This is a genomic window from Mesorhizobium sp. M1227 (genome assembly GCF_040318315.1).
Lineage (GTDB): Bacteria > Pseudomonadota > Alphaproteobacteria > Rhizobiales > Rhizobiaceae > Mesorhizobium.
In genome coordinates, this window is the sequence record NZ_JAMYLZ010000024.1 from 1 (window position 1) to 95618 (window position 95618).

At 62.9% G+C, this 95618-nt stretch carries 93 protein-coding genes, 1 tRNA gene and 4 pseudogenes; 63 read left to right on the forward strand and 35 right to left on the reverse strand.

Annotated features, from left to right (window positions below):
- Positions 1–374: 374 nt before the first annotated feature.
- From NKH28_RS23345 to NKH28_RS23385, 9 genes and pseudogenes are all read left to right on the forward strand, one after another.
- Positions 375–485, forward strand: a pseudogene (locus tag NKH28_RS23345) (DUF2938 domain-containing protein); the annotation flags it as partial.
- Positions 486–567: 82 nt separating this feature from the next.
- On the forward strand, positions 568–714 hold the full coding sequence (locus NKH28_RS23350) for a DUF2938 family protein (RefSeq protein ID WP_352980567.1): 147 nt from the start codon (positions 568–570) through the stop codon (positions 712–714).
- Between the two features lie 223 nt (positions 715–937).
- Positions 938–1582: a 50S ribosomal protein L25/general stress protein Ctc gene (locus NKH28_RS23355; protein ID WP_352469743.1), complete on the forward strand. Its 645-nt coding sequence runs from the start codon at positions 938–940 to the stop codon at positions 1580–1582.
- A gap of 23 nt (positions 1583–1605) precedes the next feature.
- Positions 1606–2331 (forward strand): aminoacyl-tRNA hydrolase, encoded by a 726-nt coding sequence (gene pth, locus NKH28_RS23360; protein ID WP_352850303.1) that lies wholly within the window; start codon positions 1606–1608, stop codon positions 2329–2331.
- Between the two features lie 3 nt (positions 2332–2334).
- On the forward strand, positions 2335–2898 hold the full coding sequence (locus NKH28_RS23365; RefSeq protein ID WP_352770921.1) for a hypothetical protein: 564 nt from the start codon (positions 2335–2337) through the stop codon (positions 2896–2898).
- Positions 2899–2975: 77 nt separating this feature from the next.
- A complete protein-coding gene (ychF, locus tag NKH28_RS23370) occupies positions 2976–4079 on the forward strand; it encodes a redox-regulated ATPase YchF (RefSeq protein WP_352772573.1) in 1104 nt (367 codons plus the stop codon).
- Positions 4080–4297: 218 nt separating this feature from the next.
- Entirely contained in the window at positions 4298–5272 is a 975-nt protein-coding gene (corA, locus tag NKH28_RS23375) for a magnesium/cobalt transporter CorA (RefSeq protein WP_352469737.1), read from the forward strand.
- A 134-nt stretch (positions 5273–5406) separates the two neighbouring features.
- The gene (locus NKH28_RS23380; protein ID WP_352921116.1) at positions 5407–5868 is read left to right on the forward strand and encodes a MaoC family dehydratase; all 462 of its coding nucleotides are present in this window, start codon (positions 5407–5409) and stop codon (positions 5866–5868) included.
- On the forward strand, positions 5865–6335 hold the full coding sequence (locus tag NKH28_RS23385) for a MaoC family dehydratase (RefSeq protein WP_352980536.1): 471 nt from the start codon (positions 5865–5867) through the stop codon (positions 6333–6335). Before NKH28_RS23380 ends, NKH28_RS23385 begins: the two co-directional genes overlap by 4 nt.
- Positions 6336–6381: 46 nt before the next feature.
- Here NKH28_RS23385 and NKH28_RS23390 read toward each other — a convergent pair whose 3' ends face one another.
- From NKH28_RS23390 to petA, 4 genes are all read right to left on the reverse strand, one after another.
- The gene (locus tag NKH28_RS23390; protein WP_352469734.1) at positions 6382–6927 is read right to left on the reverse strand and encodes an adenine phosphoribosyltransferase; all 546 of its coding nucleotides are present in this window, start codon (positions 6925–6927) and stop codon (positions 6382–6384) included.
- A gap of 213 nt (positions 6928–7140) precedes the next feature.
- Positions 7141–8013, reverse strand: coding sequence for a cytochrome c1 (locus tag NKH28_RS23395; RefSeq protein ID WP_352772563.1), 873 nt, complete (start codon positions 8011–8013; stop codon positions 7141–7143).
- Between the two features lie 89 nt (positions 8014–8102).
- The gene (locus NKH28_RS23400; RefSeq protein WP_352541008.1) at positions 8103–9404 is read right to left on the reverse strand and encodes a cytochrome b; all 1302 of its coding nucleotides are present in this window, start codon (positions 9402–9404) and stop codon (positions 8103–8105) included.
- A gap of 16 nt (positions 9405–9420) precedes the next feature.
- The gene (petA, locus tag NKH28_RS23405) at positions 9421–9981 is read right to left on the reverse strand and encodes a ubiquinol-cytochrome c reductase iron-sulfur subunit (protein WP_352469731.1); all 561 of its coding nucleotides are present in this window, start codon (positions 9979–9981) and stop codon (positions 9421–9423) included.
- 281 nt (positions 9982–10262) lie between these two features.
- Here petA and NKH28_RS23410 point away from each other — a divergent pair, with 281 nt between their 5' ends.
- The gene (locus NKH28_RS23410; RefSeq protein WP_352469828.1) at positions 10263–10619 is read left to right on the forward strand and encodes a cupin domain-containing protein; all 357 of its coding nucleotides are present in this window, start codon (positions 10263–10265) and stop codon (positions 10617–10619) included.
- Positions 10620–10646: 27 nt separating this feature from the next.
- On the opposite strand, the gene NKH28_RS23415 is transcribed toward NKH28_RS23410, so the two are convergent.
- Genes NKH28_RS23415 through NKH28_RS23430 form a run of 4 tightly spaced genes read right to left on the reverse strand, consistent with a single transcriptional unit; the run spans position 10647 to position 15263 of the window.
- Positions 10647–10955, reverse strand: coding sequence for a DUF6665 family protein (locus NKH28_RS23415; RefSeq protein WP_352980537.1), 309 nt, complete (start codon positions 10953–10955; stop codon positions 10647–10649).
- 22 nt (positions 10956–10977) lie between these two features.
- The gene (locus NKH28_RS23420; protein WP_352683923.1) at positions 10978–12861 is read right to left on the reverse strand and encodes an ABC transporter ATP-binding protein; all 1884 of its coding nucleotides are present in this window, start codon (positions 12859–12861) and stop codon (positions 10978–10980) included.
- Complete coding sequence (locus NKH28_RS23425) at positions 12858–14747, reverse strand: ABC transporter ATP-binding protein (RefSeq protein WP_352541005.1); 1890 nt, start codon at positions 14745–14747, stop codon at positions 12858–12860. Before NKH28_RS23425 ends, NKH28_RS23420 begins: the two co-directional genes overlap by 4 nt.
- A 27-nt stretch (positions 14748–14774) precedes the next feature.
- Positions 14775–15263 (reverse strand): hypothetical protein, encoded by a 489-nt coding sequence (locus NKH28_RS23430; protein WP_352980538.1) that lies wholly within the window; start codon positions 15261–15263, stop codon positions 14775–14777.
- Positions 15264–15601: 338 nt separating this feature from the next.
- On the opposite strand from NKH28_RS23430, the pseudogene NKH28_RS23435 reads away from it, so the two are divergent.
- The 3 genes and pseudogenes from NKH28_RS23435 to NKH28_RS23445 form a co-directional block, all read left to right on the forward strand.
- Positions 15602–16054: pseudogene (locus tag NKH28_RS23435) on the forward strand (tRNA (cytidine(34)-2'-O)-methyltransferase); the annotation flags it as partial.
- Positions 16055–16191: 137 nt separating this feature from the next.
- Positions 16192–16635 carry a redox-sensitive transcriptional activator SoxR gene (soxR, locus tag NKH28_RS23440; protein WP_352927771.1) on the forward strand — a complete coding sequence of 148 codons (444 nt, stop codon included), beginning with the start codon at positions 16192–16194 and terminating at the stop codon, positions 16633–16635.
- A gap of 118 nt (positions 16636–16753) precedes the next feature.
- A complete protein-coding gene (locus NKH28_RS23445) occupies positions 16754–17104 on the forward strand; it encodes a hypothetical protein (RefSeq protein WP_352980539.1) in 351 nt (116 codons plus the stop codon).
- 36 nt (positions 17105–17140) lie between these two features.
- On the opposite strand, the gene NKH28_RS23450 is transcribed toward NKH28_RS23445, so the two are convergent.
- The gene (locus tag NKH28_RS23450; protein WP_023679487.1) at positions 17141–17398 is read right to left on the reverse strand and encodes a hypothetical protein; all 258 of its coding nucleotides are present in this window, start codon (positions 17396–17398) and stop codon (positions 17141–17143) included.
- A gap of 103 nt (positions 17399–17501) precedes the next feature.
- Here NKH28_RS23450 and hemF point away from each other — a divergent pair, with 103 nt between their 5' ends.
- The 3 genes from hemF to NKH28_RS23465 all read left to right on the forward strand — a co-directional run bounded on the left by hemF (position 17502) and on the right by NKH28_RS23465 (position 19400).
- On the forward strand, positions 17502–18416 hold the full coding sequence (gene hemF / locus NKH28_RS23455; RefSeq protein ID WP_352980540.1) for an oxygen-dependent coproporphyrinogen oxidase: 915 nt from the start codon (positions 17502–17504) through the stop codon (positions 18414–18416).
- A 257-nt stretch (positions 18417–18673) separates the two neighbouring features.
- Entirely contained in the window at positions 18674–18934 is a 261-nt protein-coding gene (locus NKH28_RS23460) for a DUF1344 domain-containing protein (RefSeq protein WP_023679489.1), read from the forward strand.
- A gap of 280 nt (positions 18935–19214) precedes the next feature.
- Positions 19215–19400 carry a DUF1059 domain-containing protein gene (locus NKH28_RS23465; RefSeq protein WP_023679490.1) on the forward strand — a complete coding sequence of 62 codons (186 nt, stop codon included), beginning with the start codon at positions 19215–19217 and terminating at the stop codon, positions 19398–19400.
- 29 nt (positions 19401–19429) lie between these two features.
- Here NKH28_RS23465 and NKH28_RS23470 read toward each other — a convergent pair whose 3' ends face one another.
- The 3 genes from NKH28_RS23470 to NKH28_RS23480 are packed head-to-tail and all read right to left on the reverse strand — an operon-like array spanning position 19430 to position 21970.
- Positions 19430–20698: a CCA tRNA nucleotidyltransferase gene (locus NKH28_RS23470; RefSeq protein ID WP_352980541.1), complete on the reverse strand. Its 1269-nt coding sequence runs from the start codon at positions 20696–20698 to the stop codon at positions 19430–19432.
- Positions 20695–21327 carry a CoA pyrophosphatase gene (locus NKH28_RS23475; protein ID WP_352980568.1) on the reverse strand — a complete coding sequence of 211 codons (633 nt, stop codon included), beginning with the start codon at positions 21325–21327 and terminating at the stop codon, positions 20695–20697. The genes NKH28_RS23470 and NKH28_RS23475 overlap by 4 nt, the downstream gene beginning before the upstream one ends.
- A gap of 13 nt (positions 21328–21340) precedes the next feature.
- Positions 21341–21970, reverse strand: a complete 630-nt coding sequence (locus NKH28_RS23480) for a DUF1285 domain-containing protein (RefSeq protein ID WP_352980569.1) — start codon at positions 21968–21970, stop codon at positions 21341–21343.
- Between the two features lie 144 nt (positions 21971–22114).
- On the opposite strand from NKH28_RS23480, the gene NKH28_RS23485 reads away from it, so the two are divergent.
- Genes NKH28_RS23485 through NKH28_RS23500 form a run of 4 tightly spaced genes read left to right on the forward strand, consistent with a single transcriptional unit; the run spans position 22115 to position 28943 of the window.
- A complete protein-coding gene (locus NKH28_RS23485; RefSeq protein WP_352450525.1) occupies positions 22115–23119 on the forward strand; it encodes an AAA family ATPase in 1005 nt (334 codons plus the stop codon).
- Entirely contained in the window at positions 23119–24033 is a 915-nt protein-coding gene (locus tag NKH28_RS23490; RefSeq protein WP_352980542.1) for a DUF58 domain-containing protein, read from the forward strand. The genes NKH28_RS23485 and NKH28_RS23490 overlap by 1 nt, the downstream gene beginning before the upstream one ends.
- Entirely contained in the window at positions 24030–26852 is a 2823-nt protein-coding gene (locus tag NKH28_RS23495; RefSeq protein WP_352980543.1) for a DUF4159 domain-containing protein, read from the forward strand. The genes NKH28_RS23490 and NKH28_RS23495 overlap by 4 nt, the downstream gene beginning before the upstream one ends.
- Positions 26853–26855: 3 nt before the next feature.
- Positions 26856–28943 (forward strand): hypothetical protein, encoded by a 2088-nt coding sequence (locus NKH28_RS23500; protein WP_352980544.1) that lies wholly within the window; start codon positions 26856–26858, stop codon positions 28941–28943.
- Between the two features lie 172 nt (positions 28944–29115).
- On the opposite strand, the gene clpS is transcribed toward NKH28_RS23500, so the two are convergent.
- The 3 genes from clpS to NKH28_RS23515 all read right to left on the reverse strand — a co-directional run bounded on the left by clpS (position 29116) and on the right by NKH28_RS23515 (position 30274).
- Positions 29116–29421 carry an ATP-dependent Clp protease adapter ClpS gene (clpS, locus tag NKH28_RS23505; RefSeq protein WP_352540995.1) on the reverse strand — a complete coding sequence of 102 codons (306 nt, stop codon included), beginning with the start codon at positions 29419–29421 and terminating at the stop codon, positions 29116–29118.
- Between the two features lie 256 nt (positions 29422–29677).
- Positions 29678–29893 carry a hypothetical protein gene (locus NKH28_RS23510; protein WP_352450529.1) on the reverse strand — a complete coding sequence of 72 codons (216 nt, stop codon included), beginning with the start codon at positions 29891–29893 and terminating at the stop codon, positions 29678–29680.
- Between the two features lie 36 nt (positions 29894–29929).
- The gene (locus NKH28_RS23515; protein ID WP_352980570.1) at positions 29930–30274 is read right to left on the reverse strand and encodes a hypothetical protein; all 345 of its coding nucleotides are present in this window, start codon (positions 30272–30274) and stop codon (positions 29930–29932) included.
- Between the two features lie 237 nt (positions 30275–30511).
- On the opposite strand from NKH28_RS23515, the gene NKH28_RS23520 reads away from it, so the two are divergent.
- Positions 30512–31228 carry a response regulator gene (locus NKH28_RS23520; protein WP_352469721.1) on the forward strand — a complete coding sequence of 239 codons (717 nt, stop codon included), beginning with the start codon at positions 30512–30514 and terminating at the stop codon, positions 31226–31228.
- Entirely contained in the window at positions 31225–32634 is a 1410-nt protein-coding gene (locus NKH28_RS23525) for an ATP-binding protein (protein ID WP_352980545.1), read from the forward strand. Before NKH28_RS23520 ends, NKH28_RS23525 begins: the two co-directional genes overlap by 4 nt.
- Positions 32635–32870: 236 nt before the next feature.
- Here the strand turns inward: NKH28_RS23525 and choV are convergent, their stop codons facing one another.
- The 3 genes from choV to NKH28_RS23540 form a co-directional block, all read right to left on the reverse strand.
- Positions 32871–34052 carry a choline ABC transporter ATP-binding protein gene (choV, locus tag NKH28_RS23530; RefSeq protein ID WP_352540993.1) on the reverse strand — a complete coding sequence of 394 codons (1182 nt, stop codon included), beginning with the start codon at positions 34050–34052 and terminating at the stop codon, positions 32871–32873.
- On the reverse strand, positions 34049–34903 hold the full coding sequence (gene choW / locus NKH28_RS23535; RefSeq protein WP_254819158.1) for a choline ABC transporter permease subunit: 855 nt from the start codon (positions 34901–34903) through the stop codon (positions 34049–34051). Before choW ends, choV begins: the two co-directional genes overlap by 4 nt.
- Before the next feature lie 118 nt (positions 34904–35021).
- Positions 35022–35957 (reverse strand): choline ABC transporter substrate-binding protein, encoded by a 936-nt coding sequence (locus NKH28_RS23540; RefSeq protein WP_292660734.1) that lies wholly within the window; start codon positions 35955–35957, stop codon positions 35022–35024.
- Positions 35958–36193: 236 nt separating this feature from the next.
- Between NKH28_RS23540 and NKH28_RS23545 the strand changes: the two genes are divergently transcribed.
- The 8 genes from NKH28_RS23545 (at position 36194) to NKH28_RS23580 (ending at position 46368) form a co-directional block, all read left to right on the forward strand.
- Positions 36194–36805, forward strand: coding sequence for a thymidine kinase (locus tag NKH28_RS23545; protein ID WP_352540992.1), 612 nt, complete (start codon positions 36194–36196; stop codon positions 36803–36805).
- Positions 36806–36932: 127 nt separating this feature from the next.
- Positions 36933–37322, forward strand: a complete 390-nt coding sequence (locus NKH28_RS23550) for a c-type cytochrome (protein WP_352540991.1) — start codon at positions 36933–36935, stop codon at positions 37320–37322.
- Positions 37323–37538: 216 nt separating this feature from the next.
- Positions 37539–38627: a hypothetical protein gene (locus NKH28_RS23555; RefSeq protein WP_352540990.1), complete on the forward strand. Its 1089-nt coding sequence runs from the start codon at positions 37539–37541 to the stop codon at positions 38625–38627.
- Positions 38628–38662: 35 nt separating this feature from the next.
- Positions 38663–39808, forward strand: a complete 1146-nt coding sequence (locus NKH28_RS23560; RefSeq protein WP_352980546.1) for a hypothetical protein — start codon at positions 38663–38665, stop codon at positions 39806–39808.
- Between the two features lie 24 nt (positions 39809–39832).
- On the forward strand, positions 39833–41743 hold the full coding sequence (locus NKH28_RS23565) for an AAA family ATPase (RefSeq protein ID WP_352980547.1): 1911 nt from the start codon (positions 39833–39835) through the stop codon (positions 41741–41743).
- Between the two features lie 201 nt (positions 41744–41944).
- The gene (locus NKH28_RS23570) at positions 41945–43243 is read left to right on the forward strand and encodes a DUF6638 family protein (RefSeq protein WP_352540987.1); all 1299 of its coding nucleotides are present in this window, start codon (positions 41945–41947) and stop codon (positions 43241–43243) included.
- A gap of 14 nt (positions 43244–43257) precedes the next feature.
- Positions 43258–44382 carry a DUF2333 family protein gene (locus NKH28_RS23575; protein WP_352450540.1) on the forward strand — a complete coding sequence of 375 codons (1125 nt, stop codon included), beginning with the start codon at positions 43258–43260 and terminating at the stop codon, positions 44380–44382.
- A 306-nt stretch (positions 44383–44688) separates the two neighbouring features.
- The gene (locus tag NKH28_RS23580) at positions 44689–46368 is read left to right on the forward strand and encodes a formate--tetrahydrofolate ligase (RefSeq protein WP_352980548.1); all 1680 of its coding nucleotides are present in this window, start codon (positions 44689–44691) and stop codon (positions 46366–46368) included.
- A 78-nt stretch (positions 46369–46446) separates the two neighbouring features.
- On the opposite strand, the gene NKH28_RS23585 is transcribed toward NKH28_RS23580, so the two are convergent.
- Positions 46447–47094, reverse strand: a complete 648-nt coding sequence (locus tag NKH28_RS23585; RefSeq protein WP_352980549.1) for a cysteine hydrolase family protein — start codon at positions 47092–47094, stop codon at positions 46447–46449.
- Between the two features lie 128 nt (positions 47095–47222).
- Between NKH28_RS23585 and NKH28_RS23590 the strand changes: the two genes are divergently transcribed.
- From NKH28_RS23590 to NKH28_RS23600, 3 genes are all read left to right on the forward strand, one after another.
- Positions 47223–48212, forward strand: coding sequence for a helix-turn-helix domain-containing protein (locus NKH28_RS23590; protein WP_352815242.1), 990 nt, complete (start codon positions 47223–47225; stop codon positions 48210–48212).
- 187 nt (positions 48213–48399) lie between these two features.
- Positions 48400–48879, forward strand: coding sequence for a type II RES/Xre toxin-antitoxin system antitoxin (gene parS / locus NKH28_RS23595; protein WP_502906656.1), 480 nt, complete (start codon positions 48400–48402; stop codon positions 48877–48879).
- Positions 48876–49385: an RES family NAD+ phosphorylase gene (locus tag NKH28_RS23600; RefSeq protein WP_352683895.1), complete on the forward strand. Its 510-nt coding sequence runs from the start codon at positions 48876–48878 to the stop codon at positions 49383–49385. The genes parS and NKH28_RS23600 overlap by 4 nt, the downstream gene beginning before the upstream one ends.
- Positions 49386–49441: 56 nt before the next feature.
- Here NKH28_RS23600 and NKH28_RS23605 read toward each other — a convergent pair whose 3' ends face one another.
- Positions 49442–49999, reverse strand: coding sequence for a sugar O-acetyltransferase (locus NKH28_RS23605; RefSeq protein WP_352980550.1), 558 nt, complete (start codon positions 49997–49999; stop codon positions 49442–49444).
- A 147-nt stretch (positions 50000–50146) separates the two neighbouring features.
- On the opposite strand from NKH28_RS23605, the gene NKH28_RS23610 reads away from it, so the two are divergent.
- The 5 genes and pseudogenes from NKH28_RS23610 (at position 50147) to NKH28_RS23630 (ending at position 56719) form a co-directional block, all read left to right on the forward strand.
- Positions 50147–50608: a DUF4126 domain-containing protein gene (locus tag NKH28_RS23610; protein ID WP_352849930.1), complete on the forward strand. Its 462-nt coding sequence runs from the start codon at positions 50147–50149 to the stop codon at positions 50606–50608.
- Positions 50605–51981, forward strand: a complete 1377-nt coding sequence (locus NKH28_RS23615) for an FAD-containing oxidoreductase (RefSeq protein ID WP_352706062.1) — start codon at positions 50605–50607, stop codon at positions 51979–51981. The genes NKH28_RS23610 and NKH28_RS23615 overlap by 4 nt, the downstream gene beginning before the upstream one ends.
- Before the next feature lie 101 nt (positions 51982–52082).
- A pseudogene (locus NKH28_RS23620) lies at positions 52083–53131 on the forward strand (M14 family metallopeptidase).
- 436 nt (positions 53132–53567) lie between these two features.
- On the forward strand, positions 53568–55757 hold the full coding sequence (locus NKH28_RS23625) for an anthranilate synthase (protein WP_352980551.1): 2190 nt from the start codon (positions 53568–53570) through the stop codon (positions 55755–55757).
- A 32-nt stretch (positions 55758–55789) separates the two neighbouring features.
- Positions 55790–56719, forward strand: a complete 930-nt coding sequence (locus NKH28_RS23630; protein ID WP_502906655.1) for a cation diffusion facilitator family transporter — start codon at positions 55790–55792, stop codon at positions 56717–56719.
- A gap of 86 nt (positions 56720–56805) precedes the next feature.
- Here NKH28_RS23630 and NKH28_RS23635 read toward each other — a convergent pair whose 3' ends face one another.
- Positions 56806–57894, reverse strand: coding sequence for a hypothetical protein (locus NKH28_RS23635; RefSeq protein ID WP_352980552.1), 1089 nt, complete (start codon positions 57892–57894; stop codon positions 56806–56808).
- A 100-nt stretch (positions 57895–57994) separates the two neighbouring features.
- On the opposite strand from NKH28_RS23635, the gene NKH28_RS23640 reads away from it, so the two are divergent.
- From NKH28_RS23640 to NKH28_RS23665, 6 genes are all read left to right on the forward strand, one after another.
- Positions 57995–58447, forward strand: a complete 453-nt coding sequence (locus NKH28_RS23640) for a DsrE family protein (protein WP_352980553.1) — start codon at positions 57995–57997, stop codon at positions 58445–58447.
- A 171-nt stretch (positions 58448–58618) separates the two neighbouring features.
- Positions 58619–59416: an SDR family NAD(P)-dependent oxidoreductase gene (locus NKH28_RS23645; RefSeq protein WP_352478045.1), complete on the forward strand. Its 798-nt coding sequence runs from the start codon at positions 58619–58621 to the stop codon at positions 59414–59416.
- A gap of 49 nt (positions 59417–59465) precedes the next feature.
- Entirely contained in the window at positions 59466–59771 is a 306-nt protein-coding gene (locus NKH28_RS23650) for a putative quinol monooxygenase (RefSeq protein ID WP_352683881.1), read from the forward strand.
- Between the two features lie 128 nt (positions 59772–59899).
- Positions 59900–60988 carry an AbrB family transcriptional regulator gene (locus NKH28_RS23655; RefSeq protein WP_352980554.1) on the forward strand — a complete coding sequence of 363 codons (1089 nt, stop codon included), beginning with the start codon at positions 59900–59902 and terminating at the stop codon, positions 60986–60988.
- A gap of 182 nt (positions 60989–61170) precedes the next feature.
- A complete protein-coding gene (locus NKH28_RS23660) occupies positions 61171–63258 on the forward strand; it encodes a TonB-dependent siderophore receptor (protein ID WP_352980555.1) in 2088 nt (695 codons plus the stop codon).
- Positions 63258–64472: an MFS transporter gene (locus NKH28_RS23665; protein WP_352980556.1), complete on the forward strand. Its 1215-nt coding sequence runs from the start codon at positions 63258–63260 to the stop codon at positions 64470–64472. Before NKH28_RS23660 ends, NKH28_RS23665 begins: the two co-directional genes overlap by 1 nt.
- Positions 64473–64729: 257 nt before the next feature.
- On the opposite strand, the gene NKH28_RS23670 is transcribed toward NKH28_RS23665, so the two are convergent.
- From NKH28_RS23670 to NKH28_RS23685, 4 genes are all read right to left on the reverse strand, one after another.
- Entirely contained in the window at positions 64730–65806 is a 1077-nt protein-coding gene (locus tag NKH28_RS23670) for a siderophore-interacting protein (protein WP_352980557.1), read from the reverse strand.
- A 194-nt stretch (positions 65807–66000) separates the two neighbouring features.
- Positions 66001–66315 carry a nuclear transport factor 2 family protein gene (locus NKH28_RS23675; RefSeq protein ID WP_352469698.1) on the reverse strand — a complete coding sequence of 105 codons (315 nt, stop codon included), beginning with the start codon at positions 66313–66315 and terminating at the stop codon, positions 66001–66003.
- 18 nt (positions 66316–66333) lie between these two features.
- A complete protein-coding gene (locus NKH28_RS23680) occupies positions 66334–67110 on the reverse strand; it encodes an esterase family protein (RefSeq protein ID WP_352770870.1) in 777 nt (258 codons plus the stop codon).
- A 4-nt stretch (positions 67111–67114) separates the two neighbouring features.
- Entirely contained in the window at positions 67115–68281 is a 1167-nt protein-coding gene (locus tag NKH28_RS23685; RefSeq protein WP_352540972.1) for an ATP-grasp domain-containing protein, read from the reverse strand.
- A 750-nt stretch (positions 68282–69031) separates the two neighbouring features.
- On the opposite strand from NKH28_RS23685, the gene leuA reads away from it, so the two are divergent.
- The 4 genes from leuA (at position 69032) to NKH28_RS23705 (ending at position 74490) form a co-directional block, all read left to right on the forward strand.
- On the forward strand, positions 69032–70768 hold the full coding sequence (gene leuA / locus NKH28_RS23690; RefSeq protein WP_352980558.1) for a 2-isopropylmalate synthase: 1737 nt from the start codon (positions 69032–69034) through the stop codon (positions 70766–70768).
- A 142-nt stretch (positions 70769–70910) separates the two neighbouring features.
- The gene (locus NKH28_RS23695) at positions 70911–72707 is read left to right on the forward strand and encodes a tetratricopeptide repeat protein (protein WP_352822376.1); all 1797 of its coding nucleotides are present in this window, start codon (positions 70911–70913) and stop codon (positions 72705–72707) included.
- A 227-nt stretch (positions 72708–72934) separates the two neighbouring features.
- On the forward strand, positions 72935–73738 hold the full coding sequence (locus NKH28_RS23700) for an alpha/beta fold hydrolase (RefSeq protein WP_352980559.1): 804 nt from the start codon (positions 72935–72937) through the stop codon (positions 73736–73738).
- A gap of 134 nt (positions 73739–73872) precedes the next feature.
- Positions 73873–74490, forward strand: a complete 618-nt coding sequence (locus NKH28_RS23705; RefSeq protein ID WP_352772490.1) for a hypothetical protein — start codon at positions 73873–73875, stop codon at positions 74488–74490.
- Positions 74491–74565: 75 nt separating this feature from the next.
- On the opposite strand, the gene NKH28_RS23710 is transcribed toward NKH28_RS23705, so the two are convergent.
- A complete protein-coding gene (locus NKH28_RS23710; RefSeq protein WP_352980572.1) occupies positions 74566–75510 on the reverse strand; it encodes a metallophosphoesterase family protein in 945 nt (314 codons plus the stop codon).
- 53 nt (positions 75511–75563) lie between these two features.
- On the opposite strand from NKH28_RS23710, the gene NKH28_RS23715 reads away from it, so the two are divergent.
- Positions 75564–76061, forward strand: coding sequence for an NUDIX domain-containing protein (locus NKH28_RS23715; protein WP_352540967.1), 498 nt, complete (start codon positions 75564–75566; stop codon positions 76059–76061).
- 217 nt (positions 76062–76278) lie between these two features.
- Entirely contained in the window at positions 76279–76626 is a 348-nt protein-coding gene (locus NKH28_RS23720; protein ID WP_352980560.1) for a hypothetical protein, read from the forward strand.
- A gap of 10 nt (positions 76627–76636) precedes the next feature.
- Here NKH28_RS23720 and NKH28_RS23725 read toward each other — a convergent pair whose 3' ends face one another.
- The gene (locus NKH28_RS23725) at positions 76637–77626 is read right to left on the reverse strand and encodes a glutathione S-transferase family protein (protein WP_352980561.1); all 990 of its coding nucleotides are present in this window, start codon (positions 77624–77626) and stop codon (positions 76637–76639) included.
- 281 nt (positions 77627–77907) lie between these two features.
- On the opposite strand from NKH28_RS23725, the gene NKH28_RS23730 reads away from it, so the two are divergent.
- The 4 genes from NKH28_RS23730 to NKH28_RS23745 all read left to right on the forward strand — a co-directional run bounded on the left by NKH28_RS23730 (position 77908) and on the right by NKH28_RS23745 (position 80577).
- Complete coding sequence (locus tag NKH28_RS23730) at positions 77908–78462, forward strand: GNAT family N-acetyltransferase (protein WP_352469689.1); 555 nt, start codon at positions 77908–77910, stop codon at positions 78460–78462.
- Positions 78463–78525: 63 nt separating this feature from the next.
- Positions 78526–79287 (forward strand): SDR family NAD(P)-dependent oxidoreductase, encoded by a 762-nt coding sequence (locus NKH28_RS23735; RefSeq protein WP_352980562.1) that lies wholly within the window; start codon positions 78526–78528, stop codon positions 79285–79287.
- A 16-nt stretch (positions 79288–79303) separates the two neighbouring features.
- A complete protein-coding gene (locus NKH28_RS23740; protein ID WP_352540962.1) occupies positions 79304–80065 on the forward strand; it encodes a HugZ family pyridoxamine 5'-phosphate oxidase in 762 nt (253 codons plus the stop codon).
- 173 nt (positions 80066–80238) lie between these two features.
- Positions 80239–80577 carry an ArsR/SmtB family transcription factor gene (locus NKH28_RS23745; protein ID WP_352540961.1) on the forward strand — a complete coding sequence of 113 codons (339 nt, stop codon included), beginning with the start codon at positions 80239–80241 and terminating at the stop codon, positions 80575–80577.
- Between the two features lie 72 nt (positions 80578–80649).
- Here NKH28_RS23745 and NKH28_RS23750 read toward each other — a convergent pair whose 3' ends face one another.
- Positions 80650–81654, reverse strand: a complete 1005-nt coding sequence (locus NKH28_RS23750) for a L,D-transpeptidase (RefSeq protein WP_352540960.1) — start codon at positions 81652–81654, stop codon at positions 80650–80652.
- A gap of 312 nt (positions 81655–81966) precedes the next feature.
- On the opposite strand from NKH28_RS23750, the gene NKH28_RS23755 reads away from it, so the two are divergent.
- Positions 81967–82764, forward strand: coding sequence for a TrmH family RNA methyltransferase (locus NKH28_RS23755; RefSeq protein WP_352980563.1), 798 nt, complete (start codon positions 81967–81969; stop codon positions 82762–82764).
- Positions 82765–82801: 37 nt separating this feature from the next.
- Here the strand turns inward: NKH28_RS23755 and NKH28_RS23760 are convergent, their stop codons facing one another.
- Both NKH28_RS23760 and NKH28_RS23765 read right to left on the reverse strand, forming a co-directional pair.
- Positions 82802–83965, reverse strand: coding sequence for a coiled-coil domain-containing protein (locus tag NKH28_RS23760; protein WP_352980564.1), 1164 nt, complete (start codon positions 83963–83965; stop codon positions 82802–82804).
- A 147-nt stretch (positions 83966–84112) separates the two neighbouring features.
- Positions 84113–84694, reverse strand: a complete 582-nt coding sequence (locus NKH28_RS23765) for a DUF1134 domain-containing protein (RefSeq protein ID WP_023679557.1) — start codon at positions 84692–84694, stop codon at positions 84113–84115.
- Positions 84695–84821: 127 nt separating this feature from the next.
- Between NKH28_RS23765 and NKH28_RS23770 the strand changes: the two genes are divergently transcribed.
- From NKH28_RS23770 to NKH28_RS23780, 3 genes are all read left to right on the forward strand, one after another.
- A complete protein-coding gene (locus NKH28_RS23770) occupies positions 84822–85013 on the forward strand; it encodes a hypothetical protein (RefSeq protein WP_352747775.1) in 192 nt (63 codons plus the stop codon).
- Between the two features lie 21 nt (positions 85014–85034).
- Complete coding sequence (gene chpT, locus NKH28_RS23775) at positions 85035–85664, forward strand: histidine phosphotransferase ChpT (protein ID WP_352452917.1); 630 nt, start codon at positions 85035–85037, stop codon at positions 85662–85664.
- Between the two features lie 238 nt (positions 85665–85902).
- A complete protein-coding gene (locus NKH28_RS23780; RefSeq protein WP_352452918.1) occupies positions 85903–86271 on the forward strand; it encodes a response regulator in 369 nt (122 codons plus the stop codon).
- 105 nt (positions 86272–86376) lie between these two features.
- Here NKH28_RS23780 and ctrA read toward each other — a convergent pair whose 3' ends face one another.
- Positions 86377–87072: a response regulator transcription factor CtrA gene (ctrA, locus tag NKH28_RS23785; RefSeq protein ID WP_006203583.1), complete on the reverse strand. Its 696-nt coding sequence runs from the start codon at positions 87070–87072 to the stop codon at positions 86377–86379.
- A gap of 450 nt (positions 87073–87522) precedes the next feature.
- On the opposite strand from ctrA, the gene NKH28_RS23790 reads away from it, so the two are divergent.
- Entirely contained in the window at positions 87523–87900 is a 378-nt protein-coding gene (locus NKH28_RS23790) for a flagellar export protein FliJ (RefSeq protein WP_023719275.1), read from the forward strand.
- A 61-nt stretch (positions 87901–87961) separates the two neighbouring features.
- On the opposite strand, the gene NKH28_RS23795 is transcribed toward NKH28_RS23790, so the two are convergent.
- A complete protein-coding gene (locus NKH28_RS23795; RefSeq protein WP_352980565.1) occupies positions 87962–88357 on the reverse strand; it encodes a winged helix-turn-helix transcriptional regulator in 396 nt (131 codons plus the stop codon).
- Positions 88358–88450: 93 nt separating this feature from the next.
- Here NKH28_RS23795 and NKH28_RS23800 point away from each other — a divergent pair, with 93 nt between their 5' ends.
- Positions 88451–89377, forward strand: coding sequence for an NADP-dependent oxidoreductase (locus NKH28_RS23800; protein ID WP_352980566.1), 927 nt, complete (start codon positions 88451–88453; stop codon positions 89375–89377).
- A 57-nt stretch (positions 89378–89434) separates the two neighbouring features.
- Here NKH28_RS23800 and sciP read toward each other — a convergent pair whose 3' ends face one another.
- On the reverse strand, positions 89435–89710 hold the full coding sequence (gene sciP / locus NKH28_RS23805) for a CtrA inhibitor SciP (RefSeq protein WP_023679563.1): 276 nt from the start codon (positions 89708–89710) through the stop codon (positions 89435–89437).
- Positions 89711–89971: 261 nt separating this feature from the next.
- Here sciP and mnmA point away from each other — a divergent pair, with 261 nt between their 5' ends.
- The gene (gene mnmA, locus NKH28_RS23810) at positions 89972–91162 is read left to right on the forward strand and encodes a tRNA 2-thiouridine(34) synthase MnmA (RefSeq protein WP_352456412.1); all 1191 of its coding nucleotides are present in this window, start codon (positions 89972–89974) and stop codon (positions 91160–91162) included.
- 13 nt (positions 91163–91175) lie between these two features.
- Here the strand turns inward: mnmA and NKH28_RS23815 are convergent, their stop codons facing one another.
- Entirely contained in the window at positions 91176–92135 is a 960-nt protein-coding gene (locus tag NKH28_RS23815) for a Gfo/Idh/MocA family protein (protein ID WP_352466761.1), read from the reverse strand.
- A gap of 236 nt (positions 92136–92371) precedes the next feature.
- On the opposite strand from NKH28_RS23815, the gene NKH28_RS23820 reads away from it, so the two are divergent.
- A tRNA-Met gene (locus NKH28_RS23820) sits at positions 92372–92448 on the forward strand.
- Here NKH28_RS23820 and NKH28_RS23825 read toward each other — a convergent pair.
- Complete coding sequence (locus NKH28_RS23825) at positions 92405–94093, reverse strand: recombinase family protein (RefSeq protein WP_352980573.1); 1689 nt, start codon at positions 94091–94093, stop codon at positions 92405–92407. The genes NKH28_RS23820 and NKH28_RS23825 overlap by 44 nt on opposite strands.
- A 799-nt stretch (positions 94094–94892) precedes the next feature.
- Here NKH28_RS23825 and NKH28_RS23830 point away from each other — a divergent pair.
- Positions 94893–95618, forward strand: a pseudogene (locus tag NKH28_RS23830) (hypothetical protein); the annotation flags it as partial.

Here is a 95618-nt window from a genome sequence, read left to right on the forward strand (position 1 = left end):
CCGTCATGTGTCCGCCGCTCCGCTAAACACGGGGGCTGCGCGGCGGACACGCCGATGTCACCGCAATGCCACGCCATTTTGCAGAACTTGACGCACACAACTGAACCGGCGCGGGGCCCAGCCTCGTGCCCTGAGGATTGCCAAGGCGTCGGGCGAAAGAACGCACTGGACTCCACGACAATAGGCGACAACGGGTGAAACAAGAGATGCCAAAATGTTGGAGTTCGTTGTTCGTGCGGCCGTCGTTGGAATCGGCGCGACAGCCCTGATGGACCTCTGGGGATGGTTTCTGAAGCGAATGTTCGCGATTCCACCGCTTGATTACGCCTGGGTCGGCCGCTGGATCGGGCACTTTCCACATGGACGTTTTGCACATGCGAATATCGCACAAGCTGCCCGCGTTCGCGGCGAAACCGCCATTGGATACCGCCATTGGATGGAGTGCGCATTACGCGACCGGCATCGTATTTGCCGCAGCGCTGATTGGAGTGTGGGGCCTCGACTGGGCACGGCACCCGACAGTGCTTCCGGCCCTGTTGGTCGCACCATCGTCGCCCGTTCTTCGTGATGCAACCGGCTTTTGGGATCGGCATCGCGGCTTCGAAAGTTCCCAACCCGCGCACTGCGCGCCTGCGCAGCCTTATGGCCCATCTGTCTTTCGGGGTTGGGCCGTACGTTGCAGCATCGCTTTCGGCATTGCTACTTCCGGCCTGATGGGCCGCCCGCTTGCACCTCGCGCCGCCTTCCGCTATAGAGCCGCCACCCGCGTAGACACCCTTGGAGGCAACGCGGCGGAAGGCCGCCTTCCCGCATGATCCCGAAAAGTGGATTCCGGTTTTCGGACCAGGTCATGCGTCAGCTATGTCGGCTTTCGACGTTTACGGCCCCGGCACGTTGCCGGCCGCGAACGCTCCAGAACAACGCGAAAGGAAATGCCATGAGCCACGATACTTACGAGCTCAAGGCCGAAGCGCGCGAACAGGTCGGTAAGGGGTCCGCCCGTGCAGTTCGCCGCAACGGTAAAGTGCCTGCAGTGATTTACGGCGACAAGCAGCCTCCCCTGGCGATTGCGCTGACCTACAAGGACATCTACTACAAGATCCATGGCGGCGGGTTTCTGACCACGGTCGCCACGATCGATGTCGACGGCAACAAGATCCAGGTTCTGCCCAAGGATTTTCAGCTCGACCCGGTCAAGGATTTCCCTGTCCATGTCGATTTCCTGCGCATCGGCAAGGATACCGAAGTCAACGTCGATGTGCCCGTGCACTTCATCAATGAAGACAAGTCGCCCGGCATCAAACGCGGCGGCGTGCTCAACATCGTGCGCCACGAGGTCGAGTTCCACTGCCCGGCCAATGCGATCCCGGATTTCATCACCGTCGATCTCACCGGTACCGATATCGGCGATTCGATCCACATTTCGGCCGTCACCTTGCCGGCCGGCGTCAAGCCGGTGATCTCCGACCGCGACTTCACCATCGCGACCATTGCCGGCTCCTCGGCGATGAAGCCGGAGGCTGCGGAAGAGACGACTGAAGCGGCTGCGCCCGAAGCGGCTCCTGCCGCCGAAGAGAAGTAACCCCTTCCCGCCCGGAGGCGACGATGCTTGTCTTTGCAGGCCTCGGCAATCCGGGCGCGAAATACGCCAACAACCGGCACAATGTCGGCTTCATGGCGGCGGACGCGATCGCCCGCCGCCATTCCTTTTCGCCTTGGTCGAAGAAATTCCAGGGTCTGATTGCCGAAGGCACGCTTGCCGGCGAAAAGGTGATCCTGATCAAGCCGCAGACCTTCATGAACCTGTCCGGCCAGGCGGTCGGCGAAGCCTTGCGCTTCTACAAGCTCGGCCCTTCGGCGCTGACTGTCTTTTATGACGAGATCGACCTTGCCGCCGGCAAGGTGCGGGTCAAGGTCGGTGGCGGTTCCGGCGGCCACAACGGCATCCGCTCGCTCGACCAGCACGTCGGCAAGGATTTTCGCCGTGTGCGCATCGGCGTCGGCCATCCCGGCGTCAAGGAAATGGTGCACGGCCATGTGCTTGGCGATTTCGCCAAGGGCGACCGCGAATGGCTGGACGTGCTGCTCGACGCAATCGCCGATGGTGCCGGATTGCTTGCCAAGGGCGACGACAATTCGTTCATGAACCGCGTGACGCTGGCGCTGCGCGACAAGCTCACGCCGACGGACGACGACGATCGCCCGCCGCCCAAGGCGCCAAAGGCGCAAAGCCACGTCCGCCAGGCGCGGCCGCAGCAGCCGGCGGCCAAGCTGCCCGAAACCGGCCCGATGGCGGCCATGCTGAAGAAGCTTTTTGGCGGCAAGGACTGAGCCATGGATCTGGATGACATTCAGGAATTGGTCCGTCTCATCAGACAGAAGTATGTTGATTATTTCGTCACCGCTGCCGGCGAACTTGCTCGCAACAGCCAAGGATCGCATGCGACCGAAATCAAGTTTTCGAACGTCGATTCCTTCTATCGAAATTTCATCGCGGTTGATTTCGTCAGTAATGACGGACAGCCAAATCCGCAATTCATCAACAGCGATTCCTATGTGAAATTCTCTCCGGATATTCACGCCGGGATGGGTGGAATGGATGTCCTCATCTCACCTTTCAGGTGGGATGAGGTTCATTTTAAATTCCCTATAAATGAGCTCGACGGCGATCTCTTCGACGAATGGTTTCGCGGCTGGTTCGATATCGATAGCGAGCGTGAAACATCGGAGACCGTCGGAAACGTCATTCACAGTGCGCAATTGCTCGAGGGGCAACTGACCATCGATTTCGGAACCGCTGAGGTCGACGCGTTCTGGCATCTTCTGCAAATACTGAGCAGGTCCGGCGTTCGTTCGTTGGCGATAGGCACCGATGACATCGCGCAGCGTCTGAATTGAATTGCGCCTTGACGATCATCGGGGCTTTCGCCCATAGCCCTGATTAAATTTCGATTTCCCGATAGGACCAGACAAAAATGGGTTTCAAATGCGGCATCGTTGGCTTGCCCAATGTCGGCAAGTCGACGCTCTTCAATGCGTTGACCAGGACGGCGGCCGCGCAGGCCGCCAATTATCCGTTCTGCACCATCGAACCGAATACCGGCGAGGTGGCGGTGCCCGACCCGCGCCTGCAGAAGATCGCCGCGATCGGCAAGTCGAAGGAGATCATCCCGACCCGCATCTCGTTCGTCGACATTGCCGGCCTGGTGCGTGGCGCCTCCAAAGGCGAAGGGCTTGGCAACCAATTCCTCGCCAACATCCGTGAGGTCGACGCCATCGTCCATGTGCTGCGCTGCTTCGAGGATGACGACGTCACCCATGTCGAGGGCCGCATCGATCCTGTCGCTGATGCCGAGACCGTCGAAACCGAATTGATGCTTGCCGACCTCGACAGCCTTGAGCGCCGCATCGTGCAGATCCGCAAGCGTGCCGCCGGCAAGGACAAGGAAGCAGCGACCGCACTTCCGATGATGGAAGCGGCGCTTGAACTGCTGCAGGCCGGCAAGCCCGCCCGCATCCTGCTCAACGGCATCTCGGCTGAGGATCTACGCATCCTGCAGGGGCTGAATCTCTTGACCTCACACCCGGTGCTTTACGTCTGCAACGTCGCGGAAGCCGATGCCGCCACCGGCAACGCGCATACCAGGGCGGTCGAGAAGATGGCCGCCGCGCAAGGTGCCCGCGCCGTTGTGATTTCCGCGGCGATCGAGGCCGAGGTCGCCCAGCTCTCGGACGAAGAGGAAATGGAATTCCTGGCAACGCTCGGTCTGGACGAACCCGGCCTGAACAAGGTCATCCGCGCCGGCTACGAGCTGCTCCAGCTCATCACCTACTTTACCGTTGGCCCCAAGGAGACACGCGCCTGGACCGTGCACAAGGGCGCCAAGGCGCCGCAGGCGGCAGGCGTCATCCACACCGATTTCGAGCGCGGCTTCATCCGCGCCCAGACCATCGCCTATGAGGACTTCGTCAGGCTGGGCGGCGAAGTCGCGGCCAAGGAGGCCGGCAAGGCGCGCGACGAAGGCAAGGAGTATGTCGTCCAGGACGGCGACATCATGCTGTTCAAGTTCAACACCTGAGCCGGCGAGGGAGCCCAATGGTCACCATTGCCGTCGCTCGATGACAAACTTCAAAGCAGGGCGTCGCAGTGGCTCTTGCGCTGCTTGACGGGCCATCGTGCGGGGTCTAAGGGGCCTCTGCACCGGCCTCGCGCCTCGCCTGCCCGTGTCCGTGCGATATGACTGACGCGCCCCCTCCAAACGAACGCTCTTTGGCAACAGCAAGGGAGACCCCGGCGATGATCAAGGCCTTCGTCGTCGACAATGATCGCCTGCGCCTGGTCGACGATCTCGTGCAAAACAGCGACACTGTCGTCTGGGTCGACCTCTTCAACCCGACAAAGGAAGAAGAGACGACAATCGAGACCTGGCTCGGCATCGCCGTTCCGACGCGGGAAGAGATGGAGGAGATCGAGATCTCGAGCCGTCTCTACGTCGAGGACGGCGCCTACTTCATGACCGCCATTCTGCCTGCGCAGACCGAGGTGAACGATCCCTTGATGTCGCCGGTCACCTTCGTGCTCGCCGGAAGCAGGCTGATCACCGTGCGTTACCACGAGCCGAAGGCGTTCAAGACCTTTCCGCTGCGCGCCGAGAAGGTGGCGACCGGCTGCACCAGCGGCGACACCATCCTGATCGGACTGCTGGAGGCGATCGTCGACCGCCTCGCCGACATTCTGGAGCGCGCCGGCCGCGACGTCGAGGCGATCTCGCGCGACATCTTCGAGGCACGCTCGACCAAGGTTTCCAAGCGCAACCGCGACTTCCAGGAGCTGTTGAAAGGCATTGGCCGCAAGGAGGACCTCGCCTCCTCGATCCGCGACAGCCTAATCTCGCTGCAGCGCCTTGCCGGCTTTCTCGCCCATGCCTCCACGCAAAGCCGGATGAGCAAGGATACCCGCGCTCGCATCAAGACCTTGTCGCGCGACGTGCTGTCGCTCGCCGACCACGCCACGTTCCTGTCGCAGAAGATCAGCTTCCTGCTCGACGCGACGCTCGGCATGATCTCGATCGAGCAGAACGCCATCATCAAGATCTTCTCCGTCGCCGCTGTCATCTTCCTGCCGCCGACGCTTGTCGCTTCGATCTACGGCATGAATTTCGACATCATCCCTGAGCTCAAATGGCACTTTGGCTATCCCTTCGCCATCGGCATGATGGTGCTTTCGGCGATCCTGCCCTTCTGGTATTTCCGCCGCCGCGGCTGGCTATAGGGTCGTCAATACCGCGCTGCGGCTTGGGCGCAGCGGGCTGGCGCAATAGAAATTGCTTGACCAAATGCCGCCCTGCCTGCATCCGGGACCCGGACCCGTAGCGATCGTACAATCCTGAACAGGATTTCCAGACCATGACCGCAAAGACCTGGGCTTATGAGGATTTTGTCGAGGGCGCTTCGCTCGACCTCGGCACCAAGTTGGTAAGCGCCGCCGAAATCATAGAATTCGCCAACGAGTTCGATGCCCAGCCGATGCATCTCGACGAGGCCGCGGGCAAGGCCAGCATCCTCGGCGGGCTGGCGGCTTCAGGCTGGCACACCTGCGCCATGTTCATGCGCATGCTGTGCGATGCCTTCCTGCTCGACTCGACCTCCCAGGGCGCGCCGGGCGTCGACCAGGTCAAATGGAAACGGCCGGTCCTGGCCGGCGACCTGTTGACCGGCAGCACCACCGTCCTTGCCAAGCGAGTGTCCAGATCGAAACCCCGCCTTGGCCTGGTGACCATGCGCAGCGAGTTGTTCAACCAGCGCGGCGAAGGTGTTTTCGAGCTCGAAAACACCGTCATGTTCCTCACCCGCGAGGGCAGTGCGTGAGCCTCGACGAATTCTTCTGCATCGGCATCACCGTCGCGCTCGGTTCACATCGATTCGAACCGGAGGCGATCAAGGCGTTCGCCCGCAAATACGACCCGCAGATATTCCATATCGACGAAGAGGCGGCGAGGAACAGCATATTCGGCGGGCTCTGCGCCTCGGGCTGGCACACCGCCGCCACCTGGATGAAATTGAACCTCCAGGCTGGCATAGAGGCAGAGGTCGCTCGCTGGCCCGGTCCCGGGCCGGTGCCGGAATTCGGTCCCTCGCCCGGCTTCAAGAACCTCAAATGGCCCAAACCTGTCTATGCCGGGGAAACCGTGACTTTCACCCGCACCGCGCTGGCCCATCGCCCCATCGCCTCGCGACCGGGCTGGCGGCTGCTGACGCTCCGCTCGGAGGCCTTCGATTCGACCGGCGACAAGGTCATCGAATTCGAAAGTGCCGTGCTGGTGAAGGTGGAGTGACCGGAGTTCTTCCCTACTCCACAAGAAGGGGAGAAGGAAGAAACGCTCAATGCCCCTCAAACCCGATCAGCGTCCTCACCGGTACGCCGAGCGCCTCTAACCTCTCGCGGCCGCCAAGGTCCGGCAGGTCGATGACGAAGCAGGCGGCGAGGATGTCGGCGCCGATCTGCCGCAATAGCTTGACGGCCGCCTCGGCCGTGCCGCCGGTGGCGATCAAATCGTCGACGAGGATTACCTTCTCGCCTGGAGAAACACCGTCTTTGTGCATCTCCATCTCGTCCAGCCCGTATTCCAGGCTGTAGGCGACGCGCACCGTCTCGGAAGGCAACTTGCCCTTCTTGCGGATCGGCACGAAGCCGGCCGAGAGCTGGTGGGCGATGGCGCCGCCGAGGATGAAGCCGCGCGCCTCGATGCCGGCGATCTTGTCGATCTTGAGGCCGGCATAGGGATGCACCAGTTCGTCGATGGCGCGGCGGAAGGCCCGCGCATTGCCGAGCAGCGTGGTGATGTCGCGAAACAGGATGCCCGGCTTGGGATAATCCGGAATGGTGCGGATCGCGGCAAGCAGCGTCTCTTCGAGCGAGGATTTCATCAAGCGGCTCTCCGGGCCTTTCAGATTCGGCTGAAGACGTGAAGGGAATGGGCCAATCGTAACCCGGTGCAGCTAAGTCCGGCTACCGCCATGTGACGCCTGACGGAAAATTGTCCGGCAAAGGGGCCACTCTGCGCCGGCAGCGATGAATCGACATGCCTGCAATGAGAAGGGCGTCTTTCGACGCCCTCGCATTCTCGTAGATCGCAGGGCTCAGTGCGCCACGCCGGCCCACACCTTGCGTTTGGTCAGGTAGACCAGTGCGCCGAACAGCAGCAGGAAGACCAGTACGCGAAAGCCGGTCTTCTTGCGGTCCTCGAGGTGTGGCTCGGCCGCCCACATCAGGAAGGCGGACACGTCACGCGAATACTGGTCGACCGTCTGCGGCGCGCCGTCATCATAGGTTACCTGGCCGTCAGAGAGCGGCTTCGGCATCTTCAGCGACACGCCGGACAGGAAGTACGGATTGTAGTACGTGCCTTCTGGTATGACCATGCCCGCCGGCGGCTGCTGATCGTAGCCGGTCAGCAGCGAGTGGATGTAGTCGGGGCCGCCCTGGGCATACTGGGTAAAGATATCGAAGACGAAGCGCGGGAAGCCGCGTTCGACCCCGCGCGCCTTTGCCAGCAGCGACATGTCGGGCGGTGCTGCGCCGCCATTTGCCGCCGCCGCCGCCTCCACATTGGGGAACGGCGCCGGGAAATGGTCGGACGGCTTGCCGGGACGATCGAACATGTCGCCGGCATCGTTCGGTCCGTCATGGATCGTATATTCGGCCGCCAGCGTCTTGATCTGCGCATCCGAATAGCCAAGGCCCTCCAGTGTACGGAACGCCACCAAATTCATCGAATGGCAGGCCGAGCAGACTTCCTTGTAGACCTTCAGCCCGCGCTGCAGCTGGGCCTTGTCGTAGGTGCCGAATGGCCCGGCGAAGCTCCAATCCATTTCCTCCGGTTCGTGTATCGGGAAATGCGTCGGCGCCGCCTCATTGTGCGCCTCTTCCTGGGCGCTGGCTCCAGTGCTTGCGGCACCCATGCCCGCGGCCAAAAGGCCAAGCAGCGCCAGCGAGGAGAGAATCTTCTTCATGCCAAATCCCCTTGAGATTCTCTGACGCGCCGTCACCGTCTCGAGCATGACCTTGTCCGAGTACCGGTTTCCACTTTTCGGAATCATGCTCAGCCCTTGGTTTCCGGCGCGGTCGTGGCGCCGGCAGGATGTCCACCGCCGCCCTTGTTCTTCTCGAGCACCGCCTCGGTGATCGAGTTCGGCAGCCGCCGCGGCTTTTCGATCAGCCCGAGCACCGGCAGCGCTACCAGGAAGAAGGCGAAGTAGAACAGCGTCGCCATCTGCGCCATGAATACATAGCTGCCCTCGGCCGGCTGCGAGCCCAGCCAGCCGAGCAGGATGGCGTCGGCCACGAACAGCCAGAAGAACAGCTTGTACCAGGGCCGGTAGACTGCCGAGCGCACCTTCGAGGTGTCGAGCCACGGCACTAGGAACAGCATGACAATCGCGCCGAACATGCAGAGCACGCCGCCGAGCTTGGAGTTGATGGGCCCGATATTGAAGGTGATAGCGCGCAGGATCGCGTAGAACGGCAGGAAGTACCATTCCGGCACAATGTGGGCCGGCGTCTTCAGGGGGTTGGCAACGGTGTAATTGTCCGGATGACCGAGATAGTTCGGCAGATAAAAGACGAAATAGGCGAAGACGAACAGGAACACGATCATGCCGAACCCGTCCTTTATGGTCGCGTAAGGCGTGAAGGCGAGCGTGTCGGTCTTCGATTTGACCTCTATGCCGGTCGGATTGTTCTGGCCGACGACGTGAAGCGCCCAGATGTGCAGCACGACAACGCCGGCGATCATGAACGGCAGCAGGTAATGCAGCGCAAAGAAGCGGTTCAGCGTCGGATTGTCGACCGCGAAGCCGCCGAGCAAAAGCTGCTGGATCCAGTCGCCGACCAACGGGATGGCGGTGAAGAAGCCGGTGATGACAGTAGCGCCCCAGAAGCTCATCTGGCCCCAGGGCAGCACGTAGCCCATGAACCCGGTCGCCATCATCAAGAGGTAGATGATGCAGCCGAGTATCCACAGCAACTCGCGCGGTGCCTTGTAGGAGCCGTAGTAGAGCCCGCGGAAGATATGGATGTAGACGGCGACGAAGAAGAACGACGCGCCGTTCGAATGCAGGTAGCGCAGCAGCCAGCCCGAATTCACGTCGCGCATGATCTTCTCGACCGAATCGAAGGCGAGAGTGCTGTCGGCCGCATAGTGCATGGCCAGCACGATACCGGTCAGGATCTGCGCCGCCAGCATGAGCGCAAGGATGCCGCCGAAGGTCCAGGCATAGTTCAGGTTGCGCGGCACCGGATAGGCGATGAAGCTGTCATAGACCAGCCGCGGCAGCGGCATGCGCGAATCGAACCAGCGTCCGATGCCGGTCTTGGGCGTATAGGTCGAGTGTCCCTCGCTCATCGAAATATCCCTTGCCTCAGCCGATACGGATCTTGGTGTCGGAAACGAATTGAAACACCGGCACCGCCATGTTCTCGGGCGCCGGTCCCTTCCGGATGCGGCCGGCCGTATCGTATTGCGAACCGTGGCATGGGCAGAACCAGCCGCCGAAATCGCCTTCCTGGCCGAGCGGGATGCAGCCAAGATGGGTGCAGACCTGGACCATCACCATCCAGGCTTCCTTGCCCGGCGTGGTCCGGTTGGCGTCGGTTGCCGGCGCGTCGGCCGGCAGGTTGGCGTTGCGGGCAATTGGATCTTTGAGTTCGGCGAGATTGACCGCCTCGGCGTCCCTCATCTCTTTTTCGGTGCGGTTGCGCACGACAACCGGCTTGCCGCGCCACTTCACGACGAGCGACATTCCCGGCGTCAGCGAGGAGACGTCGACCTCGACCGAGGCGAGCGCCAGCGTCGAGGCATCCGGTCGCATCTGGTCGATGAATGGCCAGGCAACGGCGCCCGCGCCGACCACTGCGGCCATGCCGGTGGCGACGTAGAGAAAATCACGACGGTTGGGATCCTGGGTGTCGGTTGCGCTCACGGGTGCCTGATCCTTTCGCCTCTTCCGTGCCGGCGGCCGAGCCTTGTTCCCCGCTCAATCGCGCCGGCCCGACAGCGCATGGCGAACAGGCTAGCGAATTCCTCCGGCATTTGGGACTTGGGTTTATGCGTGAAGCCTGTTTTTGTCCAGACGGGTGAAGGCACAAGGGCAGATTGTCGCGGGGGCGTAATTCGCACGGCGGAACGATTGGAAAACAGCAGCAAAACCAAATGGCTGCGTTCGCCTCGACATCTGGCGCTCGCCCGGTTTATCCTCGGCCTATGGCGCATGTCATAGACCGCGGCAAATGGGCCGAAGCGCCCGACCGCTGGCCCGACCACTGGCAGGGCGAGCTGCAAGGCGGAGCTTACGGCTCCCGCAGCTGCCTGATCTTCAACTACCTGCCTGACATCGGCGGCGGCCCCAGGCTGCACAGCCATCCCTATTGCGAGATTTTTATCATCCGGACCGGCACCGGCCTGTTCACCATCGGCGACCGGCAGATCGAGGCCACCGCCGGCCAGATCCTGGTCGTACCGCCGAACACGCCGCACAAATTCACCAATCTCGGGCCAGGCCCGCTGGAAACCACCGACATACACGAGAACGGCAGCTTCATCACCGAGTGGCTGGAATAACGCTTCCCAAACCAGTTCCGGTTCGGATCATGCGCTGGCGCCGAGCCTTGCCAGCACGGCCTTGTTGTATTCCCGGATCACCGCGTCGTGCTTGCGCAGGCCGCAGAGTTCGCGCTGGATGAAATACCCGTGCACCGCTTCGGCTGCATCCCTGAGCAGCCGGGCGCGGTCGACATCGTCGCAATTCTCGCGCAGCCTCGTCAATGTTTCCTCGACGCGCCGGCCGGCGCGGCCGAGCGCGGCCGCCTTCTCGCCGAGGATTTCATGGCCAAGCAGGTCCAACGCGCTCTCCTGCGCGCCGGACCGTCCGAAATTCGATGGCATTCTCACCATCATGGTCTACTCCGGTCTTTAGAAACTACTCCGCCGGCCGGGTCTCGGCCAGCGCGCTCTCCTCGTTGAACAGGAAACCGCCGGACTGCCGCTTCCACAGCCTGGCATAGAGCCCGTCGAGCCCGACCAGCTCGTCATGCGTGCCTTGCTCGACGATGCGGCCCTCGTCGAGCACCACCAGCCGGTCGAGTGCCGCAATGGTCGACAGCCGATGCGCGATGGCGATGACCGTCTTGCCTTCCATCAGCCTTGCCAGATTTTCCTGGATCGCCGCCTCGATGTCGGAATCGAGCGCCGAGGTCGCCTCATCGAGCACCAGTATCGGTGCATCCTTGAGGAAGACGCGGGCGATCGCCACGCGCTGGCGCTGGCCGCCGGAGAGCTTGACGCCGCGCTCGCCGACATAGGCCTCGTAGCCGATACGATCGCGATTGTCGCGCAGACCGAGGATGAACTCGTGCGCCTCGGCCTTCTTCGCTGCCGCGACCACCTCGGCGTCGGTCGCTTCCGGCATGCCGAGCTTGATGTTGTCGCGCAGCGAGCGGTGGAAAAGTGCCGTATCCTGGCTGACGACGCCGATATTGGCGCGCAGCGAATTCTGCGTGACCCTGGAGACGTCCTGCCCGTCAATGGTGATCTTGCCGCTCTCGAGGTCGTAGAGGCGCAGGATCAGATTGACCAAGGTCGTCTTGCCGGCGCCGGACGGGCCGACCAGGCCGACCTTTTCGCCCGGCCGCACGACGAGGTCGATGCCGTTGAGCACGCCGGACCCCTTGCCGTAGTGGAACTCGACATTGTTGACGTTGATACGCCCGCCGCCGACGACAAGCTCTTTCGCGTCCGGCGCATCGGTCAGGCCGAGCGGCTGTGAGATCAGCGCCTTGGAATTCTCCAGCACGCCGAGGTTCCGCAAGATGCCGTTGAGCTGCATCATCAGCCGGCCGAGCAGCATGTTCAGCCGCAGCACCAAAGACAGCGTGAAAGCCACGGCGCCGACTGTGATCGCACCCTCGACCCAGAGATAAACGGCAAAGCAGGCGATCGCCGTGATCATAATGCCCGACAGCATCGTCAGCGCCATGCGCACGCCGGTCAGCCTGCGGGTGAACGGGCGCAGCGCGTCGAGATAGATGTCGAAGCCGTTCCTGATGTAGCGGTCGTCGCCATCGGCCGAGAACAGTTTCAACGTCTGCACGTTCGAATAGGAATCGACAAGGCGGCCGGTGATCATCGAGCCGGCTTCGGCGGTGGCTTCGGCATGTTTGCGGATTGCCGGCAAATAGCGCCTGGCCAGAAAGCCGAAGGCGGTAATCCAGATCACCACCAGCACCGCCAGCCGGAGATCGAGCCCGGCGACCAGCGCCAGCGTCGTCACCGTATAGACGACCATGAACCAGACCACCTCGATGAAGCTTTCCATCAGATCGCCGGTCGCCTGTCCCGCCTGCCAGACCTTGGTCGCGATACGCCCGGCAAAGTCGTTCTGGAAGAAGGCGTAGGATTGGCGCGAGACATGGCGATGCGCCTGCCAGCGCACCAGATTATAGAAACCCGGCGTGATCGTCTGCTCGTCGACCAGCGCCGACAGGCCGACGACAATGGTGCGGATGACCAGCACCACCGCGATCATGAAGACAAGTTCCGGGCCGGCGGCAGTCCACAGAGCGTGCCAGCTGCGTTCACCGGGAAGCTGGTCGAGGATGTCGACCAGCCGCCCGACGAAATAGAACAGTCCGGCTTCGACCAGCGGCGCGATGCCGCCGATCACCAGCATGGCGAAGAAGGCGATCTTCGCCTGCCCGACATAATGCCAGAGGAAACCCCTGACGCCGGCAGGTGGCCGAAGGTCCGCAGGCTCGCGGAATGGATAGACCCAGTTCTCGAACCAGCGGTAGATGGCAGTCATCATTCGGCGGCTTCACCCTTGGCGATTGCATCGTTGGCGGCTGCATCGTTGGCGGAGGGGCCGTCGTCGAGCAGGAAGCCGCCCGACTGGCGCTGCCAGAGCTGGGCGTAGAGCCCGCCGCTGGCAACCAGTTCCTCATGCGAACCTTCCTCGATGACGCGGCCCTTGTCCATGACGACGAGCCGGTCCATGGCGGCGATCGTCGACAGCCGGTGCGCAATGGCGATGACGGTCTTGCCTTGCATCAGTCTGTAGAGGTTCTCCTGGATGGCCGCCTCGGCCTCGGAATCGAGGGCGGAGGTCGCTTCGTCGAGGATAAGGATTGGTGCGTCCTTCAGCATGACACGGGCTATGGCGATGCGTTGCCGCTGGCCGCCGGACAATTTGACGCCGCGATCACCGACATGCGCGTCGAAACCCTTTCGACCGTTAGAATCCGACAATCCGGCGATGAAATCCAGCGCCTCGGCGCGCCGCGCCGCCTCGATCAGCATCTGGTCGCTGGCGTCCGGCCGGCCATAGAGGATATTCTCGCGCACCGAGCGATGCAGCAGCGAGGTGTCCTGCGTGACCATGCCGATCTGGGCGCGCAGCGAGTCCTGCGTCACCGCCGCAATGTCCTGGCCGTCGATCAGGACCTTGCCGCTTTCGAGGTCATAGAAGCGCAACAGAAGATTGACCAGCGTCGACTTGCCGGCACCCGAACGGCCGACGATGCCGACCTTCTCGCCCGGCTTCACCGTCAGCGACAGGCTTTCGATCACGCCCTTCTGCTTGCCATAGTGGAAGCGGATGTCCTCAAAACGGATCTCCCCCTTGGTCACGGCAATATCCTTGGCGCCAGGCCGGTCTTCGACGAGGCGCGGCAGCGAGATCGAGGCGATGCCGTCCTGCACCGTGCCGATATTCTCGAACAGCGTGGACATCTCCCACATGATCCATTGCGACATGCCCCAGAGCCGAAGCACGAGGCCGATGACCAGGGCGACGGCGCCGATCGTCACGGCTTGGCCGAGCCACAGCCATAGCGAGATTGCAGTGACCGAAAACAACAGCAGCGAATTCAGGACGTAGAGCAGGCCGTAGAGCTGCGTCACCAACCGCATCGACCGGTAGACTGTATCGAGAAAGCCAGCCATACCGTCCTTGGCGAAGGATGCCTCGCGCCGCGCATGCGAGAACAGCTTGACCGTCTGGATGTTGGAGTAGCTGTCGACGACACGGCCGGTCATGGTTGAGCGCGCATTAGCCTGCTCCTCGCCGACCTTGCCCAGCCGCGGGATGAAATAGCGCAACAGCAGGACATATCCGGCAAGCCAGACGGCAAGCGGCGCAGCCAGCCGCCAGTCTGCCGAGCCGACAATGAACAGCATGCCGAGAAAATAGACGACGATATAGTTGAGCACATCGATGAGCTTGATGACGCACTCGCGCACCGCGAGCGCGGTCTGCATCAGCTTGGTCGCGATGCGCCCGGCAAACTCGTCCTGATAGAAGCTCATCGACTGCTTGAGCAGGTAACGATGCACCTGCCAGCGGATACGCATCGGATAATTACCCATCAGCGTCTGCTGGTTGAGCAGCGAATGGAACCAGACCGTCGCCGGCAGCGCGAAAACCACGATGAAGGCCATGCCGGCCAGCTTCAAGCCTTCGGTCTGCAGGAACGTCTCGCGATTCTGTCCGGAGAGCCAGTCGACGATCCGGCCCATGAAGCCGAACATCCACACCTCGGCAAGGGCGATGGCCGTCACCAGTACCGCATCGAGTGCGATGTAGGGCCACGCGCCGCGCGTATAATGCACGCAGAAGGCGATCAGTGTCCGCGGCGGCTCGACCGGCTCCTTGGCAGGGAACGGATCGAGCCTTTTTTCAAACCAGCTAAACATAGAGATGCTCATAATACCTGTTTCCGCTCACGCGGCACGCGAACGGACGGGGTGCCCAGACCGCATGGCGTCAAGGACCGGCGATACGGAATCGTCCGCCTCGCCGGTCCTGCTTCGCGCTATATAGGTTGTCGCGGGCCTTTCGCCGACAGTCTCGTTTGACGATGCTGACGACGTTTTGACGATCCGGATTTTCGCGCTGGTTTTTGCACCAGGCCGGATCAGCCTGATGATCCGGCGCACCAGCGACGGCCGGCAATAGTCCGGAACGGCGCGCGAGAAATCGACGTCCGGCAGCATACCGCGATGCGGACGCCGGCGGGTCTCGGCGTGAACCGCCGACGAGTAGGTCTCGCCGATCAAAAGCGCCCAGGTCGCAGTCTTCCGCTCGTGCAGGCTTCTTGAGCCGGGTATTCTACAGGGATCGAACATCGGTCCGTCCTCCAGTTGAAGATGCAGGTAGAAGGGTGAACCAACCCAGGCCGCGGGCACGCGCGGCGCGGCAAAGGGTGGCATCGGTCGAAGCGTGTTCAGGTGGGGCGTTCAGCCCCTTCCACAGCTTGAAAAACATCGCAGGATTCCTTCAAAGGCCGAAAAAGGTTTCGGCGGGAATCGGTGCGATTGAAGTCTAAAAGGTCAGGAGAATCGTCGTACCGAAACCGCCGTCGGGCTGGTAAGCCCACGAGAGGGGTGGTGGATGTGCATGGCCATCATGAATTACCCCTCCATCGGTTCGGGTTGACAATGCTGGCCGTATAACCGACTTCGCAGAAAATGACCACCCGCCAGTCCAGGAATTTCCAAAACCGCGAGAGCTCTGTGGCTGATCTGCCACTTATTAGAAAGACGCGGAAATGAACGACCGTCTCCGTATCGCGCTCTACCAGCCTGATATCGCCGGCAACACCGGGACAATCCTGCGCTTCGCCGCTTGCCTCGGTCTCGGCGTCGACATCATCGAACCGGCGGGCTTCCCGCTCGGTGACCGGGCGCTGAAACGGGCCGGCATGGACTACCTCGAAATGGCGGCGCTCACCCGGCATGTCGACTGGCACGCCTTCGAGGACTGGCGCAAGCTTGCCAAGCGGCGGCTGTTGCTGCTGTCGACCAAAGCCACGACCCCTTACACCAGCTTCGCCTTCGGCGATGACGACATTCTTCTGTTCGGCCGCGAATCCGCAGGCGTTCCGGATCTTGTCCATCAAGCGGCGGATGCCCAATTGACCATTCCCATGCAAGACGCTGCGCGCAGCATCAACGTCGCGCTTTCCGTCGCCATGGTGGCGGGTGAAGCCATCCGGCAACTGATAACGGCACTCCGTCTCCCGTCATCCTGGCCCAGGCGCACATCACCATCTCCTTGGTTTGCAGATCCCGGGTTTCTTCGCTACAAGCTCAACTTAACTTGAGGTCAAGCGAAAAAAATCGGAACGGAAAAAGAGGGATGGCACCGGTAACGGAATTGACGGTCGGCCAAGTGGCCATGCGCAGCGGTGTGGCGGTGTCGGCGCTACATTTCTATGAGGCCCGCGGGCTGATCCGCAGCCACCGGACGTCAGGCAACCAGCGGCGCTACGGCCGCGACGTGCTGCGCCGTGTCGCGATCATCAAGGTAGCGCAGGAGGTCGGTATCTCACTGGCCGAGATCGGCACGGCCCTTGCGTCACTGCCCGAGGGCCGCACGCCGACGCGCGAGGATTGGAACTTGCTTTCGACGGCTTGGCGCGACGACCTCGACCAGAAAATTAGTCAGCTCAAGAAGCTGCGCGACGGGCTGAGCGACTGCATCGGCTGCGGCTGCATGTCGATCGACAAATGTCCGCTGCGGAATAAGAACGACAGGCTGGCAAGGGACGGCGCGGGCGCCCGCAGGCTGGTCGTGCGTTGAAGCCATGACGGTCTGGACGGGTTCAGCGAACTTATCCTGTCCGTTAGTCACTATACAGTCTTGTGAAGTTCATGTGCCCGTGCTTGATACGCCCCTGCAACTAACCTTGGGGGCAGAATTGAAATTTGCATACAAGACTTACGCCGCGTTGCTTGGCGCCATTGTGTTGGCTGGATGCATGCCGAGCGAAGGTGAATGGAATACGGCAAGGACTTTGGTTCAGGGCAGTCCTGCCATGTATAAGAAAGTGCTTACGGAATGCATCAGGCATTCGGACCAATCGCCTCTCAGTTCGAAGCAGGAAGCTGGCAAGATCATGAATGTCAGCGCAGCCGCGGCGCCACGTGTCTGGTGCGGAAGAACCGTGCGGGCCTTCGCGAATGGGCGCCTGACGTATGCCGAGATGAAAAGAGCGCATCTCGGAACGGGCGACAGAAGCGTGTTTATCAAGATCGTTCAGGGCAGATGAACTAGCCCTGATACGTTCAGCCTCGAGACCGGAGCGTTAATCGGCCGCCGGCAGCCGCCTGATGGTGAATTCGATGACGTCGCCCGGCCGCTCGAACCAGCTTTCGATCTCGGTCCAATAGGCCTGCTTGGGAAAGCGCTCGAACCATTCCTTCGCCTTGAGACGAGCATCGGAGCGCGGCAGCACGAACGTCTCGCGCAGGAAGCCGTCGCGCGGCATGCGCGCGTTCTCGGCGCGCGAACGGTCGAGCCTCTTCTTCAGGCCATCCAGCGGCGGTCTTGCCGGGGTGCGCACTAAAGAACTCCATTCACACGTGACCCTTGCACCCAAGAGATTAGGGATCGCGGCCGGAAAAGACGAGTCATTTGTCGGGCGCGCCCGCAACCGGAGACAGGATTTGCAACGACCCGAGATACCGGCGGGGCTGCCAGCCGACATCGAACAGAAGAAGACGAAGGCACGGCTGTGGTTCGAGACGTTGCGCGAGCGCATCTGTGCCAGCTTCGAGCAGATCGAGCAGGACCTGCAGGGGCCGCAGGCTAGCTGGTCTCCCGGCCGCTTCGAAAAGACGCCGTGGCAACGCGATGCCGGCAAGGGCGGCGGCGGTATCATGTCGATGATGCACGGCCGCGTCTTCGAGAAGGTCGGCGTCCACACCTCGACCGTCCACGGCGAGTTCTCGCCCGAATTCAGGAAGCAAATGCCGGGCGCCGAAGAGGACCCCTCCTTCTGGGCAAGCGGCATTTCGCTGATCGCCCATCCGTGGAACCCCAACGTGCCGGCCGTGCATATGAACACGCGCATGGTCGTCACCTCGCGCCAGTGGTTCGGCGGCGGCGCCGACCTGACACCGGTGCTCGACCGCCGCCGCAGCCAGGACGACCCCGACACGATCGCCTTCCACAGAGCGATGCAATTTGCCTGCGAGAAGAACGCGGCGATCGCCGACTACGTGAAATTCAAAGCCTGGTGCGACGAGTACTTCTACCTGCCGCACCGCGACGAGCCACGCGGTACCGGCGGTATCTTCTTCGACTGGCTGCATTCGGATGCGGACAAAGGCGGCTGGGACGCCGATTTCAACTTCGTCCAGGACGTCGGGCGATCTTTTCTCGTCGTCTACGAACATCTGGTGCGCGCCAACTTCAATGACAACTGGACCGATGGCGACCGTGACGAGCAGCTCATCCGCCGCGGCCGTTATGTCGAATTCAACTTGCTTCACGATCGCGGCACCATCTTCGGGCTGAAGACCGGCGGCAATGTCGCCTCGATCCTGTCCAGCCTGCCGCCAGAAGCGAAATGGCCGTAAAATCTCGGTGAGCACGACGTGAGCCGCAATCGGGTCCAAATCCCCAGAATTTGACGGCGAATGTGGCGCAAGGCGCGCCAGAAAATATCTTTTTCGTCTAATATACCATTGTAAAGATTGGGCTATTTGTCGCCTCGGGCCGGGAAACGCCGGCGGTTCTTTACTCCCGAGAGCCGCGACCCGACGTGACCGGACGGCCCATGATTGAATGGGGCACCTTTCCCAAGCGGTGCCCGCATTTTCCAGGAGAGCATGCCATGCGCAAGCTTATTATGACCGCAGCCGCCGCTGCCGTCCTCGCCTCTGGTACTGCCGCATTCGCTGCGGTCAAACACACCACCGGCACGATCAAAAGCTTTGATGGAACGGCGATGAGCCTAGTTCTGGATAACGGAGCCACCTTTACGTTGCCCCAGACCTTCAAGGATCCTGGCCTGAAGGTCGGCGAAAAGGTCCGCGTCACGTGGGATATGAGCGGCAAGGATAAAATTGCCGAGGCAGTCAAGATCGTGAAGTGATGTCCTGCCCGCTGGAGCAAGACGAGGTCTTACTCCTGGGTGGCGTAAGAGGGCGGAGCAGCGATGCTCCGCCTTTTCGCAACCCGATCACTAGAGGGCCGCGTGTCGGCTTGGACGCACGGCACTCTAAGGCAACCAAAACGGTTCGATCGTGTTATGCTTAGCTGGCCAGCGTGTAGCCCGGATTCCGTACGCGGTTTCCGGATCGCGCAATCAAAGGTCTGGAGCTTCCGTGTCAGTGCGCTGTGCGGCGCTCCAAGGAGGAGATGAGGAGAAGCCGATGAAGGAATTCCATTGCGGGTCGCTCGTACCCGGCTGCGAGTGGCACACACGCGCCGAGGAGGAGGCTGAGGTCATGCGCCGTGCCGTCGAGCATCTGCGCGAGACGCACGGCGAGACGGTGATCCGCGAGACGATGATCGAGGCGATCCGCTCGCGCATCGAAAAGGTCCGCGACGCAGCGTGACGGTAAAGGTCCGCGACGCAGCGTGACGGTCAGGATTCGAGTGCCTCCGCGGCGCGCTTGAGCAGCGCGCCGCGATCAAGCGCAAAACCGGACTCGACCCATTCCTTTTCGAGATTCTTCAACGTTGCACCAAGCTTCGGCCCCGGTGATGCGCCAAGCGTCGTCAGATCGGCGCCCTTGACCGGAAAAACAGGGTTTTGCCATTTTGCAGCGAAGGCAAGCAGGCGCGAGAAGCCGCCGGCTTCGAGCAGTGCGTCATTGTCTTCGACCGCGCGGGCTCGAGCGGAAGCGAGCAACAGCCGCAACCGATCGACAAAGCCTTGGCGGTCGCCAAAATAAAGCCTTTTCGCCAACTCTCCTTCGGTCGCTTTCGGATCGACGGCAGCCGTGATCGCCCAATTCCGCAGCCGGCTTGCTTCGCTCACCGAAAGCCTCAATCTCTCGGCAAGCGTTTTCATGCGCGCGGCGTCCGGCGGCACGATGGCTTCCAGCCTGAGCAGCGGGTCCGGCGCCCAGGCCAGATCCTTCTCGGTCTTGGTCAGCCCGTGGATGGCATCGATGCCCCATTTCTCGCTTTCCGGCAAAACGGCGGTCAGAACGCCGGCCTGGCGCATCCACAGCAGCGCCCGCGACGGATCTGGCGCTGACAGCAATTTCTTCAATTCCCACCAGACGCGCTCGACCGAGAGCTGGTCGAGCCCCTGCTTCAGCCGGGCACAAGCCTTCAACCCTTCGGCATCCGGCCTGCCGTCGCCATACCATGCGAAGAAACGGAAGAAACGCAGGATGCGCAGATAATCCTCGCGGATACGCGCTTCCGGATCGCCGATGAATCGCAGCCTCCGCGCTTCGATATCGGCGATACCGCCGACCAGATCGACGACCGTTCCATCGGCTTCGGCATAGAGTGCATTGATGGTGAAATCACGCCGCTCAGCGTCGGCTTTCCAGTCGCGGCCGAACGACACTTTGGCGCGCCGGCCGTCGGTTTCGATATCGGCACGCAGCGTGGTGACCTCATAGGCCTTGCCGTGGCCGACCGCGGTGACTGTGCCATGCTCGATGCCGGTCGGTACCGTCTTGAAGCCTGCCGCCTCGGCGCGCCGGATGGTTTCCTCGGGCACCGTGGTGGTGGCGATGTCGATGTCGGCGACCGGCTGGCCGATGAGCGCGTTGCGCACCGCACCGCCGGCGACACGCGCCTCCTCGCCGCCATCAGTCAGCGCGGCGAGCAGGCGCTGCAGGTGGCGTTCGCCGAGCCACCCGGCCTTGCCGGCGATCGACACTGGATCGCTCACGAATAGAGCCTTTCATAAAGCGTACGGATGATGCCCGCGGTGACGCCCCAGATGCGCTGGCCGCCATAGGGCATCTCGTAATAGAACCATTCGAGGTCGTTCCACATGCGACTGTCTCTGGTGTGATTGGCGGGGTCCATCAGAAAGCCCAGCGGCACCTCGAAGACGGCATCGACTTCGTCGGAATTCAGCGTCAGGCTGAAACTGGGCCGCACAATCCCGAGCACCGGGGCGATGCGATAGCCGCTGCCGGAAACGTAGTCCGGCAGACGGCCGACAATCTCGATGTAATCCCTATCGAGACCGATCTCCTCGAATGTCTCGCGCAACGCCGCCGCTTCCGGGCTCGCATCGGTTTGATCGATGGTACCACCGGGGAAAGCCACCTGCCCCGAATGGTTGCGCAGCTTTTCCGCCCGCCTGGTCAAAAGGACCGTGGCTTCATGGCCATGATCGACCACCGGGATCAGCACGGCGGCATCGCGCAGCGCCTTGGCCAGCTTCAGCCTGGGATGGCCCGGATTGAAGCGGTGGTCGCCAAAATCGTCGCCGGCATGCGCCAGCGGCTGCGCCGCGACGCGCTGGCGAAACCCGGCAACGGAAAACGGCAACGGCATCACCTGATCCATCATAGGCGGTCCATCATGCGCTCAGCCGTTTCAGTTTCTCAGCCGGCATGATTGGATAGACCTCGCCTTTGGAACGGACGGCAAACATCCTCTTGCCACCGATGTCGATCTCTTCGCCGTGCTCGACCAGCTCGTACATCACCGGCCGTGCCACCAGCGCCTCCAGCCGCCCGCGCACCAGCACATAAGGCTTCAGGCCACCTGTCTCGTCCTCATCGACGAAGCGCAGCGGGTGTCCCGCCCCAGCCTCGACCACGTCGCCGACATTGGTGCGAAAGGTGATGATTTGTCCGTCGGCGACGCCCGACACGTCCATCTCGACGGCAATGAAGGGCGCGTCGGCGACGCGGATGCCGACCTTTTCCACCGGCGTCACCAGGTAAGTCCTGCCGTCCGCGTCCTTGCGCAGCACTGAGGAAAAAAGCTGCACCAGCGGCATCCGGCCGATCGGCGTTCCTAGATAGAACCAGGTGCCGTCCTGCTTGATTTCCATGTCGAGATCGCCGCAAAATGCCGGATTCCAGCGTTCCACCGGCGCCGGCCCCTTACCGGCGCGCGTCGCGCGCGAGACCAGCGCTTCCAGCCCGCGCGCCTCGGTCGCGGCCGTCAGGCTCTCTTCACGATGGTCGGCGGCTTCCGTCATGGTCACGAAATAGTCACTGTTGTTCCGCTTGTCAGCCTAAGTCTGTGATTTAAGTTCATTGCAGGCGCATGCGAAGCCGAATCGCGGCATTCTCTGCGGCACCAAGGTGCCAAGCGGTGTTTCCAACAGAAGGATCGATGCTGCATGAGCGTTATGATCAAGGAAAGCCCAATCAGCGAAAAGGACATGGTGGCGCAGGCCGAGAAAGCGCTGGCCGACATTTCGAGGGTCCGTGACGGCGTCGGCCGGGTCATTTTCGGCCAGGAAAGCGTCGTCGAGCGCACGCTCGTCGCATTGCTGGCCGGCGGCCATGCACTGCTGGTCGGCGTGCCCGGCCTCGCCAAGACCAAGCTGGTCGAAACGCTGGGCATCGTGCTCGGCCTCGATTCGCGCCGCATCCAGTTCACGCCCGACCTGATGCCATCCGACATTCTCGGCTCCGAAGTGATGGAGCAGGATGAATTCGGCAAGCGCTCCTTCCGCTTCATTTCCGGGCCGATCTTTGCGCAACTGCTGATGGCCGACGAGATCAACCGCGCCTCGCCACGCACCCAGTCGGCGCTGCTGCAGTCGATGCAGGAATACCACGTCACCATTGCCGGCGTGCGCCATGATCTGCCGTCACCGTTCCACGTTCTGGCGACGCAGAACCCCCTGGAGCAGGAAGGCACCTATCCGCTGCCGGAAGCGCAGCTCGACCGCTTCCTGATGCAGGTCGATATCCTCTACCCCGAGATCGAGGCGGAGCGCCGCATCCTGCTGGAGACCACCGGTATCGAGGATGCCAAGGCTGAAAACGTGCTGCAGCCGGCGCGGCTGAAGGACATCCAGACGCTCATCCGCCGTATGCCGGTGCCGGAAAGCGTCGTCGAGGCGATCCTCAAGCTGGTGCGCTCAGCGCGCCCCGGCCAGGGCAACGCCGATACTGACAAGCACGTCGCCTGGGGCCCAGGCCCGCGCGCCAGCCAGGCGCTGACGCTGTGCACCCGCGCCCGCGCCCTCTATGACGGCCGGCTGGCGCCGTCGGTCGACGACGTCCGCGCGCTCGCCGAGCCGGTGCTGCAGCACCGCATGGCGCTGACCTTCGCCGCCCGCGCCGAGGGCACCACGGTTCGCGATGTTGTGGCGAAGCTCGCGAAAGGGATTTGATGGCGCGCATCGGTGAAGCGCAGGCACCGGCAGCGACGCGCGATGCGCTCGCCAGAGGCCGGTTGCGGGCTTCGTTGGTGCCGGACCTGCTGGTCGAGGCGCGCCGCATCGTCAATACGGTAATTGCCGGCTGGCATGGCCGCCGCAAGCGCGGTATCGGCGAGAATTTCTGGCAGTTCCGGCCCTATGTCGAAGGCGATTCCTCGCGCATTGACTGGCGCCGTTCCGCCCGCGACGACCACACCTATGTCCGCGACCGTGAATGGGAGGCTGCCCACACGGTGTGGCTTTGGTCCGATCCCTCGCCTTCCATGCTCTACAAATCGACCGGGGCCAGCGTTTCCAAGGAATCGCGCGCCCTGGTGCTGACGTTGGCCATGGCCGAGCTTTTGTCGCGCAGCGGCGAGCGCATTGCCTGGCCGGGCCTGACCGACCCGTTCACCGCCCGCAATGGCGCCGAGCGCATCGCCGCGCAACTGATGCACGCCGGCGACCTGCCGGCAAAGCCCGATCTATCCGGCATTCGCCGGTTCTGCGACATCGTCCTCGTCAGCGATTTCCTCGACCCCGTCGAGGACACTATTGCGTGGCTGGACGTTCCCGCCCGCCACGGCGTGCGCGCCCATCTGGTCGAGGTCGCCGATCCGGCCGAGGAAAGCTTCCCCTATGCCGGGCGCACCGAATTCACCGATCCTGAGACCGGCGACAAGCTGACCGCCGGCCGCGCCGAAATGCTGGGCGAGGAATATCGCCTGCTTTATGCCGCCCGCCGCCAGGAACTGGCCGCCTGGTGCAAACGGCTTGGCTGGAGCTTTACCGTCAATCATACCGATCGCCTTGCCTCCGAGGCGCTGGTGCGCATCCACATGGCGATGACCGCCGAAGGCAGCTTTGCCGGGAGGGCCCGCGCATGAGTTGGCTGCCGCTCTCCTTCGGGGCGCCGATGGTGCTGTGGGGCCTGCTGGCGCTGCCGGTGATCTGGTGGCTTCTGCGGCTGACCCCGCCCAGGCCGCAAGCCGAGGTGTTTCCGCCGCTCAGGATTCTCGCCCGCGTGCTGAGGCGCGAAGAAACGCCGCAGCAGAGCCCTTGGTGGCTGACGCTGCTCAGGCTGCTGATGGCCGCGCTTGTCGTGGCAGCACTTGCCGAACCCGTCTTCAACCCGCGCGAAAAGCTGCCGGCCGAGGGCGCCGCCCTGGCGCTGGTGATCGACAATGACTGGGCAAGTGCCGCCGACTGGGGCAAGCGGGTCGCCACCGCCGAGCGGCTGATCGCCGATGCCAATTCGAACGGCGTGCCGGTGCTCATCGCTTTCACCGCCGAGAAGCCGAATGCCGAGATCGGTCCCTTCGATGCCGCTGCCGCGCTCGACCGGCTGCGCGCGGCAAAGCCGCGGCCGATCCCGACCGACCGCCCCGCCGTCTACGCCCGCGTCGCGTCAGCCCTGGAGTCGCTGCCGGGCGCAAGCGTCGCAGTGCTCGCCGATGGCTTGGCGGCGCAAGGCGACGAAGCCGCCTTCAACACGTTGTTGTCAAAGAACGCGGCACGTGTCGTCTGGGCCGTCTCCGACCGGCTGTCGCTGACCGGCCTGACCGGCGCCGACAACCAGGTCGACGGCTTCGCCCTGACCGCCATCCGCGCACCGGGCGATCCGGCACCTGCACAGGTGACGGCCGGCGCGTTCGACGACAAGGGCCGCCGCATTGCCGACGCAACGCTGACCTTTGCCCCGGGCGGAACCACCGCAACCGGCACGATGGCGGTGCCGTTCGAACTGCGCAACGACTTCGCCTACATCGCGCTCGATGGCGAGCGCCAGGCCGGTGCCGTCCGCGTGCTCGATGAGAGCTCAAAACGCCGCCGCGTCGGGCTGCTGTCGCAGTCCGAGGCTGATCAGGCGCAACCGCTGCTGTCGCCGCTCTACTACATTCGCCGCGCCCTGCAGCCCTTCGCCGATCTCGTCGAGCCGTCGAGCGTCGATCTCGCCGACGCCATCCCGCAACTGCTCGACCAGAAACCGGCGATGATCGTCATGGCTGATGTCGGCACCATTCCGGAACAGGCGCGGCAGAAGCTGGTCGACTGGGTCGACAAGGGCGGCACGCTGGTGCGTTTTGCCGGTTCGCGGCTGGCCGCTGCCGGCAATGACGACGATCTGCTGCCGGTCCGGCTGCGCACCGGCGAGCGATCGCTTGGCGGCGCGCTGTCATGGACGGCGCCGCAGCCGGTCACCGAATTCCCGAAAACCGGTCCGTTCGCCGACCTCGCGCCGCCGACCGAGGTCACCGTTACCAGGCAGGTGCTGGCCGAGCCAACGCCCGACATTGTCGAGCGCACCTGGGCCACGCTTGCCGACGGTACGCCGCTGGTGACCGGGATGAAGAAGGACAAGGGCACCCTCGTACTGTTCCACGTCACCCCCGAGGCGACGTGGTCCAACCTGCCGATCTCCGGCAGCTTCGTCGAGATGCTGCGGCGCATCGTGCAATTGTCGCGCAACCAGGGCGCGGCTGTCGCCAATGCCGAGGCCGCCGCCACGTCGCTGGCACCCTATCGTATGATCGCCGCCGACGGCACGCTGGGGCCGCCGACGCCGGATGCCAGGCCGCTGGTGCCCGGCGCCGGCCCGCTGCCGGTGACGCTGGAAAACCCGCCCGGCCTCTACGGCTCGGAGACAGGAGTGTTCGCTCACAATCTGCTCGGTGGCGACAGCGCATTCACGCCGCTGGCCCGGCCTGAAATCACGGTGCCGGTCACCACCATCCAGTATGCCGTCGACCAGCAGCGCAACCTCAAAGGTCCGCTTGTCACGGCCGCCCTGGTGCTGATGGTGCTCGACACGCTTGCCGTATTCTGGATGGGCGGCCTGTTGTCGCGCCGGCCGCGCCGTGCCGGCGCTGCGGCGACGGCGGCCGTCCTGCTGATTGCGCTCGGCGCGTTGATTGGCCACGCGGACGTCGCGCGTGCCGACGACGCCAAACCGGGAGATACGGAGGCGATCGGGGACATTTCAAAGACCCGGATCGCCTATGTGCTGACCGGCGAGCCGGGTGTCGATTCGATCAGCCGCGCCGGGCTCGAAGGCCTGACCCGCTTTCTTATCGAAAAAACCGCGCTCGAACCCGGAGCACCGGCCGGCGTCGACATCTCGAAGGACGAACTTTCCTTCTACCCGCTGATCTACTGGCCGATCGATCCCTCTGCCCCGATGCCCAGCGAGGCCGCCATCGCCCGCATCGACGCCTACATGCAGCAGGGCGGAACGGTCTTGTTCGACACCCGCGACCAGTTCGCCAATGGCATTGGTGCGGATTCGACCAGCCCGGCGACGGAGCGGCTGCGCGACATCCTCGGCAACCTCAACGTGCCACCGCTTGAACCGGTGCCGTCGGACCACGTGCTGACCAAATCCTTCTACATTCTTCCGGAGTTTCCCGGCCGTTTTGCCGGCAGCCCGCTTTGGGTCGAGGCATCGCTCGAAGCCAGCAACACCGAGAACCGCCCGGTGCGCACCGGCGACGGCGTTTCGCCAATCATGATCACCGCCAATGATTTCGCCGGCGCTTGGGCCGTCGACGAGAATGGCGACCCGCTATTGCCGACGGTGCCTTCGGATCCGATGCAGCGCATCTATGCGCTGCGTGCCGGCGTCAACATCATGATGTACATGCTGACCGGCAACTACAAATCCGATCAGGTGCACGTCCCGGTGCTGCTCGAACGGCTGGGGCAGTAGACTATGAACTGGTCGCTCTCCTTCGAACCGCTCATCACCTGGCCACTGCTCGCAGTGGTTCTGGTGCCGCTGCTGCTGCTGGCGCTGGTCGGCCTTTGGTTTCGCCAGCGCGGCGCGGTCTTCCGCCTGGCAGCCCTGATTGCCCTGGCGGCGGCGCTGCTCAATCCGGTGTTCCTCGACGAAGAACGTGAGCCGCTGAAAAGCATTGTCGCCGTCGTCGTCGATCGCAGTCAGAGCCAGGATATCGGCGACCGCACCAAGCAGACTGACGCGGCGTTGGCCGGGCTTCAGCAGCGTCTCGGCCGCTTCAAGCAGTTCGACGTCCGTGTCGTCGAAGCCGGCAAGTCCGAAGCCGCTGACGAGCGCACCGAGACGCGGTTGTTTTCCTCGCTCGAAAATGCTTTCCGCGACGTGCCGCCATCGCGCATCGGCGGCGCCATCATGATCACCGATGGCGAGGTGCATGACGCGCCGTCCGGCGCACCCGATTTCAATGCCCCGCTGCACGCGCTGATTACCGGCAACGAGCATGAAAAGGACCGTCGCATTCGCTTCGAGAATGCGCCGCGCTTCGGCCTCGTCGGCAAGCCGCTCGACATGACCTATCGCGTCATCGCCACCAACAACGAAACCGGCCTGGTCGATGTCCGCGTATCGGTCAATGGCGAGCAGGTATCGGTCGAGCACGCCAACATCGGCCAGGCGATGCCGCTGCAGGTGACCATTCCCAGTGCCGGGCGCAACATTGTCGAACTCGCCATCAACCACGAGCCGGGCGAACTCACCGACACCAACAACCGCGCCATCGCGCTGATCGACGGCATTCGCGAAAATCTGCGCGTATTGCTCGTTTCCGGCGAACCGCATGCGGGCGAGCGCACCTGGCGCAATTTGCTGAAATCCGACGCTTCGGTGGACCTCGTGCACTTCACCATCCTGCGCCCGCCGGAAAAGCAGGACGGCACGCCGATAAACGAATTGTCGCTGATCGCCTTCCCGACGCGCGAGCTGTTCGTCGAGAAGATCAAGGATTTCGACCTGATCATCTTCGACCGCTATCAGCACCGCGACGTACTGCCGATCCTCTATTACGACTATATCTCCGAATATGTCGAAAAGGGCGGCGCGCTGCTGATCGCGGCAGGCCCCGAATATGCCGGCGAAAGCTCGATCGCTCGCACGCCGCTGATGTCGGCGCTGCCGGCAATGCCGACCGGCGAGGTCATCGACAAGGCCTTCTATCCGCGCCTCACCGATACCGGCCAGCGTCATCCGGTAACGCGCGGGCTCGACGGCTCCGCGACCGAGCCGCCGCACTGGAGCCGCTGGTTCCGCACCATCGGCGTCGAGAACCCCGAGGGCGAGGTGGTGATGAAGGGCGCCGACAACCGGCCGCTGCTGCTGCTCGATCGCAAGGGCGAAGGCCGCGTCGGCATGCTTCTGTCCGACCAAGGCTGGCTGTGGGCGCGCGGCTTCGAGGGCGGCGGCCCCCATGTCCAGCTCTACCGGCGCATCGCCCACTGGCTGATGAAGGAGCCCGAACTCGAGGAAGAGCGGCTGACCGCCGACGGCCGCGGCATGGTGCTTGAAATCCGCCGCCAGACGATGAGCGACGACCCCGGCCCGGCGCAAGTCATCACGCCGTCCGGCAAGGCACTGATCGTCAGGCTCGAGAAATCCGAACCAGGCGTCTTCCTCGGCAGCGTCGAGACCAACGAAATCGGTCTCTATCAGGTCGGCAATGGCGACCTGACGGCATTGGCCCATGTCGGGCCGGTCAACGCCCCGGAATTCACCGACGTCGTCTCCACCGAGAACCGGCTGAAACCACCGGCTGAGGCAACCGGCGGCAGCGTTCGCCGGCTGGCGCCGGCCTCAGCACTTGGCACTCTCACCAGCACCGTCACGCTGCCATCCGTAGTCCCGGTCCGTTCCTCGGGCGCTGCCTCCGGCGATGACTGGATCGGCCTGCGCACCACCGACGACAGCGTACTCAAGGCCGTCTCGCGCGTGCCGCTGTTCGGCGGCTTCCTCGGCCTCGGCCTGCTGCTTCTGGCGATGGGCTCGATGTGGTACCGCGAAGGGCGGTAACGCGGTTTATCCTTCTCCCCTTGTGGGAGAAGGTTGATTGGCGCGCAGCGCCAAGACGGTTGAGGGGTGCTGGACGGAGTGCCGTCCTTGCCAAGCTGGAACACCCCTCATCCGACCGAGCTTCGCTCGGCCACCTTCTCCCACAAGAGGAGAAGGAAGAAAGCGAACCGCCCTACTCCTCCGGCTCCGTCGTGAACATCAGCGGGTAGCCCTTGGCCTTGCCGGCATCGGTTGCCCGCGCCGCCTTGGTCTCGGCGACATCCCTGGTGAAGACGGCGACAACGCAGACGCCGCGCCGGTGCGCGGTGATCATTATCCTATGCGCCTGGTCTTCGCTGAGCTTGAACTCGGACTTCAGCACCGTCACGACGAACTCGCGCGGCGTGAAATCGTCATTGACCAGGATGACCTTGTAGAGCTTCGGCCGTTCGACCTTCGGCTTCGTGCTGGTACGGGGTTTTGTCGTGATTTCAGGCATTGGACCGGCAATTGCGTACGACAGCTTTGCGGTCATTTTGACATGGGCAAAAGCGGTCGTCCATTCAACCGCGCGCGATCGGCTTCCCGGCAGGCGCAGTTCAAAGTCCGTGCCTATGTGGGAACTGCCGTCTGGCGTTCAACCGGGGGTGTGGGCCGGGCCTGGCCCTATTGTATGCACGCAACAAAAAAGACGACCGCTCCAGGCAAATCGCAACTGGAGCGGTCTTCTCATAGGGTAGAAAGATGTCGCTTGATCAGGCCTTCGGGGCTGCCTTGACCGCGTGCTTCTTGTGCTTCTTGACGGTCTTCTTGGCAGCGACCTTCTTCACGGCCTTGGCCGGCGCAGCGGTCGTCGTTGTCGTCGCAGCCGGGGTGGTGGTCGCGGCATTGGCGCTGCTGGCGCCGAGAACCGGCATCGAGACGGCCAGCGCGATGGCGAGACCGAGGGCGGAGAGGAGGGACTTTTTCATGGCTTCACTTCCTTTTTGTGCAGATCGGATTGAGTGTCACTGAACGGGATCGATCGGTGTCACTCCAAGCAGCTTCAAAGCGTTCGCGAGCATCCGGATTCCCTGTGCCTGTTTCTTGTTGGCGCAGAACCGGTTTCCCTTTCTTTGAAGTGCTTTCGCCGCGGTGACCTGCGTTGCCGCGGCATGGGTTTCGAGGGCTTCGTCAAACTGGCGGTTCAGATCGATGCAACGCTCGCTGCGGGTGGTCGCCACCTTTGCATCGGCCGCCTTTGCATTGGCCACCTTCGCATCGGCCAGTTTTGCATCGGCATATTCGACCGCGACCGTGACGAGCGAAATGGAAAGCAACGCACCCATCAGACTGATCGAGAACCTTTGCATTGGTCTGTCCGTAATCCCGTAACGCGTGTCGCAGCCGATGACCTGACCGCCACGGCACCACTTATGCCTTTGATTTTTTTCGGCAGTTTTTCCGGATTGTAGAATTTTGTTTCTGGATTGTTTCTGGGCAGCCCGGATCGGGCCGCCGATCTCCACTGGCCAACTTATGGCCTGAATTCTATCGTCTGGCTGACAGCCGAAGCAGCGCTTGGGCGATCCACAAATGACAGGTTCCCTGTGAAATCCGACCCCCACATACTGATCGTCGACGACGACAAGGGCATTCGCGACCTGCTTCAGGAATTTTTCCAGAAGCGAGGGCTGCATACATCGGTCGCCGCCGACGGCACCGAGATGGAGACCATCCTGCGCCGCGCCCAGGTCGACCTGATCGTCCTGGACGTCATGCTGCCCGGCAAGAGCGGGCTGGAGCTCTGCCGCGAGTTGCGCGCCAATTATTCGACGCCGATCATCATGCTGACCGCGGTTACCGAAACTACCGACCGCGTGGTTGGGCTGGAGATGGGTGCCGACGACTACGTGCCGAAACCCTTCGATCCGCGCGAGCTGCTCGCACGCATTCGTGCCGTCTTGAGACGCAATGGCGCCGCCGAACCGCGACGCGCGGCCTCGCGGCAGATATACCATTTCGCCGGCTGGACGATGGACTGTTCGCGCCGCCGGCTGATGGCGCCCGGCGACGTCAGGATCGAGCTGACGATGGCCGAATTCAATCTACTGCAGACCTTCGTCAAGAGCGCGCAACGCGTACTGAGCCGCGAGCAGCTGATCGAGCTGTCCGGCGGCGACAGCGGCTACAGTTTCGACCGCAGCGTGGACATTCTGGTCAGCCGGCTGCGGCGCAAGATGGAGGATGACCCGAAAACGCCGAAGCTGATCTTGACTGTGCGCAGCGGCGGCTACCAGTTCCTGCCTGAGACGACCGCCGAATGAGACGTATTCTGCCGCAAACACTGCCGGTCTGGGTGCTGCTCATCGTCATAGCCGGCCTGCTGATCAGCCAGATCGCGACCCTCTACATCGTTTCGCGCGACCGTGCCGCCGCCAATGACGTCGTCGATCTCTACCGGCTGAACGACCGCGCCTTCTCGCTGGTACAGCTGATGCATGACGCCACCCCCGAACAGCGCAAGGCGACGGCGTCCGGCCTGTTCAACGCCACTTATGCGCTCACCGTTTCCAACACGCCCGCCGTTACTTCCTCGATAGCCGGCGACGACGAGCTGGCCGAATTGGAGGACATATTGGTCGGCCGGCTATCGAAGTTCGGCATCACCGACGCGCGGGTCCGCCGCGACCCGGCAACGCACGAAGCCGACGCTCCCGGCGGGACGGTCGCCGGTCCCGATATTGGCCAGGTCGAGCGCGACCTGCTGGTGCTGGCGGCCGATTTCGCCCAGAGCGACAAGCTGACCGCTTCGCTTCGCTTTGCCGACGGCCAATGGCTGAACTTCACCGAGCCGAACACGCCGGCCGGGCCGATACTGAGCTTCGATAGCCTGCCACTCTATGCCTTGATCGCCGGGCTGGTGGTGGCTTCCTCGATCTGGTCGCTGCGCCGGCTGACGGCGCCCTACCGGATGATGGAGACCGCGGTGAAGCGGATCGGCGAGGACCTGAAGAGCCCGCCGATCGCCGAGAGCGGCAGCCGCGAGGTGCGTACCGCGGCAAAGGCGGTCAATGCCATGCAGGCAAGACTGCGCGCCTACGTCGAGGACCGCGAGCATCTTGCCGCCGCACTGGCGCACGACCTGCGCACGCCGTTGACCAGGATGCGGCTGCGCCTCGAACTGCTGAGGAATTCGTCCGTGCGCGCCGCACTGGCGCACGACCTCGCCGACATCGAAGGCATTGCCAGCTCGGTCATCGACTTCGCCACTTTCGAGGTGACCGAGGAGAAGAGCGAGAGGATCGATTTCTGGTCGCTGGTAGAATCGATCGCCGACGGCTTCGACGAGGTCTCCTTCGACAATGAGGACGCGCGCTCGCGCGGCCTGATCTGCGTCGCGCAGCCGGTCGCGCTACGGCGCTGTGTCACCAACCTCGTCCAGAACGCGGTGACCTATGGCAAGAGGGCGCATCTCAGCCTGCGTCAATCAGGCAAGACAATCACGCTGGCGATCCATGACGAGGGTCCGGGCATCCCGCAAGCCGAGCTCGACGCCGTGTTCGGCTCGTTCGTGCGCCTGGAACAGTCGCGCAGCCGTCAGACCGGCGGCCTCGGCCTCGGCTTGACCATCGCCCGCAACATCGCCCGTAGCGCCGGCGGCGAAGTCAGCCTGTCCAACCATCCCGATGGCGGCCTGATGACGGAGCTGCGCCTGCCGCCGGCGGTTTAGCTTGCGTATCGGGCTAAGCCGGCGTTCCTTCGCGCCCCCCTCTGTTCTGCTGGACACCTCCTCCACAGGTGGGGAGATTGGTCGTCATCGCCGATTTCGCCAATTACAAACGTTGGAATGTGAGAGCCGTCCGCGAAGCCGCCGATCTCCCCCCAAGTGGGAGAGATGTCCGACAGGACAGAGGGGGCGCGACAGAACTCGGCGTTTGGTCTTGGTTCTCTCCCCAAGGAGAAAAACTATCTTCGCAACACCGCGCTCAACACATCCCTGACGCCGATGGCGCCGACGAAGCGCGACTGCTCGTCGAATAGCGCGACGGGTGCGGTCTGCGAGCGATGCATGGCCAGCATCACGGTCTTCAGCGAGGTGCCGGGATTGGCCCAGAATACCTGAGCCGTCTCCTCCGGCTGGGCTTCGACATCGGCGCAGGACACCCAGACCGCCGGCTTGCCGTCGCGCTCGGCCGCCGCCACCAGCCCATGCTCGTCGATCTTGAAACGCGTCGTCCTGCGCCGGTCGAGCCACACCCAGCCGTTCTCGCCATGTTCGAGGTCGCGGCGGTCGCGCATGACGTTCCACGCGGTCAGCACCGAGAGCGGGTTCACATTGGCGATGAAGTCGCGGACATAGTCGTTGGCGGGCCGCAGCACGATGTCTTCCGGCGCGCCTGTTTGCACGATGCGCCCGCCTTCCATGATGGTGATATGGGTGCCGATCTTCAGCGCCTCCTCGAGGTCGTGGCTGACGAAGATGATGGTCTTCTTCAGCTCGGCCTGGAGCTGCAGCAGCTCGTCCTGCAGCTTGGTCCGGATCAGCGGATCGAGCGCCGAGAACGGCTCGTCCATCAGCAGGATCGGCGCCTCGGTGGCAAAGGCGCGCGCCAGGCCGACGCGCTGCTGCATGCCGCCGGAAAGCTCATGCGCATATTTCTTCGACCACTGGTCGAGATGAACCAGCTTCAGTTGCCTGTTCACCCGCTCCTTGCGCTCGGCTTCGGGTACGCCGGCGAGCTCGAGGCCAAGGCCGACATTCTCCTCCACCGTGCGCCACGGCAGCAGGCCGAACTGCTGGAACACCATCGCCACCTGTTTCTGCCGCAGCCGCCGAAGCGTCGCCTCGTCGCAGGTGACGACGTCGACCGTGCCGTCGCCATCCTTGACCAGCACCTGGCCGCGCGAGACGACGTTCAGCCGGTTGACGGCTCTGAGCAGCGTCGATTTGCCGGAGCCGGAAAGCCCCATCAGCACCGAGATCTCGCCCTCGTTCACGGTGAGGCTGGCGCCGGCGCAGCCCAGTACGTTGCCGGTTTTTTCGAGGATCTCGGCTCGGGTGGCACCACTGTCGATCAGCGCCAGCGAGCCTGCCTGGTCGGCGCCGAAGACGATGTCGACATTCCTGAAATCGACGGCGACGGTCATTTCTTGCCTCCCACGCCGATGCGCGTCATCCGGTCGAGCACGATGGCGAGCACGACGATGGCGAGCCCTGCCTCAAGCCCGAGGTCGATCCTGCGCGAACCGAGCGCCCGGTTGATTTCCGTACCGAGGCCGCCGGCGCCGATCAGGGCGGCGAACACCACCATCGACAGCGACAGCATGATCGACTGGGTCAGCCCAGCCATGATGGTCGGCAGCGCTGAAGGCAGCTCGACCTTCCACAGCAGCTGGCGCTTGGTGGCGCCGAATGCCTCGCCCGCCTCGACGATCGATTTCGGCACCGAGGTGACGCCGAGATGGGTGAGCCGAACCGAGGTCGGGATGACGAAGATGATGGTGACGATCAGGCCGGGCGCGTTGCCGAGGCCGAACAGGGTCAGCACCGGGATCAGGTAGACGAAGGTCGGCAATGTCTGCATCAGGTCGAGCACCGGCAGCATGACGCGATACACCTTCGGCTTGTGCGCGGCCCAGATGCCGAGCGGCACGCCGATGGCCATCGACACGGCGGCGGCGGCGACCACCAGCACCAGCGTCTCCACCGTCTGCTTCCACAGGTTCTGGTTGAGGATGAACAGCAATCCGATGAATACCGCCAAAGCCAGGCCTTTCGAGCGCTGCAGGAAATAGGCGAGCAGAGCGATCAGCGCGATCAGCAGAACCGGCGGCAGCAACAGCAGCCCGTCGACGATGCCGTCGAGCAGGAAGTTGAGGCTGTTGGAAAAGGCCCTGAAGATGGTGTCGAAATTGTCGGTGAGAAAGCCGAAAAACGCCTTCCCCCATGCCCCGATGGGAATCTTGTAACTGACCAGGAATTTGGAGATCGGATCCATCTAGCCCCTCTTCTGCCGGCGCCGTCCTTCGCCGGACGGTCATCTTGTCACAGGATATGAAAAAGGGCAGCCATTTCTACCGTGGCTGCCCTTTGTCTCGTCATGCCAGATGGTCGGGTCAGCTTCCGAGCGCCGTTTTCACCGCAGCCGCCGCATCGCCGCCGTCGAAGGTGGTGACGCCGGCGATCCAGGGAGCGACCGCGTCCGGGTGCTTCTTCAGCCAGTCGGTCGCGACCGTATTGGCATCGCCGCCCTTCAGGATCGCGTCCATCATCTCGCCTTCCATGTCGAGGTTGAACTTCAGATTGGCGATGAACTTGCCGGCGTTCGGGCATTCGCTCATGTAGCCCTTGCGTACGTTGGTATGCACGGTGGCAGCACCAAAGCCGCTATCTCCCATCCCCTCGAGATAGGTGATCTTCATGGCGCCCATCACCGGATGCGGCGTCCAGCCGAGGAAGGCGATCCATTCATTGTTCTTCATCGACTGCTCGGCCTGGGTGAGCATGCCGGCCTCGGAAGATTCGACCAGTTCGAAGCCTTCAAGATTGGTCTTCGGATCCTTGATCATGTCGAGGATGATGCGGTTGCCGTCATTGCCGGCCTCGATGCCGTAGATCTTGCCGTCGAACTTGTCCTTGAACTTGCCGAGATCGGTCAGCGTCTTGACACCGGCATCGGCGACATAGGTCGGAACGACGATGCCGTAGCCGGCACCGCTGAGATTTTCGCTGACGGTCTCGACCGAGCCTTCGGCGGCATAGTCCTTGATGTCGTTGGTCATCGACGGCATCCAGTTTCCGAGGAACACGTCGAGGTCTTTGTTCTTCAGCGACGCATAGGTCACCGGCACCGAAAGCTGGATCACCTGCGGCTCGTAGCCGAGCGCCGTGAGCAGCACCGAAGCGACGCCGGTGGTCGCCTGGATGTCGGTCCAGCCGACATCGGACAGCCGCACCGTCTTGCAGCTTTCCGGATCGCCGGCGAAGGCCCCAGTCGTGGATAGAAAAGCCGCCAGGCCGAGGCCGGCGACGAATGAACTCATACGCGACATGAAAATTCTCCCATTTCAGTTCTCGGTGAAGCGAAGCGACGGTTTATCTCCGCCTTTGTTCCGTCAGCCAAACATCATTCTGCTGCGGTTTCAAGCACTAAGGCAATCACGAACAACGGCGCAGGCTGGCCGATCAGCGACACGCCCGCCGCTTTCCGGATGGAAGTCGCCTTTTCCCGGTGGAATGTAGGCGCTCCCCCTCCCCGCTTTGTTGCAACTCGGCTTAAAAGGACGGCATGGCCAAGCTGTACTTCCATTATGCGACGATGAATGCCGGCAAGACGACGATGCTGTTGCAGGCCTCGTATAATTACCGCGAGCGCGGCATGACGACGATGTTGTTCATCGCCGGCCACTACCGCAAGGGCGATACCGGGCTAATCTCGTCGCGCATCGGCCTGGAGAGGGAAGCCGAGATTTTCCGCGACGGCGACGATCTGTTTGCCCGGGTCGCCGAGCATCACGACCACGCCACGGTCCATTGCGTCTTCATCGATGAGGCCCAGTTCCTCGAAGAGGAGCAAGTCTGGCAACTCGCCCGCATCGCCGACCGGCTGAACATCCCGGTCATGTGCTACGGCCTGCGCACCGATTTCCAGGGCAAGCTGTTTTCCGGATCGCGCACCCTGCTGGCAATCGCCGACGACCTGCGCGAGGTGCGCACCATCTGCCGTTGCGGCCGCAAGGCGACGATGGTGGTGCGCCTCGGCGCCGACGGCAAGGTGGCGAAACAGGGCGAACAGGTGGCGATCGGCAAGGATGTCTATGTCTCGCTCTGCCGCCGCCATTGGGAAGAGGAAATGGGCCGCGCCGTGCCCGACGATTTCATCGGCTTCACCAGAACCTGACCAGCGCTATTGCTTTCATCCGACCTCCCGGCCGACATTCGTTCGCCAATCGCGCCATCGTGCGGCGCTTGTTTAAGGCCTGCTTCCTATTTCAGAACCTCTCAGCCAGAGCCGTCGGGGAGTTCCCATGCTTCGAGCCATCTCATCTGCAACTGCTTTCCTCATCGCCGGCGCTCTTGCCGCGCATGCCGACGGCGATGCCGCTCTCGGCAAGAAAGTCTTCAACAGATGCGTGGCCTGTCATGAGGCAACGAGCGACCACGACAAGGTCGGCCCGCATCTGCTGGGTGTCGTCGGCCGCACCGCCGGCACCGCGGACAGTTATCTCAGCCGCTACTCGCAGGGGATGAAGGACGCCGGCGCCGCCGGCCTGGTCTGGGACGAAGCAATCCTCGCCGAATACCTGCGCGCGCCGCGGCAGAAGGTCCCTGGCAACAAAATGGCCTTCTCCGGCCTGACCAGCGACGACGACATCGCCAATGTCATCGCCTACCTCAAGGCCGATCCCAAGCCCTGAGCGTCGCTCCCCGACCTAAAGTCCAGCCGCGGTTGAAGCGGTGTCTGACCGGACGGCAGTTACACCGTAATCATTGCCTGACTATCCTGCGGTCGGCCTCCTGAAATTCTTTTGTTTTCCTGTAATCCCATGTCTTCCGTCTTTCATTCGCCAAACCCGGCACATATATTCGCGGCGGTTTGCGAAACGAAACCGATGCCGAAGCGGGAGGCCCCAATGGCGACATTGCAGAATTTCGACGCCGAGATTGCCAAGACCAAGCAGGTCGTTGAGGACATGCGCACCAAGATCGAGCAGTCCGGTACTGTGCTCGAGACGCTCGCCACCGCCGACAAGAAGATCGGCGACGCCAATTTCGACATCGAGAATGCCCGCATCGAGGACGTGCTGAAGCAGCAGAAGGTGATGGAAGGCAATATCGCCGACCTGATTATCGGCCTCGAGGACGCCACCAACGTCTTCGGCGCCGAATTCGAGAGCATGAAGAACTACACCGGCTGGGAAAATTTCGTCGGTGTCTTCTCCAGCCAGCGCAAGCAGCGCCTGCGCACCGACCGCGTCCGCAACATGTCGCTGGCCGGCAATCTGCAGGAGCTGCTGGCGAAATCCGACACCATCGTCGGCATCCTCAAGGCGCAGAAGCAGGTTCTCGACACGCGCTACAAGACCTCCGAGGCCAGCCTGTCGCAGGTGATCGAGCGCCGCAAGACCACCATGTCCAATCTCGAGACCGTGCAGAAACGCATCGAGGAGCTCAACCCGATGCTGCTCGACATCGAGAACAAGATCGCCGCCTCGACCAGCCAGAAGGAGCGCACGCAGCTGGAAGGCGAACGCTCGAAACTGGCCACGGAATACAACGAAAAGCAGGCCAAGGAGCAGGAATTGCTGGCCGAAAGCCAGACGCTGGAGCGCTACACCTCGATGTTCCAGACCTTCGTCGATTCCCTCAACAACCAGATCGCGGCGCAATCGACGCTGATCAACAAGCTGACCATCGATACCGAGCAGCGCATCGTGCTGTACAAGGCGCTGGAAGATTCGCTGAAGACCGCCGCCCAACAGGATGTCGCCCACAAGATCAACACGCTGGGCAGCCAGGTCGACAACACCGCCGAAGAGACCATGGCCGGCATTGGTGCCGCCTCGCAAAAGCACATCGGCGATCTGCTTGAAATGCACGAGAAAAACATGGTCGCCACCGCCGACATCCAGCGCCGCAAGAAGCTCGCCGACGATGCCTTCGCCCGCCGCTTCGACGATGTGATGAAGAAGCACAATTCGGCAAATTACGTGCAGTCGTAATTGCTGCACGTGCACTGCTCCCAAGGGCTGGCAGCATGACCCCCGAAAACGAAGCTGCGGCGCGTTATTTCTCGGCGATCGCGGCGGCACTTGGCGGCCTCGAAGTGTTCATGCGCGACGATCGCTCGCCGCTCTACCGGCACGGCATCGTCGCCAAGGTCGTCGCCGAATATATTGCGCGGCTCGACAAGTCGTTCTCGTGCTGGCGCAACCGGCTGGGCTTCACCGAGACGTTCCGCATCTCGCGCGCCGAAAGCGGTTTCCCGGTCTTCCAGAACCTGCTCGAACTGGAAAACGACCGGCTCCAGGCCGACGGCCGTCTCGCCGTCATCCCTTCGGCCAGCGAGCTGCGCGAGGAAATGGCCGACTTCATCCTGCGCCACAAGGAATTTCCCGAAGCGCTGCAGAAGTCGATGGCCGAGCGGCTTTACCTCGAGGACGTCAAGAGCGAGACCACCTTCGGCCCGTTCACGCTGGCCCAGACGGTCAAGGTGTCGGTCAATCCGAAGACGCTGCGGCCCTATTATCTGGTCCACTGGGCGTGCTTCGACGGCAGCGCCAACCTGCCGCTTGTCTATATGGTGACGGTTGAGGATTCCTCGGACGACATGATCCGGCAGCTTGTCGACTCCAGCGGCAAACTTAATGAGAGGGTCGACATTCCGCTGCCGGTCGACGGCTTGCTCAATCCCGAGCTTGCCCACCGTTTCGACGATTTCACCGAGAAGAATTCCGCCTACGCGCTGTCGCCGGCGACCATCGCGGTCAACCTCGACAAGGATTTCGAGCCGCTGCATCCCAAGCAGCTGCGTCGCGTCGTGCTCGGCCCGTTCTATTCTGCAGGGATTACCGACAACAATTCGACGGTGAGCGAAGTGCTGGCCAAGGTGCGCAAGCCGGAAAACGCCTGGCTGCTGACCTGGACCATCCAGGAGGTCTTTTCCAAGGCCGAAAAGCCAGGCCGCAAGGGGCTGTTTTCGAGCGAAAAGACGACACAGGAATTCTTCATCAATACCGACGATCTCGAGGCCGCGCGGCAAGGCGTGTCCAACTACGAGAACCATGCGCTGATTCCGCACGAGGCCTATCAGGCGCTCTATGCCGCCGGCGAGGCGCAGAAGATCTTTTCGGGCTACAAGGTCCACATCCTGTCCAAAGGGCAGGTCATCAGCGACGTCTGACCGTCAAATCGCGGAGCATCCTCCATGGACACCGGCCTGACCACCATCCCGGAAGCGACAATTGAAAAGCACCGTGCCACTGCGCAAAGTTTCATCACCCGCATCGTCGTGCTGGAGGACCCATCGCGCGAGTCCGGCACCGCGCTTGCCGGCACCAACCGCCGCTTCGTCTCTACCGTCTCGGTCGGCTCGGTGCGCCGCACGCGCGAGGTCGAGCTCTCCAAAACCGTCGCCGCCGTCCATTCCGACGACCAGTTGCTGACCATCCCGCAGCACACGCTGTTGTTTCGCGCTCGGCGCGGCACAGCGATAGCGCTGGCCATATCGGATGTCTTCGCCGAGGGCTCGGACCTCGAAAGTCTGCAGGCGAAAAACGCCCGCTCGCCGCTCGAAGGCGATGAAGCTGCCACCTTCAAGAAGCTGCTGTCGGCCTCTGCCTACATCTCCGCCTTCAGCCTTGCCTCCTATTTGTTCCAGCTGATCGACAGCGACGGCGAGGCGCCGAACGACACGCCCGAGCCGGACTTTCTGTTCGACACGCCACAGGATGCGGTGAAGTCGATCGTGGCCGGGCTCGACAGGGCGATAGCAGGTTCGAAGGACGATGCCGACCTGATGACCCGCGCCCGCGCCTTTGCCCGCGTCGCCATCGACGGGCTGTTGGCGCGAAAGGGCCGCTTCGACGGCATCGGTCCGTTCGAGAACGCGCATATCCGCATCGACGTCGACGATTTTACCCTTGACGGCTTCGACGTCGCGCCGGGTAAGCGGGCAAAGCCGCTGGTGATGACCTTCAAAAAACCGGAAGAGGTCGTCGGCAACCACATCGCCAAATACCAGTCGGTCAAGCTTGCCAAGATGCTGATGGCCTACGATTTCGAGCGTGAGCTGAACCCATTCGTCGAACTCGGCGGCTTCCTGTTCACCTTTATCGGCGATGGCGCGCCCGGCACCGGCAAGACAACGTTGATCCAGATGATCGCTGGTCTTCTCAATGGTTATTGCCAGGTCGCCGGCTATCCCTTCGCCTACGAGAATTTCGGCGTCGACCAGATCTCCTCCTACCAGGGCAAGTCGGGCCAGAACTGCCGCCAGTTCATCAACAATGTGCTGAACCCGCGCGTCATCGGCTTTGGCACCATCGACGATATCGACCAGGTGGCGGCACGCCGGTCCGACGACCGCGCCTCGGCCGGCCAGCAGGAAATCACCGGCGTCCTGATGGACGCCTTTGGAGGTGCGGCGACCGTGGTGCGCGGCAACTGCTCGTTCGGCATGTTCTCCAACTATCCCGAAAACGTCGACGACGCGCTACGCCAGCGCGCCGGCGCGCGCTGGCTGGTCGATGGCCCGCAGAGCCGCGACGACTACATCGACATCTTCGTTCTGCTCGCCGGCAAGAACCACAAGATCCCGCTCGGCGACCACAAGCTCTATGCGGCGCAAGAGATCCAGCGCGCGGTGATGGAGGCCTATGAGGAACATGAAAAGCCGCAGGAAGACGGGCTGATAAAGGTCTATGAGCGCTACATGAAGGAAAACGGCGCGCCGAAGACGATGGCTGACATCGGCACCTATCTGCACTTGATCAAGGATGCCGAGCCGCGCTTTACCGGCCGCGCCATCAAGAACGTTACCGATGCCATCAAGATGCGCGCCATGGACATCGAATTGCCGGACGAGTGGTTCGAAAAGCCGGAAGCCTTCATGCACAAGGGTTACGACGACAAGAAAGCGATGATCGAGGAGCTGCGCGGGCCATTCTCGATGGACATGGTCATGCAGGAGATCAACCGCTATGCGGATTCCGAATTCCGCTATTCCGACAAGTCCGATGATGCGGCGGTGACCAAGATGATCCGCGACACCCGTCTGCGGGAGCGTGCCGTCCGCGAGATCGAGGGGTTGAAGAAAAAGGGGCTGTGGAATGCGTGAGATGCGCCGACGCCACCTTCTCCCCTTCTTGTGGGAGAAGGTGGCGTCGAAGGCGACGGATGAGGGGTATTCGTCAAGCTGGAACACCCCTCATCCGACCGAGCTTCGCTCGGCCACCTTCTCCCACAAGGGGAGAAGGAGCGTTCGCGCCCCTCATCCGCCCTTCGGGCACCGTCTCCCCGTGAACGCGGAGAAGGAATAATGGCCAAGAAACCCGATCTGTTGCGCGACAACGAGCTGATCTACGGCCGGCTGCTGACGATCGACGAGCCGCACCTGATCCAGCGCTACAACAAGGCGATGGTCGCGTTCGGCTTGAAGCCGACCAAGTTGAAAAGCTTCGAGATCGACCGCACTGGCTTCTCGCCGCAGGTCGCCGAGGAATGCGGCGACTACAGCTACCTCGATCCGAACGAGGTCAACCGCCGCTTCATCATCCTGACGCCGTCGCAGATCGACCTGCCGGTGGTGCACACGGCGTTCTCCAACACCTCGCTGCTGATGTACGAGTTCATGTCCAAGAACCAGCGCGCCATCGATGCGCTGACGATCAAGGACGTCATCTACGGCGAGATCGAGGATTCGGTCCCCAAGGTCGACGACATCGAGGACCTGCTGTCGATCAACCAGGTCGAGTTCAAGGTGCTGTCGGCCGAGGATGTGCTCGGCAAGGCCGCCGAGCTCGGCAAGCTGGTCGACCGGCTGAAGCAGGAGCCGGATGCCTGGCGCGACAACGCCATGCTGGCCCACATGGTCGAGCTGGCGAAGGTCTGCGGCGACATCCGCGAGAATGCGCTGGTGCCGGACCAGGTGATCTTCCGTCACAATGCCTATTGGACCAGCCATTTCGGCGGGCTCTATGTGTTCGTCGATCCCGACGTGACGACGGTGATCAGCGACCCCGCAGCGCCCGGTTTCCGCCGCTCGCGGCCGTGGCAGGTGAGTTACCTTTCGATCCACGATGCCGACAAGGTGTTCAAGTTCCTCGCCTCGACCGGCCGCATCGAGCTGCCGCGCGCCTCATGGATCGAAACCTCCGGTTATCTCGAGCATCGCGCCGAAATGGTGGTGCGCGCGCTGATCCGCGACGCCGATCCCGACCGCAATCTGACCGACGTCGACAAGGTCTGGCTGCAGACCTGGATCCACGGCCATACCGATCTGATCACCAGGGACGGCAATTTTCCCTTCCTCAACGCCGCCAAGCGCGAGATCGCCCAGCTCGGCCATCTCAAGATCGAGGACGTGTTCCCGCAGCAGCGCTTCCTGGTCATCCGCGCCAAGCCGGACCATCCCGACGCCTGGCTGACCAACCAGCTGATCTCGGACTTCGTGCCGCAGGACTTCGTTTCCCGTTACGTCTTCAACAAGCCGGGCTTCTACAGGGACTATGAGGGCTTCAGCGACGCCTGGCGATCGCATGTTGTGGACGTTCTGAAAACCACATATCTGAAGGACAAGGTGGCGTTTCGCACGCGCCTCTACGGCTTGACTGACTGAGGGGTGACATCGCCATGCTTGATCCGATCGTGAGTTTCTTCACCCGGATTTTCCAGTGGATTGGCCGCGGCATCGGCCTGCTCATCGGCGCGATCCTGTGGCCGTTCCTGTGGGCGGGGCGCTGGTACACGCAACGCGGCTGGATCCTGAAGGCGGTGCTCGGCCTGGCTGTGCTCGTGCTGATCGGTCTCTATGTCAACTTCTTCTACGCCACCCAGTGGTGGAACAATTTCGACCCGAATTACGTCGACAAATACACGTTCGAAAAACGCAACAGCTCCGCCGGTGAACAGGTTTCCGCCGGCGCCGGCACCGACACGGCCAAGACCTGCGGAAATTCAGCCATTGCCCAGGTTGCGGCCGACCTGACCGACTTCAACGTCAACCAGAATGCCTGGGTGTCGTCGATGATCCTCTACAAGCTCGGCCTGTTCGGCATCGACTGGGACCACACGCCGTTCATGGACAACAAGGCTTCGTTCCAGCGCGGCATCAACCAGGCGGTGCGGCGTACTGCGACCGAGCTTGCCGATAATCTCGGCCGCGTCCGCACCACCTCACAGATCGACGCCGACCTGCAGGATGCCCGCGGCAATCTGCAGTTCGACGAGGAAACCTGGTATTTCGGCTTGAACCCGTTCGGCCCCAAGACGCCGACGCCGAGCTACTATCGCGACGCGGTGCGCAAGCTGCGTTCCTTCAACGCCCGCCTCGCAGCCTGCCAGGCGACGTTCGATGCCCGCGCCGACAATCTCAAGCAGTATATCGACCGCATCTCGTCCGACATCGGTTCGACCTCGGCGATCCTCAAGGAGCGTGCCGAAAACCACAATAATGGCTGGTTCGACACTCGCGCCGACGACCGCTTCTGGTTCGCCTATGGCCAGCTCTATGCCTATTACGGGCTGATGAAGGGCGCACAGGCCGACTTCGAGGACGTCATCAAGGAAAAGCACCTGCAGAACCTGTGGGATACGATGGACGCGCAGTTCGTCTCGGCACTGCGCATCCAGCCCTTTATCATCGCCAATGGCCGCGAGGACGGCTGGCTGTTGCCGACACATCTGACGACGATGGGTTTTTACATACTCAGGGTGCGCTCGAACATGGTCGAGATCAGCAACGTGCTGACGCAGTAGCGGATCGTCCGCACAGCCGGCGCTGGTGAATTTGCGCCGTTGCTTCTGTCGCTTTTCGCGTATTACGCGGCTGTTTTGAGACGGCGGAACCGCGCCTGCTCTGGCTTCTATACGGCGCGGCAACCGGCGCGAAAAGAACCTGTAGCAGGGCAGCCGGCCGCAGAGGCATTTTCTTCGTAGGAAACATAGTTGCATGAAAGTTGACGCCGCGGCAGCGACAGGGGTAGAACATGCCCGCGCCTGCAATGCCGGGCTATTCTTGCGACCACACTAGTCAAATCCGTCCAATCCAAAGGGAAGTCGTCCATGGCCGAAGTGAAGTCCGACATCGAGATCGCGCGCGGCGCCAGGAAGAAGCAGATCCAGGAGATCGGCCAGAAGATCGGCATTCCGAGCGAACATCTTCTGCCCTACGGCCACGACAAGGCGAAGATCTCGGCCGAGTTCATCAAGTCGGTGAAGGGCAACAAGGATGGCAAGCTGATCCTCGTCACCGCCATCAACCCGACACCGGCCGGCGAAGGCAAGACGACGACGACGGTGGGCTTGGGCGATGGCCTCAACCGCATCGGCAAGAAGGCCATCGTCTGCATCCGTGAGGCTTCGCTCGGACCGAATTTCGGCGTCAAGGGCGGGGCCGCCGGCGGTGGCTACGCGCAGGTCGTGCCGATGGAGGACATGAACCTCCACTTCACCGGCGATTTCCACGCCATCACCACCGCCCATAACTTGCTGTCGGCGCTGATCGACAACCACATCTACTGGGGCAACGAGCTCGGCATCGATACCCGCCGCGTCGTCTGGCGCCGCGTCATGGACATGAACGACCGGTCGCTGCGCGAGATCATCTGTTCGCTCGGCGGCGTCGCCAACGGTTTCCCGCGGGAGGCCGGTTTCGACATCACAGTCGCCTCGGAAGTCATGGCCATCCTGTGCCTGTCGACCGACCTGAAAGACCTGGAAAAGCGCCTCGGCGACATCATCGTCGCTTATCGCCGCGACAAGTCGGCCGTCTATGCCCGCGACCTCAAGGCCGACGGCGCCATGGCCGTACTCTTGAAGGATGCCATGCAGCCCAATCTCGTGCAGACGCTGGAGAACAACCCGGCCTTCGTGCATGGCGGCCCCTTCGCCAACATCGCGCATGGCTGCAACTCCGTCGTTGCCACGACGACGGCGCTGAAGCTTGCCGACTACGTCGTCACCGAAGCCGGTTTCGGCGCCGATCTCGGTGCCGAAAAGTTCTTCGACATCAAATGCCGCAAGGCCGGCCTGAGGCCCGCCGCGGCGGTCATCGTCGCCACGGTTCGCGCCTTGAAGATGAATGGCGGCGTCAAGAAGGAGGACCTCGGCAAGGAGAACGTCGAGGCGGTCAAGAAGGGATGTGCGAATCTCGGCCGCCACATCGAGAACATCCGCCAGTTCGGTGTGCCGGCTGTGGTCGCCATCAACCATTTCTACTCCGATACCGAGGCCGAGATCCAGGCGATGAAGGACTACGTCGCCTCGATGGGCGAAGAGGCGATCCTGTGCAAGCACTGGGCCCAGGGATCGGCCGGTATCGAGGAACTGGCCAAAAGAGTCGTGGCGTTGGCCGAATCCGGCGCGTCGCAATTTGCCCCGCTCTATCCCGACGCCATGCCGCTGTTCGAGAAGATCAACACCATCGTCCAGCGCATCTATCGCGGTTCCGAAGCGATCGCCGACAAATCGGTGCGCGACCAGCTCCACGCCTGGGAGCACGCCGGCTATGGTCATTTGCCGGTCTGCATGGCCAAGACGCAATATTCCTTCTCCACCGATCCGAATCTGCGCGGCGCGCCGACCGGCCACACCGTGCCGGTGCGCGAGGTCAGGCTGTCTGCCGGCGCCGGCTTCGTCGTCATCATCTGCGGCGAGGTGATGACCATGCCCGGCCTGCCCAAAGCGCCATCCTCGGAAAAGATTTTCCTGAACGAAATGGGCCAGATCGAAGGCCTGTTTTAGAGATAATCAATGCTCGAATGGCAAAGGGCGCCGCAACGCTGCGGCGCCCTTTTTGGCGACTTCGCGACGAGCTCGTCCCTAAGCCGCGCTTCGCGCCAGCGCGCGCTGGTTGGAGGCATAGGGTGTGTCGCGCTGGGGTACCACGCCGGTCTTCAGACAATCGATCCACTCGGCGGTTTTGAGAACGGCCGCGAAGCGCGACTGCAATACAATCGTCACGACGCGATGGATTTCCTCCCCCGAAGCGTAGCCGGCGCTGTTGGCGTACGGCAACGACCCCGTTGCGTCCGACAGGAACTCCACCTCGAAGCCCATATGCACGGCGTGGATGACCGTCGACAGATCGCAATTGTGCGTCATGTAGCCGATGACCGTGATCGTATCGATAGAGTTGGCGCGTAGCCACTCCTCGAGGTCCGTGCCGGTGAAGGCGCTGGGCAAGTTCTTTTCGATGTAGTGGTCGCGGTCTCGCCTGGCGATTTCCGGGTGCAACTCGGCGCCATGGCTGCCCTTGGCGAAGACTGGTGAGGTTTCCGGCGCCAACTGTTTGATGACCACAACCTTGACGCCTGCCTCGGTGGCCGCATCCATCGCTCGCGCCACATTGACGACGCTGTCGCGGAAGGGCGGATGCTGGATGGCGAGGTTGCCGCCGTCATAGTCGTTTTGAACATCGATGACGATGAGGGCGCGGCGTGGAGCTTTGCCTTTGGCTGGTTGCGACATGGGGTTTTCCTTTCCCGTTGGACATTGACGGGTGGACGATAAGCTCGGCACCGGATTGCAAAAAGTGTCCCGATTGACATTATTCGAAAGAATTGGGACAATCGGCCTCACCCGTTGCCGGAGCTCCCATGACCGATCCTGCCGTTGCCGCCATCGCCTTCGATGGCATCAGCCCGTTTCATCTCTCCGTGCCGTGTCTCGTGTTCGGCGCGGATCGCACGGAGCTCGGCCTGCCGCGCTTCGACTTCCGGGTCTGCGCGATTGAGGACGGGCCGATCCGCACCGATGCCGGGCTGACCATCAGCGTCCCGCACGGGCTTTCCGCGCTCAATGACGCCGACATCGTCATCGTGCCAAGCTGGAAGGATCTCGGGAGCTCGCCTCCAGCCGCATTGATCGACGCGTTGCTTGGCGCGCACGAGCGCGGCGCGCTGATCGTCGGACTGTGCTTGGGAACGTTCGCTGTTGCGGCGACCGGACTGCTTTCGGGGCGGCGAGCGGCGACGCACTGGGCCTACGCGGATCAGCTGCAGGAACTCTATCCCGACATTCTCGTCGAACCGGAAGTGCTCTACATCGACAATGGCGATGTCGTGACATCCGCCGGCGTCGCCGCCGGGCTCGACTGCTGCCTGCACGTCGTACGGGCTCGTTACGGCGCCGAGGCGGCACTTCGCCTTGCCCGGCAGATCGTGCTTTCTCCGCATAGGCAGGGCGGGCAGGCGCAATTCATCGAACGTCCCATCGCCAGGACCGGCAATGCGGACCGCTTTACCCAGGCTCTCGAAACGGTGCGCAAAACCCTGGGTGATCCGCACAGTCTGGACAGCGTTGCCGGTCTCGCTGGCCTCACCCGCCGGACGTTCACGCGCCGTTTCCAGAAAACGATCGGCACCAGTTTCGGCGACTGGCTGACCGACCAGCGCGTCCAGCTGGCGCAACGGCTGCTGGAAGCAACGGAAAAATCGATGGACACGGTTGCCTTCGAGGCCGGCTTCGGCAGCGCCACCTCGCTGCGCCAGCACTTCGCAGCGCGCCTCAGAACCTCGCCGGCGCAGTACCGGCGCGAATTCTCGAGGAGTGCTCAGGAGGAGCGCGTGGCGCACATGCCGAGGTGAAATTCGGCTCGCGCTCGATTCCAGGGCAATCGCTTCAGGCCGACGTTGGACTGCCATCTGGCCCCGAGTCGGCTATCTTTTCTCTCGAAGCGATTGCCCTGCTCTCGATCCTGTCGTGCTTGAAAGGCTTGGCGTCATCTGTCATATATTAAAGCGACAGATGACGCGAAGAGGGCTCGCCGTGGCGATGGCATTGGAAAAGGCTGCGCCAGCAGCAAAAAACAATGAACTTCAGAAGGTGGCGAAATTGCTAGGCGGCAGCCGCATTCTGGCAAGGCGCCTCAGCAGCGCTTTGGATGCCCACGAGTTGCTTCTGCACGGCCTGCCGGCTTCAGCGCTGGACCATCTTATCGGGCAACTCGTCTTCATCCAGAAGACCGATTCGCTGGGAAAGGCCGTCGGCATGAGCCTGCGCACCTACCAGCGCCGCAAGGATGCTCCGTCCAAGCCTCTCAATCAGGACCAGAGCGGACGAACCTGGAAGTTCGCGGAGATCCTGTCGAAAGCGACCGACGTGTTCGGTTCGCAGGCGGAGGCAGAGCAATGGCTGGAGCGGCCGGCGATTGGGCTCGACCAGCGTCGTCCAATCGACCTTCTGGCGACGCCGGCGGGGATCGAGCTTGTAGAAGACTATCTGGAACGGCTTGAATATGGCGTTTATGCATGACGCCGCTGCCGGCGGCGCTCGGTGGCTCCGACCTCATCGGATGGCGCCTCGATCAAGTCGCGTTTGCGTCTACATGGGATAGTGGCGAGGGCGCATACAGGGTGGGCGGACGCTGGAACAGCAAGGGCGTGCGCGCCGTCTACTGCTCGATCGATCCGTCGACTGCGATCCTCGAGGTTGCGGTTCATAAGGGCTTCAGGGCGCTCGACACGATAGCGCATGTCATGACGGCAGCGATCGTCAGCGATGTCGCGGATGTGCATATCGTCGACCCCGCCGCCGTGCCCAACCCCAACTGGTTGCGCCCGGGCATTCCGAGCTCCGGGCAACAGGCGTTTGGCGACGATCTTCTGCAACTGCACCGGTTCGTGGTGATTCCTAGCGCGGTATCGCAGCGTAGCTGGAACCTGATCTTCGACGCGAGCCTCGCCAGAGGGGCATACGCCATGAAGACCCAGGAGGCGTTTGCGCTCGACACACGGTTGCATCCACCTCCGGCCAAGTGAAACAGCCGCCCATGTCCATCAGAACGAGGACGTGACCGGCGACAGAAGCACGGTGCTCAGCTGTTGCTGACTACGCGTGCCGGATTGCCGACCACCGTGGTGTTCGCCGCCACGTCGCGCGTCACCACAGCACCGGCGCCGACGATAGCGCCATCGCCGATCCTGACCCCGCCGAGGATGATGGCACTGCCGCCGATCCAGGCATTGTCGCCGATCTCGATCGGCCTGGCGATCTCCAGCCCTGCCCGTCGCCCGGCAGCCTCCTTGTGGTGCTCGGCGCAATAGATCTGCACATTGGGGCCGAGCAGCGTTCCCTTGCCGATGTGCACTGGCGCCGTATCGAGAATGATGCAGCCGGCATTGAGAAAAACGCGGTCGCCGAGAAAGATGTTGAAGCCATAGGCGCAGTGGAACTGCGCCTCGATCCGGGCGCCCTCGCCCGCAGCGCCGAGCAGCGTCCGCAATCCAGGCCCGATGTCGCGACGCTGCCGGGGCGGCAGGCTGTTGTGCTCGAACACCGCGTCTCGCGCCGTGATGCGCAACGCCTCCAGTTCCGGATCGAGGCAGCAATACCACTCGCCCGCCGCCATTTTCGTGCGTTCGCTTTCGGCCATGGCCGCAACTCCAGTCTCAATCTTTGCCAAAGCACAAGTGCTGCAAATACGGAAGCGCCGGCGGCGACACCACCTCTGGTCAAATACCGGACCTATGGTAGCTTGCTCTCTCGGACCTGTCCCAAGCCGGCCATCGAGGGATCAATCATGCTGTACATTTTTGCACTCCTGATTGGCATCGTTGCCGGGCTTCGCGCCATGACCGCGCCCGCCGCCGTCGCCTGGGGCGCCTGGCTTGGCTGGTTGCCGGTCGCGGACACCTGGGCGAGCTTCATGGGCCACTGGATCGCCGTCGGCATCTTCACCATCCTGGCCATCGCCGAACTGGTCACCGACCAGCTGCCCTTGGCGCCGAGCCGCAAGGTGCCGCAGCAATTCGGCACGCGCATCGTCTTGGGCGCTTTCACCGGCGCGGTGATCGGCGCGACCGGCGGCGCCACCATCGGCGGCCTGATCGCCGGCGCCGTTGGCGCGGTGATCGGCACGCTGGGCGGCGCCGAGGCGCGTAAACGTCTGGCCGCCGCCTTCGGCAAGGACCCGCCGGCCGCCTTCATCGAGGACGCTGTGGCGATCGTCGGCGGGCTTCTGATCGTGGCGGCGGTGGCATGACGGCAAAGACATTCGACGCTATTATCGTCGGTGCCGGGCAGGCCGGCCCACCGCTCGCCGGCCGGCTGAATGCGGCCGGCATGAGCGTGGCGCTGATCGAGCGAAAGCTGGTCGGCGGCACTTGCGTCAACACCGGCTGCACGCCGACCAAAACGATGGTGGCAAGCGCCTATGCCGCGCATCTCGCCCGCTCCGCCGCGGATTACGGGGTGACGCTATCCGGTCCCGTCGGCGTAAACTACAAGGCGATCAAGGCGCGCAAGGACAAGGTCTCCAACGACGCCCGCGGCAATCTCGAAGACTGGATTGCCGGCATGGACAAATGCACGCTCTATCGCGGCCATGCGCGCTTCGTAAGCGCCAACACGGTGCGCGTCGGCGACGATCTGCTGAGCGCCGAAAAGATATTCCTCAACACCGGCGGGCGCGCCTCGGTGCCCGACCTGCCCGGCATCGACGGCATCTCTTACCTGACCAATTCCTCGATGATGGATCTCGACGTGCTGCCGCGCCATCTCATCGTCGTCGGCGGCAGCTATGTCTCGCTCGAATTCGCGCAGATGTTCCGCCGCTTCGGTTCCGAAGTCACGGTCATCGAAAAAAGCCCGCGTCTGATCGGTCGCGAGGACGAGGATGTCTCGGACGCCATTTTGTCGATCCTCGAAAACGAAGCCATTGCCGTCCATCTCGGCGCCGACGACATCCGCTTCGCCAGGCGAGGCAACGAAATCGCCGTGACCTTCTCGCCAGGCAAGGCGGCTGCGGTCGGCTCGCATGTGCTGCTGGCGCTCGGCCGCACGCCAAACACCGACGATCTCGGCCTCGACAAAGCCGGCGTCGAGGTCGACAAACGCGGCTTCATCGTCGTCGACGACCAGTTGCGCACCAGCGTGCCCGGCATCTGGGCGATGGGCGACTGCAACGGCAAGGGCGCCTTCACCCACACCTCGTACAACGATTACGAGATTGTCGCCGCCAACCTGCTCGACAACGATCCGCGCAAGGTCAGCGACCGCATCGAGGCCTATGCGCTCTATATCGACCCACCACTCGGCCGCTGCGGCATGACCGAAGCCGCGGTAAGGAAATCCGGCCGCCGCGCCCTGGTCGGCCAGCGGCCAATGACCCGCGTCAGCCGTGCAGTCGAAAAAGGTGAGACGCAAGGCTTCATGAAGATCCTGGTCGATGCCGACACCAAGGAGATCCTCGGCTGTTCGGTGCTCGGCCCGGGCGGCGACGAGGCGGTGCACTGCGTGCTCGACCTGATGTATGCCAAGGCGCCGGTCAGCACGCTGGCGCGCGCCGTGCACATCCACCCGAACGTCTCGGAGCTTCTGCCGACCATCGCCCAGGAACTCAAGCCGCTGGTGTGACGGCCGGGTAGAATCTTGCGCCCATAGCGGCAGCGACTGGACCAATCGACAGCCCACCGGCAAAAGGGCATGTGTTCCGCCTCTTCTCCCGGAGGCATCCCATGCAGAAGTCCATCGAACGCGTCGCCGGCGACAGCGAAGGCGTTTCCTACGAATTCCCCGTCTTCCGCTTCGCCGGAACGGACAAGGCGGCGCCTTCCGCCTATCTGCAGGCGGCACTTCATGCCGGCGAATTGCCGGGCGTCGTCGCCATCGACACGCTGATGCCGATGCTCAGCAGGGCGGAAGCCGAAGGCCGCATCACCGGCAACATGACCATCGTGCCCTGGGCCAATCCGATCGGCCGCGCGCAATATCTCTACGGCGACCATCAGGGCCGCTTTCATCTGGGCACGCGCACCAATTTCAACCGTGGCTTTCCGCGGCTCGCCGCGCCCGACCTCACGCTGCTGCCGGCGCACGGCACGGTCGACCAGCGGCTGAAGACGCGGCTGCTGCAGCTCTCCATTGGCCACGACATCGTGCTCGACCTGCATTGCGACGATGAAGGCCTCGCCTATCTCTACGTCCACACCAGCCTGTGGCCGGCCATGGCGGATTGTGCAGCGGCCATGGGCGTCGATGCGGTGATGCTGTGGGACGAAGACCCGACGGCACCTTCGAAGGCGCTTCGATCATGCCGTATCAGAATGTCCCGGCCGACGTGGCGCGCCTCCACCGGCGCGTCGCCACCACCGTCGAATATCGCGGCATACTCGATGTCGACGGCGCCCTCGCCGGCGCCGATGCCGAAGGGCTCTACCGGCTGCTGGTGGCGCGCGGCGTAATCCAGGACCAGGCGCTGCGCGCGCCTGGCAGCTTCGTTGGGCTCGTCGCGCCGCTCGAAAACATCGAGATGATGCCGGCGCCCCGCTCGGGCGCGATCCTCTACGACGTGAAGCCGGGCGACCGCGTCACCAAGGGTGCGCGCCTTGCCACCATCGTCCACGCGCCCGGCGAGCCCGACGGCCGCACGGAAGTGTTGGCGCCGCAGGCGGGCCTCATCCTGACGCGGCGTTCCCGCCGCATCATCCGTGCCGGCGAAGACCTCTTGAAGCTGGTCGGCGACGGGACGAGCGCCGATGCAAGGTCGGGAACGCTGGAGGACTGACGCACCCCGCCAGGCTACCCCGAAATCGCCTGTCGCGCCTTGGCCTCCAGCCATTCGGCCATCTGCCGGTACGGCACCGGACCATGGCTCACGCGGGCGACGCCGAGTTCGGCAAGCCTCTGGCGCGGCGGCACATGCGCCAGGGCAACGCAGAGTCTAGGCAGGACTGCCGGTCTTGGCCATGTGCTGGGTTGCGAAAGCGGCAGCCACCCCACAGACTTTCAAACCTGTTGCGCATACCGCTTTTCGCGGCTATGGATTTCGCCATGAACATGCGCTCGATCAAGACCATTTGGTGGTGGGCTCGCTGACAGCGGCCTGTTCGAACGCGTTCGCGTGACAATAGAGGGTGGCCGCAGCGGAATGTCCGGGCGGCCATTTGTTTTTTCAAGCCATCCCCGGGTCCGTTGCCCCAAAGACGCTGATGGAGACGGCAATGACGACGAAAATTCTGGAGAATGGCGCCGAGCGCTTCGTCACGGCGGGTGGCGTGGCGATTACCCGCCAGCGCCATGACCGGCCTTACGAGGGGGCGATCGACGGCTATGTCGATGGCCTGAATTCGCGCCGCGGCGCCGTGTTTTCCTCGAATTACGAATATCCCGGCCGCTATACGCGCTGGGACACCGCCATCATCGATCCGCCGCTGGTGATCTCGGCACACGGCCGCGCCATGCGCATCGAGGCCTTGAACAGCCGTGGCCAGGTGCTTTTGCCGGTGATCGGCACGGTGCTTGCCGGTCTTGACGACGTCACGATCGCCGAGACGTCCAACAGACTCATCCGCCTCGAGGTCGCCAAGCCCGGCCGTGTCTTCACCGAGGAGGAACGCAGCCGCGTACCCTCCGTCTTCACCGTGCTGCGCGCCATCACGGCTTTGTTCAAGACCGAGGAAGACGCCAATCTCGGCCTCTATGGCGCCTTCGGCTACGACCTCGCCTTCCAGTTCGATCCGGTCGACTACAAGCTCGAGCGCAAGCCAAGCCAGCGCGATCTCGTGCTGTTCCTGCCCGACGAGATCCTCGTCGTCGACCACTATTCGACCAAGGCCTGGACCGACCGCTACGACTATTCCGGCGATGGCTTCTCGACCGAAGGCCTGCCGCGCGACGAAATCGTCGAGCCGTTCAGGACCGCCGACCGCATCCCGCCGCGCGGCGACCACGAGCCCGGCGAATATGCCAAGCTGGTGCGCAAGGCGATGAAGAGCTTCGAGCGCGGCGACCTGTTCGAAGTGGTGCCGGGGCAGATGTTCTACGAACGCTGCGAAACCCAGCCCTCCGAGATTTCCCGCAAGCTGAAGAGCATCAACCCTTCGCCCTATTCCTTCTTCATCAATCTCGGCGAGGGCGAATATCTGATCGGCGCCTCGCCGGAAATGTTCGTGCGCGTCAACGGCCGCCGCGTCGAGACCTGCCCGATCTCCGGTACCATCAAGCGCGGCGACGACGCCATCTCCGACAGCGAGCAGATCCTGAAGCTGCTCAATTCGAAGAAGGACGAATCCGAACTCACCATGTGCTCGGACGTCGACCGCAACGACAAGTCGAGGGTCTGCGAGCCGGGCTCGGTGCGCGTCATCGGCCGCCGCCAGATCGAAATGTACTCCCGCCTGATCCACACCGTCGACCACATCGAGGGGCGGCTGCGCGAAGGCATGGACGCCTTCGACGCCTTTCTGTCGCATGCCTGGGCGGTCACCGTCACCGGCGCGCCGAAATTATGGGCCATGCGCTTCATCGAGCAGAACGAGAAGAGCCCGCGCGCTTGGTATGGCGGGGCGATCGGCATGGTCAATTTCAACGGTGACATGAACACCGGCCTGACGCTTCGCACCATTCGCATCAAGGACGGCATCGCCGAGGTGCGCGCCGGCGCCACGCTGCTCTTCGACAGCATTCCCGAGGAAGAAGAAGCCGAAACCGAACTGAAGGCATCCGCCATGCTCTCCGCCATCCGCGACGCCAAATCAGGCAATGCCGCCAGCACCGAACGCAGCACCGCGCGTGTCGGCGACGGCGTCAACATCCTGCTGGTCGACCACGAGGACTCCTTCGTCCATACGCTCGCCAACTATTTCCGCCAGACCGGCGCCAACGTCTCGACGGTGCGCACGCCGGTGCCGGACGAGATCTTCGACCGGCTGAAGCCAAACCTGGTCGTGCTGTCGCCCGGCCCCGGCACACCGAAGGACTTCGACTGCGCCGCCACCATCAAGCGGGCCCGTGCGCGCGACCTGCCGATCTTCGGCGTCTGCCTCGGGCTGCAGGCGCTGGCCGAGGCTTATGGCGGCGAGCTGCGCCAATTGCACATCCCGATGCACGGCAAGCCGTCGCGCATCCGGGTGTCGAAGCCGGGCATCATCTTCTCCGGCCTGCCCAAGGAGGTGACGGTCGGCCGCTATCATTCGATCTTTGCAGATCCGGTGCGGCTGCCCGATGGTTTTGTCGTCACCGCCGAGACCGAGGACGGCATCATCATGGCCTTCGAGCACCGCAAGGAGCCGATCGCCGCAGTGCAGTTCCACCCGGAGTCGATCATGACGCTCGGCCACAATGCCGGCATGCGCATCATCGAGAACATCGTCGCGCACTTGCCGCGCAAGGCCAAGGAAAAGGCCGCTTAATTCGAGGGCTCTGTGTTGGGATCTTTTCCCCAGTGACCGCGGCAGAAATCAAAGCCGCCGCCAGGCAGAAGGTCGCCAGCCTCGCCTTCTGGTCGATCGTCGTCGCCTGCGTCGTGCTCGGCCTGAAGCTGGTGGCCTGGTACGTCACCGGTTCGGTCGCGCTTTATTCGGACGCGCTGGAATCGATCGTCAACGTCATTGCCTCTGCCGCCGCCTATTGGGCGATCCAGGTCAGCTACAAGCCAGCCGACCAGGACCATCCGTTCGGCCACCACAAGGCCGAGTATTTCTCGGCCGTCCTCGAAGGCGTGCTGATCGTGCTTGCCGCCTTGCTGATCCTCAACGAGGTCTGGTGGTCCTGGCTGCATCCCGCCCTGCTGGAAAAGCCATGGACCGGCCTTGCCGTCAATGGCGTCGCAACGGTCATCAACGCCGTCTGGGCCATGACGCTGATCCGCACCGGCCGAAGCGAAAAATCGCCGGCTCTCGTTGCCGACGGCAGGCACATCATGACCGACGTGGCGACCTCGGTCGGTGTGTTCATCGGCCTGGTCGGCGCCGTGCTGACCGGCTGGCAGGTTCTCGATCCGGCTCTTGCGGTAATCGTGGCGCTGAACATCCTGTGGCAGGGCTGGCACGTCATCGGCTCGTCGATGAACGGGCTGATGGACCGCGCCGTCGACACCCAGGAACATATCCGCATACGCGACATCATCTCGGCCAATTGCAAGGGCGCGCTCGAGGTCCACGACCTGAAGACGCGCATCGCCGGCCGCGCCACCTTCATCGAGTTCCACCTGGTCGTCGACGCCGACATGTCGGTCGGCGCCAGCCACGTCATCTGCGACCGCATCGAGGACGCGCTGCAGGCCGAAATCCCTTCCGTGCGGGTCATCATCCATGTCGAACCCGACGACGAAGCGAAACTGCCCAAAGGTACGACCGCCGTGCCGTTCGCGTGAGGCGATAGCGGGACGCCGCCATCCCAAACCTTGAGGTCGGCGGGACAGCACCCCCTCTGTCCCGCCGGCATCGCGTCTCTGAACTGCTACAGCCCGCAGGCAGCCTGCGGCATCGGCTCCAGCCGGTAGACCTTGTCGTCGGAGCTGGTGTCGCCTTCCGCCGCTTTCGAGCACAGATCGATGATCGGCAGGCCGCTGTTCGGGTTGGCCAGCATCATCGTGCCGTTGGCGCCGCGGCGAAGGAAGACCTCCCTTTGCGCGATGTCACAGGACGCAGCACCCGTCTTCGCGCTCGCCGCGCAGCGCCACTGGTCGCCCTCGCCCTGACAGTTATAGACCTGCGTGACCTTGGCCGATTTCTGCCGCGTGGTAACAGAAACGGCGATATCCGCGCCGCTTGGCCAATTGGCCGGATCGCCCTCCTTGGCGAAAGACGCCAGCTCGACCGGTCCGCGGAAAACCCTGATCGACTGGGTCAGCTGGTCGGGATGCGAGCCGAGATGCCCGGCGTCGTAGTCGCGTCCGTAGCAGAAGGGCTGGTCCGGCTTCAGCCGCTCGCGCAATGGCGGGCCAAGTGCCGGGTCGATCGGGTCGATGCGCGCGAACTCCGCCTTGCAGGTGGCGGCCGGCATCGGGTCGAGCCTGAAGCCGTTATCGTCCTTGCCCAGCGCCTGCCTTTCGTACTCCGCCTTGCCGAGCTCGTCTTCCGAGCCGGCGTCGAGATAGAGGTCGGGCTGCACGTCCGAGACGATCAGCCGGCCTTTGTCGTCGACCTTCAGCGAAGCCATGGTGCGGTCGCAGTCCATGCCGCAACGGATCGGGCCGGTCTTGCCGTCCTCCGACTCATGACTGCACCAGCCGCCAAGCCATTCAGGCGCCTTGGCGCCGCGCACCGTCGTCGCCATGAAGCCATTGTAGGAGGAATCGACGCCGGTGCTTGGCTCCTCGTTCGGCCGGCTGACCGGATCGCGGCCGGAATAGAAGAAGATGCGCGTCACCTTCTGCTGCGGATGCGACTTGAGATGCGCGGCGTCATAGACGCGGCCGAAGCAGGCGTCCTTGCCGTCGGGGCTGAGCTCGGTGAGTTTGAGCCTGTCATCGGCGAAAGCAGAGCCGGCGACGGCAGCAAGCAAGGCAACCCCAACTCCGGCGCCCATCACGATCCTTGATATCATGCTGGCTCCCCCTGCCCCGACAAGACGTGGCTTCAATTTATGCTAGGATCGAGGCCGAGGCCACGCAATTTGCGCCGGCCGGATAAATGGAGATAAAGCCATGCGACGCCGCGATATTTTCCGCGTCGGTCTTGCCGGGGCCGCCGGGCTTTTCGGGCTGCGCCCCACCAAGGCGGCAGCCATTGAAGTCAAGGCCGTCGAAGAGGAAAGGCAAAAGGTCGCCTATCACCTCAGCGATCTCGACAAGGTCAATTTCGTGCTCGGCAACATCAAGAACCACTTCGAAGGCACCGACGGCAAGGTCGACATCGCGCTTGTCGTGCACGGCCCAGCACTTGCCGCCTTCAAGTCGAAGGGCATATCGGCCGCCATTTCCGGGCGGTTCGCCGGCCTTGTCCAGGATGGGCTCAGCCCGCACGCCTGCGCCAACACCATGCACGGCATGGATATCGGCGTGGCCGACCTGCTCGACGGCTTCCATGCAGCCGACAGGGGCGGCGTCGTCAAGCTCGCCGAATTGCAACGCCAGGGCTACGCCTATCTCAGGCCATAGGGCAATTCCAGGAAAAGTGTGAAACGGTTTTCCGTCCGGAATTGCATCAAGACAAAGAGGGAGCGGTTCGCCGTTTCCGTGAAACGGTGAACCGCTCTAAACTTTTACGGACTTGAACGCGAGGACTGCGAGGGCCTACGAAGAGCAGGCAGAGTCCCCGGAGGAATAGACGTGCCAGCCACCACCACCCTTGTCAGCCCCTCTCTGGTCATCCCCGACCTTGCCGGAAAGGCGGTCCTGGTCACCGGCGCCTCGACCGGCATCGGCGCGGCGCTCGCGCTCGCCTATGCCGCGCAGAAATGCCGCGTCGCGCTGCATTACAATTCGAGCCGCGCGGCTGCCGAAAACCTGGCCGCGACCATTCGCAACGGCGGCGGCGACGTGTTCCTCGCCCAGGGCGATTTCTCGATCCCCGCCGATGTCGAGCGCGTCGTCGAGGACAGTGCGCAACATTTCGGCCGGCTCGACGGCCTCGTCAACAATGCCGGCGGCATGCTCGGCCGCGTGCCCTATGCCGAGCAGACCGAGGCGCATTACGACGCGGTGATGGACCTCAACGCGCGTTCCGTGCTGACAGCTTCGCGCAAGGCAATCCCATGGCTGAAGCGGCAGGGCGGCTTCATCGTCAACACCTCCTCGATCGCCGCGCGCAACGGCGCCGGTGGCGGCGCCGGCCTTTACGGCTCGGCCAAGGCCTTCGTCTCCAACGTCACGCGCGGCATGGCCAAGGAGCTGATCGGGTTCAACATCCGCGTCAACGCGGTGGCGCCCGGCACGATCGCGACACCTTTCCACGAGCGCTACTCGACCGACGACCAGATGAAAGGCATGATCGCCACCATCCCGCAGGGCCGCGCCGGCACCGCCGAGGACTGCGTCGGCGCCTATCTGTTCCTCTCCTCCGATCTGTTGAGCGGCTACATCATCGGCCAGGTGATCGAGGTCAATGGCGGCCAGTTGATGCCGTAGGCGACGAACTGCATACTCCCGGTTGCGTCATCTCAACGGAGCAAAGCGAATGTACGGACTGATCGGCAAGATGCGGGCGATGCGCGGCCAGCGTGACGCAATGATGGATATCCTGCTCGCCAGCACCGGCGCCATGCCCGGCTGCCTGAACTACATCATCGCCACCGACCCGGCCGATGCCGACGCGATCTGGGTGACCGAAGTGTGGACCGACGCCGAAAGCCACAAGGCTTCGCTGCAGCTGCCCGAAGTCCAGGCGGCAATCGCCAAGGCACGGCCGATCATCGCCGGCTTCGAGTTCCAGGTGGAGACGCATCCTGTTGGCGGGTTCGGCTTACCGGCGAAGGCGGGATAGAGGGAGAGGCCGGCAGGCCAGAGGGGCGCGCGAAGGATCGCTGCGGATGGTTGGTGCCATTACCACCCAAGCCCTTTTCCGCGCAAAAAGGGTTCGCATTTTTTCGCGACCGGTCTAAGAGCCCATCTATGGATTCCTCCCCGAACCCGCCGGCCATCGAGCACCTGGCGCGGATCCACAAGGCCTGGCAGTGGCCCGTCCTGGTGGTGGTCTCGGTGCTGTTTGCCGGCGCGCTGGAGCTCGCCGCCCTGCCCGCCGCGCTCTTGATCGGACCGATGCTGGCGGCCATAGCTGCCGGCACCAACGGCGCCACGGTGCGTGTGCCGCGGGTTCTGTTCGGCTCAGCCCAGGCGGTCGTCGGCTGCCTGGTCGCCAGTTCCATCTCGGCCGATATCTTTCCCGTCTTCTACAGGGAATGGCCGCTGTTCCTTGGCGTCGTGATGGCGACGGTCGCGGCATCCAGCCTGCTCGGCTGGCTGATCAGCCGCTGGCGCATCCTGCCCGGCACCACCGCGGTCTGGGGCTCGTCGCCGGGCGCCGCCACCGCCATGGTGCTGATGGCCGGTGCCTTCGGCGCCGACCAGCGCCTCGTCGCCTTTATGCTGTATCTGCGCGTCATCTGCGTCTCGATGACGGCAGCCCTGGTGGCCAAGCTCTGGGTCGACACCTCGGGCATCGAGGTGCCGGCCATCCTCTGGTTTCCGCCGATAGACCCGCAAGGCTTGGCCGCAACATTCGGCGTGGCGCTGGTTGGCGGCCTCGCCGGAAAGCTTTTCCGGCTGCCGTCGCCGTTATTCCTCGGCACCTTCATTTTCGGCACCGTGATCCATCTCGGGCTCGGCGTGACCATGCAGTTGCCGCCCTGGCTGCTCGCCTTGAGCTATACGATGATCGGCTGGAGCATCGGCCTGAATTTCACCAGGGCCATTTTGCGCCACGCGGCCCGCGCGCTGCCGCAGATCGTCGGCTCGATCATTGCCCTGATCGTCTTTTGCGGCGGCCTCGCCTTCCTGATCAGCCGCCTGCTCGGCATCGATCCGCTGACCGCCTATCTGGCAACCAGCCCTGGCGGCATGGACAGCGTCGCCATCATCGCCGCCGCCGCGCAGCATGTCGACATCTCCTTCGTCATGGCGCTGCAATCGGCACGCTTCCTGATCGTGCTTCTGGTCGGCCCAAGCGTGGCGCGGCTGGTGGCGAGAAGCCTCAAACCATAGCAGCTCGCCTCTCCCTGATTGGCAGCTGGTTTTCCTGAAACCGGTCGCACTTTGCTGTCGCCGACCGTATCGGGCCAGCACCCGCACGAGCTCAAAAAATAACTTGACTCAAATACTCAGATTTGAGAGCCCCTTCCGTCAATGTATGGAAGAGTGGAGACGAGTTGATGCGGAAACGGACGATGACATGGCTCCTGGGGTTATCATTGCCGGGCAGCATGGCCCTGCTCGGCCTGTCCGGGCCGGCTCACGCCCAGGACCAGGGCGGCGTCACCGTTCTCAACAAGATCGAGGTCGATGCCGAGAGCGACGAGATCCTCGTGCAGGACGGCTACGTCGCCAAGAAGGACCGTATCGGCACCAAGACCGACACGCCGATGGTCAAGATTCCGCAAGCCGTTTCGGTTGTGACGCAGAAGCAGATCGAGGACCAGAAGCCACGCACGCTGAACGAATCGCTCGGCTATGTCGCAAGCGCCAATCCGAACAGCTTCGGCTTCGACACCCGCTACGACGCCTTCTTCCTGCGCGGCTTCCAGGCCTTTTACAACGGCATGTTCCGCGACGGGCTGCGCCAGTACAACGGCCCCTCGGCCTGGTTCAAGACCGAGCCCTACGGCATCGAGGGCGTCACCATCCTGAAGGGTCCGGCCTCCTCGCTTTACGGCATCAGCGGTCCGGGCGGCATCGTCAATCTCGTCACCAAGCGCCCCAAGGAAGAACAGTTCCGCGAAGTCGAAATGCTGCTCGGCGAGCACAATCGCTTCCAGGCCGCACTCGACGCTTCCGGCCCGGTGAACGAAGACGGCAGCATCCTCTATCGCTTCACCAGCCTCGGCCGCACCAGCGACACCGACCTGCCCGGTTATCCCGACGACAAGATCTATCTGGCGCCGGCAGTCACCTTCAGGCCGGATGAGGATACCAGGCTGACCATCCTCGGCGAATATTCGAAATCCGTCACCGGCGGCACCGCTGCGTTCTACAATTCGGGCGGTACCCTGACGAGCCTCTACGAGGGCGATCCCGCCTGGAACGACTTCGACCAGACCCAGGGCCGCATCGGCTACGAGTTCGAGCATCGTTTCAACGACGTGCTGACGGTGCGGCAGAACCTTCGCTACAGCGCCGTCGACAGCGACATCGAATATAGCGGTCATTACCCGGACGGCGTGGATCTGAAACGCTATTGGGGCCACTACACCGAGACCATGAAGAACTTCGTCGTCGACAACATGGCGCAGTTCGAATTCGATACCGGCCAGGTCAGGCACACGGCGGTAGCCGGCATCGACTACGCCTGGTCGAACTATGACGCCGGCAGCGGTATCTCCTATGTCTCCGTCGACGACATCAAGGCCGCTCCGGTTCCTTACTCTGGCGGGCAGGAGATGAACCAGCTCGGCGCCTATCTGCATGACCAGATGGAGTGGAACGATTTCACCCTGTTCGCCAGCGGTCGCTACGACTGGGCCGACACCACCTCGACCGCCGCCGACTTCACCAGGTCCAAGCAGGACGACAGTGCCCTTTCCGGCCGGCTCGGCCTGTCCTACCAGACCGAATGGGGCATCACGCCCTATGTCAACTATTCGACGTCGTTCTCGCCCAATATCGGCTTCGTCTATGACGATGTCAGCAGCCCTGTCGGTCGCGTCGCCCGTCCGACCATTGCGACGCAGAAGGAAATCGGCGTCAAATACGAATTTGCCGACTATAACGCCGCCGTCAGCGCCGCTCTGTTCGACATCGACCAGAAGGATGGCGTCGTCTTCGACGCCTCAACCGGCATCAACAAGCAGCGCCAGCTCGACCTGAACTCGCGCGGCGTCGAGCTGGAAGCCAGCGCTTCGCTCGACAACGGTCTCAGCATACTCGCCTCCTACACCTATCTGCGCGTGAAAATCGAACGCGGCGCCACGGGAACCGCAGGCAAGGAACTGTCGGCGACGCCAAATCACATCCTGTCGCTCTGGGGGCAGTACCAGTTCGAGGACGGCACGCTGCAGGGGCTCGGGCTGGGCAGCGGCGTTCGCGTCGCCGGCTCGAGCTATGGCGATGACACCAACACCTTCAAGAACGATGCGCGCGCCTTCGTCGACGCCTCGCTCTCCTACGATTTCGGCTACCGCAATCCCAAACTCGAGGGCGTGAAGCTGCAGGTCAACGCCAAGAACCTGTTCGACACTCAAAAATCCATCTGCTCGGCCGGCTATTGCTACCGCGACGAGGGCCGCTCGCTGTTCGCTAGCCTGCGCTACCGCTTCTGATGTCGATCGCCGTTTCCAGCCGGGCATCGATGCCTGTCGCGATCGTCCTGGCGATCGGCGGGCTCTACGTCGCGCAGAGCGTAATCGGCGGCATCACCTGGGCGGGCCTGCCGGCGGTGATGCGCGACCAGGGCCTGCCGCTCGACCGGATCGGCCTGGTTTCGCTGATCGCGCTGCCATGGGCGCTCAAGTTTCTATGGGCGCCGGCCGTCGAGCGCTATCGGCTGCCGCCGGTCGGCAAGAACCGCACCGGCACGATCGTCGCCGCCGGTGGGCTCGTGTCCATCGCCGGGCTGTGGGCCGTCGGCGCGCTCGGCCCGGAGGCCTGGTGGCCGGTTCTGGCCTGCCTGACCATCGTCGCCTTCGCCGCCTCGACGGTCGACATTGCCTGCGATGGTTTCGCCGTGCAGAGCCTGGCCAGGGAAAACCACGGCTGGGGCAATGCCGCGCAGGTCGGCGGCGCCTATCTCGGCTCGGCCATCGGCGCCGGCCTGTTTCTGCTTCTGGTCGACGCTTATGGCTGGCGCATCGCCGTTTGGGCGATGGCCTTGCTGCTCCTGCCGCTCGGTCTGCCCTTCCTGCTCGGCGCGGCCGGCCGCGCGCGCGAGGAGACGCGCGAGCATGTTCCCAGCCTCCTCGACGCGCTGAAGCGTCCCGAAATTCGGCGCGGCCTGGCAGCGTCGGCCATCTATGTCCTGGCCCAGAAGGCGGCACTCGCCATGCTCGGACCATTCCTGATCGACGCAGGGCTAGACCTCCCGATGGTCGGACTTGTCAACGGCGTCGGCAGCATGTTCGTCGGCCTGGCTGCCGCACTCGCCGGCGGCGCTCTCGTCAAATGGTTCGGCCCGCGCAACGTGCTCGCCCTGGCGCTTTTCCTGCAGGCCGGATCGCTGTTCTTTTTTTCGGTCTTCGATTTTCTTGGTGGCTTCTCGACCACCGCTTTGATGGCCATCGCGGTGCTCAGCTCGTCCGGCTTCATGGCTCTCGGTTTCGTCGCGCTTTACGCGCAGTTCATGCGCTGGTCAGATCCAAGACAGGCGGGCGTCGACTTCACGCTGTTCCAGTGCATGGACGCACTGATGAGCATGGCCGGCGGGATCGCGGCCGGCTACGCCGCGCAGTATTTCGGCTATGGCGCGTTCTTCGCAGGCGCCGGCCTCGTCGCGCTTCTGGCTGCCCCGGCGATCGCCTTCGTATCCGACCGCCGCTGACCCCGCCCGCCCTTGTGCAGCAGGGGAATCGCATATGGAAGTTTGGGGTATTTGCCAGGCCGCGTACCCCCACCCCTAACCCCTCCCCACAAGGGGGAGGGGGACGATGCCGCTGCTGTTTCGGCTAGAATCGTCGAAGTTTGCCGCTGAGTGGCTCTGCCGCAAAAGTTCCCCTCCCCCTTGTGGGGAGGGGTTAGGGGTGGGGGTCTTCTTCGCAAGAATCCGTATGCGATCCTCTGCCCCCGAGGGGCGGCGCGCTATTCTTCGCCGCCGTCCGCCGCTTGCGTCCCGCGGCGCCAGTAGGCGGTGACCAGATGCCGGTCGCGCGGCACGCCCCATTCCTTGCGGACGATCCTGCGGATCTCGCGGAAATCACCGAACTCGCATCCGGTCCAGACATAGAGATTGTCGATAAGGGCAGTGCGGTTCCGCTGCTGCAGCACCGCCGGTAACAGCCTGGCTGTACCGGCCTCGCGCCCATGTCGATAGAGCCAGGTGACGGCAACGGTCTCGCCCGTGGCCAGCGGCATCCGGTCGTCGGGACCATCGACCTCGATGAACGCTTCGGCGCGGGTTGACGGCGAAAGCTGCTCCAGGATCCTGCCGATCGCCGGAAGCGCGGTGTCGTCGCCGAGCAGCAGCAGGTTTTGCGCCTCGGGCACGCCGCCTCCGCCCGGTCCGATCATGCCGATGATCTCGCCGGCAACTGCCTTTTCGGCGAAAGCGGCCGCCGGCGTATCCATACCGGGGTGGAGGACGAAATCGACATCCAGCCAGCCGCTTGCGGCGTCCAGCGCCCGGATCGTGTAGACCCGCACGACGAGCGCGTCCTCGCCCGACGGCCAGACCATCAGGCCGTCGGCGCCCATCGACGGCCACACCGGCAGCCTGCCGCGCGGCGGCAGCAGCAGCCGCACATGCAGGCCGCCACGGCCAAAGCGGCCGAGATCGTTGCCGGTGAAGCGGACGCGCTGCATATGCGGAGAAATCCGCGTCGAGGACAGCACCGTGATCTCGCGGAAGAACACCGGCGTGCCAGCATCGCTGCCGTCGCCCTGCCAAGCGATGCCCCTGGTCGTGCCGAGATGTTGCGAGAAATGGCCGGCGACCGCCATCTTCATGTAGGACAGGCAGGTTTCATCCTCGGCCGCGACGCGGATCAGCACGTTGTCGTCACCGAGCGCGGCTTTCAACGAGCCGTAGTGCGTGCGAAATTCCCAATGATCGGCAAGGCCGGTATCGATCTCGGATTCGCCGTGCTCGGCGCGCAGCCTGTCCATCACCGACCGGATGGCGGCACCGCTGATCCGGGTTTGCGCACTCAATTGCTCCATCGCTAAGCCTTTCGATGCCGTTGAATTCGAGATCGCCCTGGACGTCGGCGCCTTTGCGGCATGCCACAGCCGGCCTGGCGTTTCCACTAAAAGATGATAAACATAGTCATGTTTTTGGCATCAAGCCAATGAGTCCCGCGCGAGCAACGGCGGCCGTGGCGGCGAGGTGGCCTAAAGGGCCCTCAAAATATCCTTCAGCTGATCACCAGGCTGGAGATGCGGTTGCCGTCCACGGTGAATGCCATGTCGCCCTCGCCGTTGAAGCCGTTGCCTGTGACGGCAATGCGGACGTGATAGGTCTCGCCCGCCGGTTCGATACGAATGATGCTAAGTTTGGACTGCACGCCGATATTGTCCGACTGGTTCCAGCGCGCAATCTGCTCGCGGCCCTTGAACGACCGGCCCCAGTCGCTCAGGAAGGCATCGGGCGTGAACGTCTCGAGGAAAGCTTTGGTGTCGCCGGCGTTGGTAGCTTCGACAAAGCGGCGGATGGCATCGGGCGTGGTCATTTCCTTCCTCCAGGTGGCCTAATCCAGCCGGTGCATCAGATCGTCGTCCAGCCAGCGGGCGAAGAAATAAACCAGTTGCTTGTGCCACCACGGCCAGTCATGGGCGGCATCGCCGCCCCAGTAGTCGACCCAGGCCGGTATCGACTTGTCACGCAGGATCTGTTCCAGCGCCTGCGTATCGGCCAGCATCCGTTCCTCCCAGGCACCCTGTCCGCAGCAGAAGATCAGCCGCAGCGCCTTCAGCCTGCCAAGCAGCCCCGGATCGACGATACCCGGCAGGTAGTCGAGCGGCGAGTTGAAGAAAATCTGTCCGTCGAGCGCATTGCCGAAGAAATCGTGGGTCGAGTAAACCCCCGACAGCGCGATGACGCCGCTGGCCAGTTCCGGAAAGCGGAAGACGAAATTCGACGAATGGTAGCCGCCCATCGAGCAGCCGCAAAACAGCGGCTTCAGCGTACGCCCGCCATTGGCCTCGGCTGCGACAGACAGGAGTTCCGGCAGCGCCTCCTCGCGCACATAGCGGAAATACGCTTCATGCCGGGCGATGCGATGGGCCGGCTCGGCATGGCGGTCGAAGAAGGATTCCGCATCGATGCCGTCCAGCGTGAACAACTGGATGCGACCGGTGTCGACGAACTCGGCGAGAGCCGAGACGGCGCCGGAATCCTCGAACTGGTAGAACCGCCCTTGCGAAGTCGGGAACACAACCACGGGTCGGCCGGCATGGCCGTAGCGCTTGTATTCCATGTCGCGGCCGAGGTTGCGGCCAAAACCCTTGTGGTAGGAAACGTCCATCGCCTCACGCCTTTTCCGCATGGATGTAGTCGACCGCCCGGCGCAGCGCCTTCGGGTCGGTGGAGCGCAGCTGATAGGCGTAGTTTCCCATGGCGCGGCTGAAAACCTCCTCGATGGCGTGATGATGGACGATCATGTCGCCATGGGCGGCCAGCACGTCGGCGTGGCTGTGCACATAGTTGAGGTGCCGCTTGCGGCTGGCATAGGCGGTGAAATACTTGCCCCTGTAAGGGCCGCCGGCGGCGTCCTTGACCACCATGTCGGCCCATGCGGCATAGACATCGATATCGAAGGTGTAATTGATGGCATCGGTCATCCAGGCGCCAGGCGGCCGCATGTTGACCTCCAGCGCGATGACCCTGTCGTCCCTGGTTTCGAACAGCTCGATGTGGAAGAAGCGCTCGCGCACGTCGAACGCCTTGAGGATTTTCCTGCCGGCCTCCTCGACCGCCCGGCTGATCTCGGGAAAACAGACATAGCTCATATGGCGGTCGCGGTTGACCACCTCCATGACGCTCTGGTCGTAGCGGTGGCTGGCGGCCAGCACCACCTCGCCGTCGCGGTTGACCAGCCCGTCATAGGTCACCACCAGCCCTTCGATGAATTGCTCCATGACGAAGCTGACGCCTTCCGGCTTGTCCCTGAAGAAGCTGTCGAGTTCGCCGGCGTTGGAGATTTTGAAAGTGTTCGAGGCGCCGGAGCCCGAATCCGGCTTCACCACCACGGGATAGCCGACACGGCGGATGAAGGTCATGGCGCCGGCGCGGTCGGAGCATTTGCGTTGCGGGATGGTTTCGACGCCGCTCTTGCGGAAGAACGCCCGCATGCGGCTCTTGCGTTTCAAATTCTTGACGAAGTCGAGCTTGGTGCCGAAGATGTTGAAGTCGGTGCGGATATTGGCTTCCAGCTCCAGCCAATGCTCGTTGAGCGATTCGAACCGGTCGACGCGGCCCCATTTGTGGATGAAATGGCCGATCGCCCGGAACACCGGCTCATACTCCTCCATGTCGTCGATGCGATAATATTCCGAAAGGGCTGCCTTCAATTTGCCGTCCAGCGCATCGAACGGCGCGTCGCCAATGCCGAGCACGGTGGCGCCGGCCTTCTTCAGCCGGTCGCAGAAATCGGCGCCATTGGCTGGAAAATGCGGCGAGAAGAACACGAAGTTCATGGACGATCCCTCCCGGCGGCGAGCCATCGCACCCGCCGACAATCGACTCTGGCGCATTTGCCGGGCTCGGGGAAGAGCAACTGGATCAGGTGAGTGGCTGGGTCCGCGAAAGGTGACGCCAAAACCTTGAGATAAAAAACCCGCCTCGACAGCGGGTCCTCGGCGCCAGTCAGCACCATACCCAAATTAGTAGCATAGCTGCCGGCACAAAGCAAGAACAAAGTTGCTGTAATCAGGAAAAATCGGGATAGGTGGCTCGGCGAAGCCGAGACGGAGAGGGGACTGCGCCCTGCGAAGGCCTCCTCTCCGGCCGCGGAGCCTGTCCTCGGGCTTGCCGAAGGCAAGACCCGTGGGCGGCCACCTCTCTCCCGTTTCGCGACGGCGCGGAACCCCGGTCTTGAGGCTGGATCGGCAGCTTCTGCGACAGCGAGGCCCCCACTTGCCTCGCTTTGCCCGCTCCTGTATGAAATCCGCCATGAGCCCGCGCGCCACCTCTTTTGCGCCCCGTCCGACCGGCATTGCCGGCCAGACCGTTCGCGCGCTTGCCTCCACCCTGCTGCTTCTCGGCCTTATCGGCGATCGCCGGGTTCGCTGAAGGAGCGCCCGGCGGTCGAATTCGCCGCTCACGCGCACGCTCCTTGGCCAGTCACAAATTGGCACGTCACATCAAGCGAACGAAATTCTGGTAAAGGCGCCGCTCGCCACCAATCCGCCTGAAGCTGGATCCGCGAGCCGCCGGGAGAAAAGACGATGAACGCACGAGAAGATATCCGTCTGAATGTAGAGGAAACCGCCAAGCCCGCGAGGGGCATGCCGGATGCTGCCCGCAAGTACCAGCCCTATCCGACCGTCGGTCTTGCCGATCGCACCTGGCCCTCGAAAGTGATCGACAAGGCGCCGATCTGGTGCTCGGTCGACCTGCGCGACGGCAACCAGGCGCTGATCGATCCGATGGGCCAGGAACGCAAGGCGCGCATGTTCGCCCTGCTGCTCGACATGGGCTTCAAGGAGATCGAGATCGGCTTCCCGTCGGCCTCGCAGACGGACTTCGATTTCGCCCGCTGGTGCATCGAACAAGGCAACGTGCCCGCCGACGTCTCGCTGCAGGTGCTGGTGCAGTGCCGGCCCGAACTGATCACCCGCACTTTCGAGGCGCTGAAGGGCGCCACCAATCCGATCGTCCATTTCTACAACTCGACCAGCGAGCTGCAGCGCCGCGTCGTCTTCGAGAAGGACGTCGCCGGCATCAAGCGCATCGCCACCGACGCGGCCAAGATGATCACCGACATGGCGGCCAAAGCCGGCGGCGGCTACCGTTTCGAATATTCGCCGGAGAGCTTTACCGGCACCGAGCTCGAAGTGGCACTGGAGATCTGCAACGCCGTCACCGAGATCGTCAAGCCGACGGCGGAGAACAAGCTGATCATCAACCTGCCCTCCACGGTCGAGATGTCGACGCCCAACATCTACGCCGACCGCATCGAATGGATGTGCCGCAATCTCGACAACCGCGAGAACCTGTTGATCTCGCTGCATCCGCACAATGACCGCGGCACCGGCATCGCCACCACCGAACTCGGCCTGATGGCGGGCGCCGACCGCGTCGAAGGCACGCTGTTCGGCAACGGCGAGCGCACCGGCAATGTCGACATCGTGACGCTGGCGCTCAACATGTACACGCAAGGCGTCGATCCCGGGCTCGACTGCTCCGACATCAACCGCATGAAGGACGTCTACGAATACTCCAACCAGCTGAAGATCCCCGAGCGCCATCCCTATGTCGGCGAGCTCGTCTACACCGCCTTTTCCGGCTCGCACCAGGACGCTATCAACAAGGGCATGAAGGCGCTGCGCAAGGCCAACACCCCGCATTGGGAGGTGCCCTATCTGCCGATCGACCCGGCCGATGTCGGCCGCAGCTATGAAGCCATCATCCGCATCAACTCGCAGTCCGGCAAGGGCGGCATCGCCTATGTGCTGCATGCGGATTACGGCCTCAACCTGCCGCGCAACCTGCAGATCGAGTTCAGCCAGGCCATCCAGGCGATCACCGACGCCGAAGGCAAGGAGGTGCCGGCCAGGCGCATCTACGAGCGCTTTCTCGACACCTATGTCGACCAGCCCGGCGCGCGGCTGAAGTTCCTCGACCACCACACCTACCCCGACACCGAGGTCAAGGGCCGGCGCGTGGTTGAAGCGGTGATCCTCGACAGGGGCAAGGAGGTGACCATATCGGGCACCGGCACCGGCCCGATCGACGGCTTCGTCGATGCGCTGTCGCGCCATGTCGGGGTGCCGATGTCGGTGCTCGATTATTCCGAGCATTCCATGCAGCGCGGCTCGAACGCCTCGGCCATTTCCTATGTCGAGATGGAACATCCCAGCGGCAAGCTGTTCGGCGCCGGCATCAACACCAACATCGTCGCCGCGTCGCTCGAAGCCGTGGTTTCGGCCGCCAACCGCATCGTCGGCCGAAAGGGCGGCTAGCCGGGACTGCCAGGCCGCGCATCAGCCCACCGGAAATTTTATCCGGTGGGTACGCTATCGCACCATAAGCACATGCTTGTAAGGCGCCGCCAGCGCGATATGATTGTACCTCAACCTGTGCCGAATTCGAAGGGATCGACACTTGCAGCATACCACGCCTGCCGCCCCCGCAGTGCGCGAAACGCTGGAGCGATTGCTTGCCAGCGAAACGTTCGGACGATCCGAGCGCGCGCGCAAGCTGCTCCGCTACCTGGTCGAGCGCGAGCAGGCAGGCGAAGCCGACAGGCTCAAGGGCTTCTCCATCGCGATGGACGTGTTCGGCAAGGACGGCGATTTCGATCCGTCGACCGATGCGGTGGTGCGGGTGCAGGCCGGCAGGCTGCGCGAGCTTCTGCAGCAGTATTTCGCCAATGAGGGCGTTGCCGAACCGGTCCGCATCGCCATTCCGCGCGGCGGCTATGTTCCGTCCTACGAACTCAACGCCATTCGCTTGCCGGCGGAGGTGGAGCCCAAGGCAGAAAGCAAGCCGGAGCTGGCAACAGAGGAAGCGGCGACGACCGCCCCGCCCGGATCGCTGGAGGACGCCCGCAACCGGGCACATCCGGCCGCATTGCTGAGCGTTCCAGCCGTCGCCCCTGCTGCTCCTTCGCTGCAACGCCATTTGCAGTTCTTCTGGCTGGCGATCGCGCTGGTCATCCTCATGCTGGGTGTGCTGATCCTTCGCCAGGGTAGCGTGGTATTGCTGACCGGCGGCGACACGGCGGTCGAGACCGCGGTGGCGACCGGCAGCATAGCAGCGCCTCCGGTTGAAAACCTCCCCCAGGTCTACATCGCCATCAAGGCCGACAGCGACCTGGCTCGCCGTGTCGCCGCATCGCTGCGCGCCGGCCTCAGCGGCTTCGATACCATCAATTTCATCGGCCGTGATGCCGACAGCCCGCCCGATCCAGTAACCGACGCCGCCAGCTTCGTATTCGATGTCCTGCCCGGGCCGCGTAGCGGCGACATCATGCTCGAGCTGCAAAGCGTGGCGACCGGCCGCGTGCTGCTCTCACGCAACCTGACCGCCGGCGACAGCGCGAACACCGCCATCGAGGACCAGATCTCCGGCATTTTGACCTCGGCTCTTCCCGCCTCGGGCACGATCTACAACTACATCGAGCAGAGCGGCATCCAGACCGGGCTGACGGCGTGTCTGGTGCTCAACGGCAAATATTATCTCGACCAGAATGCCCAGACGCACGAGGCCGCCTACCGCTGCCTCGAAGATCTTGCCAACCGGGAGGCGAAGTCGTCGCTCGTCTATTCGGAACTCGCGTCCTTGCATCTCGAAGCGGTCACCGACCACTATCCCTACCCCGCCGACGCGACGATCGACAAAGCCATGACGTTTGCCCATCGCGCCATCCAGATGGGCCCGACCAGCCCCTACGCGCACCGCGCCCTTGGTTACCTCAATTCGCGCATGGGCGATTCCGCGGAATCGATCCGCTGGATGCGCAAGGCCTATGAGCTCAATCCCTACGATCTCGCAATGGCCGCCGCCTACGGCTACGGGCTGGTTTTCGCCGGCAAGTACAGCGAGGGCGCCCCGATCCTTGCTCACGCGGTGGACATCGCCAGCGCCCATCCGACATGGTGGGATTACGGGCTGTTCGCCGGAGAGTTCATGATGGGCGACATGAACAGGGCCACGCTTGCCAGCGACGGCTTGCGAACGACTGAAATGAAATCGCATTATCTGGCGGCGCGGCTGATCGGCGCCAAGGCTGCCGGCCGCGAGAAGCTGGCGAGCAGGCTGCTGCAGGAACTGACCACCAAATTTCCGAAATTCGCAGCCGATCCGCGCACAACCTTCGTCGAGCGAAGATATCCCGCCGATCTGACCAACCGGCTGGTGGAGGCCCTGCGTGCCGCCGGGCTTGGCGGCGCCAGCTGACGTCTCCCGGCGCGTGCACGACGTCAGGTGATCGCGAAGATTTTACTGGCCATCCGGACGGCCAAAGCGCAATTCAGACACAATTTGAACCGGCCAATCTGATGCCCCATAGGTCTGATCCCGCATAGGCTGATCTCCACATAAGTCTGACCCCCGCAAAAGACTGATCCCCGCATAAGACCGCCCCGGCATCCTGATTGATTCCGGCACCAAGCCATAAAGTTTGCATGATCCCTTCCCTTTACGCCGCCGAACGGGGCACCGGCCCGACAACGATTGCCTTCCTGCATGGTTTCGGTGGCTGCCACGACGACTGGCGCGATGTGGCCGAGTCTCTGGCGCCCGGCGCGCGGACCCTGGCCTATGATCTGCCGGGACATGGGCTGTCGCTCGATTTTCCGGGCGGCGGTCCGGCCAGGATTGCAGCCAGTGCCGTCCTTGCGGATCTTTCCGCTCGCGGGATAAAGCGGGCCCATCTCGTCGGTCATTCGATGGGCGGCGCGGTGGCCGCCCTGATGGCATTGAGCGAGCCCGAAAGAATGGCGTCGCTGACGCTGCTGGCGCCGGGCGGTTTAGGTCCTGAGATCAATGGTCCGCTGCTGCGTCGCTACGCCGCCGCTGCCGGCATGGATGAAATCCGCGCCTGTCTTGCCGCCATGTCGGGACCGCAAAGCCGGCTGCCGCAGCATAGGGTCGAACTCCTCAACGAGATGCGCCGGCGCCCCGGCCAGTTGCGTACACTTGTCGAGCTCGCAGCCACCATGACCAGGGATGATCGGCAACGCGTCATCCCGAACGAGCGGCTTGAAACGCTGAATATGCCAATCATGGTGGTTTGGGGAACCGACGACGCGATGCTGCCCGTCAGCCAGGCGGACAGCGTGCCGAAGCATTTTCATCTGCACCACGTGCTGGAAGCCGGCCATATGCTGGTCGAGGAAGCGCCCGGCCTGGTCGTCGAGGCCGTCCGTCGCAATATGCGGCGCCGCAGCAGGCGACTTCGTCCAGGATTCGCCGCTGCGGCGAGCTGATCGGTCTTGGCGCAGGCACGGCGGCGGCGCTTGTGCTCATCCAGCGAACCCCTTGCCGGCCCATCGATCTCGCAAGTGCATTTTGCCGGCGGCTGTGTTAATTCGGTGTTAACCAAACCCGCGAGGCAACGCCGATGAAGGACGCAGGCGAGAACATCACCCAGATCGATCAGTCGCGAAAACTGTCCGATGCCATTCGCGACGTCAAGAACGCCTTCGCCGACCGCGATGACGTCGTCGTCGACATGCGCGAAGCGCATCGCATGCGGCTCGATCTGCTTGCCGCCGAACTCGCGTCGGTCTTCGCCGACGTGCCCACCGACATGGACAGTTTCGACTTCGCCGTCTCGTCCGGCCTGCAGCCACGGCTGTGGATCGACGCCGTCAGCCATGTCGCCATGGGACGCGACCGTCGCACCTACCGCTTTCTCAAGGACACGCGCATCGGCCGCGTCGTCCTCGCCGAATCGACCGACATGAAGGTCGTTGCCGACCAGGTGACGCGCTATGTCGCCGAGCGCGTTGTCGAACGCCAGAGAATGATGGAAGGCGGCATCGAGCAAGCCGTCGCCGGCCTGAAACGCGCCCTGGTGGCGGAGGCCGAGCCGCCGCTGCAGATCGCTGCGCGCAGCAACGGCTGGTCGGCGTTCTTCTCGGGCCTCGGCCTGATCGCCGCCGGCGCGCTGGTCGGCCTGGCGATTTCGCTCGTGTTGTTCTGGGACCGCATCGTCGCGATGAAAATCAGCTTCTAGAGCGGTTCAGCGTTTCACGGAACGCTGAACCGCTCTATTTCTTTGTTTTGACGCAATTCCGGACTGAAAACCGCTTCACACTTTTCCTGGAATTGCTCTGGCCATCGACGCCTCGGCCCCCACGCCAAGCTCCAGCGTCTGCAGATCGCTGGGCGGCAATGCCGGCCCGGTCAGGCCGCGGCGCGTCAGCCTGATCCGCCAATTGTCCTTTTCACCGTCGATGTCGAGCAGATTATATTGCGCCGGCGCATGCGAACTGCCGGGCGCCTGCCCCGCCGCGGCGACCCCGACCACCGGAATTTTGATCTTGCGGGCGCCGATGAAGAACAGCGACGGCACATGCGAATGGCCGTGCAGCACAAGCTCGGCACCATGCCGGTGAAGAACCTTGTGGAAGCGCGAGATGCCGAACAGCCGCTTGTTCTGCGAAACCGCGCCGCGCACCGGCGGATGGTGGATCATGATCACCCGGAACAGGCCGCGCTTGCCCGTGGCGTCGAGCATGTCGCGCAGCCGTTCCGCCTGGCCCTCCAGAAAGAAGCCGTTGGCCATGAACGGAGCCGTGGCGCGCGCCGTCGTGACGCCGACCAGCGCAACATTGCCGCGTACGCGCAAATAGGGAAAGGTGTTGCGATCGACCGGCGTATTGACGCCGTCGCCGGTCATCCACGCCGCCCAGGACCGGCAGGTCTTGTCGAAGGCGCCCGGCACATAGGCATCATGGTTTCCCGGCACCACCGACACGTCATTGGGCGAGCCCAACGTCTCCAGCCAGTGCTTGGCCATCTCGAGCTCACCGTCGAGCGCCAGATTGACCAGGTCGCCGGTGATGGTGAGATGGTCCGGCCCGCTGGCCTTCATGTCGGCGACGATCGTGTCGATGACGGCATCGTGCATGTAGCGGCGGCGGTTGCGCTGCCAGTTGACGTAACCGACCACGCGCTTGGAGGCGAGATCGCGATAGGTTACATCGGGAAGCGGCCCCAGATGGACATCGGAAATATGCGCGAGCCTGAACATCTTTTCTTCATAGGCGAGCCGCGCGCCGCTTTCCACTCACGGTTTCGCGGACGATGACGCCGGATCCCGAGCAAGCCCTGCGCCAGACCGGCTGGCCGGGCTTCAGGGCAAGGCTGTTTCACCTGTATTTCGTACTGCGGCGGCCGATGACGCTCGGCGTGCGCGGCTTGATCCACGACCGCCCCTCCAATTCCGTCTTCCTCATCCGCCACACCTATGTCCCGGGCTGGCACCTTCCGGGCGGTGGCGTCGAGTTGGGCGAGACGATGATCGAAGCGCTGACACGCGAAATCTTCGAGGAAGGCAACATCGCGCTGACCGGACCGCCGGTGCTGAAGTCGCTGCATTTCAACCGCCGCGCCAGCCGCCGCGACCATGTCGGCCTCTATCTGGTCGAGGCGTTCAACCAGACAGCGCCCAAGCTGCCCGACCGCGAGATCGCCGAAGCCGGCTTCTTCCCGCTCGACCGCTTGCCCCAGGGCACGACACCGGCGACGCTGCGGCGGATTGCCGAAGTTTTTGGGGGGAATTCGGCATCGCCTTACTGGTAGATCATCTCTTCAACAGCTTTGGCTACGTCGGTATAGACCGGCAGCATTCATTGTTCTCAGAGAGATAAATGCTGAGCGATGAGGAGAAAAAATGCAACACAGCCAAAAGGATAGATTTAGAATCGCGCTCTATGTATCACTTTACACGGGAATTAATGTGACAACATTTTCCGTTATAGCGTTAATTTCGACAATAGTTCTTGGGATAGATCCATACATGTTAGCAAAAGTTGGAAGATTCATCCAATTCACAATACAATTAGTTGCGGCATTCGTGACATATTTCGTTTTTATAAAGCGACATGCTCAGCTTTTTACTCGCACTGAATTCTGGAAAATGGTCGGCTTCTCAACCCTGATAGAAATGATTTTGGGAATGGCTGTGCTTCTGCCGTCGGGATTGTTACGCGCAATCCCGCCCCAGATGTCGGTCGTGATCGTCATGATCAGCGGCATCGTTGCGTTCCTTGCAACGTCGCTCGGCTACTCCAATCGATTTGGAAATACCATATTGAAAGCTGAACTCGTTAGAAGGGCAAAGATGGACTCCGAGACCTTCCGCTAGATCGCTGATTTCACGCCGCCTTCCTGAACCTGTCCCGGTCATGCGGCGCGCCGTAGTCCAGCTCCGGCCCGACCGGCACGATGCGCGTCGGGTTGATGGTCTCGTGGCTGCCGTAATAATGCGCCTTGATGTGGTGCAAATTCACCGTGCCGGCGACGCCCGGCACCTGGTAGAGATCGCGCAGGTAATTCGACAGGTTCGGATAGTCGGCGATGCGGCGCAGATTGCACTTGAAATGGCCGATATAGACCGGGTCGAAGCGGACCAGTGTCGTGAACAGCCGCCAGTCCGCCTCGGTGATGCGGCCGCCGACGAGATAGCGCTGCCTTGACAGACGGTCCTCCAGCGTGTCGAGCGCCGAGAACAATTCGCCGAACGCCTCCTCGTAGGCTGCCTGCGTGGTGGCGAAGCCGGCACGGTAGACGCCATTGTTGACCGCGGGATAGACCAGCGCATTGATCGCATCGATCTCGCCGCGCAACGGTTGCGGATAAAAATCGAGCCTGGCATCGCCCCATTCGTCGAAGGCCGAATTGAGCATGCGGATGATCTCGGAGGATTCGTTGGAAACGATGGTCTGCTCGCGTTTGTCCCACAGCACCGGAACGGTGACCCGGCCCGAATAGCCGGGATCGGCCCTGGTGTAGATCTGGTGCAGGAAATCGAGGCCGTAGAGCGTGTCGCCGGTGGCGTCGTCCTCGGCCAGGAACGTCCAGCCGTCGGCGCCCATGAAATGATGGACGACCGAGACGGAAATCACGTCCTCGAGTTTTTTGAGCACGCGAAAGATCAACGTCCGATGCGCCCACGGGCAGGCGAGCGAGACATAGAGGTGGTAGCGGCCGGGCTCGGCCTTGAAGCCGCGTTTTCGCCCTTCGGCCGGCGCGCCGTCGCGGGTCACCCAGTCGCGCCACTGCGACTGCGCGCGCACGAATTTGCCGCCGCTCTCCCCGCTATCGTACCGGCGGTCCTGCCATTGGCCTTCGACTAGCAATCCCATGCAATATCCTTTCGCGTTCCTACCCGATGTAGGGCACCAAGCGGCGCCGCGGAAATCCCCGATGCTGAACAGATCGTCAACGGCTGCGTCGTCGAGTGCGCGTCGGCTGCGCGGGCCGATTGCGGCGGCTGAAAATTGGTGCTAGCGGACATCCGCATGTTCGACTTTGCCGTGATCCGGTTCGACCGACGACGAAAGAGCGCCCGCGCTTGATGAAGCGCTGACTGGCGAACGCTGCCGCTTGCAGCAAACCTTTCCTCGCATACCGGAACGCAAAGACCATGAGCCTTGCCGACTTGAAATACCTGGCCGACGTGAAATACCTGCCGGAAACTCCGGCGCACGATCCTGAAATCGAAGCCATCAATGACGAGGCCTTCGGGCCAGGTCGTTTCGTGCTCGCCGCCTACAAGATCCGCCAAGGTGGCCCGCATGAACGGGCTTTGTCCTTCGTGGCCGTCGATGGCACAATCGTCGTCGCCTCGGTACGGATGACGCGCATCGCCGCCGGCGCTGGCCGCGCGCTGATGCTCGGGCCGCTCGCTGTGCGGCCGGCCTTCAAAAATTTCGGCATCGGCCGCCGGCTGGTGGCAATCGCGCTGGAAGCCGCCGCCAACGCCGGCGCGCCGGCGGTGATGCTGGTCGGCGACGAACCCTACTACGGCCCGCTCGGCTTCAGGAGGCTGCCGCGCGGGCAGATCTCGATGCCGCGTCCGGTCGACCCCGACCGGCTTTTGGCGCACGAGATCGTGCCGGGCGCGTTGGCGAGGCTGGCGGGCGAGGTTTGCCACGCCGACCAGGCAAGGATTGCCGCGCATATCGCCGCGATGGCATGACCGTGCCGGTGCTGTCGCACGGTGGCTTGGCGGCATAGTCTGGGCACGGAGGAGGACGTCGAGATGAACCCGAACGGCCAGATTGCGATCGTCACCGGTGGCGGCTCCGGCCTTGGCGAGGCGACGGCGCGCGCTCTTGCCGCCGGCGGCGCCAGGGTTGCCGTCCTCGATCTCGGTATCGAGCGTGCGGCCAAGGTGGCGGCCGACATCGGCGGCATCGCCGTCCGATGCGATGTGAGCAACGCCGAGAGCGGTGCCGCCGCAGTCGCGGAAGCGGCAGAGACGCTCGGCGCACCGCGCATCCTGGTCAATTGCGCCGGCATCGTTGTCGGCATGAAGACGATCGGCAAGGACGGACCGCATCCGCTCGATCAATACCGCAAGGTGATCGAGGTCAATCTGATCGGCACCTTCAACATGATCCGCCTGGTCGCCGACCGCGCCGCCAGGCTCGAGCCGCTGCAGGGCGGCGAGCGCGGCGTCATCGTCAACACCGCGTCGGTCGCAGCCTATGACGGCCAGATCGGCCAGGCCGCCTATTCCGCGTCCAAGGCCGGCGTCGTCGGCATGACGCTGCCGGTGGCGCGCGATCTCGCCCGCTCCGGCATTCGCGTCTGCACCATCGCACCCGGCATCTTCAGGACGCCGATGATGGCCGGCATGCCGCAGGAGGTGCAGGATTCGCTGGGCGCCGCTGTGCCCTTCCCTTCCCGTTTGGGCGAGCCTTCGGAATACGCGGCACTTGCCTTGCACATCATCGAGAACCAGATGCTCAACGGCGAGACAATTCGCCTCGACGGCGCCATCCGCATGGCGCCGAAATAAATGCGACGGTGATGCCTTGGACGAACCCAGGAAAGACGTGATCCGCGCGACCGATACCGAGGCGATCAGGCTGGCAAAGACGCTGATCCGCAGCGCCCGTTTCGGCGCGTTGGCAGTGCTCGAACCAGGAACCGGTTCGCCGCTGGCCAGCCGGGTCGGCGTCGCCACAGACATCGACGGCACGCCATTGATCCTGGTGTCGATGCTGTCCGCTCATACCGGCGCCATCCTTGCCGACCCGCGCTGCTCATTGCTCGTCGGCGAACCCGGCAGGAGCGATCCGCTGGCGCATCCGCGATTGACGCTCGTCTGCCGCGCCGTGCGGCTGGAGCGCGGATCGAACGAACACGCCCGCGCCGAGCGGCGCTACCTCAACCGCAACCCCAAGGCAAAACTCTATGCCGGGCTCGGCGACTTCTCGATTTTCCGGCTCGAACCGGAGCGCGCCAGCCTGAACGGAGGCTTCGGCAAGGCCTATCTGCTCGACCGCACCGATCTGGTCGCGACGGGAGCGATCGTCGAAGAGCTTGCCGCCGGCGAGCAATCGGCGCTCGACCACATGAACGCCGACCATCTCGATGCGATTGCCCTCTACGCAAGTCATTTCGGCGGGGCCGAGAGTGACGGCTGGATCGTCACCGGGTTCGACGCCGACGGGATGGATCTCATATCGGGCGACAATGTCTGTCGGGTTTTCTTCCCCGAGCCGCTGAGAGCGGCGCGCGACCTCAGGCCTGTCCTGGTTGACATGGCCAAGGCGGCCCGATCGGCAAATTAATCACAGCCGCACAGTTAATCGGCTTGCGTGGAAAGCAAGCCTTGAGATTTGAGCGAAATGTTCTACCTTTGCGAGTGACGCTGAATCGCTGGCGTGCATCTATAGGGAAAGTCTATGGAATCCGACGCTATTGCCCCCATAGCGGCGGATGAGCAAGAAGGCATGGGGGATCTATGGTCTCGAACAAACTAGTCGCCAACGCCGGAACCGCGGCTGCGTTTCTGACGCTGATGGGCAACGAAAAACGTTTGTTGATCATGAGCTATCTGGCCGAGGGCGAGATGTCGGTCGGCGCCATAGCCGAGAAGGTGTCGCTCAGCCAATCCGCCCTGTCACAGCATCTGGCCAAGCTCAGGGCTTCCGACCTTGTCGAGACCCGCCGCGACCGGCAAATGATCTATTATTCCTGCAAGTCCGCGGCGGTGCACGAATTGCTGCACATGCTGGACGGCATTTTCGGCGAAGGTGAACTGTCGCAGATGGCTCACCGGCTGCGTCGCGCCGGGACCTGAGCGGCCGGAGCGGAGAACGCCCCGCCAAATCCGCTTTGCTGCCAAGTCCGCCTTGCTGCCAAGTCCGCTTTGCTACTGAACGCGCTCGTCGGCGGCCTGCGCAATCTCGCCCTTGAACTCGACATTCGTGCCCGGCTGCACCATGGAGGCAAGGTCTTCGGCATCCCAATTGGTCAACCGGATGCAGCCATGCGAAAAGGTCGTGCCGATCTTGCCCGGTTCGGGCGTGCCGTGGATGCCGTAGCTTTCGATCGAGAGATCGATCCAGACCGATCCCACGGGGTTGTTCGGCCCGGCAGCGATGGTGAAGGGCCGCTTGGTCTTGACCCCCTTGAAAGCGAAGTCCGGATCGTAGTGATAGGTAGGGTTGTGCACCACGCGCCTGACCTCCGCCATGCCGCTTGGCGCCGGCTTCTCCTCGCTCCCGATCGAGGCGGGGTAGACCGCCAGCCATTTGCCGGCACGGTCGAGCACACGCACCAGGCGAGCGCCCTTGTCGACCTCGACGGTGGCGACGCCGGCGGGAGGGTCGCCTCTGCCGACATCAGGCACCACCAAGGTCCTGCCTGGTTTCCTGAGGCTGGTGCCCGGATTGAGCATTCGCAGCAATTGGTCGCTGACGTGGAAGCGCTCGGCCAACCTCTCCACCGCATTGCGGTAGCCGAGCCGCCGCAAGCGGGCCATCCTCTCCAAGCGAGCCGGAATACGCCTGGTGAAAGGTCCGCGCACATCCTTGCGCATCACCTCATAGGTCACCAGCACCGGCCTGGCGGAGGTTGCGATGAGTTTGCTCCAGGTTTGTGGACTGAGCTTGCCCTCGGGCGGAAGTCCGTTTGCCGCCTGAAACGCGGCGACGGCCTTGGCGAAGTTCTGGGAAAGGCGCCCGTCGATCAGGCCCGGCGAGAAGCGGGCCCGATCCAGAAGGATCTGCGCCTTCAGCAGCATCGGATCGACACCCTTCGGTTCGCCGATAGTGAATTGGGCCTGATTGACGGTGGCTGGATCGAGCTTGGCCGCGCTGGCCACGCCACATGCAAGGGCAAGCGTGGCGGTAAAGACGAGGAGGAGCCTGATCATCGATGTCCTCCCAGGACCGCAGCAGGAGCCCGCCTCTATGACGCGGCATGGCCCCGTGGGGTTCCTTCGCCCCATCGAAATTCTGCATTGAAGCGGCTTGGCCGAAGTGCCGTGCCGCGGGAATCAATATCTCCATGCCGCCAGGAGGCCAGGCAAGGCGTCTCGGCCCGGCGCCTTGTGATTGGATTTGACCGTTAGAACGGCGTGCATCCATTTGGACGCTGAGATACGGTCAGAGCTTCGGATCCGGCATCATGCCTTCCGAAGCCGAATCCCGATTCGCGGCCGACGCCAAGATCCGCCGAGGAAGCCATGAATCCGATCCGCATAGACGACCCGCAGGATCCTCGCGTCGCCGCCTATCTCGACATCCGGGAACGCGATCTTGCCGGCCGGCAGGGCCGTTTCGTCGCCGAAGGCAAGGTGGTGCTCGACACGCTGCTTGCCGCCCGTCGCTTCGAGGCAGAATCGGTGCTGGTGCTCGAGAACCGGCTGGCCGGCCTCGATGACGTCCTGCGCAAGGCGCCTGCCGGGCTTCCGATCTATGTCGCATCCGGCGAAGTCATCGACAGGATTGCCGGATTCCACATGCATCGCGGCATATTGGCGATCGGCCGCAAGGGCGCGGCCGTCTCCGCTGAAGCTTTGCTCGGCGCTCTGCCCGCCCGCGCGCTGATCGTGGTGCTGGTCGGCATCGCCAATCATGACAATATGGGATCGATCTTCCGCAATGCCGCCGCCTTTGGCGCGGATGCCGTGCTTCTCGATCCGACCTGCTGCGATCCGCTGTACCGCAAGGCAATCCGCGTCTCGGTGGGCGCGGCCTTGAAATTCCCCTTCGCCTGCTTTGCCGATACCGCCGGCTGCACCGCAATGCTCGACCGGCAAGGCTTCAGCCAATTCGCCTTGTCGCCGCGCGGGCAGATCGACATTCGCGATGCCAAGAGAAACGAGCGGCTGGCGCTCTATCTCGGCACCGAGGGCGAAGGCCTGCCGGAAAGCCTGCTTGCCCGCCTGCAGACGCTGCGGATCGGTATGGCGCAGGGCTTCGACAGCCTGAACGTCGCCGCCGCGTCAGCCATCGCGCTGCATCATTTTTCCGGAGCCTAATTTAGAGCCGGGGCGTCCCGCTCGCGCTTGTGGAATCTTAGTCGGTCGAAGCGGCCTTCTGCAGCGCCCGCACCCGATCGGCAAGGCTGCGTCCGCCGCTCCCCGGCCGCGTATCCTCAGGCGCTGCAAGCGCCCGGGCGATGGGCGAATCCGGCCCGTCGAGCTTTGCCGTCAAGGCCACGACTTGCGCCGCCAGATCGTTCATCTCTTCGCGCAATGCCGCGCTGGCGCTGCCGGTATCGTCTCCGGTCCGCGATTTCGACGTTTCGACGGCAGCAAGATCTGTCTTCAGCCGCCTGTTCTCGCGTGCCAGCGACGTCAGCCTGGCCTCCAGCCGCTCGCGGTCGGCGTCGAGCTTGGCGGTTGTCTGTTCGATGTCGCCGTTGGCGGCCACATTGACCTGGGTGCCTAGCACGCCGGCAAGACCCACCGCAGGCGCCCTTTCAGCGCCTTTCGGCTTTTCGCGAAGGCGCACCAGTTCCTTCTCGCGGCGCTCGAGCCTGTCCTCGCGATCGGCCAGCGAGGCGAGCAGGCGTTCGACCTTCTTTTCCAGGTCGCCGGTTCTTTTCTTCTCGGCCTTCAGCGCGTCCCGCAAAACCTTGCTTTCGGCTGCCAATTCCTGGCTGCGCCTGTCCGCCTCCTTGCGCTGGCCGCGCAGCAGCGAAATGTCGCTTGCCAACTTCTGCAGCTCGGATTCGCGCGCCACCAGCTCGATCTGCCGGCTGCTGGATGAAAAACTGGCGTCGTCATACATGTGCTCCAGTTTCCGCAGTTCGAGCCCGCGCTTTTCGAGGGCGCGCTCGGTCTCCGCAAGCCGTTCCGACAGCTGCTGCAGTTGCTCATCACGCTTGCGAAGCTCCTCGCCGCTGGCTGTAAGATCGGCGACGACCCGGTTCTTGTCCTGTCGCTCGGCCGCCAATTCCTTCAGGGCTTCGCGGTCGCGGCCGATCTCGACCAGCTGTTCGGCGGCTTTCTCGCGCAATGACTTGACGGTCATTTCAAGCCGGCGCACCGAAACCGCGAACTCGGCGCGAATGCGATCCTTGTCCGCCTGGATCTCGGCCAGCGTCAACGGCATCGAGCCCTCGACGCGCTTGCGCGTCAGCGCCACCGCCCGCCGCCACACGGCCGGAGCAATCATCAGCGCCAGAAAGCCGGCGCAGAGAAAGCCGAGAACAAAGAACAGGATCGACTGGACCAAGATGACTATCCGTTGTGCATGGCAACCGCCAAAGGTCGACTTTGCCATCTTCGCATGACGGAAATCCGGCACCACGGCAAGAGTATGCTGCGGCAAAGCTCAGACCGTGGGATCACAGCTCCAATCGCAGTGGCGCCATCATGCAGGTCAGAACGGATTCCAGGTCGCGCGCTGGGTGAGCTTGAGGTAGCCGAGATTGACGCCGAGACGAGCGCCGACGCCGGTACGGATCGGCACGAGCAGCACATTGTTGTTCTTCAGCACGTTGAAGCCGACGCCGGCGACGACATAGGCGGAGCCGGCGACGCCGCCAAAACGATTATACAGGCTGCTCACATCGTCGAGATTGTAGACCAGCATCATGACGCGCGAGCCCTCGCCGCCGAAATCCCAGCCGAGCGACGGGCCTTGCCAGAACACTTTGTGGTCGCCGGCATTCTTGGTGTAGAGCGTGCCTTCGCCATAGGTCAGGCCACCGATCAGCGCCCCGGACCCCTCTTCGCCGAGCAGATAGCCGTTCGGCAGGCCATAGGTGGCGAAAATCTTCTCGACGACGGTGGCGAGCCCGCCCGATGTCGCGCCGAAGAATTTATGACCGGAATCGACGATCTCCTGCGCGGTGTATTCCTGCGCCCGCGCGGCCGATGCCGAAAAGGCGACAAGGCCGATGAGCGCGATCGTCATTGAGATGACACGGAAAAAAGTCCGGTCGTAGAATCGGGAAACCATGCTTCCAATCTCCGTCAGGGAGCACTTTCGCCGACGCCTCGCACCCGTACGGCTCTTTGGCGGCCGTTAAGGATGACTGTTAGGGGCAAACTATGCCGTAATCCTTTTTCAACCATTAAATTCCCACATGAAGATGGCGGTTCGAAGGCTGTTTTCACATCGCCCGCGCAGCATCCTGCTGCGTGAACACGCCATTTTCGACAATCATGATTTCGGATTTGTTGCTGCACGCACAAGCGCTGTGTATTCAGAATGCTTGGGAGAGAGCGTGATTCGTGTGGACAGGCGTGATCATGATCGCCCGGTCATTGTGTTGTGAAATTTGCAGGGATTTTTGCCGATGGCCGAGCTTTTCACCCTTTCCGCACCCGATCTGGCAGCGCTGCTGTGCAGCCGGGTCTGCCACGACATCATTTCGCCGGTCGGCGCCATAAACAACGGGCTTGAGCTGCTCGACGAAGGCGGCGCCGACGAAGACGCCATGAAGCTGATCCGCCAAAGCGCCAAAAACGCCTCCGCCCGCCTGCAATTCGCCCGCATCGCCTTCGGTGCCGCCGGTTCCGCCGGCATGCTGATCGACACCGGGGACGCCGAGGCCGTGGCCATCGCCTTCCTGAAGAACGAGAAGCCGGAACTGATCTGGAACGGAACCCGCGCACTGTTGCCCAAGAACAAGGTCAAGCTGCTGCTCAATCTCATCCTCGTCGCTAACGCCGCCATTCCGCGCGGTGGCAGGCTGGTGGTCACGCTGGAGAACCTCGAGACCGAGCCGCGCTTTGCGCTCGCGGCGAGCGGCCCGATGCTCCGCGTGCCGCCCAAATTCCTGGAATTGCATTCCGGCCACAGGCCGGAAGAGCCGATCGACGCGCATTCGGTGCAGCCCTATTACACGCTGCTCCTGGCCCGCGAAGCCAACATGACGATTTCGATCCATGCGACCGCCGACGAGATCGTCCTTTCCGCAGCCTGAAGTTCTCCTAAAGAGCGGGGAAAGTATTTTTCTCAAGTCATATTTGCGGCATTGTCCTAACATCTGTAGGCGGGCTTGCGGATTGATTGCGTGAAGCATTGCGAAAGAAGATTTCACTTAAAACACCTTCAGGAAAATTTTACCTAACGGCTTTTCGGCTTCTTTACCAGATCGGCCTATGTTCCCCGGCAGATGCCACGACGCTGCCGGTTCGCCGCATGGCAAAGAGGGTCCCGGAATGAAACGCTGCATGTTCGTCGACAATTCGAGCGTCATCAGGAAGGTCGCAAGGCGTATCCTGGGCGGTTCCGGCATGATGGTGATCGAAGCCGCCAGCGGCCACGAGGCGATCGAGATGTGCGCGGCCGACATGCCTGATATCATCGTCGTCGACGGCGCCTTGCCGGACATGCAGGCGCAGGACCTCATCCGCCGCCTGCGCGCCATGGAAAGCCCGGTATTGCCGCAGGTTTTGATTTCGCTGGTCGAGGTCGATGTCGGGGCGATCATGCGGGCAAAACGAGCCGGCGCCCAGGGCTACCTGCTGAAGCCGTTCAACCGGCCGCAACTGCTCGAGTGCTTCCGCGCCTTGAAGATTGCCGCCTGATCAGAGCTGTTCCATTCCGACGAAAATCGGATCGGCTCTATCTTGTTGTTTTGCCGGGTTCTTTTCCGAAAAAATCGGCGCCCACCTTGGGATCACGCCCCTAGTTCAGGCGCTGACGCGGATATCTTCGGGCTCACGCAGCACATAGCCGCGGCCCCAGACGGTCTCGATGTAATTCTGCCCGCCAGACGCGGCGTCAAGCTTCTTGCGCAGCTTGCAGATGAAGACGTCGATGATCTTCAGTTCCGGTTCATCCATGCCGCCATAGAGATGGTTGAGGAACATTTCCTTGGTCAGCGTGGTGCCCTTGCGCAGCGAGAGCAGTTCCAGCATCTGATATTCCTTGCCGGTCAGATGCACGCGCTGGCCACCGACCTCAACGGTCTTGGCATCGAGATTGACCACCAGGTCGCCGGTGGTGATGACCGACTGGGCGTGGCCCTTGGAACGCCGCACGATGGCATGGATGCGGGCGACCAGTTCGTCCTTGTGAAAGGGCTTGGTCATGTAATCGTCGGCGCCGAAGCCGAGGCCGCGCACCTTGTCCTCGATGCCGGCCATGCCGGAGAGGATGAGGATCGGCGTCTTCACCTTGGACAGGCGAAGTGTTCTCAAAACTTCATAGCCCGACATGTCGGGGAGATTGAGGTCGAGGAGAATGATGTCGTAATCGTAAAGCTTGCCTAGATCGACGCCCTCTTCGCCAAGGTCGGTCGTATAGACATTGAAACTTTCCGATTTCAGCATCAGCTCGATGCTTTGTGCGGTTGCACTGTCGTCTTCTATCAGCAGAACGCGCATTTCATTCCCCTTTTCTGCTGCCGGACCATTTCACGACCCGTCCAGGACCGGAGCAGTGATTGCCTGAGCAGAGGCTGCCATCGAATGGTTAATAAAACCTAATTCCCCGTCCATGACGGTATCAGATTTTTTAACCCCTTTCTACACCTTGTTGAATCCAATAACGAATCACAGACCCAAACCGTTAATGCAGCACATTAATAAGCCAGACTAAGTGACTCTTCGGACTCGTTGGCCGGGTTTCCCGACGAGAAGCAGAATTTTTACCCGCCCTTAAGTCCTGAGCCGTATGATTAACAATGCCCGTAAACGAATGGTTACCGCCGGCAAAAAACTTTAGGAGTTTGTTTCCCATAGTTCGGGGAAAGCCGGTGGAAACGGGTCAAGCCTGGGCCTTGCCGGGTGAATTGGACGATATGTGCAGGTGTGCGTTTCCGGGAGTACCGAATCATGAAGTCACGTGAAAACCTCGTTCGGCTGAAGCAATTTCAGGTGAGCGAGAAGCGGCGGCAGCTGCTGCAGCTCGACATGATGATCGCCGAATTCGAGCGCATGGCCGTCGAGCTGGAACTTCAGATTGCTGCCGAAGAGAAGAAGGCCGGCATCACCGACATCAATCACTTTGCTTATCCGACCTTCGCCAAGGCGGCACGGCTACGCCGCGACAACCTTAGAAATTCGCAAAGCGACCTCGCCCAGCAGCGAAATGTCGCCGAATCATTGCTGAGCGAAGCCGAAGCGGAGCTTTCCAAGGCCGAGATGCTGGAATCGCGCGACACCAAGGCGCGCGACACGGAAGCCGGCGGCCGCAGCGCCATGATCGGCTGAAAACAAGACTTTAACGCGCGTCGCGCTTGCGCGCTATTGCTGCGCACCGACTGTGCCCGCCTCAGGCATCCAGATCTTCTTGCTGTTTCGCCGCCCGTGCGCGCGCATTTTTGATGTCGGGCACATGCTGCTCCGACCAGGCTCTGATCTGATTGAGCAGTCCTGCCAGGTTCTGGCCAAGTTCGGTCAACTCATATTCGACCCGCGGCGGAATGACCGGGAAAACCTCGCGCCGCACAAGCCCGTCGCGTTCCAGGATACGCAGCGTCTGCGTCAGCATTTTCGGCGTGATGCCTTCGAGCTTGCGCGCCAATTCGCCGTTGCGGAGCCGGCCCCGGCGCAGCGCACAGATCACCAGGTAGACCCATTTGCTGGCGAGTGTCTCGAGCACGGCGTGTGACGGGCACGACCGCCGAAAGGCGTCATAGCCAAAAGGGGAAACATCTTCACTATCCATGAGGTATGTATATATCAAAAATGTACATACTAGACAAGAGAAAATAACTATCCAAATGATAGTGTCACATCAAAACCAGCAGGAGAGCCTTCCATGCGTGCCATTATCCAGAATTCCTTCGGCGGACCCGACGTCCTCGTCATTGCCGATCGCCCCGCGCCATCACCCGAGGCAGGCGAGGTGCTCGTCCGCATCGAGGCGGCCGGCATCAACCCGGTCGATGGCGCAGTGCGCGGCGGTCACTATCCGCTGCTTGGCGAGCCGCCTTTTGTCCTTGGCTGGGACGTTTCGGGGACTGTCGAGGCGCTGGGCTCCGGCGTCTCCGGCCTCAAGGTCGGCGATGCCGTGTTCGGCATGCCGCGCTTTCCCAAACAGGCGGCAGCCTACGCCGAACTCGCCGCTGTCCCGGCTGATGAGCTTGCGCCGAAACCTGAAGGCATAGATCACGCGCAAGCCGCCGCGCTGCCGCTGGCCGGCCTGACGGCCTGGCAAGGCCTTGTCCGCCATGGCCGGCTCGATTCTGCCAAGCGCGTGCTGATCCACGCCGGAGCCGGCGGCGTCGGCCATCTGGCGGTGCAGATCGCCAAGGCGCACGGCGCTTACGTCGTCGCGACCGCCAGCCCGGAAAAGCTCGATTTCGTCCGCTCGCTCGGCGCCGACGAGGTGATCGACTACACAAGGGACGATTTCGCCGCGAAGGCCCGCGACATCGATCTGGTTCTGGACCCGTTCGGCGGCGTGCATGCGGAGCAATCACTGAAAGTGCTCACTGCCGGCGGCGTTCTGGTGTCGCTGCTCGATGTCAGCGGTGCCACCAAGGCAAAGGCCAGGACGCGAGGCATCCGCGTCGAGCGCATGTCCGTAGTGCCCGACCGTGCCGCTCTGGTGGAGCTCGGCAAATTGATCGACGCGAAAAAGCTGGCCGTCCACGTGGCAAAGGCGTTTCCCCTCGAACAGGCCGGTGCCGCCCATGCCTTTCTCGCCACCAGGCCGATCGGCAAGGTGGTGCTGACGGTCTGAAATTGCAGATCGTCGCCCCTCCCAAACGTAAGGGCGCTGATCAGCGCCCTTATCGGCCTAATGCCGGTATTGCTGGATGCGCGTGGTGCGCAGGCCGGCAAGGCCGTATTCGTCGATCGACGCTTGCCAGGACAGGAATTCCTCGGTGGTGAGCTTGTAGCGCTGGCATGCCTCTTCGAGGCTCAAAAGCCCGCCACGCACCGCCGCCACCACTTCCGCCTTGCGCCGGATAACCCAGCGACGTGTGTTTGTCGGCGGCAGATCGGCGATGGTAAGTGGGCTGCCGTCCGGCCCGATAACATATTTGACTCGCGGTCTAATTAGATCGGTCATCGTACTCTCTACAAAAAACTCAAAGACCCAATCCCCACCACATTACCGCCACAGCTTTAAAATTTGCCTAAGCAGACCCTAATGGTTAGGTAAGGATCATGAACGCGGCGTTAGCCTTCTCATCGGCATTTGAAACATCTGCCGGCAAGCGCATTGAACCCGGCAGGAAAAATGAGCCGGCCCGGCAAAGCTGGCGCAGCCGAGACGCTTGACCTATATTCCGGCCATTGGCATTGAAGCGCCGCGCAGAACGAAAGAACCATGAACAGCCTCGATCTTCCCGGACGCCCCGAAAACACCCGCGTCGTCGTCGCCATGTCGGGCGGTGTCGATTCGTCGGTCGTTGCCGGCCTCCTGAAGCGCGAGGGCTACGACGTCGTCGGTGTCACGCTGCAGCTTTATGACCACGGCGCGGCAACGCACCGGGCCGGCTCATGCTGCGCCGGCCAGGACATCGACGATGCCCGCCGCGTCTCCGAGACGCTCGCCATCCCGCATTACGTCCTCGATTACGAGGAGCGCTTCCGCAAGGCGGTGATCGACCCGTTCGCCGAGAGCTATGTCGCCGGCGAAACGCCGATCCCTTGCGTTTCCTGCAATCAGACGGTGAAATTCGCCGACCTTCTTGCGACCGCCAAGGAACTCGGCGCCGACGCGCTGGCGACCGGCCACTACATCCGTTCCGGCGCCAATGGCGCCCACCGCGCGCTTTACCGGCCGGTCGACGCCGACCGCGACCAGAGCTACTTCCTGTTCGCCACCACCCAGGCACAGATCGACTATCTGCGTTTTCCGCTCGGCGGCCTGTCGAAGCCTGAGGTTCGCGCCATCGCCGAGGAGATGGGACTGACGGTTGCGGCCAAGCAGGACAGCCAGGACATCTGCTTCGTGCCGCAGGGCAAGTATTCCGACATCATCGCCAAGCTGAAGCCGGCTGCCGCCAATCCGGGCGACATCGTCCATATAGACGGGCGCGTGCTTGGCCGCCACGAGGGCATTTTGCGCTACACCGTCGGTCAGCGCCGCGGCATCGGCATCGCCTCGGGCGAGCCGCTCTACGTCGTTCATCTCGACGCCGACCGGGCCCGCGTCGTCGTCGGCCCTCGCGAGGCGCTGGAGACCCACAAGATCTTCTTGCGCAACATGAACTGGCTGGGCGATGGCCCGCTGACCGCTATCCCGGCGGCCGGGCTTGAGCTTTTCGCCAAGGTGCGCTCGACGCGGCCGCCGCGCCCGGCCGTGCTGCATCACCGCGCCGGTGTCACTTCGGTGGAACTGGTAGACGGCGAATCCGGCATCGCGCCCGGTCAGGCTTGCGTGCTCTATTCCGACGATGGCAACGAGGCGCGCGTGTTCGGCGGCGGCTTCATCGAGCGCTCCGAGCGCGGCGCCGAGGCCGAGGCGATGCTGACGCGGCTTGCCGTCCAGCCGGCGCGGGTACCCGCCGAATAGACGGCGTTTTCTCTTAGGGCCTTGTATGGGCGACGGTGCCGGCGGTCAGGATGCGCAGCACGCGGATGGCCTCCTCGCCGCTGGTGCGCGGTTCGGCCCGCGTCTCGATGCAGTGGATGAAATGCTCCAACTCGCGCGTCAGCGGCATGCCCTCACCGACCGCGACATAGGACGGCTCGTTGGCGGTGAACGCCCATTGGCCGCTGTCCTGCCACACCGCGTGGCGATAGACGGCAAGCTTGCGCTCCCACGGCTCGACATCGTCGAACACCGCCATCGCCTTGGTGCCGACAACGGTCAGCCGCCGTTCGCGGTAAGGGTTGAGCCGCGAGGCGAACAGATGGCCGCGCAGGCCGTTGGGAAAGCGCATGTGCAGATGCGCAAAGTCGCTGAGATTGTCGAGAAGAGCAGCGCCTTCGCCGCGCACTTCGACCGGTTCGGTGCCGGTGATGGCCAGGATCATCGACAGATCGTGCGGCGCCAGATCCCATAGCGCGTCGTTTTCGGTGTGGAACTTGCCGAGGCCGAGCCGATGCGAATGGATGTAGCGGACTTCGCCGAGTTCGCCATTGTCGATCAGCGCCTTCAGCGTCTCGAAGGCGGGATGAAAGCGCAGCACGTGGCCGACCATGAAGACACGGCCATTATCGGCGGCCGCCTGCACCGAGCGTTCGGCATCGGCCACCGTCAGCGCGATCGGCTTCTCCACCAGCACGTCCTTGCCGCCGAGCACGGCGCGCACCGCCATGTCGGCATGGAACTGCGGCGGCAGCGCCATGACGATGGCGTCGACATCGTCGCGGGCAAACAGCGCCTCCGGCTCTATCGCCAGGCAATCCTGCTCGCTGGCAAAACCCTCCGCGCGCGCGGGGTTGACGTCCGAAACCGCATGCAGCGCGCCGAGCGCCTTTAGGGTGCGGATGTGGTTGCTGCCCCAGTATCCGCAACCGAGGACTGCAATGCGCGGTTTCATCAATTCATGACCATGACTTTCGTGGCCGAGACATAGCGACGTGCCTCGCTGAACTCAACCCCGGCCTGTGCGCCCAAATGTCTGCCCGGCAAAGCTTTCGGCGCCAGCAATATGCCGGCGCGGCAGCCACTTCGATGCTTGACAGGCTTGGCCTCGCAACCTTATATCCGCGCGACCTTGGCGAACGCGCCGATATGCCTGCCGATTTAAGCTGGATTTCGGGCCTTCGCCGCCCTGGCGGGGTAGCTCAGTTGGTTAGAGCACGGGAATCATAATCCTGGGGTCGGGGGTTCAAGTCCCTCTCCCGCTACCACCTTAGACCCACTATCGTACGTAATAGTGGGATTTTGCCTGTCGCGCTCCTCGGCCACCGCGCGTTCTCCTGCATACCGCGCTTGGGGGAAGGTGTTGCCACCGATGAGGGCGGCAAGCTTGCCTTTAACCTCAATCTCAAAACCCTGTCGCGGCCCTTTGGGATGAACCGTCACACTATGAACGAGCGCGCGGAAGCTCCTCACCAGCGCCCCCCGATCGTCGTCCGCCTCCGCGTGATGAGCTAAGACCGAAGCGAGCTCATCGACCGTTTTGACATACTTCTCTATCGCTGCCGGATGCAGGGTAAGGGTCGATGGCGCCTCTTCAAGGTTGGCAAGTTCTACCTCCGCCTCGATGCGTCGATCTTTCAACTCGGCGATACGCTCTCGGGCGTCGTCATCGCCAATGACTCGCTTGACTACCAAGTCAATGTTGCGTTGTCGCTCGGCTTCAATACGCGCGATCTTTGTCTCGAGGGCGACCCGAGCGTTGGTCGCTTGGGCCGCCAGCCGGTGACGCTCTTCGTTATAGTTCCGCACGTAGATGTCAATGAGACGTGGATCCTTCAGTTCGTCACGCATTCCATCCAATACAGCATTCTCTACGCTCCGCAGGTAGACTATGCGACTATTGGAACAGCTGCCGCTCTCACGAACTGTCGAGCAGCGGATTCGTGTTTTGCCGGTCTTGTCGCGATCGTGCACCGACATGCCCGAACCGCAGCAACCACATCGCAACAAGCCCGAGAGGAGATGCGGTGGCCGACGCTTCACATTTGAGTTCAGACGAGATCTTTCTGTCTTCAAGTCCTGCGCGCGTCGCCATATCTCTTCGTCAACGATGCGCAGGTGTGGGACATCAATCGTCTGCCACTGGTCGCGGCTATTAGGACGGGACAAGCGCCTGCCGGTATCTGGGTCCTTAACCATCCGAACCTTGTTCCAGACGATGCGCCCAAAATATAGCTCGTTCAAAATCAGCCCCGCGCCGCGTTGTGCATTCCCGTTGATGGTAGAGGCGTTCCAACGAGTGCCGCGAGGCGGACAAACCCCTTCCCGATTTAGATCTTGTGCGATTTCGCGTGGTGGCCGGCCAGAGATGTAGGCCGCAAAAATCCGGCGAACAACCTCAGCCTCCTCTTCGACGATCTCCAGTTCACCGGGACGCCCAGGAAGTGCCCGATACCCGTACGCGCGACCGCCGGCGTGGCGCCCGTCCCGGACCACACCGGCCATTCCTCGACATACCTTTTTTGCGCCATCCTCGCGCTGCATCTGGCCCACCAAACCTCGTATTCCGATCAAGATTGCGTCAGCTGTGCCGTCGTGAACAGCTTGGATCTCGATCCCTAGGAATGACAGTCGTTTGTGCAGTCCAGCGAGATCCTCCATATCGCGCGAAAGGCGATCGAGTGCCTCAACAATGACGACGTCAAACTTTCGTTCGCGCGCCGCATCCATCAATTTCATGAGGCCGTCACGGCCAAACATCGAAGATCCCGAGCGAGCTTTGTCCTCGTAAGCCGCAACCACATCAAGCTGATGCCGTGCTGCATACGCGCGACAAAGGACGATCTGGTCATCGGTGGATTTCTCGTTCTGCAGCTCGGTCGAGAACCGGGCGTAAATGGCTGCGCGTATCATTCACGAACCTCGCCGTTGCGGCCAATTGCTTCGACGACATCCAAGTTAGGTGCCGAAGCAGATAGCTTCACAGCGAGATGATCGCGCCTAGCGTCGGCAATCGCAAGAGCTTCCACGAACTGGACTAGCGTGGGATCGACCGCATGCTGCACCTCCCGAGGCGTGCAGGGATTTGGCCCAGCAGCGTTCCGCTGGTTCTCCGATTGTTTCATCGGAATGGAGAATGTGGGGGCATGCGGCGTTAAGAAAGGGGGCCAGGCGCCTGGTCGTACAGATCGGATACGACGACGTGCGAAAAGGACGTATCGGTCTACGCGGAATCAATATCTGGCCTCGGTGATCGGCTCAATGTCGAAGCTTACCGCTTCGCCGCATGCTAAATGGGCTGATGCCTGCGAGCGAACACTGCGAAACCTATTCTCCACGTAAGGTCCCGTGGCCATGGGAACGCTGTCCCCTTGGCCATTTTCTCGCAGAATTTGCGCGTCAGCGTCGGTGACGGGCCCAAGGCGGTAATTCTCTGTTGCTGGGGACGATCAATCAAAGATCCGACCGATGTCGTATCTCTGATCGGCCAAGGGTGCTTGAAAGATAGCCTCCCGCGCCTTCACAAAATTTCCCTGTGGATATTGCCTCTGTGACGACTTGGTGTCGTATTCGTTTGGCGGTGGCTGAGTAGAAGTAAGCAACTTGGGCCGGGGGAATCATGAACAGGTTGCTTGTTGGAGCGGCAATGCTTGCCGCAGGCGTGTTTGGCGTAGATACATCTTTCATTTCTTATATTAGAAACTCTGCAGAAATGACGGCTTTTGCGCAGGGGGCGCAAGGGACTTCGCCAGATGTTGGCGCACCATCGGACGGCGGCTTTGGCAATGGCGGGGCAGCGCTGGGTTCGGGAACAGGCTCCGGTACGGATGATGCTGGTGCAACGCCGGCGGCAAATGCCACGGGAGATGCCGCGCCCGCGGCCGAGGCTCCCGACGCGGCGGCCGAGGTAGGAACGACAGATCAGTCGACCGACGGCGAGGCCGCGCCCGAGGCGCCGGCAGCGGGAGCGACGGTAGCGACGGCAACCACGACCACGACAAGCGGCGATGCCGAGGCGATCGGCACGCCGAAGGTGGATTTGCCGAAGAGTTCAGGCAATGGCAATCTGGGCTATGCCATCGGCATCGATGTCCCGGACTTCCACGGCATCGAACCGTCGATCGCACTCACCTACGAGTCTTCACGCAGGACCAAGACCGGCGGCCTCTACCAGGGTTGGCTGGGCTATGCCTGGGGCCTTGGCGGTTCCGACGTCATCGAGCGGGCAAGCCCCGGCTATGGCATGCCGGCCTTTACCACGAGCGATATCTACCTGCTCGACGGCCAGGCGATGGTCGCCTGCGTGGCCGGCATGGTGTCGCCGTCGTGCTCGACCGGCGGCACCCATGCGACGGAGAATGAATCCTATCGCCGCATTGCGCTGAACGGCACCACAAATGAATGGAAGGTGACCGATCGCGACGGCACCGTCTCGACC

Excerpts from the sequence above, each read along its gene's own strand:
- NKH28_RS23350 (WP_352980567.1), top strand. The coding sequence starts at position 568 with ATGCAACCGGCTTTTGGGATCGGCATCGCGGCTTCGAAAGTTCCCAAC.
- NKH28_RS23355 (WP_352469743.1), top strand. The coding sequence starts at position 938 with ATGAGCCACGATACTTACGAGCTCAAGGCCGAAGCGCGCGAACAGGTC.
- pth (WP_352850303.1), top strand. The coding sequence starts at position 1,606 with ATGCTTGTCTTTGCAGGCCTCGGCAATCCGGGCGCGAAATACGCCAAC.
- NKH28_RS23365 (WP_352770921.1), top strand. The coding sequence starts at position 2,335 with ATGGATCTGGATGACATTCAGGAATTGGTCCGTCTCATCAGACAGAAG.
- ychF (WP_352772573.1), top strand. The coding sequence starts at position 2,976 with ATGGGTTTCAAATGCGGCATCGTTGGCTTGCCCAATGTCGGCAAGTCG.
- corA (WP_352469737.1), top strand. The coding sequence starts at position 4,298 with ATGATCAAGGCCTTCGTCGTCGACAATGATCGCCTGCGCCTGGTCGAC.
- NKH28_RS23380 (WP_352921116.1), top strand. The coding sequence starts at position 5,407 with ATGACCGCAAAGACCTGGGCTTATGAGGATTTTGTCGAGGGCGCTTCG.
- NKH28_RS23390 (WP_352469734.1), bottom strand. The coding sequence starts at position 6,927 with ATGAAATCCTCGCTCGAAGAGACGCTGCTTGCCGCGATCCGCACCATT.
- NKH28_RS23395 (WP_352772563.1), bottom strand. The coding sequence starts at position 8,013 with ATGAAGAAGATTCTCTCCTCGCTGGCGCTGCTTGGCCTTTTGGCCGCG.
- NKH28_RS23400 (WP_352541008.1), bottom strand. The coding sequence starts at position 9,404 with ATGAGCGAGGGACACTCGACCTATACGCCCAAGACCGGCATCGGACGC.
- NKH28_RS23410 (WP_352469828.1), top strand. The coding sequence starts at position 10,263 with ATGGCGCATGTCATAGACCGCGGCAAATGGGCCGAAGCGCCCGACCGC.
- NKH28_RS23415 (WP_352980537.1), bottom strand. The coding sequence starts at position 10,955 with ATGATGGTGAGAATGCCATCGAATTTCGGACGGTCCGGCGCGCAGGAG.
- NKH28_RS23420 (WP_352683923.1), bottom strand. The coding sequence starts at position 12,861 with ATGATGACTGCCATCTACCGCTGGTTCGAGAACTGGGTCTATCCATTC.
- NKH28_RS23425 (WP_352541005.1), bottom strand. The coding sequence starts at position 14,747 with ATGTTTAGCTGGTTTGAAAAAAGGCTCGATCCGTTCCCTGCCAAGGAG.
- NKH28_RS23430 (WP_352980538.1), bottom strand. The coding sequence starts at position 15,263 with ATGCCACCCTTTGCCGCGCCGCGCGTGCCCGCGGCCTGGGTTGGTTCA.
- soxR (WP_352927771.1), top strand. The coding sequence starts at position 16,192 with ATGGCACCGGTAACGGAATTGACGGTCGGCCAAGTGGCCATGCGCAGC.
- NKH28_RS23460 (WP_023679489.1), top strand. The coding sequence starts at position 18,674 with ATGCGCAAGCTTATTATGACCGCAGCCGCCGCTGCCGTCCTCGCCTCT.
- NKH28_RS23465 (WP_023679490.1), top strand. The coding sequence starts at position 19,215 with ATGAAGGAATTCCATTGCGGGTCGCTCGTACCCGGCTGCGAGTGGCAC.
- NKH28_RS23475 (WP_352980568.1), bottom strand. The coding sequence starts at position 21,327 with ATGGATCAGGTGATGCCGTTGCCGTTTTCCGTTGCCGGGTTTCGCCAG.
- NKH28_RS23480 (WP_352980569.1), bottom strand. The coding sequence starts at position 21,970 with ATGACGGAAGCCGCCGACCATCGTGAAGAGAGCCTGACGGCCGCGACC.
- NKH28_RS23485 (WP_352450525.1), top strand. The coding sequence starts at position 22,115 with ATGAGCGTTATGATCAAGGAAAGCCCAATCAGCGAAAAGGACATGGTG.
- NKH28_RS23490 (WP_352980542.1), top strand. The coding sequence starts at position 23,119 with ATGGCGCGCATCGGTGAAGCGCAGGCACCGGCAGCGACGCGCGATGCG.
- NKH28_RS23495 (WP_352980543.1), top strand. The coding sequence starts at position 24,030 with ATGAGTTGGCTGCCGCTCTCCTTCGGGGCGCCGATGGTGCTGTGGGGC.
- NKH28_RS23500 (WP_352980544.1), top strand. The coding sequence starts at position 26,856 with ATGAACTGGTCGCTCTCCTTCGAACCGCTCATCACCTGGCCACTGCTC.
- clpS (WP_352540995.1), bottom strand. The coding sequence starts at position 29,421 with ATGCCTGAAATCACGACAAAACCCCGTACCAGCACGAAGCCGAAGGTC.
- NKH28_RS23510 (WP_352450529.1), bottom strand. The coding sequence starts at position 29,893 with ATGAAAAAGTCCCTCCTCTCCGCCCTCGGTCTCGCCATCGCGCTGGCC.
- NKH28_RS23515 (WP_352980570.1), bottom strand. The coding sequence starts at position 30,274 with ATGCAAAGGTTCTCGATCAGTCTGATGGGTGCGTTGCTTTCCATTTCG.
- NKH28_RS23525 (WP_352980545.1), top strand. The coding sequence starts at position 31,225 with ATGAGACGTATTCTGCCGCAAACACTGCCGGTCTGGGTGCTGCTCATC.
- choV (WP_352540993.1), bottom strand. The coding sequence starts at position 34,052 with ATGACCGTCGCCGTCGATTTCAGGAATGTCGACATCGTCTTCGGCGCC.
- choW (WP_254819158.1), bottom strand. The coding sequence starts at position 34,903 with ATGGATCCGATCTCCAAATTCCTGGTCAGTTACAAGATTCCCATCGGG.
- NKH28_RS23540 (WP_292660734.1), bottom strand. The coding sequence starts at position 35,957 with ATGTCGCGTATGAGTTCATTCGTCGCCGGCCTCGGCCTGGCGGCTTTT.
- NKH28_RS23545 (WP_352540992.1), top strand. The coding sequence starts at position 36,194 with ATGGCCAAGCTGTACTTCCATTATGCGACGATGAATGCCGGCAAGACG.
- NKH28_RS23550 (WP_352540991.1), top strand. The coding sequence starts at position 36,933 with ATGCTTCGAGCCATCTCATCTGCAACTGCTTTCCTCATCGCCGGCGCT.
- NKH28_RS23555 (WP_352540990.1), top strand. The coding sequence starts at position 37,539 with ATGGCGACATTGCAGAATTTCGACGCCGAGATTGCCAAGACCAAGCAG.
- NKH28_RS23560 (WP_352980546.1), top strand. The coding sequence starts at position 38,663 with ATGACCCCCGAAAACGAAGCTGCGGCGCGTTATTTCTCGGCGATCGCG.
- NKH28_RS23565 (WP_352980547.1), top strand. The coding sequence starts at position 39,833 with ATGGACACCGGCCTGACCACCATCCCGGAAGCGACAATTGAAAAGCAC.
- NKH28_RS23570 (WP_352540987.1), top strand. The coding sequence starts at position 41,945 with ATGGCCAAGAAACCCGATCTGTTGCGCGACAACGAGCTGATCTACGGC.
- NKH28_RS23575 (WP_352450540.1), top strand. The coding sequence starts at position 43,258 with ATGCTTGATCCGATCGTGAGTTTCTTCACCCGGATTTTCCAGTGGATT.
- NKH28_RS23580 (WP_352980548.1), top strand. The coding sequence starts at position 44,689 with ATGGCCGAAGTGAAGTCCGACATCGAGATCGCGCGCGGCGCCAGGAAG.
- NKH28_RS23585 (WP_352980549.1), bottom strand. The coding sequence starts at position 47,094 with ATGTCGCAACCAGCCAAAGGCAAAGCTCCACGCCGCGCCCTCATCGTC.
- NKH28_RS23590 (WP_352815242.1), top strand. The coding sequence starts at position 47,223 with ATGACCGATCCTGCCGTTGCCGCCATCGCCTTCGATGGCATCAGCCCG.
- parS (WP_502906656.1), top strand. The coding sequence starts at position 48,400 with ATGGCATTGGAAAAGGCTGCGCCAGCAGCAAAAAACAATGAACTTCAG.
- NKH28_RS23600 (WP_352683895.1), top strand. The coding sequence starts at position 48,876 with ATGACGCCGCTGCCGGCGGCGCTCGGTGGCTCCGACCTCATCGGATGG.
- NKH28_RS23605 (WP_352980550.1), bottom strand. The coding sequence starts at position 49,999 with ATGGCCGAAAGCGAACGCACGAAAATGGCGGCGGGCGAGTGGTATTGC.
- NKH28_RS23610 (WP_352849930.1), top strand. The coding sequence starts at position 50,147 with ATGCTGTACATTTTTGCACTCCTGATTGGCATCGTTGCCGGGCTTCGC.
- NKH28_RS23615 (WP_352706062.1), top strand. The coding sequence starts at position 50,605 with ATGACGGCAAAGACATTCGACGCTATTATCGTCGGTGCCGGGCAGGCC.
- NKH28_RS23625 (WP_352980551.1), top strand. The coding sequence starts at position 53,568 with ATGACGACGAAAATTCTGGAGAATGGCGCCGAGCGCTTCGTCACGGCG.
- NKH28_RS23635 (WP_352980552.1), bottom strand. The coding sequence starts at position 57,894 with ATGATATCAAGGATCGTGATGGGCGCCGGAGTTGGGGTTGCCTTGCTT.
- NKH28_RS23640 (WP_352980553.1), top strand. The coding sequence starts at position 57,995 with ATGCGACGCCGCGATATTTTCCGCGTCGGTCTTGCCGGGGCCGCCGGG.
- NKH28_RS23650 (WP_352683881.1), top strand. The coding sequence starts at position 59,466 with ATGTACGGACTGATCGGCAAGATGCGGGCGATGCGCGGCCAGCGTGAC.
- NKH28_RS23655 (WP_352980554.1), top strand. The coding sequence starts at position 59,900 with ATGGATTCCTCCCCGAACCCGCCGGCCATCGAGCACCTGGCGCGGATC.
- NKH28_RS23660 (WP_352980555.1), top strand. The coding sequence starts at position 61,171 with ATGACATGGCTCCTGGGGTTATCATTGCCGGGCAGCATGGCCCTGCTC.
- NKH28_RS23665 (WP_352980556.1), top strand. The coding sequence starts at position 63,258 with ATGTCGATCGCCGTTTCCAGCCGGGCATCGATGCCTGTCGCGATCGTC.
- NKH28_RS23670 (WP_352980557.1), bottom strand. The coding sequence starts at position 65,806 with ATGGAGCAATTGAGTGCGCAAACCCGGATCAGCGGTGCCGCCATCCGG.
- NKH28_RS23675 (WP_352469698.1), bottom strand. The coding sequence starts at position 66,315 with ATGACCACGCCCGATGCCATCCGCCGCTTTGTCGAAGCTACCAACGCC.
- NKH28_RS23680 (WP_352770870.1), bottom strand. The coding sequence starts at position 67,110 with ATGGACGTTTCCTACCACAAGGGTTTTGGCCGCAACCTCGGCCGCGAC.
- NKH28_RS23685 (WP_352540972.1), bottom strand. The coding sequence starts at position 68,281 with ATGAACTTCGTGTTCTTCTCGCCGCATTTTCCAGCCAATGGCGCCGAT.
- leuA (WP_352980558.1), top strand. The coding sequence starts at position 69,032 with ATGAACGCACGAGAAGATATCCGTCTGAATGTAGAGGAAACCGCCAAG.
- NKH28_RS23700 (WP_352980559.1), top strand. The coding sequence starts at position 72,935 with ATGATCCCTTCCCTTTACGCCGCCGAACGGGGCACCGGCCCGACAACG.
- NKH28_RS23705 (WP_352772490.1), top strand. The coding sequence starts at position 73,873 with ATGAAGGACGCAGGCGAGAACATCACCCAGATCGATCAGTCGCGAAAA.
- NKH28_RS23710 (WP_352980572.1), bottom strand. The coding sequence starts at position 75,510 with ATGTTCAGGCTCGCGCATATTTCCGATGTCCATCTGGGGCCGCTTCCC.
- NKH28_RS23715 (WP_352540967.1), top strand. The coding sequence starts at position 75,564 with ATGACGCCGGATCCCGAGCAAGCCCTGCGCCAGACCGGCTGGCCGGGC.
- NKH28_RS23720 (WP_352980560.1), top strand. The coding sequence starts at position 76,279 with ATGTTAGCAAAAGTTGGAAGATTCATCCAATTCACAATACAATTAGTT.
- NKH28_RS23725 (WP_352980561.1), bottom strand. The coding sequence starts at position 77,626 with ATGGGATTGCTAGTCGAAGGCCAATGGCAGGACCGCCGGTACGATAGC.
- NKH28_RS23730 (WP_352469689.1), top strand. The coding sequence starts at position 77,908 with ATGAGCCTTGCCGACTTGAAATACCTGGCCGACGTGAAATACCTGCCG.
- NKH28_RS23735 (WP_352980562.1), top strand. The coding sequence starts at position 78,526 with ATGAACCCGAACGGCCAGATTGCGATCGTCACCGGTGGCGGCTCCGGC.
- NKH28_RS23745 (WP_352540961.1), top strand. The coding sequence starts at position 80,239 with ATGGTCTCGAACAAACTAGTCGCCAACGCCGGAACCGCGGCTGCGTTT.
- NKH28_RS23750 (WP_352540960.1), bottom strand. The coding sequence starts at position 81,654 with ATGATCAGGCTCCTCCTCGTCTTTACCGCCACGCTTGCCCTTGCATGT.
- NKH28_RS23755 (WP_352980563.1), top strand. The coding sequence starts at position 81,967 with ATGAATCCGATCCGCATAGACGACCCGCAGGATCCTCGCGTCGCCGCC.
- NKH28_RS23765 (WP_023679557.1), bottom strand. The coding sequence starts at position 84,694 with ATGGTTTCCCGATTCTACGACCGGACTTTTTTCCGTGTCATCTCAATG.
- NKH28_RS23770 (WP_352747775.1), top strand. The coding sequence starts at position 84,822 with ATGAAGATGGCGGTTCGAAGGCTGTTTTCACATCGCCCGCGCAGCATC.
- chpT (WP_352452917.1), top strand. The coding sequence starts at position 85,035 with ATGGCCGAGCTTTTCACCCTTTCCGCACCCGATCTGGCAGCGCTGCTG.
- NKH28_RS23780 (WP_352452918.1), top strand. The coding sequence starts at position 85,903 with ATGAAACGCTGCATGTTCGTCGACAATTCGAGCGTCATCAGGAAGGTC.
- ctrA (WP_006203583.1), bottom strand. The coding sequence starts at position 87,072 with ATGCGCGTTCTGCTGATAGAAGACGACAGTGCAACCGCACAAAGCATC.
- NKH28_RS23790 (WP_023719275.1), top strand. The coding sequence starts at position 87,523 with ATGAAGTCACGTGAAAACCTCGTTCGGCTGAAGCAATTTCAGGTGAGC.
- NKH28_RS23795 (WP_352980565.1), bottom strand. The coding sequence starts at position 88,357 with ATGGATAGTGAAGATGTTTCCCCTTTTGGCTATGACGCCTTTCGGCGG.
- NKH28_RS23800 (WP_352980566.1), top strand. The coding sequence starts at position 88,451 with ATGCGTGCCATTATCCAGAATTCCTTCGGCGGACCCGACGTCCTCGTC.
- sciP (WP_023679563.1), bottom strand. The coding sequence starts at position 89,710 with ATGACCGATCTAATTAGACCGCGAGTCAAATATGTTATCGGGCCGGAC.
- mnmA (WP_352456412.1), top strand. The coding sequence starts at position 89,972 with ATGAACAGCCTCGATCTTCCCGGACGCCCCGAAAACACCCGCGTCGTC.
- NKH28_RS23815 (WP_352466761.1), bottom strand. The coding sequence starts at position 92,135 with ATGAAACCGCGCATTGCAGTCCTCGGTTGCGGATACTGGGGCAGCAAC.
- NKH28_RS23825 (WP_352980573.1), bottom strand. The coding sequence starts at position 94,093 with ATGATACGCGCAGCCATTTACGCCCGGTTCTCGACCGAGCTGCAGAAC.